At 72.3% G+C, this 110750-nt stretch carries 117 protein-coding genes (2 of these 117 running past the window's edge); 30 read left to right on the top strand and 87 right to left on the bottom strand.

From position 1 onward, the window contains the following. The 5 genes from EIY87_RS33700 to EIY87_RS33680 all read right to left on the bottom strand — a co-directional run. A protein-coding gene (locus EIY87_RS33700; protein WP_158641406.1) for a xanthine dehydrogenase family protein molybdopterin-binding subunit crosses the window boundary here: on the bottom strand, positions 1–327 show its 5' end (the start). The gene continues 1782 nt to the left of window position 1, outside the view; the window shows 327 of its 2109 coding nt (coding positions 1–327); it begins with the start codon at positions 325–327; the stop codon falls past the left edge of the window. Further along, positions 324–1184, bottom strand: a complete 861-nt coding sequence (locus EIY87_RS33695) for an FAD binding domain-containing protein (protein ID WP_158641405.1) — start codon at positions 1182–1184, stop codon at positions 324–326. The genes EIY87_RS33700 and EIY87_RS33695 overlap by 4 nt, the downstream gene beginning before the upstream one ends. After that, positions 1181–1690: a (2Fe-2S)-binding protein gene (locus tag EIY87_RS33690; protein ID WP_125313948.1), complete on the bottom strand. Its 510-nt coding sequence runs from the start codon at positions 1688–1690 to the stop codon at positions 1181–1183. Before EIY87_RS33690 ends, EIY87_RS33695 begins: the two co-directional genes overlap by 4 nt. Before the next feature lie 11 nt (positions 1691–1701). Continuing rightward, the gene (locus EIY87_RS33685) at positions 1702–2838 is read right to left on the bottom strand and encodes an LLM class flavin-dependent oxidoreductase (RefSeq protein ID WP_158641404.1); all 1137 of its coding nucleotides are present in this window, start codon (positions 2836–2838) and stop codon (positions 1702–1704) included. Between the two features lie 85 nt (positions 2839–2923). Beyond that, positions 2924–3874, bottom strand: a complete 951-nt coding sequence (locus EIY87_RS33680; RefSeq protein WP_125313946.1) for a TIGR03619 family F420-dependent LLM class oxidoreductase — start codon at positions 3872–3874, stop codon at positions 2924–2926. Between the two features lie 86 nt (positions 3875–3960). Between EIY87_RS33680 and EIY87_RS33675 the strand changes: the two genes are divergently transcribed. Further along, complete coding sequence (locus EIY87_RS33675; protein WP_125313945.1) at positions 3961–4794, top strand: SDR family oxidoreductase; 834 nt, start codon at positions 3961–3963, stop codon at positions 4792–4794. After that, on the top strand, positions 4791–5714 hold the full coding sequence (locus EIY87_RS33670) for an alpha/beta fold hydrolase (protein ID WP_125313944.1): 924 nt from the start codon (positions 4791–4793) through the stop codon (positions 5712–5714). The genes EIY87_RS33675 and EIY87_RS33670 overlap by 4 nt, the downstream gene beginning before the upstream one ends. Positions 5715–5886: 172 nt before the next feature. On the opposite strand, the gene EIY87_RS33665 is transcribed toward EIY87_RS33670, so the two are convergent. From EIY87_RS33665 to EIY87_RS33630, 8 genes are all read right to left on the bottom strand, one after another. Further along, positions 5887–6525, bottom strand: a complete 639-nt coding sequence (locus EIY87_RS33665) for a cysteine hydrolase family protein (RefSeq protein ID WP_125313943.1) — start codon at positions 6523–6525, stop codon at positions 5887–5889. Beyond that, positions 6512–7249: an SDR family NAD(P)-dependent oxidoreductase gene (locus tag EIY87_RS33660; RefSeq protein WP_125313942.1), complete on the bottom strand. Its 738-nt coding sequence runs from the start codon at positions 7247–7249 to the stop codon at positions 6512–6514. Before EIY87_RS33660 ends, EIY87_RS33665 begins: the two co-directional genes overlap by 14 nt. Next, the gene (locus EIY87_RS33655) at positions 7249–7956 is read right to left on the bottom strand and encodes an ABC transporter ATP-binding protein (protein ID WP_125313941.1); all 708 of its coding nucleotides are present in this window, start codon (positions 7954–7956) and stop codon (positions 7249–7251) included. The genes EIY87_RS33660 and EIY87_RS33655 overlap by 1 nt, the downstream gene beginning before the upstream one ends. A 5-nt stretch (positions 7957–7961) precedes the next feature. After that, on the bottom strand, positions 7962–9665 hold the full coding sequence (locus tag EIY87_RS33650; protein ID WP_125313940.1) for a branched-chain amino acid ABC transporter ATP-binding protein/permease: 1704 nt from the start codon (positions 9663–9665) through the stop codon (positions 7962–7964). Next, complete coding sequence (locus EIY87_RS33645) at positions 9662–10549, bottom strand: branched-chain amino acid ABC transporter permease (protein WP_125313939.1); 888 nt, start codon at positions 10547–10549, stop codon at positions 9662–9664. The genes EIY87_RS33650 and EIY87_RS33645 overlap by 4 nt, the downstream gene beginning before the upstream one ends. Before the next feature lie 16 nt (positions 10550–10565). Continuing rightward, positions 10566–11783 (bottom strand): ABC transporter substrate-binding protein, encoded by a 1218-nt coding sequence (locus EIY87_RS33640; RefSeq protein WP_158641403.1) that lies wholly within the window; start codon positions 11781–11783, stop codon positions 10566–10568. A gap of 169 nt (positions 11784–11952) precedes the next feature. Continuing rightward, positions 11953–13053 (bottom strand): zinc-dependent alcohol dehydrogenase, encoded by a 1101-nt coding sequence (locus EIY87_RS33635; protein WP_125313937.1) that lies wholly within the window; start codon positions 13051–13053, stop codon positions 11953–11955. 11 nt (positions 13054–13064) lie between these two features. Then, positions 13065–14258, bottom strand: coding sequence for a cytochrome P450 (locus EIY87_RS33630; RefSeq protein WP_125313936.1), 1194 nt, complete (start codon positions 14256–14258; stop codon positions 13065–13067). A gap of 123 nt (positions 14259–14381) precedes the next feature. Between EIY87_RS33630 and EIY87_RS33625 the strand changes: the two genes are divergently transcribed. Next, positions 14382–15173 carry a FadR/GntR family transcriptional regulator gene (locus tag EIY87_RS33625; protein WP_125313935.1) on the top strand — a complete coding sequence of 264 codons (792 nt, stop codon included), beginning with the start codon at positions 14382–14384 and terminating at the stop codon, positions 15171–15173. A 7-nt stretch (positions 15174–15180) separates the two neighbouring features. Here the strand turns inward: EIY87_RS33625 and EIY87_RS33620 are convergent, their stop codons facing one another. The 14 genes from EIY87_RS33620 to EIY87_RS33555 form a co-directional block, all read right to left on the bottom strand. Beyond that, entirely contained in the window at positions 15181–15969 is a 789-nt protein-coding gene (locus tag EIY87_RS33620) for a FadR/GntR family transcriptional regulator (protein WP_125313934.1), read from the bottom strand. Between the two features lie 182 nt (positions 15970–16151). Further along, positions 16152–17165 carry an amidohydrolase family protein gene (locus EIY87_RS33615; protein ID WP_125313933.1) on the bottom strand — a complete coding sequence of 338 codons (1014 nt, stop codon included), beginning with the start codon at positions 17163–17165 and terminating at the stop codon, positions 16152–16154. Between the two features lie 10 nt (positions 17166–17175). Then, positions 17176–18285 (bottom strand): Gfo/Idh/MocA family protein, encoded by a 1110-nt coding sequence (locus EIY87_RS33610; protein WP_125313932.1) that lies wholly within the window; start codon positions 18283–18285, stop codon positions 17176–17178. Continuing rightward, positions 18285–18884, bottom strand: a complete 600-nt coding sequence (locus EIY87_RS33605; protein ID WP_086860306.1) for an RraA family protein — start codon at positions 18882–18884, stop codon at positions 18285–18287. Before EIY87_RS33605 ends, EIY87_RS33610 begins: the two co-directional genes overlap by 1 nt. Next, positions 18881–19540: an RraA family protein gene (locus tag EIY87_RS33600; RefSeq protein ID WP_125313931.1), complete on the bottom strand. Its 660-nt coding sequence runs from the start codon at positions 19538–19540 to the stop codon at positions 18881–18883. Before EIY87_RS33600 ends, EIY87_RS33605 begins: the two co-directional genes overlap by 4 nt. Continuing rightward, positions 19533–20189, bottom strand: coding sequence for an RraA family protein (locus EIY87_RS33595; RefSeq protein ID WP_125313930.1), 657 nt, complete (start codon positions 20187–20189; stop codon positions 19533–19535). The genes EIY87_RS33600 and EIY87_RS33595 overlap by 8 nt, the downstream gene beginning before the upstream one ends. After that, a complete protein-coding gene (locus EIY87_RS33590) occupies positions 20186–21154 on the bottom strand; it encodes a DODA-type extradiol aromatic ring-opening family dioxygenase (protein WP_125313929.1) in 969 nt (322 codons plus the stop codon). Before EIY87_RS33590 ends, EIY87_RS33595 begins: the two co-directional genes overlap by 4 nt. 18 nt (positions 21155–21172) lie before the next feature. After that, entirely contained in the window at positions 21173–21931 is a 759-nt protein-coding gene (locus EIY87_RS33585) for a class II aldolase/adducin family protein (protein WP_158641402.1), read from the bottom strand. Beyond that, entirely contained in the window at positions 21918–24035 is a 2118-nt protein-coding gene (locus EIY87_RS33580; protein ID WP_125313927.1) for an acetate--CoA ligase family protein, read from the bottom strand. The genes EIY87_RS33585 and EIY87_RS33580 overlap by 14 nt, the downstream gene beginning before the upstream one ends. Beyond that, on the bottom strand, positions 24032–25201 hold the full coding sequence (locus EIY87_RS33575) for an acyl-CoA dehydrogenase family protein (protein ID WP_125313926.1): 1170 nt from the start codon (positions 25199–25201) through the stop codon (positions 24032–24034). The genes EIY87_RS33580 and EIY87_RS33575 overlap by 4 nt, the downstream gene beginning before the upstream one ends. A 1-nt stretch (position 25202) precedes the next feature. After that, positions 25203–26273 carry an amidohydrolase family protein gene (locus EIY87_RS33570; protein WP_125313925.1) on the bottom strand — a complete coding sequence of 357 codons (1071 nt, stop codon included), beginning with the start codon at positions 26271–26273 and terminating at the stop codon, positions 25203–25205. A gap of 91 nt (positions 26274–26364) precedes the next feature. Then, positions 26365–26586: a hypothetical protein gene (locus EIY87_RS33565; RefSeq protein WP_125313924.1), complete on the bottom strand. Its 222-nt coding sequence runs from the start codon at positions 26584–26586 to the stop codon at positions 26365–26367. 7 nt (positions 26587–26593) lie between these two features. After that, complete coding sequence (locus EIY87_RS33560; protein WP_125313923.1) at positions 26594–27868, bottom strand: aromatic ring-hydroxylating dioxygenase subunit alpha; 1275 nt, start codon at positions 27866–27868, stop codon at positions 26594–26596. 100 nt (positions 27869–27968) lie between these two features. Further along, positions 27969–28178: a hypothetical protein gene (locus EIY87_RS33555; RefSeq protein ID WP_125313922.1), complete on the bottom strand. Its 210-nt coding sequence runs from the start codon at positions 28176–28178 to the stop codon at positions 27969–27971. 74 nt (positions 28179–28252) lie between these two features. Here EIY87_RS33555 and EIY87_RS33550 point away from each other — a divergent pair, with 74 nt between their 5' ends. Beyond that, the gene (locus tag EIY87_RS33550; RefSeq protein ID WP_125313921.1) at positions 28253–29002 is read left to right on the top strand and encodes an enoyl-CoA hydratase/isomerase family protein; all 750 of its coding nucleotides are present in this window, start codon (positions 28253–28255) and stop codon (positions 29000–29002) included. A gap of 10 nt (positions 29003–29012) precedes the next feature. Here EIY87_RS33550 and EIY87_RS33545 read toward each other — a convergent pair whose 3' ends face one another. Next, positions 29013–29813 carry an SDR family NAD(P)-dependent oxidoreductase gene (locus EIY87_RS33545; RefSeq protein ID WP_125313920.1) on the bottom strand — a complete coding sequence of 267 codons (801 nt, stop codon included), beginning with the start codon at positions 29811–29813 and terminating at the stop codon, positions 29013–29015. Between the two features lie 143 nt (positions 29814–29956). Here EIY87_RS33545 and EIY87_RS33540 point away from each other — a divergent pair, with 143 nt between their 5' ends. Next, positions 29957–30451, top strand: coding sequence for a MarR family winged helix-turn-helix transcriptional regulator (locus tag EIY87_RS33540; RefSeq protein WP_125313919.1), 495 nt, complete (start codon positions 29957–29959; stop codon positions 30449–30451). Beyond that, the gene (locus tag EIY87_RS33535; protein ID WP_225440189.1) at positions 30448–31860 is read left to right on the top strand and encodes an MFS transporter; all 1413 of its coding nucleotides are present in this window, start codon (positions 30448–30450) and stop codon (positions 31858–31860) included. The genes EIY87_RS33540 and EIY87_RS33535 overlap by 4 nt, the downstream gene beginning before the upstream one ends. Before the next feature lie 188 nt (positions 31861–32048). Here the strand turns inward: EIY87_RS33535 and EIY87_RS33530 are convergent, their stop codons facing one another. The 15 genes from EIY87_RS33530 to EIY87_RS33465 all read right to left on the bottom strand — a co-directional run bounded on the left by EIY87_RS33530 (position 32049) and on the right by EIY87_RS33465 (position 42032). Then, on the bottom strand, positions 32049–33467 hold the full coding sequence (locus EIY87_RS33530; protein ID WP_225440188.1) for a sulfatase family protein: 1419 nt from the start codon (positions 33465–33467) through the stop codon (positions 32049–32051). 613 nt (positions 33468–34080) lie between these two features. After that, positions 34081–35217: a sigma-70 family RNA polymerase sigma factor gene (locus EIY87_RS33525; RefSeq protein WP_125313917.1), complete on the bottom strand. Its 1137-nt coding sequence runs from the start codon at positions 35215–35217 to the stop codon at positions 34081–34083. A 52-nt stretch (positions 35218–35269) separates the two neighbouring features. Beyond that, a complete protein-coding gene (locus EIY87_RS33520; RefSeq protein WP_125313916.1) occupies positions 35270–35548 on the bottom strand; it encodes a GlsB/YeaQ/YmgE family stress response membrane protein in 279 nt (92 codons plus the stop codon). 67 nt (positions 35549–35615) lie between these two features. Continuing rightward, a complete protein-coding gene (locus EIY87_RS33515; RefSeq protein ID WP_125313915.1) occupies positions 35616–35903 on the bottom strand; it encodes a gas vesicle protein K in 288 nt (95 codons plus the stop codon). Further along, the gene (locus tag EIY87_RS33510) at positions 35896–36090 is read right to left on the bottom strand and encodes a gas vesicle protein (protein WP_125313914.1); all 195 of its coding nucleotides are present in this window, start codon (positions 36088–36090) and stop codon (positions 35896–35898) included. The genes EIY87_RS33515 and EIY87_RS33510 overlap by 8 nt, the downstream gene beginning before the upstream one ends. Beyond that, positions 36087–36857, bottom strand: coding sequence for a GvpL/GvpF family gas vesicle protein (locus EIY87_RS33505; RefSeq protein WP_125313913.1), 771 nt, complete (start codon positions 36855–36857; stop codon positions 36087–36089). The genes EIY87_RS33510 and EIY87_RS33505 overlap by 4 nt, the downstream gene beginning before the upstream one ends. Further along, positions 36850–37197 (bottom strand): gas vesicle protein, encoded by a 348-nt coding sequence (locus EIY87_RS33500; protein ID WP_125313912.1) that lies wholly within the window; start codon positions 37195–37197, stop codon positions 36850–36852. The genes EIY87_RS33505 and EIY87_RS33500 overlap by 8 nt, the downstream gene beginning before the upstream one ends. Position 37198: 1 nt before the next feature. Further along, the gene (gvpO, locus tag EIY87_RS33495) at positions 37199–37495 is read right to left on the bottom strand and encodes a gas vesicle protein GvpO (RefSeq protein WP_125313911.1); all 297 of its coding nucleotides are present in this window, start codon (positions 37493–37495) and stop codon (positions 37199–37201) included. A 6-nt stretch (positions 37496–37501) separates the two neighbouring features. Further along, positions 37502–37768, bottom strand: a complete 267-nt coding sequence (locus EIY87_RS33490; protein WP_125313910.1) for a gas vesicle protein GvpG — start codon at positions 37766–37768, stop codon at positions 37502–37504. Positions 37769–37771: 3 nt separating this feature from the next. Beyond that, complete coding sequence (locus EIY87_RS33485; RefSeq protein WP_404800119.1) at positions 37772–38530, bottom strand: GvpL/GvpF family gas vesicle protein; 759 nt, start codon at positions 38528–38530, stop codon at positions 37772–37774. A 1-nt stretch (position 38531) separates the two neighbouring features. Beyond that, positions 38532–38933, bottom strand: coding sequence for a gas vesicle protein GvpJ (gvpJ, locus tag EIY87_RS33480; protein WP_125313908.1), 402 nt, complete (start codon positions 38931–38933; stop codon positions 38532–38534). Continuing rightward, positions 38930–39901 carry an SRPBCC family protein gene (locus EIY87_RS33475; protein ID WP_125313907.1) on the bottom strand — a complete coding sequence of 324 codons (972 nt, stop codon included), beginning with the start codon at positions 39899–39901 and terminating at the stop codon, positions 38930–38932. The genes gvpJ and EIY87_RS33475 overlap by 4 nt, the downstream gene beginning before the upstream one ends. A gap of 5 nt (positions 39902–39906) precedes the next feature. Continuing rightward, positions 39907–40533, bottom strand: coding sequence for a hypothetical protein (locus tag EIY87_RS33470; protein WP_125313906.1), 627 nt, complete (start codon positions 40531–40533; stop codon positions 39907–39909). 782 nt (positions 40534–41315) lie between these two features. Beyond that, on the bottom strand, positions 41316–41447 hold the full coding sequence (locus EIY87_RS49015) for a hypothetical protein (protein ID WP_263855646.1): 132 nt from the start codon (positions 41445–41447) through the stop codon (positions 41316–41318). Between the two features lie 132 nt (positions 41448–41579). Then, positions 41580–42032, bottom strand: a complete 453-nt coding sequence (locus EIY87_RS33465) for an SPW repeat protein (protein WP_125313905.1) — start codon at positions 42030–42032, stop codon at positions 41580–41582. A gap of 142 nt (positions 42033–42174) precedes the next feature. On the opposite strand from EIY87_RS33465, the gene EIY87_RS33460 reads away from it, so the two are divergent. After that, the gene (locus tag EIY87_RS33460) at positions 42175–42843 is read left to right on the top strand and encodes a dienelactone hydrolase family protein (RefSeq protein ID WP_125313904.1); all 669 of its coding nucleotides are present in this window, start codon (positions 42175–42177) and stop codon (positions 42841–42843) included. Between the two features lie 55 nt (positions 42844–42898). On the opposite strand, the gene EIY87_RS33455 is transcribed toward EIY87_RS33460, so the two are convergent. Further along, on the bottom strand, positions 42899–43186 hold the full coding sequence (locus tag EIY87_RS33455; protein WP_225440187.1) for an iron-sulfur cluster biosynthesis protein: 288 nt from the start codon (positions 43184–43186) through the stop codon (positions 42899–42901). Between the two features lie 150 nt (positions 43187–43336). On the opposite strand from EIY87_RS33455, the gene EIY87_RS33450 reads away from it, so the two are divergent. Continuing rightward, entirely contained in the window at positions 43337–44221 is an 885-nt protein-coding gene (locus EIY87_RS33450) for an alpha/beta fold hydrolase (protein ID WP_125313903.1), read from the top strand. On the opposite strand, the gene EIY87_RS33445 is transcribed toward EIY87_RS33450, so the two are convergent. Next, a complete protein-coding gene (locus EIY87_RS33445) occupies positions 44205–46163 on the bottom strand; it encodes an aconitate hydratase (protein WP_125313902.1) in 1959 nt (652 codons plus the stop codon). The genes EIY87_RS33450 and EIY87_RS33445 overlap by 17 nt on opposite strands. 272 nt (positions 46164–46435) lie before the next feature. Here EIY87_RS33445 and EIY87_RS33440 point away from each other — a divergent pair, with 272 nt between their 5' ends. From EIY87_RS33440 to EIY87_RS49410, 4 genes are all read left to right on the top strand, one after another. After that, a complete protein-coding gene (locus tag EIY87_RS33440; RefSeq protein WP_125313901.1) occupies positions 46436–46846 on the top strand; it encodes a hypothetical protein in 411 nt (136 codons plus the stop codon). A 362-nt stretch (positions 46847–47208) separates the two neighbouring features. After that, positions 47209–48219 (top strand): Acg family FMN-binding oxidoreductase, encoded by a 1011-nt coding sequence (locus EIY87_RS33435; RefSeq protein WP_125314303.1) that lies wholly within the window; start codon positions 47209–47211, stop codon positions 48217–48219. Positions 48220–48232: 13 nt separating this feature from the next. Then, positions 48233–48472, top strand: coding sequence for an SHOCT domain-containing protein (locus EIY87_RS33430; protein WP_191984366.1), 240 nt, complete (start codon positions 48233–48235; stop codon positions 48470–48472). Between the two features lie 237 nt (positions 48473–48709). Beyond that, positions 48710–49018, top strand: coding sequence for an AMIN-like domain-containing (lipo)protein (locus EIY87_RS49410; RefSeq protein ID WP_449657968.1), 309 nt, complete (start codon positions 48710–48712; stop codon positions 49016–49018). 416 nt (positions 49019–49434) lie between these two features. On the opposite strand, the gene EIY87_RS33425 is transcribed toward EIY87_RS49410, so the two are convergent. The 4 genes from EIY87_RS33425 to EIY87_RS33410 all read right to left on the bottom strand — a co-directional run bounded on the left by EIY87_RS33425 (position 49435) and on the right by EIY87_RS33410 (position 53539). Continuing rightward, positions 49435–50454 (bottom strand): ornithine cyclodeaminase family protein, encoded by a 1020-nt coding sequence (locus EIY87_RS33425; protein ID WP_125313900.1) that lies wholly within the window; start codon positions 50452–50454, stop codon positions 49435–49437. Beyond that, positions 50451–51350: an ABC transporter substrate-binding protein gene (locus EIY87_RS33420; RefSeq protein WP_158641401.1), complete on the bottom strand. Its 900-nt coding sequence runs from the start codon at positions 51348–51350 to the stop codon at positions 50451–50453. Before EIY87_RS33420 ends, EIY87_RS33425 begins: the two co-directional genes overlap by 4 nt. A 20-nt stretch (positions 51351–51370) precedes the next feature. After that, positions 51371–52771 carry an MFS transporter gene (locus EIY87_RS33415; protein ID WP_225440186.1) on the bottom strand — a complete coding sequence of 467 codons (1401 nt, stop codon included), beginning with the start codon at positions 52769–52771 and terminating at the stop codon, positions 51371–51373. A gap of 132 nt (positions 52772–52903) precedes the next feature. Further along, the gene (locus tag EIY87_RS33410) at positions 52904–53539 is read right to left on the bottom strand and encodes a GntR family transcriptional regulator (protein WP_125313898.1); all 636 of its coding nucleotides are present in this window, start codon (positions 53537–53539) and stop codon (positions 52904–52906) included. A gap of 501 nt (positions 53540–54040) precedes the next feature. On the opposite strand from EIY87_RS33410, the gene EIY87_RS33405 reads away from it, so the two are divergent. Both EIY87_RS33405 and EIY87_RS33400 read left to right on the top strand, forming a co-directional pair. Next, positions 54041–54637 carry a DoxX family membrane protein gene (locus EIY87_RS33405; RefSeq protein ID WP_125313897.1) on the top strand — a complete coding sequence of 199 codons (597 nt, stop codon included), beginning with the start codon at positions 54041–54043 and terminating at the stop codon, positions 54635–54637. A gap of 64 nt (positions 54638–54701) precedes the next feature. Further along, positions 54702–55739 carry a zinc-dependent alcohol dehydrogenase family protein gene (locus tag EIY87_RS33400; protein WP_125313896.1) on the top strand — a complete coding sequence of 346 codons (1038 nt, stop codon included), beginning with the start codon at positions 54702–54704 and terminating at the stop codon, positions 55737–55739. Positions 55740–55841: 102 nt separating this feature from the next. On the opposite strand, the gene EIY87_RS33395 is transcribed toward EIY87_RS33400, so the two are convergent. Beyond that, a complete protein-coding gene (locus EIY87_RS33395; protein ID WP_125313895.1) occupies positions 55842–56414 on the bottom strand; it encodes a TetR/AcrR family transcriptional regulator in 573 nt (190 codons plus the stop codon). Between the two features lie 116 nt (positions 56415–56530). On the opposite strand from EIY87_RS33395, the gene EIY87_RS33390 reads away from it, so the two are divergent. Beyond that, positions 56531–57568 (top strand): aldo/keto reductase, encoded by a 1038-nt coding sequence (locus EIY87_RS33390; protein WP_125313894.1) that lies wholly within the window; start codon positions 56531–56533, stop codon positions 57566–57568. A gap of 79 nt (positions 57569–57647) precedes the next feature. Here EIY87_RS33390 and EIY87_RS33385 read toward each other — a convergent pair whose 3' ends face one another. Genes EIY87_RS33385 through EIY87_RS33375 form a run of 3 tightly spaced genes read right to left on the bottom strand, consistent with a single transcriptional unit; the run spans position 57648 to position 59481 of the window. Beyond that, on the bottom strand, positions 57648–58316 hold the full coding sequence (locus tag EIY87_RS33385) for a CBS domain-containing protein (RefSeq protein WP_225440185.1): 669 nt from the start codon (positions 58314–58316) through the stop codon (positions 57648–57650). Positions 58317–58357: 41 nt separating this feature from the next. Continuing rightward, positions 58358–58870, bottom strand: a complete 513-nt coding sequence (locus EIY87_RS33380; RefSeq protein ID WP_125313892.1) for a universal stress protein — start codon at positions 58868–58870, stop codon at positions 58358–58360. Between the two features lie 23 nt (positions 58871–58893). Continuing rightward, a complete protein-coding gene (locus tag EIY87_RS33375) occupies positions 58894–59481 on the bottom strand; it encodes an Rv1733c family protein (protein WP_125313891.1) in 588 nt (195 codons plus the stop codon). Positions 59482–59666: 185 nt separating this feature from the next. On the opposite strand from EIY87_RS33375, the gene EIY87_RS33370 reads away from it, so the two are divergent. Next, a complete protein-coding gene (locus tag EIY87_RS33370; RefSeq protein WP_125313890.1) occupies positions 59667–60065 on the top strand; it encodes a CBS domain-containing protein in 399 nt (132 codons plus the stop codon). A 3-nt stretch (positions 60066–60068) separates the two neighbouring features. On the opposite strand, the gene EIY87_RS33365 is transcribed toward EIY87_RS33370, so the two are convergent. The 3 genes from EIY87_RS33365 to EIY87_RS33355 all read right to left on the bottom strand — a co-directional run bounded on the left by EIY87_RS33365 (position 60069) and on the right by EIY87_RS33355 (position 64410). Further along, entirely contained in the window at positions 60069–61043 is a 975-nt protein-coding gene (locus EIY87_RS33365) for an Acg family FMN-binding oxidoreductase (RefSeq protein ID WP_125313889.1), read from the bottom strand. Positions 61044–61207: 164 nt separating this feature from the next. Next, positions 61208–63451, bottom strand: a complete 2244-nt coding sequence (gene ppsA / locus EIY87_RS33360; RefSeq protein ID WP_125313888.1) for a phosphoenolpyruvate synthase — start codon at positions 63449–63451, stop codon at positions 61208–61210. After that, positions 63448–64410, bottom strand: a complete 963-nt coding sequence (locus tag EIY87_RS33355; RefSeq protein WP_125313887.1) for an Acg family FMN-binding oxidoreductase — start codon at positions 64408–64410, stop codon at positions 63448–63450. The genes ppsA and EIY87_RS33355 overlap by 4 nt, the downstream gene beginning before the upstream one ends. 169 nt (positions 64411–64579) lie before the next feature. Between EIY87_RS33355 and EIY87_RS33350 the strand changes: the two genes are divergently transcribed. Beyond that, on the top strand, positions 64580–65029 hold the full coding sequence (locus EIY87_RS33350; protein WP_125313886.1) for a universal stress protein: 450 nt from the start codon (positions 64580–64582) through the stop codon (positions 65027–65029). A gap of 58 nt (positions 65030–65087) precedes the next feature. Here EIY87_RS33350 and EIY87_RS33345 read toward each other — a convergent pair whose 3' ends face one another. The 7 genes from EIY87_RS33345 to EIY87_RS33315 all read right to left on the bottom strand — a co-directional run bounded on the left by EIY87_RS33345 (position 65088) and on the right by EIY87_RS33315 (position 75003). Next, positions 65088–67691: a cation-translocating P-type ATPase gene (locus EIY87_RS33345; protein WP_125313885.1), complete on the bottom strand. Its 2604-nt coding sequence runs from the start codon at positions 67689–67691 to the stop codon at positions 65088–65090. After that, the gene (locus EIY87_RS33340; protein WP_125313884.1) at positions 67688–68401 is read right to left on the bottom strand and encodes a hypothetical protein; all 714 of its coding nucleotides are present in this window, start codon (positions 68399–68401) and stop codon (positions 67688–67690) included. Before EIY87_RS33340 ends, EIY87_RS33345 begins: the two co-directional genes overlap by 4 nt. Then, positions 68398–68787, bottom strand: coding sequence for a hypothetical protein (locus EIY87_RS33335; protein WP_125313883.1), 390 nt, complete (start codon positions 68785–68787; stop codon positions 68398–68400). The genes EIY87_RS33340 and EIY87_RS33335 overlap by 4 nt, the downstream gene beginning before the upstream one ends. Beyond that, entirely contained in the window at positions 68753–69880 is a 1128-nt protein-coding gene (locus EIY87_RS33330) for an acetate/propionate family kinase (protein ID WP_125313882.1), read from the bottom strand. The genes EIY87_RS33335 and EIY87_RS33330 overlap by 35 nt, the downstream gene beginning before the upstream one ends. Before the next feature lie 11 nt (positions 69881–69891). Next, positions 69892–72504, bottom strand: a complete 2613-nt coding sequence (locus EIY87_RS33325) for a bifunctional acetate--CoA ligase family protein/GNAT family N-acetyltransferase (protein ID WP_125313881.1) — start codon at positions 72502–72504, stop codon at positions 69892–69894. A 67-nt stretch (positions 72505–72571) separates the two neighbouring features. Beyond that, complete coding sequence (locus EIY87_RS33320) at positions 72572–72982, bottom strand: Hsp20/alpha crystallin family protein (protein ID WP_125313880.1); 411 nt, start codon at positions 72980–72982, stop codon at positions 72572–72574. A gap of 293 nt (positions 72983–73275) precedes the next feature. Next, on the bottom strand, positions 73276–75003 hold the full coding sequence (locus EIY87_RS33315; RefSeq protein ID WP_125313879.1) for a sensor histidine kinase: 1728 nt from the start codon (positions 75001–75003) through the stop codon (positions 73276–73278). Between the two features lie 113 nt (positions 75004–75116). On the opposite strand from EIY87_RS33315, the gene EIY87_RS33310 reads away from it, so the two are divergent. Then, positions 75117–76109, top strand: a complete 993-nt coding sequence (locus EIY87_RS33310) for an Acg family FMN-binding oxidoreductase (protein ID WP_191984364.1) — start codon at positions 75117–75119, stop codon at positions 76107–76109. Between the two features lie 3 nt (positions 76110–76112). Here EIY87_RS33310 and EIY87_RS33305 read toward each other — a convergent pair whose 3' ends face one another. Beyond that, entirely contained in the window at positions 76113–76751 is a 639-nt protein-coding gene (locus EIY87_RS33305; RefSeq protein ID WP_191984363.1) for a response regulator transcription factor, read from the bottom strand. 163 nt (positions 76752–76914) lie between these two features. On the opposite strand from EIY87_RS33305, the gene EIY87_RS33300 reads away from it, so the two are divergent. From EIY87_RS33300 to cydD, 3 genes are read left to right on the top strand one after another with little or no spacing between them, the layout of a single operon-like run. Next, positions 76915–78309 (top strand): cytochrome ubiquinol oxidase subunit I, encoded by a 1395-nt coding sequence (locus EIY87_RS33300; RefSeq protein WP_125313878.1) that lies wholly within the window; start codon positions 76915–76917, stop codon positions 78307–78309. Between the two features lie 16 nt (positions 78310–78325). Then, on the top strand, positions 78326–79345 hold the full coding sequence (gene cydB / locus EIY87_RS33295; protein WP_125313877.1) for a cytochrome d ubiquinol oxidase subunit II: 1020 nt from the start codon (positions 78326–78328) through the stop codon (positions 79343–79345). Next, entirely contained in the window at positions 79342–82662 is a 3321-nt protein-coding gene (gene cydD / locus EIY87_RS33290) for a thiol reductant ABC exporter subunit CydD (protein ID WP_125313876.1), read from the top strand. Before cydB ends, cydD begins: the two co-directional genes overlap by 4 nt. Before the next feature lie 508 nt (positions 82663–83170). On the opposite strand, the gene EIY87_RS33285 is transcribed toward cydD, so the two are convergent. From EIY87_RS33285 to EIY87_RS33235, 11 genes are all read right to left on the bottom strand, one after another. Next, positions 83171–85516 (bottom strand): phosphoketolase family protein, encoded by a 2346-nt coding sequence (locus EIY87_RS33285; RefSeq protein WP_125313875.1) that lies wholly within the window; start codon positions 85514–85516, stop codon positions 83171–83173. After that, complete coding sequence (locus tag EIY87_RS33280; RefSeq protein WP_125313874.1) at positions 85513–86418, bottom strand: universal stress protein; 906 nt, start codon at positions 86416–86418, stop codon at positions 85513–85515. The genes EIY87_RS33285 and EIY87_RS33280 overlap by 4 nt, the downstream gene beginning before the upstream one ends. Next, a complete protein-coding gene (locus EIY87_RS33275) occupies positions 86415–87023 on the bottom strand; it encodes a CBS domain-containing protein (protein WP_125313873.1) in 609 nt (202 codons plus the stop codon). Before EIY87_RS33275 ends, EIY87_RS33280 begins: the two co-directional genes overlap by 4 nt. 81 nt (positions 87024–87104) lie before the next feature. Beyond that, positions 87105–88235 (bottom strand): CHAD domain-containing protein, encoded by a 1131-nt coding sequence (locus tag EIY87_RS33270; protein WP_125313872.1) that lies wholly within the window; start codon positions 88233–88235, stop codon positions 87105–87107. 73 nt (positions 88236–88308) lie between these two features. Continuing rightward, complete coding sequence (locus EIY87_RS33265; protein WP_125313871.1) at positions 88309–88716, bottom strand: hypothetical protein; 408 nt, start codon at positions 88714–88716, stop codon at positions 88309–88311. Beyond that, a complete protein-coding gene (locus tag EIY87_RS33260) occupies positions 88713–89618 on the bottom strand; it encodes a universal stress protein (RefSeq protein WP_125313870.1) in 906 nt (301 codons plus the stop codon). Before EIY87_RS33260 ends, EIY87_RS33265 begins: the two co-directional genes overlap by 4 nt. Beyond that, positions 89602–89808, bottom strand: a complete 207-nt coding sequence (locus EIY87_RS33255; RefSeq protein WP_125313869.1) for a DUF1918 domain-containing protein — start codon at positions 89806–89808, stop codon at positions 89602–89604. The genes EIY87_RS33260 and EIY87_RS33255 overlap by 17 nt, the downstream gene beginning before the upstream one ends. A 13-nt stretch (positions 89809–89821) precedes the next feature. After that, positions 89822–91201: a DUF4389 domain-containing protein gene (locus EIY87_RS33250; protein ID WP_125313868.1), complete on the bottom strand. Its 1380-nt coding sequence runs from the start codon at positions 91199–91201 to the stop codon at positions 89822–89824. Next, complete coding sequence (locus EIY87_RS33245) at positions 91198–91722, bottom strand: flavodoxin domain-containing protein (protein ID WP_125313867.1); 525 nt, start codon at positions 91720–91722, stop codon at positions 91198–91200. Before EIY87_RS33245 ends, EIY87_RS33250 begins: the two co-directional genes overlap by 4 nt. Further along, positions 91719–92306 (bottom strand): CBS domain-containing protein, encoded by a 588-nt coding sequence (locus EIY87_RS33240; RefSeq protein WP_125313866.1) that lies wholly within the window; start codon positions 92304–92306, stop codon positions 91719–91721. The genes EIY87_RS33245 and EIY87_RS33240 overlap by 4 nt, the downstream gene beginning before the upstream one ends. 11 nt (positions 92307–92317) lie before the next feature. After that, positions 92318–93100 carry a universal stress protein gene (locus tag EIY87_RS33235; RefSeq protein WP_125313865.1) on the bottom strand — a complete coding sequence of 261 codons (783 nt, stop codon included), beginning with the start codon at positions 93098–93100 and terminating at the stop codon, positions 92318–92320. Between the two features lie 362 nt (positions 93101–93462). Between EIY87_RS33235 and EIY87_RS47835 the strand changes: the two genes are divergently transcribed. Further along, positions 93463–93681: a hypothetical protein gene (locus EIY87_RS47835; RefSeq protein WP_158641400.1), complete on the top strand. Its 219-nt coding sequence runs from the start codon at positions 93463–93465 to the stop codon at positions 93679–93681. Here the strand turns inward: EIY87_RS47835 and EIY87_RS33225 are convergent. From EIY87_RS33225 to EIY87_RS33205, 5 genes are all read right to left on the bottom strand, one after another. Further along, complete coding sequence (locus EIY87_RS33225) at positions 93672–93863, bottom strand: hypothetical protein (protein ID WP_125313863.1); 192 nt, start codon at positions 93861–93863, stop codon at positions 93672–93674. The two genes, EIY87_RS47835 and EIY87_RS33225, sit on opposite strands and share 10 nt — an antisense overlap. Before the next feature lie 15 nt (positions 93864–93878). Next, complete coding sequence (gene ppk2 / locus EIY87_RS33220; RefSeq protein WP_125313862.1) at positions 93879–94685, bottom strand: polyphosphate kinase 2; 807 nt, start codon at positions 94683–94685, stop codon at positions 93879–93881. A gap of 267 nt (positions 94686–94952) precedes the next feature. After that, a complete protein-coding gene (locus EIY87_RS33215; protein ID WP_225440184.1) occupies positions 94953–95636 on the bottom strand; it encodes a hypothetical protein in 684 nt (227 codons plus the stop codon). Between the two features lie 142 nt (positions 95637–95778). Beyond that, positions 95779–98046, bottom strand: a complete 2268-nt coding sequence (locus tag EIY87_RS33210) for a heavy metal translocating P-type ATPase (RefSeq protein ID WP_125313860.1) — start codon at positions 98044–98046, stop codon at positions 95779–95781. Further along, the gene (locus EIY87_RS33205) at positions 98036–98359 is read right to left on the bottom strand and encodes a DUF2267 domain-containing protein (protein WP_125313859.1); all 324 of its coding nucleotides are present in this window, start codon (positions 98357–98359) and stop codon (positions 98036–98038) included. Before EIY87_RS33205 ends, EIY87_RS33210 begins: the two co-directional genes overlap by 11 nt. Positions 98360–98506: 147 nt before the next feature. Here EIY87_RS33205 and EIY87_RS33200 point away from each other — a divergent pair, with 147 nt between their 5' ends. Further along, a complete protein-coding gene (locus EIY87_RS33200; protein ID WP_125313858.1) occupies positions 98507–99523 on the top strand; it encodes an Acg family FMN-binding oxidoreductase in 1017 nt (338 codons plus the stop codon). A gap of 63 nt (positions 99524–99586) precedes the next feature. Here EIY87_RS33200 and EIY87_RS33195 read toward each other — a convergent pair whose 3' ends face one another. Together EIY87_RS33195 and EIY87_RS33190 are read right to left on the bottom strand one after the other, a co-directional pair. After that, complete coding sequence (locus tag EIY87_RS33195) at positions 99587–100210, bottom strand: CBS domain-containing protein (RefSeq protein WP_125313857.1); 624 nt, start codon at positions 100208–100210, stop codon at positions 99587–99589. A gap of 20 nt (positions 100211–100230) precedes the next feature. Then, complete coding sequence (locus tag EIY87_RS33190) at positions 100231–101112, bottom strand: universal stress protein (RefSeq protein ID WP_125313856.1); 882 nt, start codon at positions 101110–101112, stop codon at positions 100231–100233. Positions 101113–101264: 152 nt separating this feature from the next. Here EIY87_RS33190 and EIY87_RS33185 point away from each other — a divergent pair, with 152 nt between their 5' ends. The 4 genes from EIY87_RS33185 (at position 101265) to EIY87_RS33170 (ending at position 104166) form a co-directional block, all read left to right on the top strand. Beyond that, a complete protein-coding gene (locus EIY87_RS33185; RefSeq protein ID WP_125313855.1) occupies positions 101265–101612 on the top strand; it encodes a hypothetical protein in 348 nt (115 codons plus the stop codon). A gap of 147 nt (positions 101613–101759) precedes the next feature. Next, positions 101760–102632: a universal stress protein gene (locus tag EIY87_RS33180; RefSeq protein ID WP_125313854.1), complete on the top strand. Its 873-nt coding sequence runs from the start codon at positions 101760–101762 to the stop codon at positions 102630–102632. A 216-nt stretch (positions 102633–102848) separates the two neighbouring features. Next, entirely contained in the window at positions 102849–103208 is a 360-nt protein-coding gene (locus EIY87_RS33175; RefSeq protein ID WP_125313853.1) for a hypothetical protein, read from the top strand. A 4-nt stretch (positions 103209–103212) separates the two neighbouring features. Further along, positions 103213–104166 (top strand): magnesium transporter CorA family protein, encoded by a 954-nt coding sequence (locus EIY87_RS33170; RefSeq protein ID WP_125313852.1) that lies wholly within the window; start codon positions 103213–103215, stop codon positions 104164–104166. On the opposite strand, the gene EIY87_RS33165 is transcribed toward EIY87_RS33170, so the two are convergent. From EIY87_RS33165 to EIY87_RS48615, 5 genes are all read right to left on the bottom strand, one after another. Further along, positions 104144–106720, bottom strand: a complete 2577-nt coding sequence (locus tag EIY87_RS33165; protein WP_225440183.1) for a cation-translocating P-type ATPase — start codon at positions 106718–106720, stop codon at positions 104144–104146. The two genes, EIY87_RS33170 and EIY87_RS33165, sit on opposite strands and share 23 nt — an antisense overlap. Continuing rightward, positions 106717–107778, bottom strand: a complete 1062-nt coding sequence (locus EIY87_RS33160; RefSeq protein WP_125313851.1) for a carboxylate-amine ligase — start codon at positions 107776–107778, stop codon at positions 106717–106719. Before EIY87_RS33160 ends, EIY87_RS33165 begins: the two co-directional genes overlap by 4 nt. Positions 107779–107782: 4 nt before the next feature. After that, on the bottom strand, positions 107783–108304 hold the full coding sequence (locus EIY87_RS33155; protein WP_125313850.1) for a flavodoxin family protein: 522 nt from the start codon (positions 108302–108304) through the stop codon (positions 107783–107785). A gap of 11 nt (positions 108305–108315) precedes the next feature. Beyond that, the gene (locus tag EIY87_RS33150) at positions 108316–108585 is read right to left on the bottom strand and encodes a DUF1876 domain-containing protein (RefSeq protein ID WP_125313849.1); all 270 of its coding nucleotides are present in this window, start codon (positions 108583–108585) and stop codon (positions 108316–108318) included. A gap of 95 nt (positions 108586–108680) precedes the next feature. Then, entirely contained in the window at positions 108681–108941 is a 261-nt protein-coding gene (locus EIY87_RS48615; RefSeq protein ID WP_225440182.1) for a hypothetical protein, read from the bottom strand. Between the two features lie 118 nt (positions 108942–109059). Here EIY87_RS48615 and EIY87_RS33140 point away from each other — a divergent pair, with 118 nt between their 5' ends. The 3 genes from EIY87_RS33140 to EIY87_RS33125 form a co-directional block, all read left to right on the top strand. Then, entirely contained in the window at positions 109060–109374 is a 315-nt protein-coding gene (locus tag EIY87_RS33140; RefSeq protein ID WP_225440181.1) for a sporulation protein, read from the top strand. 369 nt (positions 109375–109743) lie between these two features. Next, positions 109744–110214, top strand: a complete 471-nt coding sequence (locus tag EIY87_RS33130) for an ATP-binding protein (RefSeq protein WP_125313848.1) — start codon at positions 109744–109746, stop codon at positions 110212–110214. Between the two features lie 55 nt (positions 110215–110269). Further along, positions 110270–110750, top strand: the 5' portion of a protein-coding gene (locus EIY87_RS33125) for a response regulator transcription factor (RefSeq protein ID WP_125313847.1). 212 nt of this gene lie beyond the right edge of the window; the window shows 481 of its 693 coding nt (coding positions 1–481); the start codon lies at positions 110270–110272; its stop codon lies off the right edge, out of view.

Here is a 110750-nt window from a genome sequence, read left to right as displayed (position 1 = left end):
GACGGCTGCCGCCGCGGCGACGGCCGTGGCCGGGTCGACCGCGGCTACCGCCGCCACGCGCTGCCCGGCGCACAGCACGCGGTCGCCCGCGAGCACGGGGTAGTCCCGCAGAGCGCGGCCGAGCAGGATCTCCCCGATCTCCCGATGGGTGAGCACGTCCACGACACCCGGCATGGCCAACGCGTCGCTCGTGTCGACGCCGGTCACCCTGGCGTGGGGAAAGGGGGAATGCACGAAGGCCACGTGCAGGGCTCCGGGAGCCCGGACGTCGGCGACGTACGCGGCTCCGCCGTCCACCTTCGCCGAGCCGATCGCGCGACGGTTCACGATGCCCCACCTCCCGAGCCGATCTCTTCCAGCGCACGCTTGACGAATACCCCGGCCATTTCCCGCTTGTAGTCGGCACTGCCCCGGTGATCCCCGACCGGCGACACCGCATCGCGGACCGCCGCGACGACGTCGTCCGGCTCCCGCAGCTCGTCGTGGGTCCGGCCCACCAGCAGCGCGGCCGCTTCCTCGCACGCGACCGGGACCGGCCCGACCGCGCCGCAGAACACCCGCGCGGCCGCGATCCGGCCGCCGTCGAAACGGACCCGGACGGCGGCGCTCACCGTCGCGTAGTCGTCGGCGGTCTTCGGCAGGAACTTGCGGTACGAGCACCGCTCCCCCGCGACGGGCAACGGCACGACGACCTCCCTGATCAGCTCGTCCGGTGCGAGCACCGTCGACATCGGACCGTCGCCGAGTTCGGCCACCGGGACCCGACGGGTACCGCCGGTGCCCACGATCCCGGCTTCGGCGTCGAGGGCGGCCAGCAGCACGGGCGGGTCCTGTGCTGGTTCGGCCAGCGCGAGGTTCCCGCCGACCGTGCCCCACGCCCGGACGCGGACGTTGCCGATGTGGCCGAACATCGCGGCCACTTCGGGACGTTCGCGGCGGAGCACCGGATCCGCCGCCAGCCGGCCGTGCGTCATCGCCGCACCGATGACGAGCCCGCCGTTCTCGACCCGCACGCCGCGGAGTTCGGGGATCCGGGACACCGACACGAGCGTCGCGGCCGAGACCAGGCCGAGGTTGGCGAGCAGGCCCACCGAGACCCCGCCGGCCACGGCCAGGGCTTCTTCTCCGGCGAGTGCCTCGAACGCTTCCTCGAACGAGCGGGCCGACACGAACCGCGTGCTCATCCGGCCTCCCGCGCCTTCTCGATCGCCCGGACGATGCCGTAGTACGCGCCGCATCGGCAGAGGTTGCCCAGCATCCGCTCCCGGATGTCCGCATCGGACAGTCCGAAGAGCTCGCCGGACAGGACCAGCGACGCAGCCGTGACCAGCTGGCCGCTGGTGCAGTACCCGCACTGGAACCCGCCCTCCGCCAGGAAGTCCTCCTGCAGCGCGCGCAGCCCGGGATGGGCCGCGAGTCCTTCGACGGTGACCACCTCCGCGCCGTCCACCTGGGCCGCGAAGGTCAGGCAGCTGCTGGTCGGCGCGCCGTCGACGAGCACGGTGCAGGCACCGCACACGCCGACAGCGCACCCCGCCTTGGCTCCGGTGAGGCCGAGTTCGTCGCGGAGCACGCCCAGCAGGCGGGCGGCCCCGTCGACCAGCAAGGAGCGGGGTTTTCCGTTGACGGTCACCGAAACCGGGTACCCGGCAACCGGCGGTTCCTGGTGGAGCGCGGCTTCCTCGGGCATCGGTCCTCCGCTCAGCTCTGCCGCAGGCCGGCTTCGACGAGCAGCGGCAGCACCTGCTCGTTGAACTGCGCGATTCCGCTTTCGTAGTCGACCCAGCTGAGGGCGACGCCGTCGGCGCCGGACCGCTTCACCTCGACGAGCCGGTCGACGATCTGCTCCGGCGTGCCCACCAGCTGGAGACCGCCCCAGCCGGCGATCATGCCGCGGGCCATCGCGCGGAACTGCTCCCGCGGCCACGACCGGTTGTCGCCGCCGATCAGCTCGTCGATCAGGTTCTGCGCGGCGGCGAAGTCGCCGAGCTCGTCGACGCAGTGCTCGAAGTACCGCTTGGCTTCCGCTTCGGTGTCGGCGCACACGACGGTGCCGACCGTCAGGACCCCGATCTCGCGGCCCTGCTGCTCGGCGCGCTTGCGCAGGTTCGTGTTCATGTCCCGCAGCTTGCCGAGGTCGGGGTGCACCTGGAAGCCGAAGTCCGCGTGCCGGGCCGCGAAGTCCATGCCCGTCGGGGACGAGCCGGCCTGGACGATCACCGGCCGGGGTTGCTGGACCGGCCGCGGCGCGAGGTAGGCGTTCTTCGCCTGGAAGAACTCACCGTCGAAGTCGAACTGGTCGTTCTCCGTCCACAGGCGCTCGATGAGCGTGATCCACTCCTCGGCGATGCGGTACCGCTCGTCGTGCGGCGGGTTGGCCTTGCCGAACATCGCCATCTCCGGCGCGTTCCACCCGGAGACCACGTTCAGGCCGAACCGGCCGTGGCCGATGTGGTCGATGGTCGCGGCCTGCTTCGCCGCGACGAGCGGCTCGAACAGCGGCACGTGGGCGGTGGCGAGCACCTGGATCCGTTCGGTGGCCGCGGTGATGCCCGCCGCCCAGGAGAAGACCTCGAACTGCGCGGAGTTCGGGTCGGTGTCGCCGCCGATCCCGCGCCACCGCGCCAGCGGGAGCAGGAACTCCCAGCCGGCGGCGTCGGCCGCCCTGGCGATCGCGAGCTGCTGCGGCCAGGTCGGCACGATCCGCCCGGACTCGACCTTGGTGAGGGTGGTGCCGCCCTTGCAGTTCATCGCGAAGACGCCGAGCTTGAGCGCGTTGTCGTTGCGCAGGGGCGCCACCGCGGGCGCCTCGGGGAGGAAAGCCGGACTGGTGGTCACCCAGCACTCCGATCGTCGTTGAATGGAGTTCAGAGCGGCCGACGTGCCGTCGAACACTCTTATCATGCGCATGATAGTCCTGGATTCAGGCAGCGTCCATCGTGAATGACAGGCCCGCCCGAGGCGCCGCGACTTCGGCGAACCACGACAGCGCCTCGTGGAATTCCGCCAGGGACGGCGCGGGCAGGTCGATGATGAAGTCCGTCGCGCCGAGCTTGAGCCAATCTTCGACGGAGGCGGCCACGCGTTCGGCGGCAGCGTCGCCCGGCGCCTCGAACGGCGGTGCCGGCTCCCCTCGTGGTGCACGCCCGCCCAGCGGCGCCAGCGGCGCGACGATCTTGAAGCCATCGGGCCGCGCCTCCCATTCGGGGGTGCCCCGCACCTTGCCCAGGACGTCGACAATGGCGTCCCGAGGCGCCCCGAACGGCGCCCAGCCGTCCCCGAGCCGCAGGGCGCGGCGCAGACCGACCAGCCGGTTCCCGCCGATCCAGACCGGCGGACGCGGGAGCCGCTTCGGCCGGGGCTCGCAGATCAGCTCGTCGAACCGCGCGAACTCCCCGTGGTGACTGGCGACTTCGCTGCCCCACAAGGCTTTCATGGCCTCGATGTGATCGTCCACAATGGCGCCCCGCCGATCGAAGTCGACCCCGGCGGCGTCGGCTTCGTGGCGGCGGCTGCCGACACCGAACCCCGCGATCAACCGGCCGCCGGAGAGGTGGTCGAGCGTCGCGAGTTCCTTGGCGGCGATCAGCGGGCTGCGGAGGTGCGCCTGGTAGACGAGGGTGACCAGGCCGATCCGCCGGGTCGCGGCGGCGAGGAAGCCGAGGGTGGCGATGGCGTCGTAGAACCGGGCACGCCCGTAGATGCGCAGTTCGTCGACGGCCAGTGCGCCGTGGTCCCCGCAGGCGATGAAGGCGTAGCCGAGATCGTCGGCCCGCCGCGCGATGGCGAGGAGGTCGTCCGGGGTGGCGTCCGCTTCCCAGTCCCGCAGGCTGATCGGGTAGAGGATCGGGGGAAACAGGCCGAACGCTGGCATCTTCGCTCCTTCGGGACCGTTGACCGCTTACGCTCCTATGATTAACCTCTTATCGAAGCGCTGTCCAGCGAAGCGGGAGACGAGCCATGGACTTGGGCGTGACGGTCGTGGTCGGGGTCGGCGGCATGGGACAGGCGATCGCCCGGCGGCTCGGCTCTGGGACCACGCTGCTGCTCGGTGACCACGACGAGGCCCGGCTCGACCGCGCCGCCGCAGAGCTGCGCGGCGAGGGACACCAGGTGGTGACGCGGGCCGTGGACGTCGCCGACCGCGGTTCGGTTGCCGCGCTCGCCGCCACCGCCGCCGGCCTCGGCGCGGTCACCCGGGTCGCCCACACCGCCGGCGTGTCCCCCGCCCAGGCGCCTGCCGAGCGGATCCTGCGGATCGACCTCCTGGGCGTCGCGTTCGCCATCGAAGAGTTCGGCGAGGTCATCACCTCCGGCGGTGCCGGCGTCGTCATCGCGAGCATGGCCGGGCACCGCCTGTCCGCCCTGCCGCCCGAACAGGAACAGGAGCTGGCCGTGACGCCCGTCGAAGACCTGCTGAACCTGCCGTTCGTCGGGGAGGCCGCGCGATCGCCGCGCACCGCCTACTGGCTGGCCAAGCGGGGCAACCAGCTGCGTGTCCAGTCCGCCGCGACGCGGTGGGGCGAGCGCCGCGCCCGGCTCAACTCGATCAGCCCGGGCGTGATCGCCACCCCGATGGGGCACCAGGAGCTCAGCGGGCCGGGTGGTGACCGCATGCGCGCGGCGGTGTCGGCCTCGGCGGCCCGGCGGGTCGGCACGCCCGGCGATGTCGCCGCGGCCGCGGCCTTCCTGCTGGGGCCCGACGCCGGCTTCGTCACCGGCACCGACCTCCTCGTCGACGGCGGCGTGACAGCGGTGCGAGCCCAGGAAGCCCGCACGGCGGGTGCGCGATGACGACACCCTGCCGCCACCGGTGCGGCTTCGCCGGCAACCCGTCGACCTACTACGAGGTCATGGAGCCCCTGACCCCCAACGGGCAGCCGCCGGTCCTGATGGTGACGGGCGGAGTGCACTCGGGCGCGTGCTACCAGGTGACACCGGACGGCCGACCGGGCTGGGCCGACGACTTCCTCCGCAGAGGCCACACCGTCGCCTTGGCCGACTGGCCGGGAGTCGGCCGCAGTGGCCACATCCCGCCGGGCGAGCTGAGCGGCCAGACCATCGTGGACGGACTGGCGGCGGTGATCGAGGAGATCGGCGGACGAGCGGTGGTGCTGACGCATTCGATCGGCGGCGCGTTCGGCTGGAAACTGGTCGAGCAGCACCCGGACGCGATCGCGGCGGTGATCGGGGTGGCCCCGGCGTCACCGGGCAACATGGGTGCCGAGCTGGGCCACCTGGTGCGCGACGAGGGCAACCGCAAGGTGGTGGCCATGCCATCCGGCGAGGCAGTGCTGGACCTCGACCGGACGTTGTCGTTCCCACCGGAGTTCCACCGGGCGAAGCTCGTGGGCTCGAGCACCCGCTTCCCGCTGGAGGACGTCGACACCTACTTTCGCTCGTTGCAGGGCATCAGCGGCCGGATCGTGTTCGAGCGCACGAACATCGGCGGCGGTCAGCTCCGGATCGAGGACGCGTCCGGCTTCGCCGGCAAGCGGATCCTGGTGGTGACCGGCACCGAGGACATCGATCACCCGCGGGAGCAGGACGGCGCGGTCGTCGACTGGCTGAACGCCGCGGGCGCGCGGGCGGAGCTGTGCTACCTCGGCGACCGCGGGATCACCGGCAACGGCCACATGATGATGCTGGAACGCAACAGCTCGGACATCGCGGGCATCCTGATCGACTGGCTGGAGACAGCGCTGCCGGCGTGACGGCGGTGCCGTGGTCACCGCGGCGTGAAGCGCTCACGCGCGGACCGGATGTCGGCGAACATGTTCTCGGCCAACAGCTGCCGGCCGGGGTACGTCGACGCGGGTGCCAACTTCGAGCGGCTCGGAGCCGGACCGCGGCCACGCAGCCGGCGATGGCGGTGGCCACTCCGAGCTATCCGAGGTGTCCGGCCCGCACCAGCGAAACCGCTTCGCCGATGCTGATCACGTCCGCGTACCGGTCCGCCAGGTCGGCCAGCGCGACCGGCCCCGAGAGCGGACGCGGGTCCGCCACGCACTGCCGGACGATTTCCACGCGCAGGCCGAGCGACGCGGCGTCCACGGCGGTGGCACGCACGCACCCGCTCGTGGTCATTCCGCAAAGGAGCACCGTGTCGACGTCCGCTTCGGACAGTCGCGCCGCCAGGTCCGTTCCGGCGAACGCGGAAGCGTGGCGCTTGTCGACCACGACGTCGCCATCCCGCGGCCCGATCCGCGGGTCCAGCTCGGTTCCCGGCGCGCCCCGCAGCAGCGGGCTCAAGTCGAATCGGGCCGCCCAGGCCGGATCGACGTCCGCCAGGTCGTCGAACCCGATACGCACGAGGAACACCGGGATCCCCGTCCGGCGCGCGTGGTCGAGGAGTTCGGCAGTGGCCGCGACGGTGGGGGAAGCACCCGGGTCGGCGTCGACGAAGTGCCGTTGCAGGTCGACGACGACCACCGCCGGCCGGCGGCCCGGTCCGTGCCGGCGGCCGGAGCCGAGTCCCGCCAGCAGTCGCGCCATGGCGGCTTCGACGCTCTCAGCGGAAGACATGGCCCCCGTCCACGATGATCGTTTGCCCGGTGATGAACGACGCGGCGTCGGACGCGAGGAACAGGACGGCCCCCACGAGGTCGGCGGGGACCGCTGCCCGGGGGATGGCCCGCACGGCGACCGCGTTGTCGAGCACGTCGCGCGGGTAGCGCTCGAGCACTCCTTCGGACTGGGTGCTGCCCGGGGCGACCGCGTTGACCGTCACCCCGGCCACCCCGACCTCGCGGGCGAGGGCGCGGGTGAACCCGATGACGCCCGCTTTGGACGCGGCGTAGTGCAGCCGCTGGTGGCCTCCGACGTGTGCGGTCGTCGAGCTGATGTTCACTATCCGGCCCGCTCCCGCGCTCGTCATGCCCGGCAACGCCCTCCGCGCGCACAGGAACGGCCCGCGCAGGTTCACCGCCATGACCCGGTCCCACGTCGCCACGTCGATGTCCCGCCATCCGGTGAACGGCAGGTCCACGAACAGCGCCGCGTTGTTCACCAGCACCGTCGGCGCGCCGAACTCCCGCTCGATGCGGGTGAACGCCGCGTCGACCGAGTCCTCGTCGGACACGTCGGCGACCACGCCGAGCATTCCGTCCGCCGCGACGTCGAGGACACGGTCGTCGCGGTCGCACAACGCCACCGGGCGGCCCTGCGCCGCGAACGCCCGGGCGTACTCCAGCCCGATCCCGCCCGCCGCTCCCGTCACGACGACCGGGCCGTCCTCGGGCGCCGCCATCAGGCACCCACCGGGGCCGACAGGTCGCGCACGTCGAGGGTGCGCTCCGGGGTCAGCTGGTCGATCGTCGTGGCGCTTTCGTCGGCGACGACGAGCGTCACGCCGGTTGCGCGCAGCTCGCGGAAGTACTCGATCAGCTCGTCGACCACCTTGGGTGCCAGCCCCATGAACGGTTCGTCCACGAGGAGCACCGAGGGGCCGCCCGCCATCGCCCGCGCCAGCGACAGCATCTGCTGCTCGCCGCCGCTGAGCATGCCTGCGGCGACGTGGCGCCGGCCGGCGAGGCCGGGGAAGCGGGTGTAGACCTCCTCGATCGCCTCGTCGGCGGCCGCCCGGGGGCGGTGCAGGGCTTCGTGGGCGAACCGCAGCGTCTCCGCCACCGTCAGGCGGGGGAAGATGCGGCGACCCTCGGGCACGAACGAGATCCCCGCGAACCGGCGGGCTTCGGGACCCGTCCGCGTCAGGTCGACGCGCTCGCCGTCGCCGGTCAGCCCGATGACCGAGCCCCGGCCCGGGCCCCGCACCCCGGCCAGGCAGCTCAGCAACGTCGTCTTGCCCACGCCGTTGGGCCCGAGCACGCCGACGCACTCGCCGGCCCCGATCGTGAAGCCGACCCCGCGCAGCACGGTCATCTGGCCGTACCCGATGTCCGCGTCCTCGATGGCGAGGGCGCGCACCGGCGTATTCGTGGACCTTCGTCGCAGCATGGCGGTCAGCTCCTCGTCCCGGATCCGATGACGTCGTGCAGATCGCCGCGGGCGCGCAGCTCGGCGAGGTCGCCGACGCCGACGATCCGGCCGCCCACCATCACCACCGTGCGGTCGGCGATCCGCTCCACCAGGTCGTGGTCGTGTTCGACGAGCACGACGGCGCACCCGTCGGCCCGCCACCGCCGCAGGGCCTCGACCAGGAACTCGACCTCTTCGTCGGTGAGCCCGGCGGCCGGTTCGTCGAGCAGCAGCACCCGGCAGCCGCCGAGCTCGAGCCGCGCCAGTTCCACCCACCGGCGCACGCCGTGCGGCAGCACCGCCACCGGCCGGTCGAGCCAGCCGGTCAACGCCCACCGCTCCAGCACCGCCTCCAGCCGCTCGGGGTTCGCGCGCCGGCCCCAGCCGTCACAAGCCAGCCCGACGTTGTCGCGCACGCTCAGGCCCGCCGCCAGCCGCGGCACCTGGAAACTGCGCCCGAGGCCGTGCCGGGCGAGCCGGTGCACCCGGCCCCAGCGGATGTCCCGCTCGGCGCCGTCGGACCAGCGCAGGCCGATCCGTCCGGCCTCCGGTGACCAGATCCCGTTGAGGCAGTTGAGCAACGTCGTCTTGCCGGACCCGTTGGAGCCGATGATCGCGGTGATCTGCCCGGGTTCGAAGGCGATCGAGACGCCGTCGAGCGCCACGACCGAGCCGAACGACTTCCGGACGCCGTCGGCCGCGACGGCGACGATCTCCGGCCGCTCCCCCGCCGCGCTCACCGGGGAACGGCGTACCGGCCACCGGCGGCGGCGGTCGCGCAGCGCCTCGGGGAACAGCCCCGTCGGACGGCGCACGACGACGAGGATGACCAGCAACGCGAACACGATCGTCAGGACATTGCCGTCCAGGCCGCCGATCCAGCCCGGCACGCCGACCACCACGACGCTCGCCGCGACCGGGCCCCAGATGCTGCGCCGTCCGCCCACCATCAGCACCAGGAAGATCTGGATCAGCAGCGGCAGCCCGTAGGTCGTCGGCACCACGACCTTCTGCTCCTGCACCCACAACACCGTGGCGACGGCGGTGAGCAGCCCGCTCACCACGGAGACGCCGATCCGGACGCCCACGACGTCGGTCCCGACCACCCGGGCCAGGAACACGTCGTCGCCGATCGCCACGCCGAGGCGGCCGGTGCGGCCCGACATGAACAACCGCACGACGAGGCCGGTGCCGACGAGCACGGCGACGCCGAGGGCGAGTGCGGGTCCCGTCTCGCGGGCCGAAAAATCCACCCAGCGCGGGAAATCCGTGATTCCCGACGAGCCGCCGGTCAGGTCGGTGAACGTGGTCAGCGCGGTCAGGAACACCGCACCCGCCGAGATGGTGACCAGGCCGAGCTGGAACCCGGTCAGCCGCGCGCTCAGGCCCGCCACCGCGACGAGCAGCGCGACCGAGCAGCCCGCCGAGACCAGCACCGCCCACCACACCGACCCGGTGGCCGCGGCCGTGATCGCGAAGCCGTACGCCGAAATCCCGATCACGGCGTGCTGGGAGAAGTTGAAGACGTCCAGGTAGCCGAGCACCAGGGAGTAGGCCACCGCCAGAGCGGCGGTGAACGACACGGTGGTCAGCGTCGCCTGGAACGCGTAGCTGCCGCCGAACAGGCCGTAGAGGTACAGCGCGACGACGACCGCCTGGATCGCCCGCCGCAGGAACCGCTCGTTCATCCGACCACCCTGCTCGTCCGGTCCGGGAACAGGCCCCGGGGTTTCACCAGGAGGACCACCAGCACGAGGCCGAGCTGGACGACGGTGGCGGTGAACTGCCCGCCCCGCGCGTTCACGACCGCTTCGGCGATCCCGATGACCAGGCCGCCCACGATCGGCCCGGCGATGCGGTCGCCGCCGCCGATCACCAGCCCGAACAACGCGCCCACGATGATGTGGAAGACGTTGTCCGGCGTGACCCCGACGACTTCGGCGGAGATGTCGCCGACGAAGAAGCACAGCACGCCCAGCAGCGCGTAGGCGACGAACGCCATGGTCGAGACGCGCACGCCCGACAGCCGGGCGGTGACCGCGTCGTCGGACACCGCCCGCAGCGCCCGGCCGAGCCGGGAGCGTTCCAGCACCACCCAGCTGCCGAGCCCGCCGAGCACGACCGCCGCGACGAGCAGCAGGGTGCCGGTCGTGACCGTGATCCCGCCGCCGAGCGACAACGTGCGCGCCGGCACCACCGGGGTCGCGAACCGCAGGTCCGACCCGAACAGCAGGTAGCCCAGCCCCTGCAGGGCGGTCGCCAGCGCGACCGTCACGAGCACGCCGCCGAGGTCGTGTTCCTGCCCGTGCCCCGGTCGGCTCGCGATCCACCGCGTCGAGACCAGGTGCACGAGCGCGCCGACCGGCGCCCCGGCCACGAGCAGCAGCACGAGCCGCGGCAGCGGGGGCAGCCCGGCGAGCGACGCCGCCGTCAGGCCGGCCAGCACCACGATCCCGCCCACCGCGAAGTTCATGATCTTCGTGACCCGCAGGACGAACGCGGCCGCGAGACCGACCAGGGCGTACAGCGCCCCCAGCCCGATTCCGTTGAAGAGCGATTGGAGTTCCCGCACGGGCGTTTCCCCTCGCCTACCGGCCGGACGCCGGTTCGGTGCCGGTGAAGGTGAGCTCCCACGCCTTGGCGTCCGGCTTCCACCGCGCGAAGGTGAACCAGCCGTCGCCGCGGTCGGGCAGGGTGCCGTTGCGCGCCGCGCCGAAGTTGTAGTTCAGCATCGGCGTCGGGAAGTCCTTGCCGGACTTGAGGTCCGCGTAGATCGCCTCGGCAGTCGGACCACCGTCCTTGACGGCCTGCGCGACGACGCGGACGCTCGAGTAGCCGATCGCGTTGTTCGTCGTCAGCGGCGGCTTCCCGGCCTTCTTCCAGGCGTCCGCGAACGGCCGGACCACCGGCACGGCCGGATCGTTCGCCGGAAGCAGGTCGGCCACCATCACCTTGGGCAGGCCGAAGCTGGTGAACGGCGCCGCCGCGCCGAGCTGGGCCAGCGTCGCGGCGGTCGCGTTGGTGGGCTGGGACATCAGGATGGCGCCGGTCATCCCGAGGTCGACCATCGCCCGGGAGACCACCAGCACCGACGGCCCGGTGCCGCCGGCGAAGATCGCCGTGCACCCGTCGCTCTTCAGCTGCGTCACCTGCGGGGTGAGCGAGCTCGCGGCGGCGTCGAACGGGATCCGCGTCCCCATCGGCAACCCGGCCTTCGCGGCGGCGGGTTCCAGGACCTTCTGCAGCGATTCGAACGAGGCCCCGCTGACACCCAGGTCGCACAACGCCTTGGCGCCACGGCTCTTCGCGAATTCCGCCGCGAGGTCGAAGTAACCGCTGAGCGGCTGGACGCTGAAGCTGTAGGCGCCCTTGGGGTTCAGCCCGGCCGCCGTGATCATCGGGACCTTGGCCGACGCCATCGTCGGGTCCAGCACGACCGAGGACGTGCTGGTCTCCGGCCCGACCACGGCCACGACGCCGTCCTGCAGCAGCTCGTTGGCGAGCCCGGGGAGCAGGCTCTGGTCGGACCGGTAGTCCTTGACCTCCAGGTCGACCTTCTTGCCGCCGATCCCGCCGGCGGCGTTCACCTCGTCGACGGCGAACCGGACGCCGTCCAGCATTTCGCCGCCGATCGCGCCGTACACCCCGCTGAGGGCGAAGACGGCACCCACCTTGATCGAGTCGCCGCCGGCGTCCCCGCCGACTCCCCCGCTGCACGCCGTGGCGCCGAGCGCGATGCCGAGCGAGAGCGACAGCACGGCGGCCATCCGCCCCTTGCGTCCCCCGCTTCCGTAGCCGAGTTGCACGGTCCCTCCTTTGGGCCGGATGACATTCCTGATAACCATAGGAGCAATAGCCACGACACACAAGAGCTGTGCACAATGGACAGTTGTTGATCAGTACTCACGTTGCGCCAGAACAAAAAGGCATGCGAAAGCGGCGGACGCAGTCACGCCCGCCGCTTCCCCCGGTGTGTCAGCTCGCCCCGGGCACCACGGACACGTGCACGGCGTCGGACCGGCCGAGCAGTTCGATGCCCTCCCGGACCTGCGTCAGCGGCACGGTGTGGGAGTGCAGCAGCTCGACCGGCAGCCGGCCGGACGCCAGCAGCCGCAGGGCCTGGCGGTAGCCCCACGGCTCTACGCTCACCACGCCCCGGATGTCGATCGCCTTGAGCACCATCGCGTCGGCGTCCACTCCGGACAGATCGGCGCCGCCCTTGAGCCCGGCGACCACCACCACTCCCCCGGGCCGCACGAGCGCGATCGCGTCGCCGATGGCGGAAACCGCGTGCGGAGTCGTGTCCACCACGCGGTCGGCGTCCCCGCCGAGCGCCGCGCGCACCGCGGTGACGACGTCCGGGCAGCCGTCGGGGAGGTTGTCCACCTCGACGGTGGCGTCGGCGCCGAGCTTGGCCGCGATCTCGAGCTTGTGCCGGTCCCGGGCGAGGCCGGTCACGACGACCCGGTCCGCGCCCGCGGCCCGCGCGGCGACCGCGGAGGCCAGCCCGCGCTGCCCGCAGCCGAGGACCACCACGGCGTCGCCGGCGACTGTCCCGCCGCGGCGCACCGTCCAGTCGAACCCGGCGCCGAGCGGGTTGAACAACGTCGCCACTTCGGCTTCGACGCCGTCGGGCACCGGGTGCACCCGGGTGTTCGGCCGCAGCACGAGGTATTCGGCGAAGCCGCCCCACAGCCCGCTGCCGAACGTCGTCGGGGTGAAGCCGTAGGAGAAGCGGTTGCGGCAGAACTTCACCAGCCCGCCGGTGCAGCGGTCGCAGACCTGGCACGGCACCACGGATTCGACCGCGACGAGCTGTCCCTCCTCGACACCCCAGAGCCGCCGGGCTTCGGCGCCGATCTCGACGACCCGGCCGACCGGCTCGTGCCCGGGGATCACCGGGTAGGCGGACCAGCCGCGCTTCGCCAGGCCGCCGTCCAGCTGCGTCTTGTCGCTGCCGCAGACGCCGGTGGCCTCGATCTTCAGCAGCGCCTCGCCGTCGCCGATGACGGGGACGTCGAACTCCTGCTCCGCCAGCACGCCCGGTCCGAGCTGGACCATCGCCCGTGCACGCATCGGACTCCTCCTCAGAGCGCGGTGAACCGGACGGGAAAGGACTCGTAACGGTCGTGGACGCTGTCCGGGCGCATCGGCGGGTGGTCCGGGTCGCGCTCCACGCCCGCCCGGAACAACGCGCCGAGCAGCAGGGCGAGCGTCCCGTCGCGTGGCTCGGCGCGGCGTCCGGCGGCGGTGCCGAGCACCAGCGGCTTGCCCAGGCACTGGTGGGGGCCGGCCCCGAAGCTCAGGCCGTAGGGCGCGGTGCCGTCGGCGATCGTGCGGTACGGGTTGAACTCGCCGACCGCGCCGCCGTAGGCCTCTTCGTCCATGTTCGCGTGGAACTTGTCGACGAGCACGATCTGGCCCGGCTCCACCGGCGTCCCGTCCGGCATGGTCGTCCGCTCGGCTGCCGCCCGGAACAGGACGTGCCGCCCGGGGTGCATGCGCAGCGACTCCATGCCCGCGACGCGCAGGAATTCGGGGTCGGCCAGCTTCTCGCGCGCTTCGGGGTGGTCCGGCAGCCAGTTCGTCAGCTCGACGACGGCGTGCGTCACCGCCGTCGCCGTGGTGAACGCCGCGGCGGCCATGAACAGCAGGGCTTCCTTGAGGATGTCGTCGTCCGACCAGGTCACCGTGGTGTCGGCGAGGATCACCGAGAGGAGGTCCTGGCCCGCCGCACCCTGCCGGCGGCGCTTCTCCAGCGCCGGGCGCACGAAGTCCACCCAGAACTCGTCCTTGCAGGCCAGCGCGTCCCGCATGACTTCGGCGTGGTCGCGGGTCGCCCACTGGATCAGGATGCCGTCGCCGAGCCGGGCGACGAGCGTGGTCAGCTGGGACAGCCGGGCGTCGTCGACGTCGTCGAGCCCGACGACCTCCGCCGAGATCCGCAGCGCCATCCGGCGCACCAGCGGGATCAGGTCGCCGCGGGGGACGCCGTCGCCGGGCCGGTCCGCCGCGATCGCCGCCAGCTCCTCGTCCACCACCTTCGCCAGCACCGACTTCTCGTAGTGCGCCAGGTGGGCCGGGTTGAACAGGCCGCCTTCGAGGCGCTTGAGGTGCCGGTGGCGATCGCCGTCCGAGCCGAGCAGCGTGCCGGCCAGCAGCACCGCGTTCTCGTGGTAGACGTCGACGCTGAACGACGTCGAGCGCAGCACCGAGGTGCCGTCCGCGTAGTTCTCCGTGCGCGGGAGCGCCGGGTCGAGGGGAAGTGGGACGTTCGACACTGAACCTCCAGGGATGCACCCCAGCCACATTAGGTTAATTATAGGAGCAATAGCAGGCTAGGCACCCGCGCGCAGTCCGTCAAGCAGGCCGTTCCCGAATCAGGGCAATGGTAGGATCACGTCGTGGGGAGCAGCGAAGCAAACGCAGGCGAGGGGGCGCGCCGGCCACGACGCCGCCCGGATCCCCGCCGTTCGCACAAGGCCGCCCTCGCGATCGCGCAGGACATCGTCGACGACATCACCCGCGACGACCTCGGACCGGGTTCGAAGCTGCCCGGCGAGCGGGAGATGCTCGAACGGTTCGGCGCGGGCCGCGGCACGCTGCGGGAATCCCTGCGGTTCCTGGAGATGACGGGCGCGATCACCTTGAAGCCCGGTCCCCGCGGCGGCCCGGTGGTCGCCGAACAGGACGGGCAGGACCTCGCCTGGGTGCTCGGGCTGTTCATGCAGCTGCGCGGCGTCCCGTTCGGGGCGGTCGTCGCCGCGCGGGAGACCTTGGAACCCGAGCTGGCCGGGCTCGCCGCCGAGCGGGCGACCGCGGAGGACCACGCGCGCATCAAGGACACCATCGACGGCATGAGCGCGTTCCTCGACGACGAGCAGAACTTCCTGGCCGAGAACGACCGCTTCCACGCCGCGGTCGCCGTCGCCTCGGGCAACGACCTCTTCGCGCTGGTGATTTCGTCGCTGCACACCATCACCGACGGCGTGCCGCTCGGGCTCGACTACGCGCGGCCGCGGCGGGAGAACGTGGTGAAGTCCCACGCGGAGATCCTCGAGGCCATCGTGGCGGGCGACGCCGAAGGCGCGCGCTGGGCGATGCGCAAGCACTTGCGCCGCTTCCGCACCCGGGTCGAGGCGGACTTCCCGGCCGTCATGGACCGGCCGCTGCGCTGGCGCGACATCGTCCCCTGAGCCGCGCTCAGGGAGCCACGTCGCGCCAGCGGACCGGACGTTCGTAGACCATCGGGAACTTCTCGACGATGTACCGGCGGAACTCGCGCATGTGCCGGCGCATCGCCCAGCGCGCGCCCTCCGCGTCACCGTTCTTGATGGCGTCGCACACGGCTTCGTGCGCCTGCAGCACCGCCTTCCGCCGCGGCGGCGGGTAGCTCACCCCGAGCGGCATGCCGTCGGTGATGAGGTGCAGAGAAGAGATCAGCAGGGCGAACAGCTCGTTGCCGGCCGCCGCGGACACGGCCGCGTGGAAGCGGTCGTTTTCGGCCAGGAAGTTCTGCTCGTCGTCGAGGAACTCCCGCATGCCGTCGATGGAATCCGAGATCTCGGCGATCAGCTTCTCGTCCGCGGCCTCGGCCGCCTGCGCCGCCAGTTCCGGTTCGAGCACCTCGCGGGCCGCGACCAGCGCCTTGAACGGCATCTTCTTGAGCTGCAGGAACAACCCCAGCACACCCGCGAGGTCGTGGGCGTCCGGCTCGGAGACGATCGGGCCGCCGTGCGGACCCGCCTTGACGCGGATGACGCCGTTCATCTCGAGGAACCGCAGCGCCTCGCGCAGGGTTCCGCGCCCGGTCTCGAACCGCGCCATCATGTCGCGTTCGCTGGCCAGCTTGGTGCCCGGCCCGAGGTCGTCGTCCGTGATGTCGTCGACGATCCGCTGGGCGATCGCCAGCGAGACCTTCTGGGGCCGCCGGGCGTCGGGACGACGGCGGGCGACGCGCGCGCCTTCGCCCTCTGCAGGTTCGTCAACCACGATGGCACCCACTCCCCGCCGGCCGACCCACGACCCAGGCTCAAGGCTAATGATAGTACACTACTGTGAGTTATGAACGCTGAACGGGCTCAGCCTATCGCGGTTGCCTGATCGAGTTGCCGGGACGCGCAGAGCCCTCCGCCGCGACGAACCGCCGCGCCGGAGGGCTTCTTCGCCTGACGTCACCCCGCCGTCGGGGTCAGCTTGAAGAGCGACTGCGCGTTTCCCGCGAGGATCGCGGCCTTCTCGGCCTCGCTGAGGAACCCGAAGCCTTCGACGACCGGCCGGATGTCGTCGAAGTCGTGCCCGGTCACCGGGTCGGGCGCGGTGCCGCTGCCCGGCCGCTCGGTGCCGAACAGGCACCGGTCCGCGCCGACCGTCTTGATCAGCAGTTCGAGCGAACCGGGGTTGTGCAGGACCGTGTCGAACCACAGCCGCCGCAGGCTCTCGTCGAACGACTCGTCCTTGAGCACGTGGCCCAGGCGCAGCTTCGGGTGCGCGCGGGCCGCCCGCCAGCGCCCGATCTGGTACGGCACCGACCCGCCGCCGTGCGCGACGATGATCTTGAGCGTCGGGTAGCGCAGGAACACCTCCGAGTTGAGCAGCGTCAGGATCGCGATGCTCTCCTCGGTGACGAAGTGCTCGCTGTAGGTCTCCCGGTCGTTGAGGCAGCTGCCCGAGTGGATCAGCGCCGGCACGTCGAGCTCCACGAGCTTTTCGTACAGCGGGTACCAGAACGGGTCGCCCAGCGGCGGCACGTGCCCGGTGCCCTCGGACGGGTCGGGGTTGAGCACGCAGCCCACCATCCCCAGCTGGGTGACGGCCTCCTCAAGGGCACCGACCCAGTCGGCCGCGCTCTCGCCGTACGCCTGCGGCAGGCCGGCCACCCCGGCCAGCCGGCCGGGGAACAACGCGGCCTGGCGGGCGATGACGTCGTTGACCGCGCTGGTCCACCAGTGCACGGTCTTCGCCGGGCGCATCGAGTGGCCGCAGTGGAACGGCCGCGGTGAGATCAGCTGCAGGTCGGTGCCGACGCCGTCCATGGTGGCCAGGGTGCGCTCGCCCCACTCCTTGAGCGCGGCGTCGGTCACGCCCGCGCTCCCCTGCCCGTGGGCACCGCGCGAGGACATGAGGGCCGCCTGGTAGGCGTACAGCTCCGGCGGGGCGTTGACGTGCGCGTGCGCGTCGATGATCATCTGGTTCTCCTTACGCCTGAAGGTCGGGCTGGGTGGGGACCTGGTGGTGCAGGCCGACGCGCCGGCCGGTGCGGGCGGACTCGTGCAGGGCGAGCGCCACTTCGAGCGTCGCCAGCCCCCAGCGTCCGGTGTGGACGGCCGGGTGCCCGTCGAGCGCGCCGGCCAGCTCGGCCAGCAGGGCCTGCCAGCCGGACACCTCGTCTTCGACGCCGACTTCGGTGACGTCGCCGCCCGCGAACACGAGCGCGCCGGTGGGGGTGACCCAGGCGCCGCCGTCCGCGAAGGTCGCCGCCAGGGTGCCGAAGACCGGGGACACCGCTCCTTCGCCCGACAGGACGAAGAACCGGTTCGTCTCCGGGGTGGCGGCGACGTCGAAGGTGCCGAGTTCGCCGACACCCCAGGTCTGGAGCCGGCTGTCGAACCCGCCAGTGCCCACGTAATACGCGCTCGCGTGGACGCCGCCGGGGAACGCCAGCTGGGCCGAGAACCCGAGTTCGGTCCCGTCGGCGCCGCCGAACGTCGTCCCGGTGACGGACTCGGTCAGCCCGCCGCACACGTACCGCAGGACGTCGATCTGGTGGGCGCCTTGGCGGAGCACCAATCCGTTGCCCTGCGCGGCATCGAGGTCCGCCGGGGACCGCGGGCGGCGGTGCCAGTCGGTGTGGCAGTTCGCGCACACCGAGAGCAGCGGGCCGAGCGTCCCGTCTTCGACGAGCCGACGCAGGACGCGGACCGGCGCGTTGTAGCTGTGGGTCGCGCCGACGAGCAGGACGACACCGGCACGTTCCGCGGCTTCGACCGCCAGCCGCGCGTCCGCCAGTGTCGTGGCGAGGGGCTTCTCCGAGATGACGTGTTTTCCTTGCGCGGCAACGGCCCGGACCGCTTCCAGGTGCGTGGCGGTCGGCGTCGCGACGTACACGACGTCGACGTCAGCGGAAGCGGCCAGCGAAGCCACGTCCGGGTACACCTGGACGCCGGTCTCGGCGGCTGCGCGCTCGCGGGCCGCGGGGTCGACGTCCGCGATCCCCGCGAGCCGGAACCGCGCCGAACGCCCGAGCGCCGCGGCCATCAGCCGCCCGGCCGCACCCCAGCCGGCGATGCCCACCCCGTGCGTGCCCATCAGAACCCGTAGATGTCGAGGGTGGACTCGCCGGCGGCGATCCGCCGGCGCACGGAGGCTTCCTTGTCCTCCCGCCGCGCCGCGCGCTCGCCGACCACCGCGGCGTCCTCCCGCGGCGAGACGACGACGCCGTCCGCGTCCCCGACGACCAGGTCGCCGGGCCGCACGACCACCGAGCCGATGGTGATGTCGGCGTCGAGGTCGCCGCCCGTCGTGTCCTTGCCGGTGCCGCGGACGCACAAACCGCGGGAAAACACCGGGAAGCCCAGCTGCAGCAGCTCCGCCGAGTCGCGCACGCAGCCGTCGAGCACCAGGCCGCCGAGCCGGCGGGCGATCGCCGCGCTGGTCAGGATGTCGCCCCAGTAACCGAACTCGAAGGCGCCACCGGTCGAGGCGACGAGGACGTCCCCCGGCGCGGCCGCGTAGAGCGCGCGGTGCAGCCAGATGTTGTTGCCGGGGGTCAGCCGGACGGTGAACGCGTACCCGCAGATCCGCCACGCCGGGTCGAGGGGCCGCAGCTGCGGCGGGAGCGGGGTCGCCCCCGACTCGTGCAGCGTCGCCGTGCCGAACTCGCCGAGCCGGGTCGCCTGCGCGGTCATCGCGCGCCGGCTTTCGTCTGCAGCGAGTGGTAACCCATCTGTGCCCGCGCTTCGTCGAGCCGCTGACCTCCCGCGACCGCCGTGCGAATGCTGTCCTCGGCACGCTCGATGCCCTCCGCGACGTCGAGCACGTCGTCGGCCCGGGCCGCGGCGAGGACCACGATGCCGTCGGCGTCCCCGCGGATCACGTCGCCGGGGTGCACCAGCACCGAACCCAGCCGCACGGGACGGCCGGTGTGGGCGAGGCGCACCCGGTCCTTGCCGGTCTGCATGCTGCGGCCGCGGGCGAACACCGGGTAGCCGATGGCCAGGCTGTCGGCCACGTCCCGGCACACCCCTTCGATCACGGTGCCACCGATGCCGCGCGCCTTCGCGACGGCCGTGAGGATGTCGCCCCAGACCGTGCAGTCGAGCCGTCCGTCGTTGCTCAGCACGACGATCTGCCCGGGCTCGACGTCGTCGATGTAGTCGCCGACGGTCCCGCCGAGGGCGTCGACCGGCTCGTACTGGCCGGTGAACGCCCGCCCGCAGATCGAGAACCGCGGGTCGAAGGGCACGATCCCGGGCACGGCGCCCGGCAGGCCGAGCTTGTCCAGCGCGTCGGACAGCCCGGCGGTGCCGATCGCCCGCGCCCGGTCGGCCGTCTGGTCAGACATTGAGCATCTCCTCGTAGTCCGTGCCGAGGACTTCGGACGGGCGCCGGCCCGCCCGCAGGTCTTCGGCCATCAACCGCTCGCGGGCCACCAGCCGCTCGGCGGCCGCGAGCACGTCCTCGACGTCGGCCGCGCGGACGAACACCGCGCCGCTGCCGTCCGCGAGCACGTAGTCGCCCTCGTGCACCTCGACGCCGCCGATCCGCACCGGCACGCCGACCGCGTCCTCGACGATCCGGCCCCGCGCGGTGAAGGGGATGGCTTCCCGCGCGGACACCGGCAGGCCGAGTTCACGGATCTCGTCGACGTCCCGGCACGCGCCGTCGACGACGACTCCGCCCAGACCGTTCAGGGAGGCCGCGCGAGCCAGCAGGCCGCCCCAGGTGGCCGACCGGTAGGGCCGGCCGGTGTCCTGCTGCACGACCACCACCTCGCCTTCGGCGGCCCGTTCGATCGCCGCGGTGCCCAGGTGGCTGCGGCTGGCGCGGCCGTCGGCGGGCACCGTCCGCATCGTCACGACCCGGCCGGCCAGCCGGGCGCCTTCCCACACCGGCAGCACGCCCGCGACCGCGCCGGGCAGGCCGCGCGCGTCGAGCGCGTCCGACAGCACGCACGTGTCGAGGGCGAGCAGCCGGTCCCGGACCGGGGTCATGCCCGGGTCCAGGTGAAGAACCCCATGCCGCAGCCCGAACCCGCCTTCGAGCGGTACGCCGGGATGTAGTCGACGACCTTTCCGGGAGCGTCGTGCAGGGCCGCGCCGACGGCGATCCAGTTGCGGATCTCGGAGCTGCCTTCGCGCAGGCCGTCCACGGGAATTCGGGACAGGGCCTCGTGGTCGTGCGCTTCCAGGGCTTCGAGCAGGCCGCGGTCGAGCTTCTCGTCGATGATCGGGTGGGTCAGGCCGCCGGAGGCGATCAGCGCCACCCGCAGGTCCGACGGCCAGCTGTCGATCGCTTCGCGGAGTCCCTGTCCGAACTGGACGCAGCGGCCCGGCGTGGGCTGGTTCGGCGGGTAGTAGGTGTTGAGGAAGATCGGCACCAGCGGGATGCGGGGCAGGCCTTCCAGCAGGCGGCGGTAGACGAAGGTGAACGCGTGGCCGAGCGAGCGGTCCTTCGGCTGCTCGGTGAACTGGGCGACGTCGAAGCCGCCCTCGACGAGCTGCTCGACCAGGTGCAGGCCGAGCCCCGCGTGCGTTTCGTACACGTCGACTTCGTCGGCGTGGTAGTACTTGTACGCCGTTTCCATTGTGGACGGATAGGCCGCGGCGCCCGGCGGCCGGTCCTCCAGGGACTCGCCCCAGAAGATCGAGACCGCGGGCATGATGTCGTCGAGGAACAGCTCACGCTGGTCGTCGCCGATCACGACCAGGACGTCCGGCCGCAGGGCGAGCAGCTCGTCCCGGGTCTTCTCCAGGGCGCGCTGGCACGCCTCGTACCGCTCGGCCAGCAGGGCCGGGTCGAGTTCGTCTTCCAACTCCTCCTGGGACCGATCGGTCGGCGTCAGGCCGAGCGCACCGAGCCGGGGCAGTTCGAGGTCGCCGTGCGCGCGCCACCCACCCGATTCCATGGAGAGCTGCGGACTGTGCGACACCGCGGCGCCGCCCACTACCTGTGCCATGTGTTCCTCCTTGACGAGTCAGCCGCGCCGGGTCACGTCGGCGGCGTCGCCGAGCGTGTGGCGGTAGTAGTCCCACGTCCAGTGGGCGTAGGTCTTCGCGGCGTTGCGGCTGTTGACGAAACCCGAGACTTCGGCGATGTCCTCTTCGGACAGTGCCTGCGCCTGGGCGCCCGGCACCGAGTGCAGGCTCAGCGTCAGCTCGGCGAGCGTTTCGAGCTTGATCGCGCGGACCGTCGCCTGCTGCAGGTCGGCGCCGACGGCGACCACGCCGTGCCCGCGCAGCAGGCAGGCGTCGGCGGTGTCCATCGTGTCGGCCACTTCGCCGCCCAGCTGCCGGTCGCTGATGAGCACGGCCCGCGGGTAGGTCGGCACCCCGCGCACGGCCAGCTCCATCGCGCCCGGGTCGTAGGCGCCGATCACCGGCTCCATCGGCAGCCCGAGGATGCCGCACTTCAGCGACGCCTCCGGATGCCCGTGCACCACGGAACCGACGTCCGGGCGCCGGCGGTACAGCTCGGTGTGGATCGGCCACTCCCCCGGCAGCGCGTAGCCGTCCGGGAGGTCGGCGTTCGTCGCGTCGAGGCCGACGAGGTGGATGTCGTCGGTGACGGTGAACCGCACGCCCGGGTCCTGCGGCGGGCGGCACCGCACGAGGATCCGGTCGGTGCCGGGCACCCGGGTGCTGACGTGCCCGGTGATCTCGCGGACGCACCCGGTGGCCGCGAGGATGCGGCACGACAGCGCGACGAGCGCCCGCAGGTCTTCAGTGTCGGACACGAGTACTCCCGAGGTGCGACGAGGAAACGAGGGCGGCGGCCGCGGCGACCATGCGGGCCGGCTCGGTGAACACCCGGATGCCACGTCCGGCCAGCAGAGCCATGCCGTCGGCGGCGAGCGAGCGGGTGACGAGCCAGGACACGAGCACGGGTTTCGCGCTGCCGTCGGCCGCGTCGGCGATCTGCCGCGCGACGCGGACGGCGTCCTCGCCCGCGATGCTGGTGAGCACCACGCAGACGAGGTCGACGCCGGGGTCTCCAGTGACGAGTTCGACGACGCGGCGGACGGTGCCCTCGGCGAAGGTGCCTTCGGCCGTGATGTCGAGGGGATCGTCGACGTGGGCGAAGGCGGGGAGCACCACGGCCAGTTCTGCCGTGGTCCGCTCCTCGAACGCCGCCAACGCGAGTCCGTGCTGGTCGATCAGGTCCGCGGTGGCGCTGCCCGCGCCGCCTGAAGTGGTCACGACCGCGACCCGGCCGCCGGTCGGCCGCGGTGTGTTGCCGAGCGTCCAGGCGATTTCGAGCAGGCCGGTCAACTCCGTGACCTGCACCGCGCCCTCCTGCGCCAGCACCGCGCGGTAGGCCTCGCCGCTCCCGGCGAGCGCGCCCGAGTGCGACGACACCGCCCGGCGGCCCGCCTCGGTGACGCCGGTCTTGAACACCGCCACCGGCACCCCGCGGACCCGCGCGGCGGCCAGTGCGCGACGGAAGCGGTCACCGTCGGGCACGCCTTCGAGGAACACCGCGATCGACCGGGTCGTGTCGAGTGTCGTGAAGTGCTCCAGGTAGTCGGCGACGTCCACTTGGGACTGGTTGCCGACCGTCACCCAGTCGCCGATGCCGTAGCCGTCGGCCAGTTCCCGCGACACCAGGCTGCCCGCGACGGCGCCGCTCTGGGCGATCAGGCAGGTGCCCGACTCGCGCAGCGGGAAGCCGGTGATGGCCTGGCTGAACGTCGCGGCCATCCGGTGGTGCGCGCTGACGACGCCGATCGTGTTGGGCCCGCACAGGGTCGTGACGGAGCCTGCCACAGCGGCGCGCAACTCCGCGTCGAGCGCCTGCCCTTCCGCCCCCGCCTCGCCGAATCCGGAGGCGAACACGATCACCCCGGGCACCCCGAGCCGGACGCATTCGCGGACCGACTCGACGGCTGCCTTCGCGGGCAGCGCGATGCAGACGAGGTCCGGCACCCCCGGCAGCTCGCCCAACGACGTCACGGCAGGCAGCCCGCCGACTTCGCCACCGGCCGGGTTGACCGGGTGCAGCTCGCCCGCGAACCCGTGCTCGCGCAGGGACGCCAGGACGCGGGCGCCGGGCCGGGTGGCGTCCCGGGACGCGCCCACCACCGCGATGCTCCGCGGCCGGACCAGGGCCGTGAGGTTGTAACCACTCCCCCGCGGCTCCTCGGCGGCGACCGGCTCGACCACCACGCGGGCGTCGAGCACGACACACGTGCCGTCGGCGAGCACCCGCACCGGGTTCAGGTCCAGTTCGGACAGTTCCGGCACGGCGAGCGCCAGCTCGGACACCCGCGCCACCAGCTCGCCGAACTGCTTCGTGTCGACGGGCGCGGCGCCCCGAAAACCGGTCAGCAGCGGCGCGCACCGCAGTGACCGCAGCATCTCGTCGGCGTCGTCCACGGTCACCGGGGCGACGCGGCGGGCGACGTCGCGGAACAGCTCGACGGTCACCCCGCCGAGCCCGGCCACGACGACCGGGCCGAACGTAGGGTCCCGCACCCAGCCGAGGATGAGGTCCGTACCCGGCGGTGCCATCGGCTGCACGACGACCCGCGCGTCGTTCACGCCCAGCGCCGCAACCCGCTCGACGAGCCGGTCATGCGCCGCGGACACCGCGTCCGCCGTGGCAAGGCCGAGTTCGACCAGGCCCGCGTCGGACTTGTGCAGCACCTCGTCGGTAAGCGCTTTCAACACCACAGGGAAGCCGAGGTCCCGCGCGACGGCCACGGCTTCGTCGGCCGAACGAACCGGGGTGGCCGGGACGAACGGCAGGTCCAGGGGCGCGAGCAAGTCCCGCGCCGAGGCCTCGCCGAGCCCGCCCGGCGCCAGCCGCCGAGCCGCGGCACGGACGTCGGTGGCGGTCATCGAGACTCCCCGCGGATGGCGTCCTTGGCGATCAGCACGCGATGGATGTCGTTCGCGCCCTCGACGATCTGGAACACCTTCGCGTCCCGGTAGGCCCGGGCCACGGGGTACTCCTCGGACACGCCGTAGGCCCCGTGGATCTGGACCGCGTCCGTCGCCACGGCCTGCGCGACGTCGCTGGCGTACATCTTCGCCATGCTGGCTTCGACCCGGGCGCGCTCCCCCCGCTGCATGGCCTCGGCGCAGCGTTCGGTGAGCAGCCGCGCGGCCTGCACCGACACCGCCATGTTCGCGATCTTCTGCTGCACCATCTGGAAGTCCGTGATCGGCTGGCCGAACACGACCCGGTCGCGCGCGTACCGCACCGAAGCGTCCAAACAGGACTGAGCCAGCCCCACCGCACGCGAGGCGACTGACAGGCGGCCGCGCTCCACGGCGTTCATCGCGACCGCGAACCCGTCGCCCTCGGCCCCGAGCATCGCGTCGGGTCCCAGGCGGACGTTGTCGAAGACGAGGTCGCCACTGCACAGGGGGCGGAAGCCCAGCTTGTTGTGCACGGGGTTCTTGAGCACGCCCGGCGCGTCCGCGGGCACGATGAACGCCGACAGGCCACGGCGCCCCAACGCCGGATCCCGCGTGGCGAAGGTGACGAAGAACGCCGCACGGTCCAAGTTGGTGATCCAGGCCTTCGCGCCGTTGAGCACGTACCCGCAGCCCTCGCGGGTGTAGCGGGTCTGCGTGCCGGCGACGTCGCTGCCGGAGCGGGGTTCGGTGACCCCGGCGCCGCCGAACAGCTTGCCCTCGGCCAGCGGCACGAGCCACCGCTGCTTCTGCTCGGTCGTGCCGAACTCCAGCAGGCCGGAGCCGACGAGCGCCGAGGGCATGCTCATCAGCACGCCCAGGCAGTGGTCGACGCGCGAGACCTCTTCGATGATCCGGGTGAACGTGACGTGGTCGAGGCCGAGACCACCCCATTCGACCGGCACCACGCCGCCGAAGAAGCCCAGCCGCGCCATTTCCTCGAGCAGGTCGTCGGGCAGTTTCTCGGCCGCGTCGTACTCGGCGACCCGGGGCGCCACCCGCTCCTGGACGAACTCGCGGACCAGGCCGACGATGGCGTCCCGTTCGGCCTCGGTCTGCGTCGGTTCGAGCAGTTCGGAGGTCATCTCAGCCCGCCGTCGCTTCCAGGTTCTTGCGCAGACGCGGGTATATGTCCAGCGCGGTGTCGCCGAGCATCAGGTCCAGGTCCTGCTCCGAGTGCGCCGGGATGCCGCGCAGGACGCCGGCGATGTCGTCGGCCCAGCCGGCCGTCGGCGTCTTCTTGTGCGAGCCGTCGCCGGGCCGCTCGGTGCCGAACACCACGCGGTCGCTGCCGATCACCTTCACGAGCAGAGCAAGCGCTTCCTCGCTGTAGAGGCAGGTGTCGTAGTAGAGCTTCCGGATCGCCTCGTCGAACGTCCCGCCGCGCTCGGTGCCCTGCCAGTAGGTGCCGCGGAACCGGCCCACCTGGTACGGGATCGCGCCGCCGCCGTGCGGCACCACGACCTTCAGGTCCGGGAAGACGTCGAACACGTCCGACTGCACCAGCGACATCACCGCCGTGCTCTCCTCGGAAATGAAGTGCAGGCTCTGGTTCTCGCGCAGGGACACGCAGCCGCAGGAGTGCACCAGCATCGGCAGCTGGTACTCGACCAGCTTCTCGTACAGCGGGTACCAGTACTCGTCGCCGAGCCCCGGCACCTCCATCGGCGCGCGGCCCTCGCTCGGGTCCGGGTTGACGAGCACGCCGACGAAACCCAGCTCGTTGACGCAGCGCTCGAGCTCTTCGAAGACGACGGAGACCGGCTCGCCCCAGACCAGCGGGAGGTTGCAGATGCCCTGCAGCCGCTGGGGGTAGAACTGCACCTGGGTCGCGATGGCGTCGTTGACGGCCTGGGCCCACCAGTGCACGATCCGGGCCGGCTTCTCCGAGTGCATCAGGCTGTACGGCCGCGCGGAGACCAGCTGCACGTCGGTGCCGACCTTGTCCAGCCAGGCGATGTGCTCCTCGGCGAAGTGCTTGAGCTCCTCGGGCGGGATCACGCCGGTGCGGCCGTGCCCGAGGCCCTCCCGCGACTCGGAGAACCCCTTCAGCCGGCGGCCGTAGTGCCCGCGGCTGCCGATCAGGAACTCGCGGTAGGCGTACAGCTCGGCGGGGGCGACGAGGTGGCCGTGCACGTCGACGATCTTTCGGGGCATGGGATGCGCTCCTCTTTCGGTGGCCGCGACCGGGCCCTCGTCGTGGGCCGGTCGCGGAGTGGGGGTTCGCGGCGGGGCGGTCCCCGGCGCGTCAGTCGATCAGCACGCGGATCGGGTGGCCGGTCTCGGTGTGGTGGGCGACGGCGGCCGCGATCGTCGGCTCGCCGATCGCCTCCCGCCAGCCGCAGCCGGCGGCCCGGCACCAGGCGGTGGGCAGCCATTCACCGCAGGCCGGGCAGATCCCGGTGCCGGTCCGGTGGCGGCCGTCGCGGCAGCCCCCGTCGGGTGCGGAGTTCGGGGCGGCGGAGGCCACGGCCCGCTCAACCGGCCTTCCGCACCACGGCGTCGATCCGCTGCGTGAGCGTGCTCAGCCGCGGGCTGTAGACGCCTTGCGTCCGCAGGAAGGACGCCATCGGGTTGGCGCCACCACCGCCGATGCCGAGTTCCTTCTTCTCCTGCGGCAGCTGGATCAGCTCGTGCTCGGTCGCCGCGTCGTGCACGTTCATCACCGTGCCGCCGGTCTCGTTCGCCCGCAGCTGGCTGCGGAGCAGGTTGCGGTAGAGCGCGATGCCCTGGTCCGACGAGCTGAGGTGCTCGTCGTCGCGGGTGGTCAGCGCGCCTTGCGTCACCCACACCATCGCGTCCTGCGAGTCGATAGTGTCCATCAGGAAGTTCCCGTCCGCGTCCTGGAGCTTCACCTCGTAGGTGTCGGGCAGGGCGCGGATCTCCTCGACGAGGTTCGCGTACTCGTCGGGAACGTCGTAGTAGCAGTACCAGAAGTGCAGCGTGTGGTGGTCGTCCATCGGCACGCGGATCTGGAAGGAGCTGAGGCCGTAGCCGCCGACCTTGAGGATGTTCGGGAAGTAGACCGGGTGGCCGACCTTCCAGTCCTCGTCGTCCTCGGTCTGGCCCTCGCGCAGCCGGCGCTTGATGATGCCGTAGTCGACGAGGTCGAAGCCGATCTTGATGTGGTGTCCACCGAGGACGGTCGGCTCTTCGCCGGCCCGCTCGAGGTGGTAGTTGAACAGCCGCCCGTGCAGCCATTCGACGTGGGTCGGGTCGAACGAGTTCTCCATGATCTGCAGCCAGTTGCACGGAATCACGGCGTAGCCGATGTCGCGGAAGCGCGTCGGGCTCTCTTCGAGGGCGAAGAGGTCCAGGCGCGGCAGCGCCGGCGCCGGGGCTTCCCCGAGGTAGGCGAAGATCAGGCCGCCGAGCGCCCGGACCGGGTAGCTCGTGGTGCGTGCCCGCGCCTGAAGCTGGGCCGACGGCGGCATCTGGTTCGGTTGTTCCAGGCATTCGCCCTGCGGGGAGAACTTCCAACCGTGGTACGGACAGCGCAGCCCGGCGCCGTCCGGGAACCCGTAGCCCAGGGAAGCGCCGCGGTGCGGGCACCGCTCGGCCACCAGGCCGAGCTCGCCCGTCTCGGTGCGGAACAGCACCAGGTCTTCCCCCAGCAGCCGGACCCGCTTCACCGGGTTGGCGTCGAGGTCCGTCTCGGTGGCGACCGGAAGCCAGTAACGCCGGTAGAGCGCACCGGCGGGCGTGTCGCGGCCGACGCGGCTGTAGCGCTCGTTGACGTCTGGGTGCAGCATCAGCGTCCTCCCTTGCCCCGGACCAGGCGATCGCGGTCCGGCAGACGACGGACTCCTTCGTCCGATCGCCTTTGTAGGTTAATCATAGGAGCATTACTCGTCAAGCCACGGCGGCGACGTCGGCCAGCTCGTCGACATCGACCGGACCAGGGCCCTGGCGCGGGACCAGCCGGTCGGCGGCCACCCCTTCCGGGCGCTCGCCGAGCCGGCACACCCGGTACTGGTGCCTCGCGCCCACGGCGGGCACGAACGCGATCGCCGGTTGCCCGCACCACGCGCAAGGCAGGCCACGCAGATACACCTCGAACATCGGGAACCCGTCCCCTCGGCGCCTAATTAGGACTATGATTAGAGCATAAGACTTCCCCGACCCCTGGAGAAGAGATGACCGACAGCGAAGTGCGGCTCGACCTGCGCGGCGAGGTGGCCGAGCTGGTCCTGGCCGCGAACGCGATCGACCTCGACGCCGGCCGGCAGCTCGCCGCAGCGACCGAACGGCTCACCAGGACGGACGCGCGAGTCGTTCTCGTCCGCGCCGAGGGACCACACTTCTGCGTCGGCGGCGACGTCCGCGCCTTCGCCGCGCACGAGGCCGATCTCGCCTCCTACGTCGGCCAGGTCGCGGACGTCGTGCACGCCGCACACCGCCACCTCGCCGCCCTGACCGTCCCGGTGGTCTGCGCCGCGCAGGGCGCCATCGCCGGTGCCGGGGTGGGCCTGGCCTTCGGCGCCGACCTCGTGCTGCTCGGCCGCTCGGCGAAGGTCCGGCTCGCCTACACGGCGATCGGGCTGTCACCGGACAACGGAGCCAGCGCACTGCTCCCCCGTCTCGTCGGCCCGCGCCGCGCGCTCGAACTGGCGCTGACCAACCGGACGCTCACCGCGGACGAGGCCCGCGACTGGGGCCTCGCGACGGCCGTCATCGACGACTCCGCCCTCCTCGACGAAGCACGGGAGCTGGCCGGCCGCCTCGCCGGGATGGCGCCCGGCTCCCTGGCGGCGACCAAGCGCCTCATCCTCTCCGCGGCGAACAGGAGCCGGGACGAGCAACTCGACGAGGAAGCCGGAGCCATCACGGCACTCGCCGCCACCGGCTCCGCCCGGCAAGCGATCTCGGCGTTCGCCCGGCGCTGACGCCGCGGCGTCAGGTGACGTTGCGGATCAGGCCGCCGTCCACCCGGAGGTTGGCGCCGCTGACGTAGTCGGCCAGCGGGCTGCACAGGTAGGCGACGGCTGCGGCGATCTCTTCGGGTTTGCCGAACCGGCCGGTGTCGTTCGGGATGATGTCCCGCACCGCGCCACGCTCGATCTCCTCCCACGTCTCACCCCACCCGCGGGCCGGGGCGATGCCGGTGAGAAGGTCCTTCACCGATTCCACCAGGATGGCGCCGGGCGCGACCACATTGGACGTCACGCCGGTGTCCTTCAGCTCACGGGCGAGCGACACGGCGAGGTTGTGCCGGGCCGCCAGCGTCGCGTTGTACTGGGGGTGCGACTGCATCGGCTGGGTCGCCAGCCCGCCGCCGATGGTGATCACCCGGCCCCAGCGCCGGTCCCGCATCTGCGGCACGAGGTGCCGGATCATCCGGACCCCGGAGATCACGTTGCCCTCGTAGGTGTTCCGCCAGTCCTCGGGAGTGGCGTCCGCCCAGGACAGGTGCTCGTACGCGCCCGCGTTGTTGACCAGGATGTCGATCGGGCCACCGGCCAGCGCGGCGGCCGCGACGGCGGCCGCACCTTCGTCCGTGGCGAGGTCGCCGATGGCCACGGCGGTGCGCCCGCCCTGGCCGCGGATCGCCGCGGCGACCTTTTCCGTCCGTGCGACGTCACGCCCGTGCACCACGACCTCGGCGCCTTCCGCGGCGAGGCGCCCGGCGATGGCTTCGCCGAGGCCCGAGCTCGAGCCGGTCACGAGCGCGCGCTTGCCCGTCAGTTGGAGATCCATTGTTCGCCTCGATGTTCGTCTTGAACCGGCGGCGATTCCGCCGATGTCTACGACTGTAGACTTCGCTGCGCGACTTGTCTACAGGTGTATACCGTGACGAGTTAGACAGGCTACCTGTTCAGTTAGCCTGTATTCTTGGCCGCATGAACGAAGACGACACAGACCCTTCGGCGACCCTCGCCGCAGGCCTGGACCTGGCGGTTCAGCGCTTTCGCGGCCGCCTGCGGGTCGAGGGGCTCCGCCTCCCGGTCCCCTGGACGAGGAGCCAGCTCGTCGCCTTGGACCGCATCGTCCGCGGCAGCGCCGTCACGACGAGTGAGCTCGCTGCGGCCGAGCACATGCGCCCGCAGTCGATGGCCCAGATCGTGTCCGCGCTCGAACGCGACGGCCTGATCGAACGCCGTCCCGACCCCGCCGACGCGCGCCGGAGCCTGATCGAACCGACCGGCAAGGGCCGCGACGCGGTCCGGACCGCGTCGGCCCTGCGGAACACGTGGCTCGCCGACGCTCTGGACCAGGAACTGTCGGACGAAGAACGCGAACTCGTGCCGAAACTGATCGAGGTCCTCGACCGGCTCGCGAGCACGCGGACCGCCCGCTCGCGCCCCGCGGCGCCATGGCCCCCGGCGGACCGGTGAAGACCGTCGCCGACGCGCCCGGCCGGACCGCTCCCGGGTGGCGGTACCTCACTCCCCTTGTGCTGGGCTCGGCGCTCAACCCGATCAACAGTTCCGTGCTCGCCACCGCGCTGGTCGCCATCGGCCAGGCCTTCCGGGTCAGCGCGGCGTCGGCGGCCGGCCTGGTCGCGGCGCTCTACCTCGCCAGCGCGATCGGCCAGCCGGCGATGGGCAAGCTCGCCGAGCGGTTCGGGGCGCGGAAGACGTTCCTGGCCGGCCTGGTACTGGTCGCGGCGGGCGGGCTCCTCGGCGCGCTCGCGGAGAACTTCACGCTTTTGCTGGTCGCCCGGGCAGTGCTCGGCATCGGTACAGCCGCGGGCTACCCGACGGCGATGATGCTGGTCCGGCGCTGGGCGGCCGAGAACCCCGGCGGCCGCGCCGAGGGCGCGATCGGCGCCCTCGCGATCGCGGGCCAGACGAGCGCCACGATCGGCCTCCCCCTGGGCGGCCTGCTGGTCGCCTTCGGCGGCTGGCGCGTGACCTTCCTGATCAACGTCCCCCTGGCCCTGCTGACCTTGGCGGCGGCCCTGCGCTGGCTCCCCCGCCGGTCCCGCGAACGCGAGTCGTCGATCCCCCTGGCCCGCGCCCTCGACCTGCCCGGCATGGCGTTGTTCGCCGCGGCCACCGCGAGCCTGATCGTGTTCTTCCAGGACCTGCACCACCCGCGCTGGGTCGTCGCGGGAGCGGGCGTGGTCCTCGGCACCCTGCTGCTCTGGTGGGAAACGCGGGCCACGCACCCGTTCATCGACGTCCGGATGCTGGTGCGCAACCGCGCCTTGTCGGCCACGTACGTCCGCGTGGCGATCATGTTCCTGCTGAGCTACTGCATCCTCTACGGTTTCACCCAGTGGCTGGAACAAGGACGCCACCTCAGCGCGTCCACGGCCGGTTACGTGATGGTGCCGATGTCGGTCGTCGCGGCGCTGCTGGCCATCCCGTTCTCCCGCGGCGGAAGGATCCGTGCGTGCCTGCTGGCCACGGGCATCGCCGCGGTCGCCGGACCGGCCTGCCTGCTCGCGTTCCACGCGACGACACCGGTGTGGCTGCTGATCGCGGTCACGATGGCGTTCGCGGTGATCTCCGGCCTCGGGGTCATCGGCAACCAGGCGGCGCTCTACCACCAGGCCCCCACCGAGACGATCGGCGTCGCCGCCGGTCTCCTGCGGACGTTCACCTACCTCGGCGCGATCCTGTCGTCCAGCCTGATCGGCGTCGCCTACGGCGAACGCGCATCCGACGAGGGCCTGCACACGGTGGCGCTCGTGCTGACGGTGCTCGGCGCGGTCCTCCTCGTGCTGACTGTCCTCGCCCTACGCGGGCTGCCTCGAAGCCAAGACGCCGGAGAATCGACGAGCGACGAAAACCACTGAGGCCCTCCGAATCCGGCGATCGTCAGCACCTGGCCGGTCCAACCGGCTCTCCGCCCTCGGCGTCATCGGCAACCAGGCAGCGCTTTACCACCAGGCCCCCTCGGAGACGGTGGCCCTCGTGCTGACCGCGCTCGCCCTGCGCCAGTTGCCCCGAAGCCAGGATGCCGGACGCGCGAGCCGCGGCGGGGTCAGTGGCGGCAAGCCGCCGCTGCGTGGCAGGTGATCATGGCCTGCAGCGTGTCGTGCAACCGCTTCGCCTCGTCCGGTGGCAACTGCGCCACGGTGTTGCGCAGCTCCTGCGGATCCGTGGTGCGGTCGTAGAACTCCTTGGTGCCGTCGGCGTATTCGACGTAGGTGGAAGCGGTACTGCGGATCGCTTCGTAGGTGCTGGGATTGCCGCTGTTCTTCTTCGGCTTGTCCGGGTCGGTCCGGTCGAAGTCCGGCCCGTGGTGTTCGACCAGACCGACCGTCCGCCACACCGGTGGCACAGTGCCGTTCAGCAACGGCACCAGGCTCTCGCCGTCCACCTCGGCCGGGGTCTCGGCGCCGGCGAGTGCTTCGAACGTCGGCCGCAGGTCGATGTTCTCCACCGGCTGGTTCACCGTCGCGCCGGCCTTGACGCCCGGGCCGGTGACCACCAGCGGTACGTGCACGTCGGTGTCGAACGCCGTCTGCTTGCCGGGGGTGAGGCGGTATTCGCCCATGTGGTAGCCGTTGTCTGAGGTGAACACGATGTCGGTCGTCCCGCGGACCCCGGCCTTGTCCAGTGCCTCCTGCACCGTGCCGATCATCTTGTCCACCGACCGCACGGCCTGCGCGCGCTTGCGGAAGTCCTTGTCGATCGTCGTCTTTTCCTTGTCCGTCAACGGAGTCCGGGACGCGAGCCACGACGGCGCCGAAGCCGGCAGCGTGTCGAACGCGGGCCCGCGCGGCGCGGTGAGGCCGGGGAAAGCGTCGGCGTCGCGGGGCGCCGGGGTGTAGGGGCCGTGCGGGGCGAAGGTGGCGAGCTCGATCGCGAACGGCGTGTGCGCGGCCGCCGAGGCGGAGACGAACTGCGCGGCCTTGCCTGCCATGACGTCGACGAGGTAGTCCTCGGGCTTCTTGCCGTAGTGCTTGATCGTGCCGTTCTCGTTGAGGTCGTAGTCGAACTCACCGTACGCGTTGCCGGCGACGTCCCATTCGGTCCAGCCCGGCGGCACCCCGTCGCTCTCGGGGTCGTACCCGTTGAGGTACTTGCCCATCATCGCGGTGCGGTACCCGGCCTGCTGCAACGTCGTCGCGTAGGTCGACTTGTCGTCGCCGCGGCCGTGGAACACGCCATAGCCGCCGTCCTTGCCGCCGTTGGTGAACACGCCGGTGTCGTGCGGCAGCATGCCGGTGAACAGTGACGACCGCGACGGGCAGCACAGCGAATCGGTCACCGTGTAGTTCGCGAAGGACGTGCCGGTCTTGGCCATGTCCTGCACGTGCGGCAGGTACGGAAGCAGGTTCATGGACAGGTCGTCGGTGAGCACGAGGACGACGTTCGGCTTGCCGCCCGCCGCGCCGGCGGGCAGCGGCGCCGGACTGCCGGCCGTGCACGCCGCCGCGGTCGAAGCCAGAGCCACGGCCAGTACCGAAGTCAGGAGAAGACGGACGCGAGGTGACATGCCCCCGGACGCTAAGCCCGCGATGCTCAGGGCGGGTCCGAGGCGTGTTCGGGTTCGGTAAAGACCCGCGCGCCGACCGGCGGTCGCAAACCGCCCCACGACCCGGTGTTGTTGCCGACCGTCACGGACGCCTCCCGCAGCTAGCCCGGTCGGCGTTGCCGGTCCTGGACGTCGCTCGCGGCCTGTCCCACCGTTCCCCGCAGGCGGATTGACGCGGGGACCCCGCACGCAGCGCTCGGGCCCGCGCCGGCCGCTCGCCCGGTCCGGAACTGGGGGTGAAGTCAAGAGCGGGGACCTCCTGGTGCTGTCCGGTCCATGATGCCGGAACAGATGACCTCCAGGTCACGGTAGCGTTTTCCGTGCATTACCGAAAATGGATCCCTGCAGCGGAATGGCAAATACCGCACACAGCGGAGTGACGTCCCAAAGAAATTGCGCTGCTAGTCACATCAATCGCCCCGAAGGCCGAGTAACCTGTTTTCCTTGCGGTGACGGACTGCCACTGGGCGGCACTCACGGCTGGGATCCGGCTTCCGGAGCTGACCGTGGAACCGCCGGGCCGGGGCGGCCGTCAGCGAGAAGCCCTCCCCGCCGCACCGGAGCCGTGCACCCGGCCCGGGTGGCGGTTCCCACCGTTCGCCGGGGTCCGCTTCCGGGCCGGCGATCCCGCGGGGGTCTTCTTCGCGCTGTGTCCTTTCGCGACCCCCACGGGTGCCGCGCCGGAACCCTTCGAAGGTCCCGGAGCAGCTTCGCGGGGCGTCGCGTTCGGCTTCGAGGGGCGCGGCGCGGCCGGCTGGGACGTTGTCCCCTCGGCCGCGGGCGGCACGGCCGGAGCGGGCGCGACGCCGCCGATCGCGACCGTGGCGACCAGGGCGGCCCCGGCGGCCGCGGTCTTGACCGCCGCGACCCACGACAGAGCCGGCGCGGTGGACGCGCGCACCGCGGCTCCGCCGGAGGACGCGGCCGAGCCCGTGGACGCCCGAGGCGGGGCGACGGTGGCGGGCAGCTCCTCGTTGAGCCGCCGGAGTCCCGCGGCCAGCTCACGGCAGTCCGCGCACCGGTCCAAGTGCGCGGCGATCCGCTGTGCCCGGCGCTCGGTGACCCCGCCGCGCACCCACTTGGCAAGCTGACCGCCGACGGACCGGCAAGCGCGTTTCCGGCCGGCGGCGACGTATTGGTCCAGGTAAGCCTGCCGCAGGCCCTCCCGCGCCCGGTAGGCCAGCGCCGAGACACCGTTCGGGGTCAGCTCCAACAGCCCCGCGAGCTCGGCCGGTGACTCGCCGTCGATCTCGGTGCGCCACAGCACGGTCCGCCACCGCGGGGGCAGGGTGGCAAAGGCGGCCGCGGCGATCGCGCCGAGCATCCTGGTGTCCAGCACGTCGTCGGCGGCCGCGTCCGGCACCTCCGATACCAGGGACACCAGCGAGTCCCGCCGGTGCCAGCGGATCATCGTGTTGCGGATGGTCGCCAGGAGGTAGGGCCGGAAGGCGTCGTCCGGGCCGCCTCCCGAGCGCAGGATCCGCAGGACCTGGGTGAAGGCTTCCGCGATCAGGTCGTCGCGCTCGGTCTCGGTGGCCGCGATCGCCGCGGCCACCCGGCGCGCGGCGGCGAGGTGACGGGTGTAGAGCTCGCGGTAGGCGTCGAGATCACCGCCGCGCACCGCTTCAGCGAGAGCCGCATCGGACGGCCGGTCCGCTACCTCGGTCAACGCGCCTCCTTCGAACCTCCCCGAACGGACGAACGAAAAGCCGGGTCGGCGGTCAGTGCATCAGCTTCCGGCGCCGTCCATAAGCGACAGAGGCGAGCGAGACCCCGATGGCGGCGAGCACGACCTGGGTGATCAGCTCCAGCCAGTCGAACCCGGGGGTGTCGGCGTAGCCGGCGCTGCGGGCGATGGCGGTCCCCGCGAGCGCGGCGATGATCCCGATCACGATCGTCAGCCAGAGCGGGATCTTCTGCCTGCCGGGCGCGACCAGCCTGCCGAGGACGCCGATCACGAGACCGACGACGAGTGCGCTGATGATTCCGATGATGGTCATCGCCAACTCCTTTGCGAAGCGATGACCTCGAATACCCCCGTCCGCTACCGGGAAACGTGGTTCACGGTCATTCTTCGGGCAACAATGGACCCAGCGGACCCAGGTCGAGGTTGAGCTCTTCGTGGGCTATCCCGAAATGTTCACACAACTCGCCCATCCGGTTTTCCAGATTCATCAGCGTCTGCCCGATCTTCTCGATCTGGGTGTCGGTGAGGTCGCCGTGGTCGACTCTGCGCAGCGCCTGCCTTTCCATGAGCTGCCGCAGCAGTTCCACCACCGTCAGCACGAGGCTGACCAGGCTGCGTTCGGCCGTCTCGGGATCGGCGTTGATCCGGTTCTTCTCCGGCTCAGTCATCGCGGGGCCCGAGCGCGGTGATGGAGGTCAGCAGGGTGCGCAGGGAAACGTGCACGAGGTCGACGTCCGCGATGGACAGGGTGAGCTCGCCGCTCACGACGACTCCCCCGGCGAGCACGCGGTCGAGCAGGTCGACGAGCGCGACCTGCCGTCCGGCCGCGGCCGGAGCGGGTACGGGCCGGGTCATGGTTCCTCCAGGAGCGAGAAGGAGTACGGCGGCCAGGGGCCGGTCAGGCGCACCACGATCGCGTCGTTGTCCTGGTCGCAGGCCGCGACGGCTTCGGCGAACCGCGGAGTGTGCCGGTTGTCGACCAGGTAAGCGCCGTTGAGGATCATCGGCGCGTCTTCGCCGGCCAGCGCCCGGCTCTGCGGCGGATGGGTCCGGGCGTCGACGGCCAGGGCGGCGAGCGCGGCGTGCGTGCGGTCCGCTTGCTCGACGGCGCACCGCTCTTGGCGTTCGCGCGAGGTCAACGCCGCCCGCCGACGCGCCAGGTAGGCCGTCCCCGCCCCGCGTGGGAACGGCCCGCCGGCGGCCGGCGCCGGTTCCGGGGCCGGTGCGACGAAGATCTTGATGCCCCATTCGGTCCTCCCGGCGACCTGGCCGAGCGCGCGGCCGAACTCGGCCGCCCGCGTCTCGAGCAGGTGCCGCACGCGGTCGTCGCCGTGGTAGACGGTCGCCAGCCGCATCGGGATGGCCGGTCCCCGGTCGATCAAGGCGACGATCACGGAGTCGTGCGCCCGCGCGACGGCGGCCAGCCAGTCGAGGTCCTCGAGGTTGCGGTGCAACGCTTCCTCGCCGAAGGAGCTCAACGGCACGTCACCGACGACGGCGGCGAACCCGGCCGCCTCGACGTACCGCGGGGTCTCGGCCGAGACGCCCGTCAGTCCACTGAGGACAGTCGGGTCAGGTCGCCCCGTCACGGCGTACAACCAGACGCCCTGCCCCTCAACCATCTTCTTCGTCCCGGGACGACGCGGCTTCGAGCTCGGCGACGCGGGCCCGCAGCTGCTTGTTCTCCTCGCGTACCCCGCCGTCGTCCCCGGTCAGCCACGGATCGCTTTCCCACCAGTCGATGCCGACGTCCTTCGCCGTCTCCAGGGAAGCGACGACGAGGCGGAGCTTGATCGTCAGCAGCTCGATGTCGAGCAGGTTGACCCGGATGTCGCCCGCGATCACCAAACCCTTGTCCAGAACGCGTTCGAGGATGTCGCCGAGGTTGGCCGGCTGGTGGTTGCCCGCCGAGCCGAGCCCGGGCTGCGCGGCCGGGGCGGTGACCGGCTGTCCGGTGGTCATGTCAGCTCACCCCGTTCCCGGTGCCGGCCCGGCCGCGGGAGTAGCGCTTGGTCCGGCGGTACGCCAGCAGGGCACCGTCGGGATCCAGCTCGACCTCGTAGAGCGCGAGCATGTCCGCCGAGGACGGGATCCGGCGTTCCTCGAGCACCTCCACCTCCACCAGCCAGCCGTCGTCGTCCGCCGGCTCCACCGAGGTGACCGACGTCGGCTCGCTCGTGATCAGCTCGCCGACGTAGCGCAGCGCGTACGTCGCCGCGGACGACGCGGAAAGCGCGTCACTTCCGGTCTCGGGCGCCATCGGTCATCACCTCTCCTCTTCGTTCGGCCGCCGTTCGGGCGAGCGGGGCGCGGACGCGGTCAGGCGGTCCAGGACCCGCTGCTGCGTTTCGGCCTCTTCCTCGGGCGAGATCTCGCCGGCGGCACGCGCCTCGTCCACCGCCTCGAGCTCGCGGCGGACGGACGCGGGGTGGTAGAGCTCCGCGTCGACCTGCCGGCGGATCAGCTCGGCCACGGCGAGCACGCCGCGCACGGGAGCCAGCGGAAGGCCGAGAATCGCACCCACCACACCCATCGCCTATTCCTCCGGCCGCTGGGTGACGACGAAGTCGTACGCCGCGAGCGGACCCAGCAGGCGCACCTCGACCCGTCCTCGCCAGTCCTGGGCGAGTTCTTCCACCGCCGCTTCGAGATCGGCTTGTTTCGCCGTCTCCGCCAGGCAAGCGAGGTGGACGGCCTCTTCTTCGTGCGTGGGTTCCCGCGGGCTGATTTCCACCCCGAGCGCGTTCAGGGCCTCCGCCATCCGCTGGGTGTCGGCGGTCCGCTTGGCCGTGATGGCGTTGCCGATCTGCTCGCCGAGCGCGATCCGCTGGTCACGGGTCGCGTCTTCCGGCTTGTCGCGGATTTCGTCTCGCAACCGCGCCAGTTCCGCGTTCTCGTCGAGGATCTCACCCAGGACGGCCTTCTCGACGTACCGGGCCTTGACGACGTACTGCGCCTTGCCTTCGAGTTCGGCCAGCGCGGCGGCGAATTCGTCCTCGTTCGCCTTGAGCAGTTCCTCGGCGACGGCGTTCTCGTCGGGCAGCACGGCGCCGAAGCGCAACGGAAGCACCGGGACCTCGGCGGCGGCCGCGTCCAGCAGGCCCGCGTGCGCGGTCAGGTCCTCCGGCCGGCCCAGGGGCCGATCCCGGGAAACCTCGCTCACCAGCGCCGCGACCCGTTCGCCGCGCACGGTCGTGACCGCGGCGGGCGGATCGCCGACGCCGCGCGCGTCGGTGTCGGTTTCCACGTCCGCAGGGACGATGCCGTAGACGTAGAGGGCAGTTTCGCTGGCCACCTCAGTCACCTCCCTTTCGCCGGCGGCCCGCCGGCTGGTCCTCACCTTCGCCGTCACCGATGAGGTCGCGAAGCTTGTCGCCGGCCGCTTCGAGGGCGCCCCGGGTCTTCGCCTTCGCGCCGCCCTGGTTCACGTCCTCCAGCAGGTCCGGCAGCCCTTTCTGCTCGGTGTCGGAGATGTCGAGCCGGTTCACGGCTTCGGCGAACCGCAGGTAGGTGTCCACGCTCGCCACGACGACGCGGGCGTCGACGGTCAGCAGTTCGATGCCCACCAGGGACACCCGGACGTACGCGTCGATCACCAGGCCCTTGTCGAGGATCGTGTCGATCACGTCGGCGAGGCTGCTTGAGCTCGGCCGATCGAGGCCGCCTCCCCCGCCGGACGGCTGCACGGCTGTCGTCATCGCATGCTCCCTCGCTTTCCGCCGGCGTTCGCCCGGGCCTCGCGGCGGCGTCCGGGTGGTTCCGGCTCGTCTTCTTCGGGTTCTTCGTCCAGGCTGTCGTCTTCGTCGTAATCGTCCTTATCGGACGGCTCGCGCTCGTCGTCGTCGACGACCTGGCCGTCACGGATTTCGCCGGGCCACCCCTCGACGTCGTCCGGGTGCAGGAGCGCGTCGGTCATCACGTGCCGTCGGAAGTGCTTCAGCTCCAGCCGGGCCCGCCGGCCCTGCGCGCGCCAGAGGTTCCCGGTGCGCTCGAACAGGCCCTGCGGGTGGTAGGCGAGGACCAGCACCACCCTGGTCAGGTCGGCCGCGAGCTCGTGGAAGGTGACGGCGCCGTCCACGTGCCCCTTCTGCCCCTTCGAGCGCCACACGATCCGCTCGCCGGGCACCTGTTCGAGGATCGTGGCCTCCCAGCTGCGGTGCGACCAGAAGATCTGGGCCTTCCACTCCAGTTTTTCGTCGCTGACCTGCTCGACGCTCTCGACCTTCTTCATGAACCGCGGGAACTCGGTGAACCGCGTCCACTGGTCGTAGACGAGGTCGACCGGAGCGCCGATGTCGATCTCCTCGACGATGTTGGTGAGCTTGATCTTTTCGCCCTTGCCACCGCCGCTTCCGCCGGTGAAGGCGTTTTTGACCTTGTCGACGAGACCGGACAGCCCGCCTTTGACCGCCCCCATGGCGGCTTTGCCCTTCACCCCGGGTTTCGCGCCGGTGACGGCCTCGGCCAGACCGCCGCCGCCTCCCCCGGCATAGTCGTTGAGACGGCCGGAAGCCGACGTGATCCGCTTGGTCAGTGAGCCGGCCGCCCGCCCTGCGACGGTCTGCGCGAGGTTTCGCAGGGCGTCGGTCAGCTCGTTCGACGGTCCCCCGCCCGATGCGGTGTCCTTGACCTTGCCCGCGGCGCTCTCCAGCTGCTTGGTGGCCATTTCGTTCACCTCCGGGCCCGGCGGACGGGCGACCTGCCGGTACCCGTGCGCGACCGTCGTGAGGACGGCTCATCACCATCGGACGAAGCGGCCGCCCGCTTGCTCGTCGCCCGGCGGCGCGCGGGCCGCTCCGGCTCGTCGGGCTCGTCACCGTTTTCGTCCTTGCCGGACGCCCGGCGGCGCGACGGCCGCTCCGGCTCCTCCTCCTCGTCGTCGGGCGGCTCTTCCTCCTCCAGTTCCTCGGGTTCCGGCGCGCGGCGCCGTCGGGTTCTCGGCGTTTCCCCATCCCCCTCGGCGGCATCGCGGTCGGGTCCGTCATCCGGATCCTTCCGCTGCTTGCGGCCGCCTTCCTGCAGGCGCTCGGTGAGCGATTCGATCCGCGAACCAGCGGCCGTCACCGCGGCCGCCTTGACCGCGCCGAGCAGCTCGTCGCGTGCGACGTCCGTGAGCTTCGCCAGCTCCGGGGTGGAGCCGAGCTGTTTGAGCCCGTGCTGCAACAGCTTCGTCGGCGAGGTGCCCGATCGCCCGGTCGCACCGGCAGCCGCGATCATCAACGCCAGCCGCATCTTCTTCGTGCGTCCCAACAGATAGCCGGCCCCCACCCCGATGGCGATCCGCGCTCCTGGCTTCATTGCTGATCCTCCTGACGCTGGCGGTCCGAAAAGCTCACTCGCACCTCGCACGACCTACGGAATTCGGGGCGAACGGGATGCGTGGGCATCACCAAGTCCAGCTACCCGGGTGTCAGCCCCCGAAAACCGTTGGAACAAAAGAAACCAAGATCCGGACCCGCCGCGCCCCGCCACCCAACCTCCACTGTGGACAGTTACCGGACAGTTGTCAGAATCGCCGCGAGATAACCGAAAAAGCACGGCCGGTCACGCAGCGATCGCCTACTTCGGACAGATGGTCCGCTCTTGACGGCCGAACAGTCTCACCCGGTGGGGTTAGGTTCTCGTCTGCGTTATCGATGAGGACTCAGAGCTACGGCGACTTCCGAAGATCACCCGCACCGGCAACGGGTCTCGATCACCAGGAAGACGACCCGACCCAACCGACCAAATGGCCTAACCCATCCGGGTCCCGAGCGGCGCACGCGCCCCGAGGCGGCGAACACCTTGCCCGGCAAGCGGTTTACCGTCCGCAAACCTTCGCCTTACCGCCCGCTCACCAGCGATCCATACAGGACGGACCTCGGTTTCACCGCGCCGGATCCCGGGGACTCCACCCACAGACTTCGTGGCCCGATGCGACGCCGCCGTGATGGCTCGGGCCACGTCCCCGGTGCGCGGGTGCTGCGTGCTCGACGCGGCACCCGTGCGCCACGACCGCGGCACGCGGTCCCCCAGGACGACGAGACGCCCGGTGCCGTCGTTCACGACGAAGGCACCGGACGTCTCGGCAGCGCGCTCGGTCAGCGCTGGGCGTGTTGCCCGCCCTGGTCGGGCGGCGGGGTCTGGAACCGGGCACCGGGCCGGTCGGCGCCCGGCGTCGGCCCGACCCGGCTGGGGCTGGCCGGCGGCGTCGCGGGCGCCGGGGTAGACATCGGACCGGTCGCAGACCTTTGCGCCGCTCACAAAGCCATTTTCCATCCGACCGGTGCTCCGCTGCTCACGAACACCGCCGCCGCGGTCACGCCGTACCCGGAAGCCGTTCCGCGCGCATTCACGCCCACCTGTCAGCGGCGGAGCGAGCCTCGCCTTGTCCGCGCCACCAGCGTGATTCCGGCGGCGAACACGATCGCGCCGGCGATCACGTTGCCCAGCCAGGTCGCCGTGGTCAGCCCGGCTGCGCCCGGGTATTCCAGCGGCACCAAGCCGCGACCGTGCGAGATCACCCACGGTGAGCTGATCACCCAGGCACCGAACACGGGAACCACCCACGCCACGGAACGCAACCCGGGCGAACGGGCACATCCGGCCGCGAACAGCGCCAGCACGATCCCGCTGATCATGTTGCTCGCCGCCATGCCGAAGGTGCCCGCGAACTGGATCACCCACGGCGACAAGATCAAGTACACGCCTGCCAGCAGCACGAGCCCGATCGAGAACTCGGACCCGCCGACGGGCCGAGCGGCGCCTTCCGGTGGCTGCAGCTGCCCCGCTTCGCGTGTGGTGGCCCGGGCTGTCATGTCCACTCACCTCCGCGTCAGGTCTCGTCGGCCGATTACCCGGCCGGCGGCAGCGGCAAACGACCGGCCTGGCATCGAACCGGTTTGCTTGTCCCCTGAGGTGGCTATCCGTCTTCGACGTGGTCGAAGGCAGGAGGCAACCATGACGGAGCCGTTCACGGTCGGTACCGGGACGTCGCTGGTCGAAGGTGATCTCACGGTGCCGGCCGATGCCGCCGGAGTGGTGGTTTTCGCGCACGGCTCAGGGAGTTCCCGGCACAGTCCGCGAAACCAGGCGGTCGCCCGGACGTTGCAGGACCACCGCTTCGCGACACTGCTGTTCGACATGCTCAGCAGCGAGGAGGAGCGCGCCGAAGCGGCAGGCGGGCGCCTGCGGTTCGACATCGGGTTGCTGCGGGACCGGTTGCTGCGGGCGCTGGACGACCTCGGACGCCATTCCGCCGTGGCCGGACTGCCGGTCGGGCTGTTCGGGGCCAGCACAGGCGCTGCCGCCGCGCTGGGTGCGGCGGCTGCTCGGCCGGACGTCGTGCGCGCGGTGGTGTCTCGCGGTGGCCGGCCGGACCTGGCCGAGGAGGTCCTGAGCGACGTGCGCTGTCCGGTGCTGCTGGTCGTGGGAGGACAGGACGACACCGTGCGACGGCTGAACAAGGCCGCCGCGGCTCGGCTGCCCGGCGATCGGGAACTGCTGGTGGTGCCGGGAGCCGGGCACCTGTTCGAGGAGCCCGGGACGCTGGAGCAGGTAGCCGACGCGGCCGCCGGTTGGTTCGACCGGCATCTGGGGCCTGGCGGCGACCACACTTTTGCCCGGTAAGGCGCACCGGACCGGCAGGAAGGTCGGATCTGCCGGTGGAGCTGCGGGGAACGGGTCACGACGAACGCGGCTCATCGAACCTTCGGGGTTCTTCCGTCTTGCCGTGCACGGCGAACTCCAGCCCGCCGTCTCGACCATCTCGCACGTCGAGCACCTTGTCGGCGAGGTACAGCGCTGCCTCAGGCTGGAGGAACACCAGCGCGCCGGAGGTGGACACGATGACTTCGTCCCCGGTGTCCGGAGCGGCCACGAGCGCGACTCCCAGCGAGGCACCCTGCTCGTCCAGCGATTCCACCGAAATTCGCAGACCGCCGGCGTCGTCCGCCTCTTCCGCGGCGGTCAAGGCTTTGACGGTTTCGGCGGCAGCGTCACTCACGATGAGCATGTCCGGACCTCCTGACGCGCCTTTCGATCGGCCTGCCGGGATACCCCGCTCCGGACCACCGGGAAACACCGCTGTTTCGGGCCGGGCAGGCTCGGGCACCCGGCGCCCATGGTGGAACGCGTACGAACGCCACGGCTGGAGATCGCCTACCACCGGCGGGGCCCGTCGTCGGGACCCGTGGTGGTGCTGGTGCACGGTTGGCCCGACGATCCGTCGTGCTGGGACGGCGTGGTGCCCGAACTGGCGGAGAACGGCTTCTGCTGCATTCTCCCGTACCTGCGAGGCACCGGCCCCACCCGGTTTCTGGACGACACGGTCCCCCGCAGCGGTCAGATCGGCGCGCTGGCCGCGGACCTCGCCGACTTCATCACCGCGCTCGAGCTGAACGACGTCCTGCTGGTCGGCCACGACTGGGGTGCCCGCGCCGGCTACGCGGTGGCCGCGCTGTTCCCGCAACGGATCCGCGGTCTGGTGGCCATGTCCGCCGGCTACGCCACCGGCGCCGCATTGCCCTACGAGCTGGCGCACAACTACTGGTACGAGTGGTTCACCGCCACCGAGCGCGGACGGGCCGCCTACCGCGACGACCGCCGTGAACTGAGCCGGTACCTGTGGTCGAGCTGGTCGCCGCCGTGGCCGGGCCGCGAGGAGCAGTTCGACCGGACCGCGCCGTCGTGGGACAACCCCGACTGGGCCGAAATCTCCATCCACGCCTACCTGCACCGCTGGAACGAAGCCCCGGGCGACCCCGCGTACGACGACATCGAGAGCCGGCTCGCGGACGCGCCACCGATCAAGCTGCCGACCCTGGTCGTCCACGGCGAACTCGACCGGGACAACACACCCACCACCACCGACGGCAAAGACGAGCTGTTCACCGGCTGGTACGAACGCCAGGTGCTGGCCGCGGTCGGCCACTTCGTACCCCGCGAGGCACCGCAGGCGGCGAGCGCCGCGATCCACCGGCTCCGAACCGTCACCGGCCCTGGCTGATCCATTCGTCGGCCAGCAGCGGGATCTGACCGCCGGCCAGCACAACCTGCACCTGCCGTGGGGACAACCGGTGGCGCAGCCGGTACTCCTCGCCTTTGGTGTCGTTGTGCACCGTCAGCTCGGCCGAGGTGGTCAGGGCATCGTGCAGCTTCTCGAACACCAGAACGTCGTCCTGATCGACGCGGTCGAAGTCGGCGGCGTCGGCGAACTCCAGCGGGAGCACGCCGAAGTTGGCCAGGTTCTGCCCGTGGATCCGGGCGAAGGACTTCGCCATGACCACTCGAAGCCCGAGTGTGCGCGGGGCGATGGCGGCGTGCTCCCGCGACGAGCCCTGCCCGTAGTTCTCGCCGCCCACCACGGCGTGCGGCGCACCGGCCCGCTCCGGGTAGCCGGGGTCGATCGGGGTGAACGTGAACTCGGCCAGCTTGGGGATGTTCGACCGGAACGGCAGCGCCCGGGCACCGGCGGGAGAAATCTCGTCGGTCGAGACGTCGTCGCCGACCTTGAGCAGGACCGGCGCGCGGAGTTCGTCCGGCAGCGGGTCCAGCTCGGGCAGTTCGGAGATGTTCGGGCCCCGGACGAGGTCGACCCGCACGGCCTCCTCCGCCGGCAGCGGCGGGACGAACACGTCGTCGCCGATCGAGGACCGCTCGGGCAGGTGCGGCGACGGGTACTCGAGTCCGAGGTCGGCGCCCAGGTCCCGCGGGTCGGTGATCTGCCCGGTCAGCGCGGCGGCCGCGGCGGTTTCGGGCGAGCACAGCCACACCGAGTCGTCGGCCGTGCCGGACCGGCCCGGGAAGTTGCGGGGGAAAGTACGCAGCGAGTTGCTGCCCACGGCGGGCGCCTGGCCCATCCCGATGCAGCCGAGGCAGCCGGCCTGGTGGATCCGGGCGCCGGCCCGCACCAGGTCCAGGGTGGCTCCCATCGCGGTGAGGTCGGCGAGGATCTGCCGCGAGGTCGGATTGACGTCGAAGCTGACGGCCGGATCCGTCTGCCGCCCGGCGACCATCGCGGCGACGACGGCGAAGTCCCGCAGGCCGGGGTTGGCCGACGAGCCGACGACGACCTGGCCGACCGGCGTGCCGGCGACGTCGCGGACGGGGACCACGTTGCCGGGCGAGGACGGCTTGGCGATCAACGGTTCCAACGCGGACAGGTCGATCTCGTCGTCCACGTCGTACTCGGCGTCCTGCTCCGCGGAAACTTCGACAAAATCGTCGGCTCGGCCTTCGGCGGTCAAGAACCGGCGCACGGCGTCGTCGGCGGGGAAAACGGTGGTCGTCGCGCCCAGTTCGGCGCCCATGTTGGCGATGACGTGCCGGTCCATCGCCGTCAGCGTGGCCAGACCCGGCCCGTGGTACTCGACGATCCGGTTGCGGCCACCGGAAACACCGTGGCGGTGCAGCATCTCCAGGATGACGTCCTTGGCCGAGGTCCACGGCCGCAGCCGGCCGGCCAGCCGGACACCCCACACCTCGGGCATCCGCACGCGCAGCGGTTCACCGGCGATGGCCATGGCCACATCCAGCCCGCCGACGCCGATCGCCAGCATGCCCAGGCTGCCCGCGGCGCAGGTGTGGGAATCCGAGCCGATCAAGGTCTTGCCGGGGACGCCGAACCGCTGCATGTGCGTCGGATGGGAAACCCCGTTACCCGGCTTGGAGTACCACAAGCCGAACCGGCGGCAGGCGGAGTGGAGGAACCGGTGGTCCTCGGCGTTGCGCTCATCGGCCTGCAGCAGGTTGTGGTCGACGTACTGGACGCTGAGCTCGGTACGAGCGCGGTCGAGTCCCAGCGCCGCCAGCTCTTGCACCACCAGCGTGCCGGTCGCGTCCTGGGTCAGGGTCTGGTCGACCTGGAGCGCGATCTCCTCACCCGGGCGCATCCGGCCGTCCACGAGATGTGCGGAGATCAGCTTCTCGGTAACGCTGCTGCCTGGCATCCCTTTCTCCTTTGCCGCTCCTGCGGCGGGTTCCCGGAACGCCAGGGCCGAAACCGGACAGCCGGTTTCGGGGTCTCCGAAGAACCGCAAGGACATTGTTCGCAGCCAAAGCATCCCGGCCACGGCGTGCTTCACCGCGCAGACGACTTGCCGCACGAGGATGATGAGCGCGGCGCTCGCGCTTGCCGACGGCGATCGACCGGGATGGAGCTCCGCGTTGCTGGCCAGGAGGAGGCGTATCGATCGAGCAGGATTCGTGCGATCGTGTTCGCATGACTGAGACGGACAATCCGGCTGCGTTTGCCGGAGCGGCCGCGGCGCGGGCGGCTCAGACCGCCCGGGAACGCGCCCAGAGTGCCGGCGCACGGTGGCGTGCCTTGCGCGCCCAGACGGCCCCGCCGGCGGACAACGCCTCCAGCGTGACCGAGCTCGATCCGTCATCGGTGCTGGCCGCAGCCGACCAGACGCTGACGCAAGCCCGCCAGCGGGCGCAAGAAGCTCGAGAGCGCGCTCGTGACGGCTTGCTGCGGTCGGCACAAGCCCACGACCGCGCCGCCGACCAGCACGAGTGGGCTGCCCAATACGGCGGCGCCGAGGCACCGGAACACCAGCGGAAGGCGGCCGTCCACCGCGCCGGCGCGACGGCCGACCGGCGGCGATACGACGAATCCGGACACTCCTGAACTCGCGGGCCGGTACCCCCACCGCTGTGTCCCGGCTGAGAGACGGCGTGCTCAAGTTCGCCACAGACGTCCCCACTGCGTGATCGCCGACATCCGCGACCTCGGCGTCGAACGCGAACAGCTGTTCAGCGTGTTCCCGGTGATCGCCGCGCGGATCGAGGACTGGCCGGGTGTGGTTCGCCGTAGTGACCGACCACCGGCACCCCCGCGGAATCGCTCGCGCGGGCCGCGGCCTGCCTGGTGCCCGAGCACCGAAAGTCCTCGGAGCGAAGGCACTCCGGCCCTCCCGGCCGCGGGCGCCGCGGTGCGAAGGTCGAGCCGGAAGCCATCCCTGACAGCCCTGACAACGAGGAAGGCCGATGATGGACCGAGCATTCCCGGACGACTTCACCGTCAAGACGGCGGTCACGATGGCGACCCGCGCGCCGTCGGTGCACAACTCCCAGCCGTGGTACTGGCGGCTCGGCCACAGCTCCCTGCACCTCTACGCCGACCCCGGCCGGCGATTGCCCGAGACCGACCCGGACGGCCGCGACCTGATCCTCAGCTGTGGCGCCGCGTTGCACCACGCCCGGGTCGGCTTCGCCGCGCTCGGCTGGGCCGCGGAAGTGCACCGGCTGCCCAACCCCGGCGAGCCCGACCACCTCGCGGCGATCACGCTGCATCCGCACAACCCGTCCCAGGACGAGATCGCGATGGCCGCCGCCATCCCGCGCCGGCGGACCGACCGGCGCCGCCACAGCTCCTGGGCGGTCCCGCGCGGGCACGTCGAAGCGATGTCCCGGGCGGCCGCGCTCGAAGGCACCGTGCTGCAGGCCGCCGAAAACTCTACGCGCTACTACCTGGCGACGGCGATCGAGCAGGCCGCCGACCGGCACGCCGCCGATCCGGCGTACCGCACCGAGCTGGCGGCGTGGAGCGGCCGCCACCTGTCGCCCGACGGCGTCCCGGCCCGCAACACCCCGGCACCGGACGACACCCCGGGCGCGCTCCGGACCCGGCCCTTCGCCGACCCGCTCCTGGCCCAGCCGGTCGACGCCAAGGCCGAGGACGACGAGACGGTCCTGCTCGTGCTGAGCACCGCCTCCGACGACCGGATGTCGCGGCTGCGAGCCGGCGAAGCGACGAGTGCCGTGCTGCTGACGGCGAACGCGTTCGGACTGTCGTCGTGCCCGCTGACCGAGCCGCTGGAGCTGCCGGACGTCCGCGACACCGTGACCGAACACGTCACCGGCGGGTCGTTCCCCCAGATGGTGCTGCGCATCGGCTGGGCCCCCGCCAACGCCGAACCGCTGCCCGCCACCCCGCGCCGCGGCCTCGAGGACGTGCTGCAGCCGCTCGAAGCTCCGCCTGGACGCTTCCAGGCCCGCTAGGAAAGGAGCCGTCATGCCGTATTGGCACTACCCCGGAACGATGGGCTGGGCCGGCGGCATCGGCACGCTCGTGCTGATGGTGCTGGTCCTCGGCGCGCTCGTCGCGCTCGTCGTCGTCCTCGCCCGGCGGGGACCGCAGCCGCCGTCCCCGCCCGACCCGGCCCGGCGGATCCTCGACGAACGGTTCGCCCGCGGCGAGATCGACCAGGAGGAGTACGAACGCCGCCGGGACGCCCTCACGAGGACGAGATGACCCCGCGCGGGCGGGTGGTGCTCGTCGCGCTGGTGTACGGGCTCGCGGCCGCCGGGTGCGGGAGCGACCGGGCCGCGGCACCGCCGGCGAGCACGTCGCACCCGGCGTCGGTCCTCCGGCGCCCGCGACGACCCCGGCCACCACGCCCGCGTCGCCGAGCGTCCCGGTGCCGCCTCGGCGAAACCGGCGTGCCGGGTAGCCGCCGGCTGGCGCACGGACGCGGGTGCCGCGGATCCGATGAGCCGTGACGCGCGCTACCTCGTGCGAGCCGGGCGGCCTACCTGCTTCGACCGGGTGGTCTTCGACGTCAACGGCCCGGCGCCGGCCGGGTTCGCCGTCCGGTACGTGGCCCGTGGCCGTGGCCATCGCCGTTCCGCCGCGCCATCAGCGGCACCTCGCCGGAACCGACAGCTCTCGGTTCAACATCCACCGTCACGACCACTCACCCCATGTCTCCGTGCCTGCTGCCAGACTGACGCCATGCGCGCCAAGCACGGTTCACCGAGCCTGTACCGTCCACACGCACCGATGCCGACGAACGGCTGAGACGCCCGTGGGCGCGCCGACGCGACCATGACGCCGGGTGAGAGGTTCGGCGGATTTCGGCGTCGGTGACCGGGTCGTGGCGAGTTCCGCCTGTCACTGCTGGGTGGAATTCGCAGCGCGTTCGAGGAATGGTGCCCCCGGACGCTGCGTCTGCGGTGCCGGGCGCTGGCAGACGAGGGCGGTCGGCACCCAGGCCCAACTCAGCGGGGTCCAGGGGATGGTGTCTGCCGAGCTGCGGTGCCGACGCGTCATCCCATCTCGGCGATTGGCCCTCGGCGAACTGCAGGTAGGACGGGGTGTCGAAGCGGACCGTGCCCCACTGCCCGGCATCCACGTCGACCTATTCCTCGTCGATGTCCGGGCTCGGCACACCTTCGCCGCTCTGTTGATGCGGGAAGCCCGGCACCGCCGCGCCACTATCGGGTGGATACGCTTCGAAGTCCAGGCCGCGACAAGTCTCGTGGCTGGGTTTCACCGGACCTGGCTTGCAGGGCGACCGCGGCGAAGGCGAGGTCCTGCAGGGCGATGCCGACCGAGTTGAACAGCGTGATCTGCTCGGCTCCGGTCCGGCCGGGCACCAGACCGGCGAGCGCCGCGCCCAGCTCGCGCCGGAAATCGTCCTCAGTGGTCGTGCCGTCCTGTAAGGACAGGAGGGCCTCGCCCGACTTCTGCAGCTGGATTCCGGTGCTGTCGACGAAGACCGTCGCCCGGGCCATCCCGGCGGAGTCGATCTCGCGATGGTCGGGCCGGGGTGGTGCGCCGACCGCGTTGACGTGCAGCCCCGGCCGGAACCACGCGCCCTCGACGACGGGGACGCGGGACGGTGTCAGCGTGCAAAGCACGTCGGCCACTTCGACGACCAGACGTGGCTCCGGGGCAGGGGTCACGTCGAGGGCCGGGACGCCGTCGGCGTGCTCCCGGTGCCGCAACGCCCGGCGGAACTCGGCGACGCGAGCGGCCGAGCGGGACCAGACGACGACCTCGTCGATCGGCCGGACCCTGCGAACGGCGGCGACGTGCTCGACCGCGAGCGGTCCGGCGCCGACGAGTCCGAGGACCCGGGAGTCGCTGCGGGACAGGGCATCCGTGGCGACGGCGCTGGCGGCCGCAGTCCGCATCCGGGTGCAAGTCCTGCCGTTCAGGACGGCCAGCCGGGTGCCGGTCCGGGAGTCCAGCACGATCAGGGTGGACTGCTGGGTGGGGCCGTCGGTGTTGCCGGGCGCGTCGGTCAGCACCTTGACGACGGTCAGCCCGAGGCGGTGGGAGGTCGCCACCATCGGCAGCACGATGGTGGCGCCCGCCGTGGGGCTGATCGCCGGGACCGGCTGGTCGGCCTGCCCGAGGGCCAGATCGAGGTGCGCGGTCCGGACGGCGTCGATCAGGTCGCCGAGGTCGACGAGTTCGGCCAGGGCGTCGTCGCGGAGCACGAAGGTCACCGGTAGGCCTTCATGAAGCTGTCGTCGGCCAGTTCGTCGTAGGCGGGAATGCGCGTGAGCATGGCGCTTTCGGCGAGCATCCGCATCCACCGGTCGCTGCCCGCGGGGTCGATCGCGACGGTCTCCCAGACCGCGCTCGCGGTCATCTGCCGGGTGGCCTCGCGCAGGACCCCGAGGTCCTTGCCCGGCCAGCGCGCGGTGAGGATCCCGTCGATCGTCGACGCCGCGGTGGCGGGTAGGCGCGTCATCGCCGTGTCGATGCAGGCGACGAAGCGGGTGAAGCGGTCGCGCAGCTCGTCGACGCGGTCGGTGCGGCAGTAGTAGACGCTGTTGGGCATGATCCCGCCCTCGTCGAGGTTGCGGAACACGATCCGGCCTTGGCCGGTGGCTTCGAGTTCGAGCGCCGAGACGAGGTCCAGGATGATCGCGTCGCCCAGCCCGGCACCGAACAACTCGACCAGCATCGGCGTCGAGAGATCCCGGACGAAGGTGACGTCGGCGGGGTCGGCCCCCGCCTCCCGGATCAGCCCGGCGGTGACCGCGTAGGGTGCGCTGCCCCCGATGCCGGGGGCGAGGACGACCTTCCCGGCCAAGTCACCCAGGGTGAAGCCGGCCGGGGCGTCGCGGTGCACGATCGCTTTGGGCGCTTGGTGGTTGAGCTGGCAGACCACGGTCAGCGCGCGGGCGCTGCCGGCGTACATGCCGGGCACCCAGAGCCCGCCGAGCGCGAGGTCGGCGTCGCCGGAGGCGAGGTCGTCCAGGACGCCGGTCCACGGGTCGCGGGCGCGGGCGGTCACCGACAGGCCCGCGTCGGCGAAGAGGCCGGTCGTGCCGGCGAGGTACTCGGGCAGGTAGTTGAGACCGTTGGCGGTCGCCGAGATGCGCAGGGTTTCCAAGGGGTTTCTCCGTTTCGTGGTCAGGCGTCTTCGTTGATCTGTTCCAGCGTCCGGGCGCGGGTCTCGGGAGCGAACCGCGAGGCCAACACGAGCAGGGCGTACATGGCCGCGGCCATGCCGAACACCCCGGCGAGGCCGAACGCGGCGAAGAGGGCGACGGCGAGGAACGGCATGACCGCCCCGGCGATGTTGCCGATGCCGTTGACGATCGAGGTGCCGGTCGCGCGGATCGACGTCGGGTACAGCTCCGGCGACCAGACGGCCAGCGTCGTGTTGGTGATCATCGTGAAGAACTGGAAGAGCGCGCCGAGCACGAGGATCAGGGCCGTCGAGTCCCCGAACGCGGCGAACGCGGCCGCGGTGACACAGCCGAGCGCGCCCGCGCCGCCCACCACGCCACGCCGGCCGACCCGGCCGGCCAGCCACGCCGCGGCGCAGGCGCCGAGCAGCGAGCCGACGTTCATGATCATGGTGAACAGCAGGCTGTCCGAAATGGAGTAACCGCGCTCCACGAGCAGGGTCGGCATCAGGAAGTTGAGCGTGACCTGCGCGCCGAAGGCCATCCAGGACGCGGCCCCGATCGAGAGCGTGCGGGGCAGGACGGCGCGGGCGAACACGGCCGCCGGGGAGGACTTGAGCTGACGTGCGGGGATGTCCGCCGCCGTCAGCGGCCCGCCGGTCGCCGTCGTCGGCTTGAGGGAACCCGACGCCAGGATGGCCAGCGACCGGTTGGCGTCCTCGACGCGGCCCTGGGACAGCAGGAAGCGCGGGGTTTCCGGCAGGCGGCGCCGGTAGAGGATGACCAGCAGCGCCGGGAGCGCGAGGAACAGGAACGTCCAGCGCCACACGAGGTGGTCGCCGCCGAGTGCCGGCGCGAGCGGGCCGAGGAGCAGGAAGAACAGCCCGTAGGAGAGGAAGTTGCCGACGCCGCCGGAGCCGATGTTGAGCGTCGCGACGAGCGCGCCGCGGTGGCGGGTGGCGACCATCTCGGCGAGCATCGCGATGCCGATGGTGAACTCGCCGCCCAGCCCGATGCCGACGACGAAGCGGCTGACCAGCATCATGTCGTAGTTCACGGCGAGGGCGCTGAGCAGGCCGCCGAGGGTGTAGAGCAGCAGGTTCAGCGACAGCGCCGCGCGGCGGCCGTACCGGTCGGCGAGCCACCCGCCGGCGAGTCTGCCGACGAGCCCGCCGATCACGGTGGCGGTGTTGATCGCGGTCAGCTGGGTGTCGGTGATCCCCAACGCGGCCTTGAGGTTCGCGCCCATCGCGCCGACGGAGTTCTGTTCGAGCGTGTCGAAGAACATCCCGGCGAGGATGAGCATGAGCACCCAGAACTGGGCACGGGTGAAGCCGATGCGGTCGAGGTGGAGGGCGAGGGTGCCGGAGGCAGTGCGCTCCGGGGTGCGGGTCGAGGTCATGGACTGGGCTCCCATCGGGAGAGGCGGCCAAGCAACGAACCCCTGTTTTGTATACGAGATGTGTTGCCTCGACGTTACCACGCGTGCCGAACACGTGAACAGCCTCGGTGATGTCGATCTTTTGTATACGAATCAGGATGGTGTGGAGACCTGACGGCGGTAGATCAGCTCGTCCTTGAGGATGTGCTCGCCCATCAGGTAGCCCGCCTGCACCGGAGAACCGCCCAGGATCGCGGTGGCGATCGCGGCGTGGTCGGCCCACGAGGTGTCGATGCGATCCTCGATCTCCAGCTCGAAGCCCCACGAGATCCGGCGCAGCAGCTCCTCGAGCATGCGGGCGAGCTCGGCGTTGCCCGACGCGCGCGCAACCACCTCGTGGAACTCCATGATCAACGGCGGCAGGTCTGCCACGGCGCCGTCTTCGCCGGCCTGGCGTCCGCGCGCGACGACCGCCCGCAGCGCGTCGGCCTGGTCGCCCCCGCGGGCCTCGGCAGCGAGCGAGGCGGCGAGGACCTCCAGCCCGCGCCGGATCTGCATCAGCTCGACGACGTCGTGCTGCGAGCGGGCGGAGACGGTCGCGCCCTTGTACTTCTCAGTGGTGACGAAGCCTTCGCTCTCCAGTTGCAGCAGGGCTTCGCGGATGGGCACCCGGGAGACCCCGAAGCGGCTGGCGATGGCCTCTTCCTTCAGGCGTGTCCCGGCCGGGATCGTGCCGGCGATGATCTCCGCACGCAGCTCCGTCACGACCGAGTTCGACTTGGCAACCACGAAGCGAGGATATGGCAAGTGCCGAGTGCGCGCGGCCGAGCAGCACGACCACACCAGGCCCCGAGCCTCTTCGGCTGCGTCCGACCGTGAACACGCGCTCACATTCAGCTCCAGGCGAACGGCCGGTCGCGAGACACAACTGCTAGCCGGACGAGACCGCGGCCCGTCACCGTGGCCCGTCCTTGTGCGCCGGCCGCCTCCAGCAGCTGCTCGTACGTCGGATCGGCCCTGGGCTAGGGCGCGGGCAGTTCCGGGAGCGCGTCCACCAAGCGAAGGCCGAGCCGTCGACGCCGACCACCAGTTCCGTGCGGCTCATCCGATTCCCCTTTCGCCGCCCGGAAGCCAACCGGCTTCTGCCCCGCTCCGCGAGGACTTCGGTCCTTCGCGGCGGTCCTCGTCAACCGGCGCCCAAGGGCCTCCCGGCCGGGGACTTTCGACTCCGGAAGCCCTGGCGACACCGGAAGAAACTGATCGCAGCACCGAAGGAACGGAGGTTTCCCCATGTCCATCCGACCGGATGAGAAGAAGACCACCCCGGTTCACCGGGCCACCGAACCGCCGCCGATCCCCGGCTTCGCCGCCGGACCCACCATCGCCGGCAAGTCCCTGGCCGTCCTGCGCATCGCCACGGGGTTCGTCTTCCTGTGGGCGTTCCTCGACAAGCTGTTCGGCTGGGGTTACGCGACCCCGTCGAAGGGTGCCTGGATCAACGGCGGCTCGCCCACCAAGGGCTTCCTGAGCGGCGTCCACGCCGGCCCGTTCGAGTCGATGTTCCACTCCTGGGCCGGCACGTGGTGGGCCGACTGGCTCTTCATGCTCGGCCTGGGCGCCATCGGCGTCGCCGTCATCGCCGGTGTCGGGCTGCGGCTGAGCGCGGCCGCCGGCGCGCTGATGATGCTCATGATGTGGGCCGCCGAATGGCCGCTCGCGCAGACCATGAGCACCGGCGAGGCAACGCACTCGACCAACCCGATCGTCGACTACCACATCGTCTACGCGCTCGTCCTGATCGCGCTGGCCGCCGCGGCGGCCGGGAACACGTGGGGGCTCGGCCGTCGCTGGGCCGACCTCGTCGGCGACCGCAAGTGGCTGCGCTGAACCCCACCGCCCCAGGGCGCCCGCCGTCGGCGGGCGCCCTTTCCCCTGGCCGGAAGGAAGAACGATGAAGGCACTCGTGTACGACGGACCGGGCCGGCGCAGCTGGACCGACCACGCCGAACCGGGAATCGCCGCGCCGACCGACGCCATCGTGCGGGTCGACGCGGTCACCATCTGCGGCACCGACCTGCACATCCTCAAGGGCGACGTGCCCGAGGTCGAGCGCGGCCGGATCCTCGGCCACGAAGCGGTCGGCACGATCGTCGAGACCGGGTCCGCCGTCACCGCGGTCAAGTCCGGCGACAAGGTCCTGGTCTCCTGCATCTCCGCCTGTGGCCGCTGCGAATACTGCCGGAAGGCGGCCTACGGCCAGTGCCTCGGCGGCGGGGGCTGGATCCTCGGGCACACGACCGACGGCGTCCAGGCGGAGTACGCGCGCGTCCCGTTCGCCGACACGTCGACGTACGTGCTGCCGTCCGGGGTGAGCGACGAGTCGGCGCTGATGCTGGCTGACATCGTCCCGACCTCGTACGAAGTCGGCGTCCGCAACGGCAGCGTCAAGCCGGGCGACACGGTGGTGATCGTCGGGGCCGGGCCGATCGGGCTGGCCGCGATCACCAACGCCCAGCTGTTCGCGCCGAGCACGATCATCGTGGTGGACAGGGAACCGGCCCGCCTCGACGCGGCGAAGTCGTTCGGCGCCGACCTGATGGTGCGGCCGGACGACGCGGTGGCCGCGGTGGCGCAGGCGAGCGGCGGGCTCGGCGCGGACGTCGCGATCGAGGCGGTCGGCGTCCCGGAGACGTTCGAGCTGTGCGCGAAGCTCGTCCGCCCGGGCGGGCACGTCGCGAACGTCGGCGTGCACGGCGCACCGGCGACGTTGCACCTCGAGGAGCTGTGGATCAAGAACCTCACGATCACGACCGGGCTGGTCGACACGTCCAGCACGCCGATGCTGCTGCGCATGCTCGCGGCGGGCAGGTTGGACACGAGCCGCTTCGTCACCCACCGGTTCGGGCTCGACGAGATGGACGAGGCCTACGACGTCTTCGCCCACCCGCAGGACAGCGACGCGCTGAAGGTCGCGCTGTTCCGCAGCTGAACCCGCCCGGTCTCGGTCGCCCACGACCGAGACCGGGAACGGCGCCCGTGGGAGGCGACCGTCGAGCTGCCGGAAAGTGCGGGAGCGTCGCGCCGCCGCCCTTCAGCCGGCGCCGTAGCGGAGGCCGTCGACGAGGACGGCGACCAGCTGCCTGCCGTGCCCCGGCTCGCGGCCGGGTACGGGCCGGCACAGCAACGCGATCGCGTACAGGAGGTCCTCCGCGCCGAGGACACCGCCGCGGATCGCGCCGTCGGCGGCCGCCGCATCGAGCAGTGCGGTCAGCGTGGGAGCCAGCCGCTCCATGAAGTAGCCGGGCAGCCCTTCGAACGCCGGATCGCCCGAGTGCAGGGCCGAGGCGAGCCCGCGTTTGGTCTCGAGGAGTTCGACGAACCGGTCGATCCAGAGCGCAAGCGCCCGCGCCGGTGGGTGGCCGGCGCTCAGCTCGGGGCCGGCGTCGGCGACGGTGTCGATCCCGGTCCGCACCACCGCCTTGACCAGGTCCGCGCGCTGGGGGAAGTGCCGGTACAGCGTGCCGACGCCGACTCCGGCGAGGTCGGTGATCTCCTTGGCCGGGGCGTCCACGCCGGAGGTGTCGAAGACCGTCCGCGCCGCCTCGATCAGGGCCTCGACGTTGCGCTGGGCGTCGGCGCGCCGCCGTCGGGTCTCCTGGGTCACGTCGCTCCTCTCGGTTGCATAAGCGGAAAGGCTTTCCGTATAGTTCCGGAATAGGTTTCCACTTACGGCCAGCGTACGGCATCCGCGCCGGCCGGCACCTCAGCGGGAGAGAACCCATGCAGTACCGCACCCTCGGGCGGACCGGGATCAAGGTCAGCCCGTACGCGCTCGGCGCGATGATGTTCGCGACGTCCTTCGGCAATCCCGACCCGGACGACTCCGCCCGCATGATCCACAAGGCACTGGACGCGGGGATCAACTTCATCGACACCGCCGACGCCTACGGCGACTCCGAAGAGGTCGTCGGCAAAGCGTTGCGGGGCCGCCGCGACGACATCGTGCTCGCCACCAAGTTCGGCCGCCAGGTCGGCGACGACCCGCACCACCAAGGCGCGTCCCGGCGCTGGATCGTCGCCGCCGTCGAGAACTCGTTGCGGCGCCTGCGGGTCGACCACATCGACCTCTACCAGCTCCACCGCACCGATCCCACGACGGACATCGAGGAAACGCTTTCGGCACTGACCGACCTGCTCCGCGCCGGCAAGATCCGCGCGCTCGGCACGTCCCAGAGCCTCGCGTCCGACATCGTCGAGGCCCAGTGGGTCGCCGAACGCCGCGGCCTGGCGCGGTTCCGCACCGAGCAGGCGGCCTACTCCCTCCTCAACCGCGGCGTCGAACGCGAAGTACTGCCGCTGGCCCAGCGCTTCGGCATGGGCACGCTGATCTGGGGCCCGCTCGGCCAGGGCCTGCTCACCGGGCGCGTCCGCAAGGGCGAGCGGAACGACCTGCGCCGCGCCCACCTGCTCAAGCACCTCAGCGACGAGCGCCGGCTCGACGTCGTCGAGCGACTCGTTCCACTGGCCGCCGAAGCCGGCCTGCCGCTGACCCACCTCGCGATGGCCTTCGTCATCGCCCACCCCGGCGTCACGAGCGCACTGCTGGGTCCCCGGACCATGCCCCAGCTCGACGACCTGCTGGCCGGCGTCGACGTCCGGCTCACCGACGACGTCCTCGACCGCATCGACGAAATCGTGCCGCCCGGCACCAACATCGGCGCGCTGGACCAGAACTACCAGCCGCCGGCCGTGCACGACCCGGGCCTGCGCCGCCGCCCGCTCGCCGAGCGCGCCGCGGCCACGCCGAGTATCGCGTAACCGCGTTGGTGGTCGTCGGCGGTTCGCCGTCGAAGCAGCCGCCGGAACCCGTAACCGGGCAGCGCTTCACGTCCCGGGCTCAGAACACCGGACGCTTCCGGCTCAGCATCCCGCTCGGCCCAGGCGGGGTCGGTGCCACGCCCCGGTCGTCGAAGTGCGACTTCAGGGTCTGGCGCACCTCGACGACCCCGTCGACCCGGCGGACCAGCGCGACGATGACCGGGATCATGCTCTCCCGCTCGACCGCGCCGTTGAGGGTCACGATGCCGTTGTGCACGGCGATGTACAACGAAGCCGGGTCCAGGGCCATGTCCCGCAGCAGCACCTCCTCCCGGACCTCGTCCCGGATCTCGCGGTCCGTGCGCAGGAACACCCGCAGCAGGTCCGAGCGGGAGACCACGCCGACGAGCTTGCCCTCGTCGTCCACCACCGGCAGGCGGTGGAAGTGGTGCTCCTCGAGGAGCTTCGCGGCCACCGCGACGTCGTCGCCGGCGCGGACGACGACCGCCGGGGCCGTCATCAGGTCCGCGACGAACGCCGCGCCGGCCTTGCGCTTCGCCTGCCGGGAACCGGGCTTGAGCAGGCCGTGCGGCGCTTCGCGCTCGAGCAGGTCGCCCTGGGAGACGACGCCGAGCACCTTGCCGTCCTCGTCGACCACCGGCGCGCCGCTGATGTTCCAGCTGGCCAGCAGGAGCGCCACAGCCTTGAACGGCGTGTCCGGGCCCACGGTGGTGACTTCGGTCGTCATGACCGAGCCCACCTTGCGACGGCTGGGCATCCTGACCTCCTTCACAGCAGCGGCCCGGGGTAGTACCCGACCGCGGGCTCCGGCTCCGGCGCCGCGTCCTTCTCCGGCTGCGGGACCGTCCGCGCCGGGATCACCACGACGGGGCAGCTCGCTTCGCGCAGGCAGTGCTCGGCGACCGAGCCGACCAGCAGCTTCAGCAACCGGTTGTGGCCGTGGCTGCCGAGGACGAGCATCGACGCGGTTTTCGACGCCTCTTCCAGTGCCACCGCCGGCGAGTGTTCGACCAGCTCGGCCCGAACGGCGACGTCCGGGTGCTCGGCGCGCACCTCGCCGACGACCTCCTCCAGCTGCTGCCGTTCGCGGTCGGCGACCGTCTGCGGTGTCCCGGCGACCGCCGCGCCGAGGTCGTAGATCGGCTCGAACGTCCACGCGCGCAGCGCGACGACCTGCCGGCCGCTCACCGCCGCTTCGGACACCGCCCAGCGCAGTGCGGCCGCGCTGATCGCCGAGTGATCCACGCCGACGACGATGTCGCCCTGGTTTGCCGTGGTCATGGGGGTTTCACCTTCTTCTCGTATCAAGAACGGGTCTTGCGGTCCTGGTCGGCGAACCACTCCTGCTGCCAGCGGGCGTAGCGGAAGCGGTCGAGCGAGAACACCGAAAGCCGGTAGGCGGCGGCCAGCACGATCAGCGCCGCGAGCCACAGGCCCAGCCCGACGGCGACGGCGTCGATCACCACGGCCGCGCCGCTGAGCGGCGGGTCCGCCGGGTTGCCGTCGCGATCCACCCAGATGGCGAGCGTGTAGCCCTTGAGCATGCCCTCGTCGGCGACGACCCGGCCGACGCGGCGAGTCCCGTCCGGCAGTACCCAGGTGGCATCGGTCGGCCGGCCGTTGCGGGCGACGCCGGAGCGCGGGCTGACCGCCAGTTCGGGGCCGTCGGCGAGCAGCGTCGCGGTCACCTGGGTGCGCTCCCCCAGCTCCTGGGCCGATTGCGCCTGCTGGCGCACGAAGGTCTCGGAGCCGACGCTCGCGGCGACCGGCAAGGCGATGAGGGCGAGCAGCACCACGAGGGCGAGCAGGCCACCCTGGAGGCGGTCCGAGGGGCGCGCCACCGAACCCCGGGACGGGACCAGCGTGCGCCACATCCGCGCGATCCGGTTCATGGTGGGCGTCCCTTCCCTTCGGTGTTCCCGTTGCGCTTCCAGGATCACCGGCCGTCCGGGTCCGCCGAAGAGGCATTGGACCCCGGACCGGAGTCCGTCGGCGGCCACGCCGGGGACTTAGGACCCTGTGCCGTCCGCGGAACCGGCGGGATGGTCGGAGCACCCGGAGGAACGGAGCACGAACCATGCGCGCACGCGACATCATGACCACCCCGACCTTCGCGCTGACGCCGGCCGCGACGCTCGAAGAAGCCGCGAAGGTGATGACCTCGCACGGGTTCACCGCGATGCCGGTGGTCGACGCGGGCGGGCGGCTGCTCGGCCTGCTGTCCGAAGTGGACATCCTGCGGGTGCCGGCCCCGGCGGGCGACCCGGACACCGGCGTGCTGCTCGACGGCGGCCCGCGCACGGCGGGCTCGGTCATGCGCACGAGCGGCCTGGCGGTGCCGGCGGACGCCGACGTGGCTGAGCTGGCGCGGCGGATGGCCGACGCCGGGGTGCGTTCGGCGCCGGTCGTCGAAGGCGGGCACGTCGTCGGGATGATCACCTTTCAGGACGTCCTGCGTGCCTCGGCCCACCGGTGAGCGTCACCCGGCCGTGGTCCGGTGGGTCAGCACCTCGTGCACCGGACGGCGGCCGGTCAGCCGGGTCGGGTAGCCGTAACCGATGCGCAGCAGCGTGTGCGGCTGTCCCGCCCCGGCGAAGAGGCGATCGAGCGATTCCCGGGTCCGGGTCGTCTCGAACGGCTGGGACAGGAACGACGTCGCGAGGCCTTCCGCGGTCGCGGTGAGCAGGACCCGCTGCATGGCCATCCCGGCGCGCACTTCCGCGTGCGGGCCGCGGTCGCGGGTGAGCACGGCACCGAGCAGGGGTTCCTGTTCGTACTCGCGCGCGGGCAGGTCGTGGTTTTCGTGCGACGCGCGCAGCGACACGATCCCCGGACCGTACGGCGGCGGGCCGGAGGCGGACTTCGGCACGCCGTCGGGGCTTTCGGGCTCGCGGTGGGTCCAGAACGCGGCTTCGGCGCGGAACTGGTCGTCGTCCGCCTGCAGCGCTTCGGCCTGGCGCACCAAGGAGGCGACCGGGGTGTACCGGCCGGACGCGTCGAGGTACTCGATCTGCCCGCCTTCGTGCAGGGCCGCCGACTTGAGCGCGGCCCGCGCGAGCGGTGGCACTTCCTTGTCCAGTAGCGGGCGCCGGTTCGTGTGCCGGCGGAACACGGCCTCGGCGAGCTTGCGTTCGGCCGCGGTGGCCTTCTCGTTGCCGTCGAGCCGGATCACCGCGACGAGGTCGGGCTCGGCCGGGTCGGGCAGCAGCCGCACGACCGTGGCGAGCCCGTTGGCCCGCAGGCTGATCTGCAGGTTGAAGGCGGCCGCCCCGCAGGCGAGCCGCGCCTCCCGGCCGTACGGATCCGCGACCCCGAGGACGCGCTCCCGGTCGAGCCAGACTTCGACGACCTCGTGCTCGACGACGAACCGCCAGGGCTGGGTGTTGTGCGGCGACGGCGCGCGCACGGCCGAGGCGAGGGCCTGGTCGAACACGCTGGGCAGTGGTCGGCTCATCGTCGGGCTCCGGTGTCTGGGAAGTGGACGCGTTCAGCATCACCGGCTGCCGGTCGTCGCCGCGACGGTCGCGCGTCACGTCCCGAGAGGACCAAAGACCCCAAGGGCTCGGGACGTCATGTGCCCGCAGGACTTCCGCAGCCCGCGGATCTCGATCGCCGGGCTCATCGGGTGGCCTCCAGGAGGATGCGGCGCTCGGCCGAGGCGATCGCCGCGCGGGCGGGACCGATGACGTCCGGGTTGACCGAGATCGACGTGATCCCGAAGCGCACCAGGTGCTCGGCGAAGCCGGGCTTCGTGGAGGGTGCTTGGCCGCACAGCGACGACGTGATGTTGCGGTGCCGCGCGATGCTGACGATGCGCTCGATGGCGTCGAGCACCGCCGGGTCGGCTTCGTCGAACAGCTCCGCGCAGTGCCACGAGTCGCGGTCGACGCCCAGTATCAGCTGGGTGAGGTCGTTGCTGCCGATCGAGACGCCGTCGATGCCCATGCCGGCGTACTCGCCCAGCCAGTGCACGACCGACGGCACCTCGGCCATGACCCAGCGGTGCAGGCCGCGCTGCCGGCCCAGCGGGCTGGCGTCGACCAGCTCCAGGCACTCCTCCAGCTCCCACTTGGTGCGCACGAACGGGATCATCAGGTGCAGGTTCGGCGACTGCTCGCGCACCCGCGCGAGGGTCTCCAGTTCGAGGGCGAACAGGTCGCGTTCGCGGACGTACCGGTAGCAGCCGCGGTAGCCGATCATCGGGTTGCTCTCGACCGGTTCGAACGCTTCGCCGCCGGTGAGACCGCGGAACTCGTTGGTGCGCAGGTCGGTCGCCCGGTAGACGACCGGGCGGGCGCCGAACGGCTTGGTGATCTTCAGCAGCGACTCGGCCATCTTGTCCACAAAGGACCGTTCCTCGCCCTTGGCGAGCAGGTCGCGCGGGTGCCGGCCACCGAGCGCCTCGGTGAGCAGGAACTCCGCGCGCAGCAGGCCGACGCCGTCGACCGCCTGCGCGGCGACCTCTTCGGCGTGCTCGGGCATGGCGAGGTTGACGTAGAGCTTGGTGCCGATCGCTTCCGGGGCTACCGGGGCGGCGACGGGCGCGGTGTGCGCGGGCGCCTTCTTGGTCGTGCCCGGCCGGACCTCCCCCTGGGTACCGTCGACGGTGACGAGGCTACGGTCGGCCAGCACGCGGGTGGCGTCGCCGGTGCCGACCACCGCCGGCACGCCCAGCTCGCGGGCGACCACGGCCGCGTGGCAGGTCATCCCGCCGCCGTCGGTGACGACCGCGGCCGCCCGGCGGATGGCGGGCACCCAGTCGGGGTTGGTCATCGGTGCGACTAGGATCTCGCCGTCGCGCAGGTGCTTCGCCTCGACCGGGTCGTGCAGCACGCGCACCGCGCCGCTGCCTTCTCCCGGCGACGCGCCGAGCCCGGTCACCAGCGCGACGGTGCTCGCCGGGGTGAGCGGCGGCAGCGTGGTGATCGGCCGGGACTGCACCAGGAAGATTTCGTGGTCGGCGATCGCGAACTCGATGTCCTGCGGCACGCCGTAGTGCTCCTCGACGCGGGTGGCCATCCGGGCCAGTTCGAGCACGGCGGTCTCGCTCAGCACGCGGCGTCCGCCCGCGGGTTCCGGCAGCTGGATGGTGACGTCGCCGCCGCCCTCGTCCGCGACGATCTTGTGGGTCTGCTTGCCGATCCGCACCGACAGGATCAGCAGCTCCTGCTTGCCGACGACGTAGGTGTCGGGCTCGACGGCGCCGCTGACGATCGCCTCGCCCTGGCCGAAGACGGCTTCGATGACCACGCGGTCGCGGTCGCCCGTCCGCGGATCGGCGGTGAAGATGACCCCGGAGCGCCCCGAGGCGATCATGCGCTGCACGACCACCGCGATCGCCGGCTCACCGGTGAACCCGCGGCTCGCCCGGTAGCTGACGACGCGCGGGCTGAACAGCGACGCCCAGCAGTCCACGACGTGCTCGGCGACCGCGTGGTCACCCCAGATGTTGGTGTAGGTGGCGTTCATCCCGGCGAACGAGGCTTCCGCGCCGTCCTCGCCGGTGGCCGAAGACCGGATGGCGACCGGCGTCGACCCGCCGAGCCCACGGTAGGCCTGCGCGATCTCTTCCCGCAGCTCGCCGGTCAGGCCGGCGAGGCGGATGAGGTCGCGGATGCGGTCGCACTGCTCGGCCAGGAACTCGCCGTCGTCCACATTGGCCAGTGCCTTCGCGTGCAGGTCGGCCACCTCGGAGCGGACGCCCGCCTTCTCCAGCGCCGCCCAATAGCCGTCGCGGGAGACGGCGAACCCGCCCGGGACGGGGAACCCGGCGGAGATCAGCTCGCCGAGGTTGGCGCCCTTGCCCCCGACGGTCTCGTCGTCGGCGAGCCGGATCTCGGACAGGTCGCGTACGTAGCTCATCGGGTTCCTCCTGGAGGTGGGAACAGCTCACCGAGCGGGAGCCGGGGTGAGGGGGCCGCCGGGACGTCGGGGTAGCCGAAGCGGAAGATCGCCTGCGGGACGCCGGGCAGCGCCAGCTCCGACACGAGCCGCGCCCGGAAACCGGTCAAGTGCAGGGGCTGGGTGAGCACCGAACCGACCAGCGCCTTCACGGTCGCGGTGAGCCAGACGCGCTGCAAGGCCGCACCGGCGGCCAGCCGGTCGGTCCGGGTGTCAGTGTCGGTGCAGAGGACGAGGAGGTGTTCCGCGGCGAGCCGGCGCGCGAGCACGACGTCGTCCGGGACCGGCGTGCGGGCACGGACGAGCCCCGCCACCGGCAGCGCTTCGGGACTCAGCGCGGCTTCGGGAACGCCGTCACCGATCGCGCCCCAGCCGTGCGTGTGCGCGGTCCAGAACTCCAGCTCACGCTGGTAGGCACGGTCGTCGCGGAGCACGCGCGTGGCGAAGCCGAGCAGTTCGGCCAGCTTGCCGAGCTGTCCGGGCACGACGACGTGCAGGCCGGCCGCCTCCCCCGCGGCCGCCACGGCGGCGCGGGCCGCTTCGGGTACGCGTTCCGGCGAGAACGGGCGCCGGTGGCTGCGCCGCCGGGCGATGGCGCGGTAGAGGGCGAAGTCGCGAGCGGACGTGGCGTGCGGGCGGCCGATCGTCACGGTGGCGGCTGCGTCGCTCCGCCATTCGAGGTGGCAGTCGCGCCCGAGAGCCCGGACGGCGAGTTCGAGGTTCGTCGCGGCGGCACCACAGGAGAGCAGCCGGTCCCGCCCGTTCGGATCGTGCCGGCGCAGCTCGACGTCCCGCCGTTCGAGCAGGTCGACCTCGGTGCCCCGGACGAGCAGCTGCCACGGCTGGCTGTTGTGCACCGAAGGCGCCCGGCTGACGGCGCGCGCGAGAACGCCGAGCTGCTCGGTGGTCAGGACGGTCATCGCGGTCACTCCTCGGCGCGGGGCCGGATGCCCCGCCGAAGTCATGGTCGCGAGGACGGCGGGACCGGCACCGGAGCACAAAGTCCTCCGCTCCGGCGGAATTCGTCCCCTACCGGGCCGCGGCCGGGCGGGCGCACGATGGCGCCGTCACGGAGGAAAGAAGGAAGTCATGAGCACTGGTCGCGTCATCGTCGTCGGCATGGACGGCTCACCCCGCGGCGACGCGGCACTGCGGTGGGCCCTCGAAATCGGCGCCCACGCGGGCGACACGGTCCGCGCGATCCTCGTCCGCCCGCGCGACACGCTGCTGCCCGGCACGTCGTTCGCCATCCAGCCGCACGGCCGGGTCCCGGAGGCGGGCTACTCGCTCGACGCGCACGTGCGCGACCTGGGCGTCGAGACCGCGGCCACCGTCGAGACCCAGCAGGTCCACGGTGACCCGGCGACGGAACTGGTCACGGCATCGGCGGACGCGGACCTGCTCGTGCTCGGCACCCACCGCGGAGGCGCCTTGTCGGACCTCGTGCTGGGGAGCGTGGGACGGGAGTGCGTGCGGTATTCGCGGTGCCCGGTCTTGGTGATCACCCCGGAAGCCGCGAACCGGCTCGCCCCGGCCTGATATCGCCCCGGAAGTGAAACAGGGACGGCGACTCCGGCGACTACCGAGCAGCTGAGCATCAGCGGCGGCGGGTGACCCACCGGAACAGCTCGTCCGCTCCCCACACGAGCACCGGCATCGGGAGCAGCATCGCGACCACCCACGCCGGCAGCGCCGCGGTCCCGAACAGCGCCTGCAGCGGCGGCAGGTAGATCAACGCCGCCGCGAACACCAGCTCGAACACGATTCCGCCCAGCAGCAACCGGTTCGTCGTCAAGCCCACCGAGCGCAGCGACACCCGTTCCGTCCGGGCCGCGAACGCCGTACCCACCTGGCAGAACACGATCGCCGCGAAGCTCGCCGTCGTGGCCTGCAAGTACGCCACGTGCAGAGCGCCCGACGTCACATCGGCTCCCGGGTGCCAGCCCGCCGCGTACAGCACCGCGAAGAACGCGCCCAGCACCAGCACTCCCGACACCAGGCCCATGATTCCCCACGCCCGCAGCAACATCCGGCCCGTGACCACGCCCTCCGATCGCCGTCGCGGGCGGCGCGACATCAGGCCCGGCTCGGCGGGCTCCCGGCCCAACGCCAACGCGGGCAACGTCTCCGTACCCAGATCGATCGCGAGGATCTGCAACACCGTCAACGGCAACGGGATCATCCCGCCCGACACCGCGAACAGCAGGAACGGCAGCACTTCCGGCACCGCGTGCGCGAAGATGTACAGCACGAACTTCCGGACGTTGTCGAAGACCCGCCGCCCCTCCCGGACGCCGGCGACGATCGTCGCGAAGTTGTCGTCCGTGAGCACCACCGTCGCCGCTTCCTTGGCCACATCCGTGCCGCCGATGCCCATCGCCACGCCGATGTCCGCGCGGCGCAACGCCGGGGCGTCGTTGACGCCGTCGCCGGTCATCGCCACCACTTCGCCGCAGTCGCGCAGTGCGTCGGCGATGCGCAGCTTGTCCTCCGGCGCCGCGCGGGAGAACACGATCTCGCCGTTGGCCGTCAGCGCTTCGTCGAGGGACGGCTCCGGAAGCTCTGCCAGCTCCTCGCCGCCGATCACGCGGTCCGCGCCGATCCCGACGCGGCGGGCGATCTCCGCCGCCGTGCGGCCGTTGTCGCCGGTCACCACGTGCACCCGAATGCCCGCCGAATGGCAGTCCGCGACCGCCGCGGCGACCTCGGGCCGCGGCGGGTCGACCAGACCCACCAAGCCGAGCAGGATCAGATCCGTCTCGGCCTCGTCACGGCCGGCCGGCAGCGCGGACACCCGGCGGCCGGCCACCGCCAGCACGCGCAGCGCCCGGCCCGCCATCTCGTCGACCAGTGCCAGCAGCCGGGCTCGTTCCCCGGCCGGCATCGCGCAGCGGGGCAGGACCTGCTCCGGCGCCCCCTTGGTCGAGACCCACAGGTCGCCGCCGACCAGGTCCACCGTGGACATCCGCTTGAGCCGCGGGTCGAACGGGTACAGCGCCTTCCGGGCGGCGTCGCGCAGCGACAGGTCGGCTCCGTTCGCGCTCGCGTACCGCAGCAGCGCCAGTTCGGTCGGGTCGCCGCTCGACGCGCCGAGGTCGGCGGTGCTGCACCGGGCCAGCGCCCCGACGAACTGCTCCCCGACCGGGTGCGCCTCCTCGACGCTCATCTCGTTGCGCGTCAAGGTCCCGGTCTTGTCGGTGCAGATCACCGTCGTCGACCCCAGCGTCTCCACCTCCGACAGCCGTTTCACCAGCGCCCCGGCCTTCGCCATCGACCGCACGCCCGCCGCCAGCGCGAGGGTGATCGTCGGCAGCAGGCCCTCGGGCACGTTGGCCACCAGCAGGCCGATCGCGAACACGAACGCCGCCGACCACGACAGCCCGGCCAGCCAGCCCAGCGGCAGGAAGCCGATCCCGACGACGACGGCGACCAGCGCGATCAGCCACGCCACCCGCCGGACCTGGCGTTCGAGCGGGCTCTCCTCCCGCCCGACGCGCGACGACAGCGACGCGATCCGGCCGATCTCGGTGTGCCGCCCGGTGGCGTGGACGACCGCGTGCGCGGCGCCGGCCACGCACACCGTGCCGCTGAAGACGAGCACCGGCGAGTCGAGGGGGCGCGAAGCGTCGTCGTGGGCGTCGGCCATCCGGGTCACCGGCACCGACTCCCCCGTCAGCATCGACGCGTCGACGTCCACGGTGCCGTCGACCAGCCGGGCGTCGGCCGGGATCCGGTTGCCTTCTTCCAGGACGAGCACGTCACCGGGGACCAGCTCGGTCGCCGGGACGTGCCAGACCTGGCCGTCGCGCAGCACCGGTGCGCGGTCGGGCAGGTACTTCCCCAGCGCCTCGACCGCCTTCTCCGCCTGCTGTTCCTGGACGAACGCCAGCAGGCCGTTGAGCAGGATGACGCCGGCGATGGCGATCGCCAGGTTCGTCGTCCCGGCGGCCCAGGCCAGGCCACCCGCCACCCACAGCAGGAGGGCCAGCGGGTGGACCAGCTGCCGTCCCAGTTCGAGGGGCCACCTCCGGCCGCGGTGCGACGGCAGTGCGTTCGGGCCGCTCACCTGCAGCCGGCGGGCGGCTTCCCGCGCCGTCAGGCCGCCCGGTGTGGTCCGCAGGTCCCGCAGCAGCCGGGCGACCGGCTCCCGGGCGTCGACCGGCGGCGCCTCGGCCGGCTTGGTCTTCAGGTGCGTGGTCATCGTGCCTTCCTTCGCTTCGGGGTGGCGAGGCCGACCAGCAGCACCCCGTGCGGGATGCCGGGGATGATCTCGGTCTGCCGAGCCCGCTCGGCAGACGTCTGGCGGGGCAGCAGGACGCCGCGGGACGCGAAGCCCCGCACGGCGGCGGCGAGCCGGGTGCCGTGGAGCGCGGCGCCGGCGAGGACGTGGTGCCGGCGGCTGTCGCCCGGGGTGGTGACGAGCAGCGCCGACTGGCCGGTGACGTCGGCGCCGAGCTGGTCCAGGGCCGGCACCCAGCCGGGACGCACGACGCGCACGTCGGTCTCCGGCCAGAAGTCGTCACCCGCCAGCGCCCTCAGCACGGCCAGGCTGACCGGCCGCAGCTCCGGCTCCGCCAGCTTGCGCAGCGCCACGTACCGCGCCCACTCGCCGCTCGACGGCGGCCGCGCCGCACCGGCTCGGACGACCGCCGCCACGTCGGGCCGGTCGGCGTCGTACGGGAACGCCACCACCGGATCGCGGCCCAGGACCCGCAGCACCGTCCAGACGGTCGACAGGGCCGCACCGCACTCGAACAGGGCCGCGTTGCCCGCCCGCTCGCGCCGGGAGACCGGCTCGGTCAGGACGACTTCGTCCGGCCGCACCTCGGCGACGCATCGGTTCGGGCCCAGCCGCGCCAGCGCGTCGCCGAGCACGGCCCGGGACGAGGTGTCCCAGCGGAACCCGCTCATCTTCCCGGGTGCACCGGGAGGTGCCTGGTGGCGGCCCGGCAGGTGGCCAGGAGACCGGCTACGTCGATCACCGTGACGCGGTTCTCCAGCCCCGGCGGGATTTCCGCCCGGACGTCCGGGGAGACGAGGGCGACCGGGACGTGGTCGCGGACCGCGCAGACGACGCCGAACTCGCGCGCCGTCAGCTCCGGTTCCCGGCCGCGGACGTCGACGACGAGGTCGGGCTGGGCGAACGGCTCGTCGAGCGGGCACCGGCCGCCCGGGGCCAGGGCGCGGCAGAGCCCGGTGCGGTCGTGGCAGCGGCTGACCAGGCACCCGGCGTCGCGCAGGGGCTGGACGAGGGAGTCGGCGTCACCGAAGGACGCTTCGGTCAGCAGGACGTGCATGGGGGCACCTCACGGACACTCGGGCCAGCGCCTCTTCGGCGCCGCGGGCCAGCTCCAGGTCTTCCCGGGGCAGCACGATCAGGGCAGGCACCGGGGAATCCGCCGCCGTGACGATCCGGTCGGCGTCGGTGCGCGGGAGGGCTCCGGCACGCAGGCCGAGCACGCCCAGGCCGCCGAGCACGGACGTGATCAGCTCGGGCTGGTGCTCGGCCACGCCGCCGGTGAACACCACCGCGTCCAGCCGGGACAGGCTCGTCGCGGCCGCACCGATCTCCCGGCCCAGCCGGTGCCGGTAGACGTCGAGCGCCACCGAAGCGTCCTGGTCGCCGCGGGCCGCCGCGGCCAGCACGCGCCGCAGGTCGCCGTCGGTGCCGGTCATCCCGGCCAGCCCGGACCGGTGGAACAGCGCGTCGGCCATCTCCGCCGCGGTCATCGGCGCCGTCTGCATCACGTGCAGCAGCAGACCGGGATCGACCGAACCCGACCGCGTGGCCATCATGGCGCCTTCGAGCGGGGTGAAACCCATGCTCGTGTCGACGCCGTGGCCGCCGCGGATCGCGGTCACCGACACACCCGCGCCGACGTGGGCGCACACGAGCTGCAGCTCCCCGGGCTCCCGGCCGAGCAGCTCGCCGGTGCGGCGCAAGGAGTACTGGCACGACAAGCCGTGGAAACCGTAGCGGCGCAAGCGGTTCTGCACCGTCCATGCCCGGGGCAGTGGGTACCGCGCCGCCGCGTCCGGCATCCGCGCGTGGAAGGCGGTGTCGAAGCAGGCCACCACCGGCAGGTCCGGCAGCAGGCGGCGGACTTCCCGGGTGATCTCCAGCGACAGCGGCTGGTGGTTGGGCGCCAGCGACGTGAGCCGTTCGAGGTTGGCGAGCAAGGCGTCGTCCACGCGGACCGGGGCCTTCTGGGAGCCGCCGTGGACGAACCGGACGGCGACGGCGTCCACTTCGGACCAGCGGTGGATCGCCGGACCGACACCGGAGTTCAGGTTGGTCAGGTCCCAGGCGGTCCAGCCGACGGCGGTACCGTCGACGACCAGCGACACCTTCACGCTCGACGAGCCCGGGTTCAGGGTCAGCACACGCACGGGTCGCTCCTTCAGTCTCGCAGCCGGCGCAGGAACGGGTCTTCGGCCGCGACGCGCTGCAGGCGAGCGCGGACATCGAGCGCCACGCAGCCTTTTGAGCCCGCACGCACCGGGTTGAGGTCCAGTTCGGCCAGCTCCGGCACCAGCTCGGCCAGCCGGCTGACCTTCAACAGCAGCTCGCGCACCGCTGCCCGGTCCAGGTCGGAGGCCCAGAGCGCCTTCGACGACCGCAACCCGTCCAGCAGCAGGTCCGCGTCGGTGCCGGTGAGCGGGGCGAGCCGGGCGGCGTGGTCGGCGATCAGGTCGGTGTCGACGCCGCCGAGGCCGAACACGACCAGCGGCCCGAACACGGCGTCCGAGCGCACGCCGACCAGCAGCTCGCGACCGGGTTCGGCCATCGGCTGGACGGTCACGCCGCGCAGGGCGGCCCCGAAGCGGGACCGCAGGACCCGGAACGCCTCCACGATCCGGTCGGCCCCGCGCACGTTGAGCAGCACACCGCCACCGGCGGTCTTGTGCAGCAGGCCCTCGGCGTCGGCCTTGAGCACGACCGGCGAGCCGAGGTCGGCGGCCGCGGCGTCCATCGAGTCACCTGCCTCGACGTAGTGCGTCTCCACCACGGGGACGTCGGCGAGCCTGAGCAGCTCGACGGCGTCGGCGGGCGACAGCCAGCCTTCGCGCTCGGCGGCGAAGGCCCGCAGGGCGTCCGGATCTTCCAGCGGCGTCAGGGAACCGTCGGTTTCGGGCCGGTTCAGCCACTGCTCGTAGCGGACCAGCCGGGCCAGCACCGCGGCGGCCGCGGCGGGGTCGTCGTAGCAGGCCGTGACGCCGGGACCGGGCACCAGCGGCGCCACCCGCGCGCGCTGGCCGGGCCGGACCGCGAAGACGGTCTTGTACTCGGGCGGGAGCACCGCGGCGAGCGACGTGCCGGGGTCGCCGACCGCGGTGGGCACGGTCGCGGCGATGACCGCGTCGACGCCGTCGTCGTCGAGGACCGCGCGCAGGGCGTCGGCGAACACCTCCGCACGCACGGCCGCGGTCGTGTCGACCGGGTTGTGCACCGCCGCTTCGGCGGGCAGCAGCTTCGCGAGGCGGTCCCGGGTGTCCTGGGACAGCTCGGCCATGACCAGGCCTTCGCGTTCGCAGGCGTCGGCGGCCAGTACGCCGGCGCCCCCGGCGTTGCTCACCACGGCCACCCGCGGCCCGCCGGGCAGCAGCTGCCACGACAGCCCGGCGATGACGTCGACCAGTTCGGCGACCGTGTCGACGGCGATGACGCCGGCCTGTTCGAACAGCGCGTCCCGGGTGACAGCGGGGGTGGCGGCTGCGGCGGTGTGCGACGCGGCGGCGCGCTGGGCGGTGTCGCCGCCGCCGGAACGGACGGCGAGCACCGGGCGGGTGCGGGCGAGCCGGCGGGCCAGCCGGCCGAACTTGCGCGGGTTGCCGAATGACTCGAGGTAGAGCACGGCCAGTTCGGTGCGGCGGTCGGCGGCCCACCACATCAGCAGGTCGTTGCCGCTGACGTCGTACTTGTCGCCGGTGGAGACCAATGTGGACACACCGAGGCCGAGGTCGCCGAGTGATTCCGCGAGCGCGATACCGACGCCGCCGGACTGGGTGACGACGCCGATGTTGCCCGGCTTGGCCGGGGTGGCGAGGAACGTCAGGTCGTAGGGGCAGGCCGGGTCGGTCGAGACGACGCCGAGGCAGTTCGGCCCGACGAGCCGCAGGCCGTACTCGCGCACGGCGGCGTGGACGCGCTCACCGGCGCCGGTGCCGGTCAGCCCGGAGGAGATGATGACGACGGCCCGGACCCCGCGTTTCCCGCACTCTTCGACCGCCGCGACGGCGGCCGGCGCGGGCAGGCAGATCACCGCGAGTTCGGGGGTGCGGCTCAGCGCGGCGACGGACGGCGCGCTCGGCACGCCGAGGATCTCGTCCGCGTGCGGGTTCACCACCTCGACCGGGCCGGGGAAGCCGGCGGCGACCAGGTTGGCCAGCACGGCGTTCCCCACCGAGCCAGGGCGGCGCCCGGCCCCGATCACGGCGATCGAGGACGGCCGGAACAGGTGCGCCAGGCTGGCGGCGTCGGCGACCGAGTCCCGCTCGAGCACCGCCTCGACGTACGCGGGGTCGTCTTCGAGGATCATCACGACGTCGCGCTCGGGGCCGCCGATGCTGGCTTCGAAGCGCAGGCCGAGGTCCTTGAAGACGTGGAGGACGTTGGCGTTCTCGGCGAGGACCTCGGCGAGGAACCGCTTCAGCCCGGTCTTCCGGGCGTGGGAGACGAGGTGTTCCATCAGCAGGGTGGCCACCCCCTGGGTGCGCACGGTCCCGTCGACCACGAGGGCGACCTCGGCGTCGGCCGAGTCGTCCAGCACCTCGTAGTTGGCGACGCCGACCAGCGCTCCACGCCGGTAGCAGCCCACGGCGTAGTGGCCGGGACCGGCCTCGGCGGCGATCTGGGCCGCGAGCTTGGCCAACCCGGACGGAGTGCCGAAGAACCGGAAGTGGGTGTCCTGCGGGGTGAGCCGGGTGTGCAGGGCGAGCACCTCGGCGGTGTCGCCCGGGTGCAACGGGCGCACCAGCACCACGTCGCCGTGCGCGAGCAGGGCCCGGGCCATCGCATCTCCTCAAGGCACGAGGGTGGGCGCGGCCGACCGAGGGCCGCGCCCACCGCGGAGGGGTCACCTAGTTCTTGGTGACCTGGATCTTGACGTGCTTGTCGCGCGGGTGCTCCGAAACCGGCATCGAGATCTCCAGGATGCCGTCGGCGTACGTCGCCTTGACCTTCGCCGGGTCGGCTCCGGCCGGCAGGCTGACTGTGCGGCTGAAGGTGCCGTAGTAGAACTCGCTGCGGCCGCCTTCGGCGGTTTCCTTCGCCTCACGCTCGGCGGAGATGGTCAGCAGCCCGTTGTGCGTGGTGACGGAGATGTGCTTCTCCGGGTCGAAGCCGGGCAGTTCGGCCCGCACGAGGTACTTGCCGTCCTCGGCGGACTCCTCGATCCGGACCGGGTTGTGCTCGGCGAACGGCCAGGGGTTCTCCAGCCACGCCGCGATGCTCGGCAACGCCAGGCGCGAGCCCGGCACCAAGGTGGTCATCCGTTCTCTCCTCTCCGCGACGAACGGGGCGTCGCAGAGCAAGGAGACCTCGGGGGAAGGGATCGGCGACGCTGCCGGATTGCCCGAACGGCGAGGACCTTCGTCACCGAACCGGGGACCCGGTCAGCCCCACGGCTCGAGCACGGCAGGCGTGGGCGGGCCGGCGCGCCGAGGGGGGAGGGAGCGCACCGACCCGCGTGACAGACGCTAGCCGATTGTCACCGACCACGCCGATCGGACGAGAAAGCCTGGAAGCAGCGGACGGCCAACGCCACGGCGTGGTTGAGCCCCGCTCAGCCGACCGGCGCCGTCCACTCCAGCCGCACGCCGCCTTCGGCGCCCGTGCCGAGCGTGAACGACCCGCCCACGGCTTCGGCCCGGTCGCGCAGGTTCCCCAGCCCGCTCGGCGAAATCCCCTCCGGCAGGCCCTTGCCGTCGTCGGCAACGACGACGCGGATCAGTTCGTCCTTCACCGCGATCGACACCGACACCGATGACGCGTTCGCGTGCCGCACCGCGTTGCTGACCGCCTCCCGCACGACCGCCTCGACGTGCTCGGCCAGCTGGGGCGGCACCGTGTCGATCGAACCCGACATGCTGACCGTCGGCTGCAGCGGCGCGTCGTCGGTCAGCTCGGCGATCGCGTCGTGCAGGCGGTGGCGCAGGCGCATGCCCGTCTCGGCCGCCGCGCCGCCGTGCAGGTCGAAGATCGCCGTGCGGATCTCCTGGACGATCTCGTGCATCTGCTCGATGCTGTCCCCCAGCCGCTTCTGCAGCTCCGGCGACTTCGTCCGCCGCTGCGTGCTCTGCATCGACAACCCCACCGCGAACAGCCGCTGGATCACGTGGTCGTGCAGGTCACGCGCGATCCGGTCGCGGTCGCCGAGCACGTCCAGCTCGCGCGCCGCCCGCTGCTGCGCCGCCAGCTGCAACGCCAGCGCCGCCTGGTCGGCGAAGGAGGCGACGACCGACAGCTGAGCCGACTCGAACCCGGCGGAGCCGGCCTCCCGGGCCGCGATGAGCACGCCGGTCGTCCGGTCGCCCGCCCGCAGCGGGACGACCATCGCGGGCCCGAAGCGGTGCTCGCGCAGCGTGAGCTCGGGCACGCTGCGCGGCGTCCGGTCCCGGTACACCGAGCCGGGAACGCTGTCCTCGATGTCGATGCGTGTCCCCGACAGCTCCGAAGCCCGGACCCCCGCGCAGACGGTGACCGTCAGGTCGTCGACGTCGTCGCCCCAGTCCTCGTCGACGTCGAGGCGCCCGGAGTTGGGCAGGGCGAGCATCGTGACGTCGGAGCCGGTCAGCTCCAGCGCCCGGCTGGCGATGAGGTTGAGCGCCTCGGCCGGATCGGTGCCGCCCAGCAGCTCCGTCGTCACCTCGCTGGTGGCCGCCAGCCACTGCTGCCGCACCCGCGCCTGCTCGTAGAGGTGCGCGTTCTCGATCGCGATCCCGGCCGCCGCCGCCAATGCCTGCACGACGACCTCGTCGTCGTCGGTGAACGGCTCCCCGTTCTTCTTCTCCGTCAGGTAGAGCCGGCCGAACACCTCATCGCGGACGCGCACCGGCACCCCCAGGAACGAGTGCATCGGCGGGTGGTGGGCCGGGAAGCCCACCGACGCCGGGTGCGACGAGATCTCCGCCAACCGCAGGGGCTTGGCCTCCTCGATGACCACACCCAGCACGCCGTGCCCCTCGGGCAGGTCGCCGATGAGCCGCCGGGTCTCGTCGTCGATCCCGATGTAGAGGAACTCCGACAGGGAGCCGTCCTCGGCGAGCACGCCGAGCGCGCCGTACTTCGCCTCGCCCAGCTCGATGGCCGCCTGCACGATCCGCGTCAGCGTCGTGTCCAGCTCGAGCCCGGACGCGACGGCCAGGACGGCGTCGAGCAGGCCGTCCATCTTGTCCCGGGTGCCGATCAGCAGCTCGATCCGGTCCTGCAGATCGCGCAGCAGCTCGCGCAGCCGCAGGCCGGACAGCGTGCCCGCCAACCGCCGCGGCTCCTGCCCGGCTTCACTCACCAAGTCCTCCGAGCCTTCAGTGACTTTGTCCTCTTTCCGCGGCACCGCGGTGCGAGAGACCGTCGGATCAAGCTTTCGGATCACCAGTGTGCCGCCCCGCGGCACGAGGGGAAACCATGACACTACCCATCACTTCGATCGGCTTGCTGGACTCCGATCAGGTGAAGTCCGTCATCGGCGCTGCGGTGTTGGCGCCGTCGACGCACAATACGCAACCCTGGCGCTTCCGCTGCACTCGCGCGGGCCTGGAGCTGCACGCCGACCCGGACCGCGCCCTGCCCGTGGCCGACGCCGACCAGCGCGAGCTGCTGCTTTCCTGCGGGGCCGCCCTGTTCAACGTGCGCGCCGCCATCCACGCGCTGGGCGCCCACCCGGCCACGACGCTGTTCCCCCGGCGTGACGACCGGACACTGCTGGCCGTGGTCCGGCCCTTCGCGGCTCGCCGGCCCGATCCGCGCCTGGTCGAGCTGGCGGACGCGGTCCCGCGCCGTCACACGAACCGGACGCCGTTCGAGGCAGGCTCGATCCCGGTGTCGGTGGTCGCGGAGCTGCGCCACGCCGCCGAGGTCGAGCAGGCGTGGCTGCCGCGGCTGGACGGGAAGCAGCTGGAGGGGCTGCGCGAGCTGGTCCACAAAGGGCACCACGCCCAGCTCGCCGACCCGGCCTTCCTCGCCGAGTGGCGGCAGTGGACCGGGCGCGGCCCGGACAGCCGCGACGGCGTTCCCGACTACGCGGCCGGGTCGATGCCCTCGAACAACGGCGGCTGGGTACTGCGGGACTTCGGCACCCGGCTGCGCGGCCGGCCTGACGACTCCGAGCCTTTGGTCGTGGTCATCGGCTCCTTCGACGACACCCGCGTCGACCGGCTCCGGGCGGGTCAGGCGATGCAGCGGGTCCTGCTGACCGCGACGGCGGCCGGGCTCGACGCGTCCTTCATCTCCCAGCCGGTCGAGGTCCCGGCAGTCCGGGCAGAGCTGCGCCAGCTGCTCGGCGGCGGACTGTGGCCCCAGATCGTGCTGCGCCTGGGCCGGGGCGCGCCGGTGCCGTGGACGCCGCGGCGGTCGCTCGCGGACGTCCTGATGGAGCCGTCCCCGTTGGGCGCCTCGTGAGGCTCAGCTGCCCTGGTTGCGCAGCTCGGTGGCCAGCACGGCGGCCTGCGTGCGCCGCTCCATGCCCAGCTTCGTCAACAGCCGCGAGACGTAGTTCTTCACCGTCTTCTCGGCCAGGAACATCCGCTCCGAGATCTGCCGGTTGGTCAGGCCCTCGCCGATCAGCTCCAGCAGCTTCCGCTCCTGGTCGGAGAGATCCGCCAGCGGCCCCTTCTTCGCCTGGCTGTCGCGCAGCTTCGCCATCAACGCCGCGGCGGCGTGCGCGTCGAGCAGGGACTTCCCGGCGCCGACGTCGAGGACCGCCGAGACCAGATCCATGCCCTTGATGTCCTTGATCACGAACCCGCTCGCCCCGGCCATCACGGCGTCGAGCATCGCCTGCTCGTCGGTGTAGGACGTCAGCATCAGGCACTTGAGCTCGGGCAGCTTCGACCGCAGCTCCCGCGCCAGCTCGATGCCGTTGCCGTCCGGCAGCCGGACGTCCAGCACGGCCACGTCCGGGTTCAACGCCGGGATCCGGGCCAGTGCCTGCGAGACGCTGCCGGCCTGGCCGACCACGGTGAGGTTCTCGTCCTCGTCCAGCAGGTCGGCGACGCCACGGCGGACGACCTCGTGATCATCGACGAGGAACACACGGAGCACGACAACCTCCCGGGGGCGGATCGGACAAGGCTCAGCGTACGACCGCAAGTCCCCCGGCGGCAGGGACCCGGGACCGTCCGGGAAGTGACCAAGGACCCTAAGGCCGGACGCCTCTCGCACCGGATGCTCGCCGGGTGACCCGCGAACGAGCAGGAGAACCCCGATGAGCGCCCTGGACCTCGCCCGATGGCAGTTCGGGATCACCACCGTCTACCACTTCCTCTTCGTCCCGCTGACCATCGGGCTGTCCTTCCTGGTCGCCGGGATGCAGACGGCCTGGGTGCGGACCCGGAACGACAAGTACCGCCGGATGACGAAGTTCTGGGGAAAGCTGTTCCTCATCAACTTCGCCATGGGCGTGGCGACCGGCATCGTGCAGGAGTTCCAGTTCGGGATGAACTGGTCGGACTACAGCACGTTCGTCGGCGACATCTTCGGCGCGCCACTGGCCATCGAAGGGCTGCTCGCGTTCTTCCTCGAGTCGACGTTCCTCGGCCTGTGGATCTTCGGCTGGGACAAGCTGCCGAAGAAGCTGCACCTGGCCACCATCTGGCTCGCCTCGATCGGCACCGTGCTCTCGGCGTACTTCATCCTCGCCGCCAACTCCTGGATGCAGCACCCCGTCGGCTACGCGGTCAACCCCGCGACCGGCCGCGCGGAACTGAAGGACTTCGGCGCCGTCCTGACCAACTCGACCGCCGTCGGCGCCTTCGCCCACACCATCACCGCGTGCTTCCTCACCGGCGGCATGTTCGTCGTCGGGATCAGCGCCTGGCAGCTCAAGCGGCGGCGCGACGCCGACGTCTTCCGCCCGTCGATGAAGCTCGCCCTGGTCACCGTGCTGATCGCGAGCCTCGGCGTCATCGTCACCGGTGACCTGCAGGCCCGGTTGATGACCGAGCAGCAGCCGATGAAGATGGCCGCCGCCGAAGCGCTCTACGACACGGTCGCGCCCGCCTCGTTCTCGCTGTTCACCATCGGCTCGCTCGACGGCTCGCAGGAGAAGTTCAGCATCCGCGTGCCCGGCGTCCTGTCCTTCATGGCCACCGGGAAGTTCGACGGGCAGGTCGAGGGCGTCAACGACCTGCAGGCCGCCGAGCGGCAGCAGTACGGGCCCGGTGAGTACCGGCCCGACATCCCGGTCACCTACTGGACGTTCCGGCTGATGATCGGCTTCGGCTTCCTGTGCCTGCTGCTCTCGCTGGCCGGGCTCTGGCTGTTCCGCCGCGGCCGCACCCCGCGCGCCCGCTGGTTCTTCCCCGTCGCCACGGCCGGGCTCGCCCTGCCGTTCCTGGCCAACAGCGTCGGCTGGATCTTCACCGAGATGGGCCGCCAGCCGTGGTCGGTGTTCGGCGTGCTGAAAACCGCCGATTCGGTGTCGCCCACCGTCTCCGTCGGGAACGTGCTGACCTCGCTGATCGTGTTCACGGTGCTCTACGGCGTCCTCGCGGTCGTCGACGGCGTCCTGATGGTCCGCTACGCCAAAGCCGGTCCTCCGCCGCCCGAGGCACCCGAATCCGAGTCCGACGAGCCGCGGCCCGCGGCCTTCGCCTACTGACGCCGGAGAACCCGCCATGGCCCTCACCGACATCTGGTTCCTGCTCATCGCGGTCCTCTGGACCGGGTACTTCGTCCTGGAAGGCTTCGACTTCGGCGTCGGCACGCTGCTGCGCGTCCTCGGCCACGACGACACCGACCGCCGCGTGCTCATCAACACGATCGGCCCGGTGTGGGACGGCAACGAGGTGTGGCTGCTCGTCGCCGGCGGCGCCACCTTCGCCGCGTTCCCGCTCTGGTACTCGAGCCTGTTCTCCGGCTTCTACCTGGCGCTGCTGCTCGTGCTGGTCGCGCTGATCCTGCGGGGCGTCGCGTTCGAGTTCCGCGGCAAGATCGACAGCCCGCGGTGGCGGAACACCTGGGACTGGGTCATCGTGGCCGGTTCCGCGGCGCCGGCGCTGCTCTGGGGCGTGGCGTTCGGCAACATCGTCCACGGCGTCCCGCTCGACGCCCAGCACCACTTCACCGGCTCGTTCTTCACCCTGCTCAACCCGTACGCGCTGCTCGGTGGGCTGGCCACGCTGAGCCTGTTCACCTTCCACGGGGCCGTGTTCCTCACCCTGAAGACGACCGAGGCCCTGCGCGACCGCGCCCGGACGCTGAGCCGCGCGCTGGGCGGCGCGGCGATCGTGACCGGCGGCGGGTTCCTCGCCTACACCGCCGTCGAGCACGGCGGCTGGACGTGGCTCACGGCGGCCGTCGCCGCCCTGCTCCTGGCGGCGGGCGTGCTGTTCGCCGCGGGTGAGCGGGACGGGCTGGCCTTCGCGAGCACCGCCGGCGCGATCATCGCGGTCACCGGCACGCTCTTCTGGGCGCTGTACCCGGACGTGCTGCCGTCCACGACCGACCCGGCGTTCGGCCTGACCACGGCGAACGCGTCCTCGACGCCGTACACGCTGCGGATCATGACCTGGGTGGCGGTGGTGTTCACCCCGATCGTGCTGGCCTACCAGGCCTGGACGTACTGGGTGTTCCGCAAGCGGATCAGCCGGTCCTCGATCCCCGCCGGCGGCGGCCTGCCCGCGACCCGCCGGTGAAGCCCCTCGACCCGCGGCTGCTGCGCCACGCGAGCGCGGTCCGGCCGTTCGTCCTCGCCTGCGCGGGCTGGGGCGTGCTCACCGCGATGCTGGTGCTCGCCCAGGCGGAACTGCTCGCGAAGACCATCACGTGGGCCTTCCTCGACGGCCTTTCGCTGCACAGCCTGGTGTTGCCGCTCGGCCTGCTGACCGCCGTCGTCGTGGCCAGAGCCGGGATCACCTGGCTGGCCGAGACGACCGCACACCGCGCTGCCGCCCGAGCCCTCTCCCAGCTGCGCGAAACGGTGATCGCGGCCGCGCTGCGGATCGGGCCCCGGCGGGCCGGCCGCTCCCCCGCCGAGGTCGCCGCCCTGGCCACGCACGGCGTCGACCGGCTCGAGGGCTACTTCGCGCGCTACCTCCCCCAGCTGCTGGTCGCAGCGGTCGTCCCGCTGGTCGTCGGCGTGCGGATCCTGGCCGCCGACTGGGTCGCCGCGGTGATCGCCGGGCTCACGGTGCCGCTCATCCCGGTGTTCATGATCCTCATCGGGCGCTACACCCAGCGCGACGTCCGGCGCCAGTGGCAGACCCTGTCCGTGCTGGGCAACCACTTCCTCGACCTGGTCGCGGGCCTCGCCGAGCTGACCGCGTTCGGCCGCGCCCGCGCGCAGATCCGGTCGCTGCGGGAAATCACCGGGCGGTACCGCGAGCACACCATGCGGACGCTGCGCGTCGCGTTCCTGTCCGCGCTGGCCCTCGAACTGCTGGCGACGCTGTCGGTGGCGGTCGTCGCCGTGTCGATCGGCCTGCGGTTGCTGGCCGGGGAACTCGACCTTCGGACCGCGCTCGTCGTGCTGATCCTCGCCCCGGAGATCTACCTGCCGCTGCGGGCGGTCGGCGCGCGGTTCCACGACAGCGCCGAGGGCCTCGCCGCGGCCGAGGAGATCATCGCGCTCGCCGGCGCGCCGTCCGACGACGGTGGCACGAGCGTGGTGCCCGACTTGGCACGCACGGCGTTGCGCTGCGAAGACGTCACGGTCGAGGGCCGTTCCGGCCCGATCCTGGACGGCTTCAGCCTGCGCCTGCCACCCGGCGAGGTGCTCGGCGTGACCGGGCCGAGCGGGGCGGGCAAGTCGACGCTGCTCGACCTGCTCCTGGGCTGGCGGCGGCCCGACGGCGGCCGGATCCTGGTCGGCGGCACCGACCTCGCCGACGTCGGCCGCGCGACCTGGCACCGGCACCTGGCCTGGGTGCCGCAGCAGCCGCACCTGGTCGCCGGGACGGTGGCGGAGAACATCCGCCTGGGCAGCCCCGACGCGCCCGACGACGCCGTGCTCGCCGCCGCCGACACCGCGGCCCTCGACATCCCGCTGTCCACAGTGGTCGGTGAGCTGGGCGCCGGGCTGTCGACCGGGCAGCGCCGCCGGGTCGCGCTGGCCCGCGCGGTGCTCCTCGACCGGCCGCTCATCCTGCTGGACGAGCCCACCGAGGGCGTCGACGCGGAGACGGAGGCGGCCATCCTGGAGCGGCTGCCGAAGGTGCTCGCCGGGCGGACCGCCGTCATCGTCAGTCACCACCCGGCCGTGCTGGCCCACTGCGACCGTGTGATCTCCCTCGGCGAGCCGGTCGTCCTTCCGGCTGTTTCGGACGCCGTCCCACCGCGGCCGGTTTCGCGCCCGGCCGCGGCTCCGGTCGTTTCGCCGTCCACTGTGGACGTGCCGACGTGGCGGCCGTTGCGCGAAGCGGTCCGGCCGCACCGGCTACGGCTCGCGCTGGCCTGCCTGGCCGCGACCGCCGCGCTGGGCTGCGGGGTGGCGCTCACGGCGACGTCGTCGTGGCTGATCGCGAGCGCGGCCCTGCACCCGCCGGTGCTGAGCCTGATGGTGGCGATCGTGGCGGTGCGGACGTTCGGCCTGGCCAAGGGCATCTTCCGCTACAGCGAGCGGCTGCTGTCCCACGACGTGGCCCTGCGCGCACTGGCGGAACTGCGGGTACGGGTGTGGGCGCAGCTGGTCCGGATCGGCCCGGCCGGCACCGCACGGCTGCGGCGGGGCGACCTGCTGCACCGGCTCGTGTCCGATGTGGACAGCCAGCAGGACGTCCTGGTCCGGGGCCTGGTCCCGGGCGTGTCGACGTTCCTGGTCCTGACGGCGACCGCGGTCACCCTCGGCGTCATCCTGCCCGGCGCCCTTCTTCCGGCGGCTGCGGGTTTGGCGGTCGCCGGCCTGGTGGCCCCGGTCGTCGCGGCGTGGGTGGCTCGCCGAGCGCTGCGCTCGACGGCACGGCTGCGCGCGGACCTGACCGCGGGGACGGTCGAGCTGCTGCAGGCGTCGGCGGACCTGATCACCCACGACGCGGCGGCTCGGCGCCACTCGCGGCTGCGCGAACTCGACGCTCGGTTGACGACGTTGCAGCGCCGTTCGGCCGGGTGGCGCGGCCTGGGTGGCGGGATCGCCGCGCTCGGCGTCGGGCTGACGTCGGTGACGTGCCTGGCGCTGGGCATCCTGGCGGCGGTGCCCGGCCCGGCGCTGGCGGTGCTGGCGCTGACGCCGCTCGCGACGGCCGAGCTGGTGGCCGGGCTCCCGGAGGCGGCCCAGCGACTGCTCGGCGCGTCGGGTTCCGCGCGCCGGCTCGCCGAGCTGGACGTTCTTCCCGCGCCCTGCACCCCGGCCACCGCCCTCGCCCCGGCCGCGACCGAGCTGGCGGCCGAGCACCTGGCGGTCCGCTGGCCGGGTGCGCCGTCCGACGCGGTCCAGGGCGTCGATCTCCGCCTCGGCGACGGCCACCGTCTCGCGTTGACGGGCCGCTCGGGCGCGGGCAAGAGCACGGTGATCGCGGCGTTGATGCGCCACCTCGACCCTTCGGCGGGCCGCATCCTGCTGGCCGAGACGAACACGCTGACCTGCGACGGCGACTCGGTCCGGTCGCGCATCGCCTGGTGCGGACCGGAAACGCACCTGTTCGACAGCACGCTGCGGGAGAACCTCCGCCTGGCCCGGCCGTCGGCCACCGACGCCGAACTGCGGGCGGCGCTGGGCCGGGCTCAGCTTTCGCAGTGGTTCTCGCACCTGCCGGAGGGTCTCGACACGGCGCTGGGCACGCACGGAACGCCGGTGTCCGGAGGTGAGCGTCAGCGCTTGGGCGTGGCACGAGCGTTGCTGTCGGACCGCCCGATCCTGCTGCTGGACGAACCGACGGCCCACCTGGACGCCCCGACGGCGGCAGCGTTGGCGGCCGACGTACTGCACGCGACGGAAGGCCGGTCGGCGCTGGTGGTGACGCACCGGCCGGCGGAGTTCGCCGAGCTGCCCGCGGTCGGCCTCACCGGCACGGCTTGACTCCCGGCGTCGGCGGCTGTTGACCTTCACCCTCGGGGAAACCGCGGAGTGGCCTTGACCGGGCACTCGCGCGGGGACGAGGAGCCCGCCATGAGCACGGTCGGCATCGGTGAGTTCTCGCCCGGACCGCGGCCGAAGCAGAGCACGCCGCCCGGCGCGTGCGGGTGGACCGCCTCGTCGGTCACCCTCAGGGAAGGAAACCGGTCATGGTGAACCCGGACGAGCTGGAAAACCAGACCTGAGCCTGCGCGCCGAGCCGGCGCACCAGGAAGCGTTCGTCCGGCAGGAGACGCCCGGTCCCTGGGTCGCCGACAGCCAGGCGGAGGTCGCGGCCGGGGCTCTGTTCGCGTGGGCTTCGGAGCACGGCCGCCATCCGAACGGAGGCGTGCGCGGGGTGCCGGTTCCGGGCCCGGCCCGCAAGGGACCGGGCCTACGTCGAATTCGCGCTGTCACAGGGGTGAGCCGACCGCGGAAGGGCCGCCGCGGAAGGAACCGCGGCGGGCCCGTCTCAACCCTCCCAGGTCCAGTTCCGGATCTCCGGCAGGTCCTCACCGTGGGCGCGGATCCACCTCCGGTGCCGTCCCTGGGCCTCGGTCATCCGCTGCCGCAGCACCCCCGCCGTCGCGGCCAGTCCGGGCACCCGGTCGATCACGTCGGTGACCAGCTGGAACCGGTCCATGTGGTTGAGCACCAGCATGTCGAACGGCGTCGTCGTCGTGCCGTGCTCGGTGTAGCCGCGGACGTGCAGGTCGTGGTGACCCGTGCGGCGGTAGGCCAAGCGGTGGATCAGCCACGGGTAGCCGTGGTAGGCGAAGATCACCGGGCGGTCCGGGGTGAAGAGCGCGTCGTACTCCCGGTCGCTCAGGCCGTGCGGGTGCTCGTCGGCCGGCTGCAAGCGCATCAGGTCGACGACGTTCACCACCCGCACCGCCAGCGAAGGCAGTTCCTCCCGCAGGATCTTCGCGGCCGCCAGGACTTCCAGCGTGGGAGCGTCACCCGCGCAGGCGAGGACGACGTCCGGCTCGCGGTCGGTGTGCGTGCTCGCCCACTCCCAGATGCTCACCCCGCGGGCGCAGTGCAGCGCGGCCTGCTCGGCGTCGAGCCAGTTCGGGCTGTCGTTCTTCCCCGCCACCACCACGTTCACGTAATCGCGGGAACGCAGGCAGTGCGCCGCGACCTCCAGGAGCGTGTTGGTGTCCGGCGGGAAGTAGACGCGCACGACCTCGGAGCTCTTGTTGGCGACGTGGTCGACGAACCCGGGGTCCTGGTGGGAGAAGCCGTTGTGGTCCTGGCGCCACACGTGCGAGGTGAGCAGGTAGTTCAGCGACGCGACCGGCCTCCGCCACGGGATCTGCCGGTGCACGCGCAGCCACTTGACGTGCTGGTTCACCATCGAGTCGACGATGTGCACGAACGCCTCGTAGCAGGAGAACAGCCCGTGCCGTCCCGACAACAGGTAACCCTCCAGCCAGCCCTGGCACAGGTGCTCCGAGAGCACTTCGAGCACGCGGCCGTCACGGGCCAGGTGCTCGTCGACCGGTTCGACCGCCGCCTGCCACTCCTTCGCCGTGACGTCGTAGACCGCGTCGAGGCGGTTGGACGCCGTCTCGTCCGGGCCGAACAAGCGGAAGTTCGCCCGGTCGGCGTTGAGCGCGAAGACGTCCCGCAGGAACCGGCCCAGCACCCGGGTCGGCTCGGCCACCGTCGCTCCCGGTGCCGGCACCCGCACCGCGTGGGCCGCGATGTCCGGCAGCGTCAACGGCCGCAGCAGCACGCCCCCGTTGGCGTGCGGGTTCGCGCCCATCCGCCGCTCCCCCGCCGGGATCATCGCCGTGACGTCGGCGACCGGGCGGCCGGACTCGTCGAACAACTCCGCGGGCCGGTACGAGAGCAGCCAGTCCTCCAGCTGCATCAGGTGCTCCGCGTTGTGCCGGACCTCGGCGAGCGGGACCTGGTGCGAGCGCCAGCTCCCCTCGACCGGCAGACCGTCCACAACGGACGGACCGGTCCAGCCCTTGGGGCTGCGCAGCACGATCATCGGCCACACACCGCGACGCTCGGCGAGAGTGGCGACGGCCGAGTCGAGCGCGGCGGCCATCGCCTGGTGCATCGCATCGGGATCGCTGCCTTCGACGTGGATCGGCGCGTAGCCGTAGCCGCGCAGCAACGCGTCCAGCTCCTCCGGCGGGATGCGCGACAACACGGTCGGGTTGGCGATCTTGTACCCGTTGAGGTGCAGGATCGGCAGCACCGCGCCATCGCGGACCGGGTCGAGGAACTTGTTGGCGTGCCACGACGTTGCCAGCGGACCGGTCTCGGCCTCGCCGTCCCCGACCACGCAGGCGACGAGCAGTCCGGGGTTGTCGAACGCGGCTCCGAAGGCGTGCGCGAGCGAGTAGCCCAGCTCGCCGCCTTCGTGGATCGACCCGGGCACCTGCGGGGCCACGTGGCTCGGCACGCCGCCGGGGAACGAGAACTGCTTGAACAGCTCCGCCATCCCGGCGGCGTCCCGCGTGACCTCGGGCCACGCCTCGGAGTAGCTTCCTTCGAGCCACGTGTTGGCCAGCAGGGCCGGGCCGCCGTGGCCCGGGCCGGTGACCAGCATGGCGTTCAGGTCGTGGGCGAGGATCGCCCGGTTCAGGTGCGCGTAGACGAAGTTCAGGCCGGGCGAGGTCCCCCAATGCCCGAGCAGCCTCGGCTTGATGTGCTCGGACCGCAGCGGTTCGCGCAGCAGCGGGTTCGCCATCAGGTAGATCTGGCCGGCCGAGAGGTAGTTCGCGGCCCGCCAGAGGGCGTCCACCTGGGCGAGTTCGGTGCCGCTCAGCGCCGAAGGTCGGGCTTCGACGGCGGTCATGCCTTCCGCTCCGGGCGGACCACGAGCACCGGGCACTGGGCGTGCTGGATCAGCGCCTGGCTGGTCGAGCCCAAGAGCATGCCGGTGAACCCGCCGCGCCCGCGGCTGCCCACGACGACCAGCTGCGCTTCCCCGGAGATCTCGAGCAGCGCGTCCCGGGGCCGGTCGCGTACGAGCACGCGCCGGATCTCGACGTCCGGGTACTTCTCCGGCCAGCCGGCGAGCCGCTCGGCCAGTAACCGGTCTTCGTCCCCTTCGAGGCTTTCCGGCTGGGTGAGGATCCGGGCGGTACCGCGCGTGTCCTCGTAGGCGATGTCGTTCCAGGCGTGCACCGCGACCAGCGGGACGCCGCGCAGCGAGGCTTCCTCGAACGCGACGGCGATCGCCTGCTCGCTGTTCGGGCTGCCGTCGACGCCGACCGCCACCGGGCCCGCCCCGGGGACGGCCGCTGAATCGTGGCGCCCGCGGACGACGGCGACCGGGCAGTGCGCGTGGGCGGCGACGGTGGCCGCGGTCCCGCCGACCAGCATGCCGGTGAACCCGCCGGTGCCGGTCCGGCCGACGACGAGCAGCCGGGCGTGCCGGGACTCGTCGATCAGCATCGGCACCGGCGGGTCGTTGGGCAGCTCGGTCACGACGACGAGATCCTTGTCGACCGACGCGGCGAGGGAGCGGGCGTCGGCGACGGCCCGCTCGCCGTCCTTCCGCACCGCCTCGAACAGCGCCGCCGCGCCGATGCCGGTCATGCCGCCGCCGTAGTAGAGGCCGGCGACCTGCAGGCCGTGCACGATCTTCAGCTGGAGGTGACGCCGGGAGGCGAGTTCCGCCGCCCACGTGACGGCGGCGGCCGAACCGGCCGAGCCGTCGACGCCGACGGTGATCCTCGGATCGTTGGCGGTCATCGCGTCCGCTCCTCACCCGCGTATGCGGTTTCTGCGGCGACCACCCCGGGGACAGCGAGCGCCAGCAACTGGGCGACGTGCCGGTCGGAGTCGTCGTCGAACTGGTCGGTGATGTGCACGAACCCGTCGCGGACGTCGACCGCCCAGCGGCCGCTGCCGCCGTAGATCTCCAGGCGGTGCTTGACGTCCCGGGCGATCTCGACGTCCTCCCGGGCGAGCACCCGGACGACGTCACCGCGGGTCACGATGCCCACGACGGCCGAGCCGTCGACGATCGGCATCGCCCGGATCCGGGCGTCCACCAGTGCCTGGCACAGATCGGCGACGTCGGTGCCGGTGCTCATCGCGGTGACCGGGGTGGTCATCAGGTCGCCGACGGTCTTGCCCGCCTGCGGTGCCGCGTGCGGTTCGTGGACGTACCGGGGGTCGGCCGGGATGCGGCCACGGATCAGGTCGGCCTCGGTGACGATGCCGACCAGCCGGTCGTCGTCGACCACCGGCAGTGCGGTGAAGCCGTGCGCAGCCAGCAGCTCGGCCGCCTCCTTGGCGGACGTCGAGGGCTGCACGGTGATCACCGGCGTGGTCATCAGGTCGCGTGCTCGCATCGGGAATTCCTTTCCAGTCCTCACCAATCTAGGAAGACCGGTCCCCGGCCACCGCCGTCATCGGTCACCGGTCGCGGGGACTTACGTCCCTTCGCCCGGCCAGGTCCACAAAGGACCGAGGTCGAGCCGCCGCCACGCCGCGGGCAGCTCCTCCACGCACCGGTCGGCGGTGTCCGCCTCGGCGGCCAGGACCGCTTCGAACCCGCCGTGGCGCGCCTGGAGGACGCGCAGGTGCCCGCGGGCGACCACGGCGTCTTGGAACTCGCCGAGCAGGTCCTGGAAGGCCCTCAGCGCTTTGGGGTCCACGGGGATGACGGCCGCGCCGGCTTCGAGGGCGTACCGGAGCCGCTTGGTGGCCTTCCGGATGTCGTGGACGGCGCGCGCCCGATCGGGTGCCGTGGCCAGGGCGGCGACCCGCCCGTCCACGTCTTCGGCCACCGCGCGGGCCAGCCGGGGCAGGACCTTCGCGGCCGGGCGGCGGGCCGCTGGGGCCCACTCGTCGCGGGGCTGTTCGCTGAGCACCACTTCGAGCACGTCGAGGGCGTTGAGCAGCTGCAGGTACCGGTAGCTGTCCAGCGCGCGCCGCACGCGGGCGTTGGCGTCCTCGGTGAGCTGGGCGAAGTAGGCGTCCGTCCGCTCGTGCGCCCAGGTCCGGGACCGCGCCCACTGGACTTCGGTGTCACGGGCGGGTGCGAGCTCCCCGCCCAGCCAGCGCAGGGCCCCGCCGAACTCCTTCAGCAGCTTCCGGCCGCCCAGCGCCGGCGCGTACGCGGTGAAGGCCCCGCGCAGGCGCCGCGCGGCGACGCGCAGCCGGTGCACCGAATCGGGCATCCCCCGCCGGACGGCCAGGTCCGCGGCGGCCAGCGCGGCGATCTGCGTCCGCACGTACTCCAGGACCACGCCCCTGGCCGAACCGTCGTGGGGCCGGGGCGGCACCGCGATCCGGCCGCCCAGGCGCGCCCGCAGGTCCTCCCGGCCGCCCCGGAGCCGTGCGACGGGAACCAGCCGGTCGTCGCGGGTGTAGGCGCGCACGAGCCGGGACAGCGTCGGCGGCACGCCGCGGTCCGAGCCGGCCAGGCTGATCGGCCCGTCCGGGGTGTCGAGCCACCAGCGGCCGGCCTGGATGCCCAGCGTGAGGCCGTGCCGGAGCAGCCGCAGCGATTCGGTGTCGAAGAACTCGGTCTCGTGCAGGCTGGTCACGGTGGCGCTCATGCGCACACCTCGCTGACGCTCGGTGCGGCCTGAGCGGACCGCGCAGTGTTGAATGATTCGCTCGCAAGCTCGCTCATGACGCCCCCAGCCGATGCCGGGCCAGCATCGCGAGCCCGAGCAGCACCGCCAGCAGCCCCACGGTCACCCACTGGATCGGGGCACGCACGCCGATCACCCCGAACTGGATCGCCAGCCAGCCAGCGAGCACGGTGCACGCGGCCAGTGCCGCGACCGGCGCCCGGAAGTCGATCCGCCAGGCGAACACCGACGCCACGGCCGCCGACCCGCCGACGACGAGCACGAGCGCGACGCCGGGCAGCACCCAGCTGGTCAGCCCGAGCGGCGCCAGCCACTCGACCGGCATCGTGAACCCCGGCGCCCGCGCCACCAGCGAAACGCCGCCGTACACCGCGCTCGCGGCGAGCAGCGTTTCGAACGTCGCCAGCAGGCGCATCGTGGCGCGGGTCCGAGCGGTGGTCACCTCGTGCTCCCGGCCGGCCGCACGACCGCCACCGGGCACGGCGAGTGCGCGATCAGCGCCTGGCTCGTCGAGCCGAGCAGCATGCCGGTGAACCCGCCGCGGCCGCGGCAGCCGACCACGATCAGCTGCGCGTTCTCGCCGCGCTCCAGCAGCGTGCGCACCGGGCGGCCGCGCACGACCTCCAGCTCGATCGCGAGCTCCGGATACTTGCGCTGCCAGCCCGCCACCTGCTCGGCCAGCTTGCCGCGTTCGGCGGCCTCGATCTCGGCCGGGTCCTCACGCAGCGGGTGCGGGCGGAGCATGCCGTCGGCGAGGACGTCGCTCCAGGTGTGCACCGCGACCAGCGCCGTGCCGCGCAACCGCGCCTCTTCGCAGGCGAAGCCGATGGCGGCCTCGCTGTCGGGCGAACCGTCGGACCCGACGACCACCGGCCCGGTGCTCGGCGGCGGCTCGTCCGGGGTCGGGCCCCGGACGACGATGACCGGGCAGTGCGTGTGCGCGGCCACCGCGACGGCGGTCGAGCCGACGAGCAGGCCGGTGAACCCGCCCAGCCCGCGCGAGCCGAGCACGATCAGCTCGGCGTGCTGCGACTCCTGGACCAGCGCGGTGACCGGGCTCCACTCGCGGGCCGCGGTGCCGACGTCCAGGCCGGGGTGCTCGGCGAGCACCGCGGCCTCCGCGTCGGCCAGCCAGCCTCCGGCCCGCTCGGCCAGCCCGGCCCGGACCTGCTCGTGCGTGCCGAACGCGACGGGCGCCTTCACCTGCGGCAGCGCGTAGACCTGCACCAGGCGCAGTGGCCGCCCACGGCGCACGGCCTCCGCGCCGGCCCACACCGCGGCCTGCACCGCGGAGCCCGAGCCGTCGATCCCGGCGACGACGGCGCCGTCAACGAACCCGGACATCGCCGTCTCCCTCGTGGATGAACCGCTGCACCCGGTCGAACCGGGTGCGGGCGCGGTCGTCGGCGGTCCAGCGGACGACGTACGGCGGTGCCCCGCCGGCCGAGCGGACCTCGAGGATCCGGCCGCGCTGTTCGGGCGCGTCGACCCACGGTCCCTTGACGACGAGCCAGTCGCCCGGCTGTGCGTGCATGGTCGTTCCTCTCTCAGATGTCCACAGTGGACGGCTCGGGGGCGGTCGGAGCCGCCGGGCGGTGCGCGGCGCGGTGCGCGGCCACGCCGATCAGGACGACGCCGCCGGCCAGCACCACGAGACCGGACGCCAGCAGCGCCAAGGCGATCCAGCCGAGCGCCGGCGCGGTCGCACCCGCTTCGGCGCGCACGGAGATCCCGCGCGAGGAGTCCGCGTTCATCACCACGGCGGTCCACTGACCGGCCGACACCGGCCACGCGACGGTCTGCGTTCCCGCGCCGGACGCGCTCGCGGCCCACACCCCGGCGTCGCCGGGCGGGACGGCCGGAGCTCCACCGAGGTGCGTGCGGTCGCCCGCGGTCGTGTACTCGGTCGCGGCCAGGTAGCGCTCGACGTCGGCGGTGCGGCCGATGCCCACGAAAACCGGGCGGCCGCCGGTGTCCGTCACCCGGATCCGGACGTCGCCGAGGAAGCTTTCGAGCTTCGGCACGGACACCCCCTCCAGCCGCACCGGGTCGGTGGCCACGGCGTACCCGCCGGAGCCGAACGTGGTGGCGGCGGTGAGGTAGCCGTCCGCGTCGCGCTGGGTGCGGTCGGCCCACAGCACGGCCCCGCCCCCGGTGATCAGGCCCATCGAACCGAGCACCAGCACGCCGCCGGTGACCGCGGCGGCGATCCGCCCGGCGGTCCAGCCTGCCGCGTGGGGGTGGGGCGCCTGCGGGTGCGGCGGCTCGTGACCGGCTTCCGCGCCGCCCATGTCCAGCCGGAACGGCGGGTACTCGTCGGTCATCAACGACACATAGGCCGCCACGCGCAGCACCCAGCGGTCCATGCCGAGGACGAAGTCGAAGATCGGCCGGGGGTAGCGGCCGGTGAACAGCAGCACCACACCCGCGACGAGGACCAGCACGCCGACGAGACCGCCGGCGGCCCAGTCGAAGGTGCCGTCGCTCGTGCGGGACGCCAGCCAGCTGCCGCCGCCGACGAACAGGCCCACGACGATGAAGTGCGGGATGGCCAGCAGCCACCACTTCACCAGCACCAGTCCGCGCGAAAGCCGTTCCGGGTAGGCGATGTCGAGCCGGGCCGGGTAGTGCGGGACGTCGGCCAGGGTGAACGGCGGGTACCGGTCGGTGCCCAGCGCGGCGTAGGAGTAGTACTGCACCCGCCAGCTCCAGCGCAGCACCCCGGCGGTGAACTCGAACAGCGGCCGCGGGTACCGGCCGGTCACCAGGATCGCGAAGAACGCCGCAATCGTGGCGAACGGGTAGGCGACCCACAGGAACGCCAGGATCACGTAGTGCGGGATGGCCAGCAGCCACTTCACCAGCCAGAGCCCGCGGGACAGGGGCTCGTCCAGAGTCGCCTCGACCCGGACCGGGTAGCCGGTCACGGCACGCTCCTTTCCGCGTGGGCCAGGCTCGCCCCGATCTCGCGCCCCCAGGCACGGATCGAGGGCCAGTCCCGGTTGTCGGCATCGGGCACCCGCAGCGCCGTCACGACGGCGCGCTCGGGGAACGTCAAGAGGTGGCGGTCGATCTTGCCGCCGAAGAGCCGGTCACCGCGGGCGTCCAGCCGCCGTACGAGGTCTTCGACGGCGACGGGCTCCTCCGCCGGGCCCTTCTGCACGCCGACCGGGCCGCTCGAGAAGAGCCAGACCGGCACCCGGTGGAGTTCGTCCGAAAAGGACTCCGCGAGCTTTCTGGCCGGCTCGAGCCAGTGTCCCAGGTAGACGGCGCTGCCGAGGACCACAGCGTCGAAGCCCTCGACCGAGTGCACCAGGCCCGCGTCCCGGACCTCGACCAGCGACCACATCCCGGCGTCGGTCAGCGCGGCGCCGAGCGCGGTGCCCACGGCCTCGGCGATCTCCCTGGTGGCCCCGTGCCGGGTGGCCACCGCGACGAGGATCTTCATGTCCGCACCGACGCTTCTTCCCACAGCTCGACGCCGACGACGCCGTAGACCGTCTTCGCCAGCGCCGCCACCACCCGGCGCTCGGCCTCGTCGGTGAACCCGCCCCCGATCGTCACCATGCCGCCGGTGACGGAGACCGTCCACCGGTCGCGGTGCCCGGAGTAGTCGGTGAGCAGCGCGTTGAGGTGGGAGGCGATCGAGTCGTCCTGGCGCACCAGCGGGCTCAGCATGTCGCGCCGGCTGACGATGCCGACGAGCACGCCGTCGTCGTCGACCACCGGGATGCTGCGCAACCGGTCGCCGAGCATGCGCCGGGCGATCTCGGTGACGTCGGTGTCGAGCCCGACCGTTTCGGCGGGTGCCGTCATCGTGGTGGCCACCAGCACTTCCGGGCCCGGGCCCCGCCCGGCGACACCGCTGCGGAGCGCGTCGGCCTCGGTGAACACGCCGAGCACCGCGTCGTCCTCGCCCACCACCGGCAGTGCGGCGACGCAGTGCTCGGTGAGCAGCACGATCGCTTCGCGGACCGGCGTGGCCGGGCCGACCCGGACCACGGGCCTGGTCATGATGTCGCGTGCCTTCACTTCGATTCCTTTCAGTGCACGACCGCGACCGGGCAGGCCGCGTGCGCGAGCAGTGCGTTGCCGGTCGAGCCCAGCAGCCCGCCCGCGACCGGGCCGCGGCCTCGCGTGCCGATGACGATCAAGCGGGCGTCCGGGGCGGCGCGCCGCAGCGCACGAGCCGGGACCCGGTCCCGCACGACCTGGGTGCCGACCTCGAGCTCCGGGTACTTGCGGCGCCAGTCCGCGGCGCGGGCCGCCAGCTCGGCGTCGTCCTCCCCGGCGTGGACGACCAGCACCGGTGCCCGGATCGCGGCCGCCTCCTCGAAGGCGAACCGCAGCGCGTGGTCGCTCGATTCGGACCGGTCGAAGCCCGCGACGACGGGTCCCCGCCGGTCCGGCTGGTGCCCGGGCACCACGACGACCGGGCAAGGCGCTTCAGCGGCCACCCGCAGGGCGACCGAACCGATCAGCGCGCCGCGCAAGCCGCCGAGGCCGTGCGAACCGAGGACGACCAGAGCCGCGTCCGCCGCCTCGGCGAGCAGCAGGTCGGCTGCGAGGCCGAGCCGGACCACCGTCTCGACCCGCACGCCGGGTGCCCGGTCGCGGGCGATCCCGGCCGCGTGGTGCAGCCAGCGGTAGATGTGCTCCAGCAGCAGCTCGTCGGGCTCGTGCGCGGGTGTGCCCTCGAAGACGCAGGCGTGCAGCAGGCGCAGGGTGGCGTCGCGCCGCCCTGCTTCCCGCGCTGCCCAGCGGACAGCGGCCAACGACGGTGCCGAGGCATCCACCCCGACGACCACCGGCCGGTTTGCGGTCATGAGCTCCTCCTGCGGGTCCGGGAGGTCCAGCATGGGTGGGGCGGGTACTCGCCGGTCAGGGCCCGAAGTCCTTTTCACCGGGGACCAAATCCGCCTGTTCGCGTCGTGGACGCGCCGGCGAAGGAGACCTACTCCGCGGCGCGCGAACTCGACTTCACCGACGTCCAAGGCGGCGTGGTTCCGCCCCGGGATGGCTGCGCGCGCTGCCGGAACGGTGGCACGACCGGCGGCACGGCCCGCCCCGCCGCCGGACCCGCCTGACGGCCGACGACCTCGACGCCGGATCCGAATGGCCCCTGCTCGGCGACCGGCCGGGCGCCGAGTTCGCGGCGTTCGACGAGCCCGGCTTCGGCAAGCTCGTGATGGCCGTGTCGGTGGTGCCGTACGGCGCGCACCGCACGGTGCTGACCGTGCACACGCGGGTCCGGATGAGTGATCCGCAGAGCTGGCTGAAGTTCCGCCGTTACTGGCGGATCGCCCGACCGGCCGTCGGCTCGGTGCACACGGCCCTCGTCCGCACGGTGGCGGCGAAGGCCCGGGAACGGTCCCTCGCCGCCTACGAGCGCACCGATCAGGCCTGACGTTCTCCCGCCGGCTGCCGCGGTTCGTCCGCGGCAGCCGGCGGAAGGTCCTCTTCGTTCTCCTTGATCGCGTGGTGCTCGACCACGTGCAGGTACCGGCCGACATACGGCCCGTGCCGCCCGCGCTCGGCGACGTCCCGGCGTGCTTCGGCTTCGATGGCCGCCTTTTCCTTGTCGTCCACGGTTCCGCCTCCGGTTCAGTGCGGCAGCAGGGTCGCCGCGTGGTCGGGGACGTAGGTCTGCAGCCGCCGGTCGGGCCGGAAGTAGCCGGTCGGCTCCGGCCGTGGGGGCAGCGACACCGCCTGGCGGGGCACCTCGTAGTAGGGCACGCTGGCGAGCAGGTGCGCGATCATGTTCAGCCGCCCGCGCCGTTTCTCCTCGCTTTCCACGACGTACCAAGGGGATTCGGCGGTGTCGGTGTGCACGAACATGTCGTCCTTCGCCCGCGAGTAGTCCTCCCAGTGGGTCACCGACTGCAGGTCGATGGTCGAGAGCTTCCAGCGGCGCATCGGGTCGCCGATACGCGCGCGGAACCGGCGTTCCTGCTCTTCGACGCTGACGGAGAACCAGTACTTGCGGAGCAGGATGCCGTCGTCGACGAGCAGCCGTTCGAAGATCGGGCACTGCTGCAGGAACCGCCGGTGCTCCTCGGGGCTGCAGAACCCCATCACCCGTTCGACGCCGGCGCGGTTGTACCAGCTGCGGTCGAACAAGACGATCTCGCCCGCGGCGGGCAGGTGCTCGATGTAGCGCTGGAAGTACCACTGCGTCCGCTCGCGCTCGGTCGGGCCGGGCAGCGCCGCGATCCGCACCACTCGGGGGTTGAGGTGCTCGGTGACGCGCTTGATCGTGCTGCCCTTCCCGGCGGCGTCCCGGCCCTCGAACACCACGACCAGCCGGGCCCCTTCGGCCCGGACCCATTCCTGGAGCTTCACCAGCTCGGCCTGCAGGCGCAGCAGTTCGCGCTCGTAGTCCGCGCGTGGAAGCTTCTTGGTTCCGGGCATGCCCCGACGCTACGAACCCGGTGGCCTTCCGTGCTGCGGCCGGACGTCGGCGGAGCCGGGGTCTTTGGTCCCCCGCTCCGAGGCGGTGCGGCCCTCCCGGGATCGCGTTCGGGGCGGACGGTCGAGGCATGCATGCCACGTTCCCGCTCGGGCGCCCGGCCGACATCCGCGCCGTATGTCGTCTACCGGTCTCGCGACCGGGCGGCGGCTTCGCGTCCGGCGCGCCGGGGCTGGGGGCCGGTGGACTCCCGCCGGAAGTGACCCGGGTCAGGCCGCCCAGGGCAGCCGTACCGCTTCGAGTTCGACGTCGCCGAGCAGCGCCTCGATCAGGGCCCGAGGGCCGGCGACCTTGGTACCCCACAGGTCGTAGTCGGTGCAGAGGCACCAAGAGCGGTCCTCGGCCCAGAGGTTCGAGGGGCTGAAGTCGACCTCGGGATCGTCGTACAAGGACGCGGCGTCGCCGAGGCGTCCCTCGCGGACGGTGAGGTGCTCGAGGTCGTGGAACCCGAGCGTCGCCGGGCTGTAGTAGGCCAGGCAGCGGGTGTCCGGACCGGCGGGGCTCTGCTCGGTGAGGACGTCGATCAGCCGCAGCCAGGTCTCCCGGTCGAGGCTGCCCTCGGTGGGCGGGACGATGCCGAGCGGCCAGCTGCCCTCCTTCTTCACCGAAGGGAAGCACCGGTGACCGGGCAGCAGCCCGTCGGGAACGACGGGGTCGCCGGTGCGCTCGGCGAGTTCCGCCCAGCGCAGCCGCCGCCACCCCGCACCGGGGTGCTCCGCGCGGCCCAGCCCACCGCCCGTCGTCACGGACACCGCTTCCAGGTCGATGCCGCCGACGAGGGGCCGGACGCTACCGTCCGCCAGCCGTGCCTGGTGGTACTCGTGGTAGGAAACGTCGGCCTGCCCCAGCTCGTGCTCGTACATGGCGTTGAGCACCCACACCGCGTCAGGCATCGCCGGCGGCATGAATCCGGTCAGGCCGTCGCCGCACTCGGCTCGCAACCAGTCCGCGGTAGCGGGCGGTGCGAGCGGCCACCGCGCGGGTATCGGGTTCGGAGCGTCGCGCACGTGGTCATGATCGCAGCAACGGCTCCGCTCACGAGGACGGGAGCGTGAAATACGCTTCCTCCTCTTGCGCGAAGTGCAGCGTCAGCACGGCATCAAGCCCGTAGAGCGTCGCTCGCAGGTCGTCCACCTGGTCGCCTTGGATCCCGTCCGGCGCTTCCGCCAGGTGCCGCTGCAGCCGGCGGACCAGACGGCCGATCTCCGCGTGCTCGCGGCTCATCGTCACCGTCCCTTCGGGACCGCCCAGCGCCGCCGACAGCGCCGGGTACAGCTCGGATTCCTCGGCCTCTTCGTGCGGCAGCAGCTCGTCGGCGAGCAGCCGGGCCGCCGTGCGGAGCGCCGCGTCCGAGGCCGGGGTCGCGCCCTCGGCCAGCGCGTCGGCCGCGTGCCGGACCGCGGCTCGAGCCGGGAGCAGCTTCTCGTGTTCGGACTCGAACCGCCGCACCATCGCCGCCGGCGCCGGGCCGCGGGTCTTCCGATCGCCGAGGGCGCGCAGCGCGTTGAGGATCACGACCACGTCGATGGCCTCCTGGACCAGCGCACCGGCGACCGGGACCAGGAACCCTCCTGCGGCGGCGAACATCGCCACCAGGGACAGCAGCGTTCCGGCCACCGCGCTCTGCACCGCCAGCCGGTGCGACCGGCGGGCGATCTCCGCGGCGTCCGCGAGCCGATCGAGGCGGTCGTCGAGGATCACCGCGTCGGCGGCCTGCGCCGCCGCCGTCGCGCCCCGCGAGCCGAGCGCGACCCCGACGTCGGCCGCGGCCAGCGCGGGCGCGTCGTTGACGCCGTCCCCGGTCATCACGGTCATGCCCCTGGCGCGCGCGGCTTCCACCTCCCGCAGCTTGTCCGCGGGCGTCACTTCGGCGTGGACGTCGTCCAGGCCCAGCATGGCGGCGACCTCCCGTGCGTTGTCGACGCGGTCGCCGGTGAGCAGCCGGACGTCGCCGATCCCGGCGGCGCGCAGCCGGCGCATCGTGCGGGCGGCGTCCGGCCGGATCGGGTCCTTCGCCAGCAACGCCGCGACGGGCTCGCCGTCGGACTCCACCCACAGCACCGACGCCAGGTCCAGCCGGCCGCGGCGGGCCGCGCCGCGCGCCCACGTGGGCAAGTCCGCACCGAGCCGCCGGCCGACGCGAACCCAGTGGCCGCGAACCCGGCCGCGGACGCCCGAACCGACCTCTTCGGTGACGTCCTCAGCGGGCGCCGGGGTCGCTCCGGCCGACGCGGCGGCCCGCACCACCGCCGCCGCCAGGACGTGCGGCGAGTACTGCTCCACCCCGGCCGCGAGGGCAAGGACCTCGGGGACGTCACGTCCCGGCGCGCACACGACGTCGGTGATCTCCGGACGGCCCTTGGTAACCGTTCCGGTCTTGTCCATCAACAGGATCGCGGCCCGCCCGAGTGCTTCGAGGGCGGCGCCGTCCTTGACCACCACGCCGGCCTTCGACGCCCGGGACATGCCGCCGGTCACGGCGATCGGGACCGCCAGCAGCAACGGGCACGGCGTAGCGGTCACCAGGACGGCGACCGCCCGGTCCGCCTCCCCGGTCAGCAGCCAGGCGAGCGCGGCGATCAGCAGGGAGGCGGGCAGGAACCAGACGGCTACCCGGTCGGCGATCCGGGCGATGCGCGCGGTGCGGGCGGCCGCCTGCTCGGCGAGCCGCACGACGCCGGCGTAGGCGCTGTCGGCCGCGGCCGCGCTCGCCCGGACGTCGACCGCGGCGCCGGCGTTGACCACTCCACTGTGGACCGTGTCGTCGACGGGCCGCGCGACCGGCAGCGGCTCGCCGGTCAGCGCCGACTCGTCGAAGGTGCCGCCGTCGGGCAGCACCCCGTCCACCGGCACGACTTCACCCGGGAGGACCACGATGAGGTCACCGGGCCGGACGGTGCCGACCGGGACGGTTTCGTGGCCGGTCGCGGTCCGCAGGTGCGCCACCCGCGGCGCCCGGTCGAGCAACGCGGTCAGGTTCCGGCTCGCCCGCCGTTGCGCGCCCGCTTCGAGCACGCGGCCGGTGGCGACCATCGCCGCGACGATCGCGCCCGCGAGGTACTCGCCCACCGCGAGCGTGGCGACCAGTGCCAAGACGGCGAGCAGGTCGGCACCCCAGCGGCGGGCCCGCAGATCGGCGGCGACCCACACGACGGCCGGCACGAGGGTGACCAGGTCGGCTCCCGCCCAGACGACGTCGGCTGCGGCGGCCGGTGCGCCCGTCCACCAGGCGATGCCACCGGCGGCGACGAGCAGGAGGACGAGGGCCAGCAGGCCGGCTTCCCGGCGGGTTTCAGCTCGCACGGCCGCCCCCGGTCAGCAGCTCGACGAGGCGGCTCGGCAGCAGCTTCATCACGTCTCCCAGCCGGCCGGGCGAGCAAAGCCAGCTGCGGCCGCGGGGACCTCGGTCAAGGGGATGCCCGCCGGGCCGGCAAACCCCGGGGCGTCGTAGCGGGTGTGCCGGCGTCCAGCCCTCGTAGTAAACGCCGCGCAGCAGTTCGGGCAGCTGTGTGGCGAAGTGCGCGGCTGCCTCGACCGTCAGGCGGTCTTCGGTGCCGAGCTGCTCGCCCACCACCAGCCACTTCCGCGCGGGGACGCAGGGATCGTCAGGGTGCATGGCTCCTCCTGTGCCCAGGTTCGGCTGCTCGCCCGCTGCCGGAAAGGGCCGAAGGGCCTCGGCCCGGTCACCTCCGCGAAGCCGTTGGACCCTGTGGCCGGCGCGCCGCTGCGCCGAGCATGGAGACATCCGATCCGAGGAGGAGCGATGAACCCCACGATGCCCGATGCCCCCACCGTGCGGGCGGCCGTCGCGCTCGCGGTGCGTGCCCCCTCGGTGCACAACTCCCAGCCGTGGCACTGGAATTTCAGCGGCCGCACGGTCGAGTTGCGTGCCGACGCGGGCCGCCGGCTGCGCCACACCGACCCCGACGGCCGCGACCTGCTCGTCAGCTGCGGGTGCGCGCTGCACCACTTCGCCGTCGCCGCGGCGGCCATGGGGTGGGCCGCGCGGATCCACCGGCTGCCCGAACCCGGTCTGCTGGCGAGAATCGACCTGGTGCCCCACGACACGCGGGACGACGACATCGCACGGGCCGCGGCCATCCCGCGACGCCGGTCGGACCGGCGCCGGTTCACCGAGCGGCCGCTGCTGGTGCGGGACGAGGTGCTGCTGCGGAAGAGCGCCTCCGACCAGGGCGCGACCCTGCACGTGGTGACGGCGACACCGCACCGGACGGTGCTCGCCTCCGCGGCCGCGGAGGCCGCCGGCCTGCACCGGGCCGACCAGGACTACGAGCTCGAGCTGGCCGCGTGGAGCGGCCGCGACCACACCCCGGACGGCGTGCCGGCCCGGAACGCCGTCCTGGCCCTCGAGCCGCGCCGGGAGCTGCGGATCCGCGAGTTCGCGGGCGGCCGCATCCCGGACACGGCCGGCCCCGACGGCGCGGTCCTGACGGTGCTCGCCACCCCGGGCGACACCGAACTCGACCGCCTACGCGCCGGAGAAGCCGCCAGCGCGGTCCTGCTCACAGCGACCCGGCTGAACTTGGCGTCCTGCGTGTACACCGAACCGTTCGAACTCACGAGCACCCGCGGCCTGGTCCGCGACTGCGTCCTCGGCGGCCGGCTAGAACCGCAGCTGGTCGTGCGCGTGGGTTACGCGCCTACGAACGCGGCACCGCTCCCGGCGACACCGCGCCGCCCGGTCGGCGAAGTCCTCCGTCCGCTCCCCCACCCGTACGGCGTGGGCCTGCCGATCCCGGCACAGCTGCGCGGCCGCTGACCGCGGCAATCGCCCCATACCGAACGGCCCTCCCGGATTCGGGAGGGCCGTTCGCATCGTGGCTCAGGCCACGTCGTTCCAGACGTAGTCCAAGCGGTTGCGGACCTCCACCACCCCGGACAGCTCGCTGATCGACCGCGTCACCGGGTCGATGTCGCTGCGCCGCTCGACTCGCCCCACCACCGTCACGATCCCGGCCCGCACCTCGACGCGAACCCGGTCCGGGCCCCAGCTCAGCTGCCGGAGCCGGGCGCACACCTCGCGTTCGAGGTCCGCGTCGCCGCGGGTGAACACCCGGACGAGGTCGCGGCGGGACAGCACGCCCGCCGGCTTTCCGTTCCACAGCACGAACAACCGGCGGACGCCGGTGCGCGCGAACTTCGCCGCCGCGACGGCCAGGGAGTCGTCCGCGTCGATCGTGACGACCGGGCTGGTCATGAGGTCCTTCGCGGTGCACGCCGTCGCCTTGCGGGCCAGCCGGCGGTCGCGGCGGCGGGGTTTCGGGTCGTCCCACAGGTGTGGGAGCAGGTCCGCTTCCGAGACGACGCCGACGAGCACGCCCGTCTTGTCGACCACGCCGACCGCGCTGATCCCGTTGCCGGTCAGCAGTTCGGCGATGTCCTTGAACGGTGTCTGCGGGGAGACGGTGATCGGGTCGGCGGTCATCACCGCGGAAACCGTGGTCATGGCAGGTACTCCTTCTTCGTTCAGGCGTTCTCGGTGCGGACGACCATCACGGGGCAGGCCGCGTGGTGCAGCAGGGCCTGGCTCGTCGAGCCGAGGACCAGCCCGGTGAAGCCCCCGCGGCCGCGGCTGCCGACCACCAGCAGCTGCGCGCCTCGGCTCGCGGACAGCAGGCGGTGGCGCGGCTTGTCGTGCTCGACGCGGCGCTCGACCGTGACGTCCGGGTACTTCTCCTGCCACCCGGCGAGCCGCTGCGCCAGCAGCCGACGGCCGGAATCCCGCAGGGATTCGCCCTGGAAGGCGACGTTGCCGTCGCTGAAGAGGCCGGCGGTGTCGCCGTCGTGCCAGGTGTACAGGGCGATCAGCGGGGCGTTGCGCAGGGACGCTTCGTCGAACGCCCACGCGATCGCCGCTTCGCTCAGCGGGCTGCCGTCGACGCCCACGACCACCGGGCCGTCGACGCTCTCGCTCCCCCGCACCACGACCACCGGGCAGTGGGCCTTGGCGGCGAGGTCGACATCGGGAGACCCGCTGAACAGCCCGGCGATCGGGCCGACGGGCTCACCGGTGACCAGCAGCCGTGCCCGGTCGGACATCGCCAGCAGCGCCGGAACCGGCCCGCGGTCACTGGCCTCGGTGGCGACCTCCAGCCCGGGGACGGCGGCTTCGAGGGTCGCCCGCGTCCGGCGCAGCAGTTCATCCGCCTCGGCTTCTTTGACGGCCAGCCAATCCGACGGTGGGTACACCTTGCCACCGAATGCGGCGTCTTCGTACCCGTAGGCGGTGAAGACGAGCAGCGCGGCGTGCCGCCGGGCCGCTTCCCCGGCCGCCCACAACGCCGCCGCGGCCGCCGTTTCCGAGCCGTCCACGGCCACCACGATCGGCGCGTTTCCGGTTGCGCTCATGACGTTTCCTTCCGGGGTTGCGGTTCCTGGTCCCGAAGGTAGGGCCCGCGCGGACGCCGTCGCTGCGGTCATTCGGCCCCGCCGCCGGTGACCTTCGGCCGCTCCTGACAGCCCGCCCGGGAGCGCATCGTGAGCCGGAGGAGGTGTGTGCGATGCCCCAGGAATGGCGAGACGCCGTGGCGACCGTGCCGGTGCTGTTCACGGTCGCGCTCTACGTCGACTACCTGGCCGACGGCACCGCCGTGTGGGTGCACGACGTCCGCACGATGGCGGTCACCGCGCTGCTGCTGGGCTTGGCCGCTTTCGTCCTGGGCGCCCGGCCCCCGACGGGCGCGGCGAAGTGGTTCAGCGTGTTGCTCGGCGCGGGGGCGCTGGCCGCCGCGGTCCTGACCCTCGTCACGGGCGACGGCGGCCCGCTCGCCGTGCTGGTCGTCCTGGTCGCCGTCCAGTGGGTGGTTTCGACCGTCCGGCACCTGCGGACCCCGGCCGGGCGGCGGTGACCGTCCGGCTGCTGCCCCGTCGTATCGCGGGGAAGAAGCTCCGGCGACGACCGCCGGAAGTCCCCACCCCGAAGGACTTCCGGCCGCAGCGGTCCACGCCGGCGTCGGCCTACGGTCGGCGCACGACAGCCGGACCGGGAGCCGCCGATGAACACGCCGCACCAACCGATCGTCACCGGAATCGACGGGTCGGGCGAGGCGCTCGACGCCGTCCGCTGGGCGGCCCGCGCCGCCCGGCTGCGCGATGTCCCCCTGGAGATCGTGCACGCCCTCGACTTCCCGGCGCTCCTCGCCGGCGGGGTCGTCCCACCGCCGGAGGAGATGAAGGACACCCTCCGCGCACACGGACAGCGCTACCTGCGGGCGGCGCAGGAGATCGCCGAAGCGCAGGGCGCGACCGCCGTGACCACGCGGCTCGATCCCGACCGGGCCGCGCAGGCCCTCATCGAAGCGTCGCGGACGGCGGCGCTGGTCGTGGTCGGCTCGGGTGGCCGCGGCCGGCTCACCGGTCTGCTCGCCGGCTCGGTGGCCTCGGCCGTCGGCGCGCACGCGGCCTGCGACGTGGTGGTGGTCCGCGGCGACTCCTGGGACGTCCCGGAGGCGGCGGACCGGCCGGTCGTGGCCGGGATCGACGGCAGCGAGCCCAGCACCCGCGTCCTCGCGGCGGCCGTGGCCGAGGCACAGGCGCGGAAGGTCCGCCTGGTCGTGGTGCACGCGTCGGCGGACGACCCGCGCCCGGAGACCGAACCGCACCTGGACCCGCAGGCCGCCACCGAGGCCGGCGAGCAGCTGCTGGGCGAGCTCACCGGCGAACACGACGCCGGCGGCGTCACCGTCGAGCGGGTCGTCGTCCGCGGTCACCCGCGCCGCGAGCTGATCGAGCGCAGCGCGGCCGCGCAGCTCGTCGTGCTCGGCGACCGCGGCCGCGGCGGCTTCCCCGGTCTGCTGCTGGGCTCCACCGGCCAGGCGCTGCTGCACAACGCGGGGTGCCCGGTGTACCTGGTGCGCACCGTCTCCTGACGGAAGTCCTCGCGCCGAGGGGCCTTCGCCCCACCGGAACCGGGGCCGGGAGGCCCCGGGAACCGGGGCGGTCCGGCCCTCCTCCCCCGGCCTCACCCAACGGACTCTGGACTCCGACGAAAGTGAGGCACACCATGGACCCCCACCCCGGATTCGCCCCGGCGGCCACCGCCGAGCCGACGTCCCCCCCGCCGCAACCGCCACCACCGGCTCGCCTTGCGGCCCGCCGACTTCATCGACGCCCGCTACGCCGACGTCACCGACCGGCGGCTGGCTCGCACATTGACCGCCGAAGACGTGTCCGAAGAGGACGGCCTGGACCCGCTGGAGCGCGTCACCTGCCGCACCCACCGCCGCTGGCTGCACGACTGCGTCGCCTCGCCACTGCACGTCGTCATCATCACCGGCACCCGCTGGTGCCGCGCCTGCGAATGCGCGCTGAACGTCGCCATCGACCAGCTGGCCGGCGACGTCTCGGTCCACTGCCCGTCCTGCGGTGACACGCCCGCCACCCGGGCCACCCGCCAGCTGGTCCGCGCCTGCCGCGCCAGCCTGGCTGCCGCGCACGACCGCTGAGCCGATGGCGCGCAGCCGGTTGTACCGCAGCGGTGTCCTCGAGCGGGAGGACTTCCCCGCCGCCGAAGCCGCCCGCCACCTCGCCGACCCGTCGGTGACGCTGTGGCTCGACTTGGACGCTCCCACCGCGCCGGACCTGGCCGCGCTCGCCACCGAGCTCGGGCTGCACCCGCTGGCCGTGGCATCGGTTCTCGACGAGGACCACCAGCGCCCGAAGTTCGTCCGCTACGACCGGCACTCGTTCCTCGCCGCGTACACGGTGCGCGCGACCGACGGCGTCCTGGCCGCTTCGGAGCTGGACGCGTTCGTCACCGACCGCGTGCTGATCACGGTGCACCGCAACAACACCACGGACATCGACGCGCTCGTGGCGCGCTGGGACACCACGCCGGACCTCGCCAAGAGCGGCGCCGCGTTCCTGCTGCACGGCCTGCTCGACTACGTCGTCGATGGCCACCTTGATGCCGTCCAGGCTCTGGACGAGCAGGTCGAGGCCCTCGAAGACCTCGTGTTCGCCGACCACGTCGACCCCACGGAGCTGCAGCGCCGGTCCCTGACGCTGCGCCGGAGCCTCAGCCGGCTACGGCACCTGGCGGTGCCGATGCGCAAGATCGTCGCGTCGCTGATGCGCCGCGACGACACGCTGCTGCCGTACTTCCAGGACGTCTACGACCACGTCCTTCGCGTGACGGAGTGGACGGAATCCCTGCCCGAGCTGGTCGCGACGATCCGCGAAACCCAGCCGAGCATCCAGGGCAACCGGCTCAACACGATCATGAAGAAGGTAACCAGCTGGGCGGCGATCATCGCCGTGCCGACCGCGATCACCGGCTTCTACGGCCAGAACATCCCGTATCCGGGTTTCGGCTCGGCTTCGGGCGTGTGGGTCTCGACGCTCGCCATCCTGGTCATCTCGGCGACGCTGTACGCGCTGTTCAAACGCCGCGACTGGCTTTGACGGTGTACCGGCTCCAGAGCAGCTTGTCGGCCTCCACCACCGCGAACGCCACCACGGCGGCCCCGGCCACCCACAGCCACGACACGACCCCGACCGGCGCCGTGTGGAACCACGTGTTCATGACCGGCAGGTACGTCAGCAGCAGCTGCAGCCCGGCCGTCAACCCCAGCCCCAGCAGGAACATCCGGCTGTGCCCCGGCCAAGCGCGCACCACCGGCCGATCCAGCGACCGACAGCTGAGCAGATAAGCCGCCTGCACGCCGACGAACACGTTGATCGCCGTCGTCCGCGCCTCCGCGAGCGAAGCCCCGAACCCGAGCTGCAGGCGGTACGCCCCGAAAGCCGCCACCACCAGCAGAACCGACACGAGCACCACCCGCCGCAGCAGGGAGGCGGTGAACAACGGACGCTCGGGCGGGCGCGGCGGGCGTGCCATGACGCCGTGCTCCGTCGGCTCGAACGCCATCGTCAGCCCCAGGAACACCGCCGTCGTCATGTTGATCCACAGGATCTGCACCGGGACGATCGGCAGGGTCGCGCCGAGCAAGATCGCCACCAGGACCACCATGCCCTCCCCGATGTTGGCCGGCAGGGTCCACGCGATGAACTTGCGCAGGTTGTCGAACACCCCGCGCCCCACCCTCACGGCCGCCTCGATCGACGCGAAGTCGTCGCTGGTCAGGACCATGTCCGCGGCCTGGCGGGCGGCGTCCGTACCGCCCGCGCCCATCGCGACGCCGATGTCCGCGCGGCGCAGCGCCGGGGCGTCGTTCACCCCGTCCCCCGTCATCGCGACCACGTGCCCGCCCCGCTGCAGCGCCCGGACCAGGTCGAGCTTCTGCCCCGGCGACACCCGCGCGAACACCTGCGTGGCCGCCACCGTCTCGTCGAACTCCGCGGCCGGCAGCGCGGCCAGCTCGGCGCCGGTGAGGACCCGGCCGGAAGCCAGGCCGACCTCGCCGGCGACCGCGCGGGCCGTCCCGGCGTGGTCGCCGGTGATCATCTTGACGTCGATGCCCGCGCTCCGGCAGGCCGCGACCGCGGTGACCGCCTCCGGCCGCGGCGGGTCGTGCATCGCCTGCAGGCCCAGCAGCACCGGCACAGGCGTGAGCCGGGCGAACGCGAGCACCCGCAAGCCCCGCGCGGTCAACGTTTCCTGCAGCCGGTCGAGGGCGTCACGGTCGAGCGGGCGCTCGCCACCGCCGGGCAGCAGCTCCGTCTCGCAGCGGGCCGCGACCTCTTCGACGGCGCCCTTGAGGTAGCTGATTCCATTGTGGACGGTGGTCATGGTCCGGGTTTCGGACTCGAACGGGACGGTGTCCGTGCGCGGCGCGGCCGCCCGGATTGCTTCCGGGTCCAGTCCGGCCTCGATCGCCGAGCCGAGCAGCGCGATCTCGGTCGGGTCGCCTTCGTCGAGCTGCGCGTCGTTGCAGAGGACGCCCGCGATCAGGCACTCCCGCAGCGACTTCGCCGAATCCGCGAGGGAGATGAGTTCGCCCGCGGCCGCGAGGGTCGTGACGGTCATCCGGTTGCGGGTCAGCGTGCCCGTCTTGTCCGTGCAGATCACCGTCGTCCCGCCGAGGGTCTCGACCGCGGGCAGGTGCCGCACGATCGCGCCACGCCGCGACATCCGGACGACGCCGATGGCCAGCACGATCGCGACGGCGGCCGGCAGCCCTTCGGGGATCGCGCCGACGGCGAGGGCGACCACCGCGGTGAACATCTCCGGCGCCGGCGTGCCCCGCACGACCCCGAGTACGAAAGCCGTGGCCGAGACCGCGACGATCACCACGCTCAGCTGCCGCGAGAACCGGGCGAGCTTGCGGGTGAGCGGCGTCTCGACGACCTGGGCGGTGGCGACGAGGTGCTGGATACCGCCCAGCTGCGTCGCGCCGCCGGTCGCGGTCACCAGCCCACGCGCCTGCCCCCGGGTCACCAGGGTCCCGGAGTACCCCGAACCGGTGCGGTCGGCGACCACGGCCGACGGTGGTACCAGGCCGGTTGCCTTGACCACCGGCACGGACTCCCCGGTCAGCGCGGACTCGTCGACCTCCGCCAGGTGCACTTCGGCCAGCCGGACGTCTGCGGGCACGCGGTCGCCCGCGGTGAGCTCCACGACGTCGCCCGGCACCAGCCGCGCTGCGGGCACGCGCTGCGGCAGCCCGTCGCGGACGACCGTGGCCGTTACCGGGACCATTTTGGACAGTGCCTCCAGCGCCCGCTGGGCCCGGGATTCCTGCACGAACCCGACGACGGCGTTGAGCAGGACGACCCCGGCGATCACGCCCGCGTCGACGTGCCCGCCGAACACCCACGTCACCACCCCCGCCAGCAACAGGACGTAGATGAGCGGGTCGTGGAACTGCGCCAGCAGCCGCCGGACCGGTCCCGGCCCGGCGGGCACGCGCACGACGTTGCCGCCGAAGCGCGCCAGCCGCGCGTCGGCCTCCGCACTGCTCAACCCCCGCGCCGGGTCGACGCCGAGCCGCTCGGCGACGGCGGCCACGGGCAGCGCGTGGTATTCGGTCGTGCCGGTCGCCGTTCCCGCGTTCACCGCACCGCCTCCATGCTCTCGTCTTCGGTTCCCCGGGTCGCCGAGGCGAGCCGGGCGGCGAACTCCGCCGGAGTGGCCGACACCGCCCGCAGCGCACGCTGCCGGACCGCGCCGCCACCCCGGTCCGCGAGCGCGGTCCACCCCCGGTGCACGACCTCGAGATCGCCGGCCGCCTCCAGTGCGGGCCGGACGTGCGCCAGCAGCCGCGCGACCCCGGCCCGGTCGAGGCCCTGCCGGGCAGCGGCCCGCAGCCCCTGGGCCAAGACCGTGCCGGACGGCTGCGGCACCGCTTCGCCCCGCAACGCCGTGGCCACGAGCGCCCGCACCAGCCCGGCGAGCACGACGGCGTCGGCGACGCCGAGACAGGCGTCGGCGATCCGCACCTCCACGGTCGGGTAGCGGGGCGACAGGCGGGCGTAGAAGTACCCCCCGCGGGCGTCCGGCACGGCACCGCTGCCGATCGCCTCGGCGACGGCCGCGTCGTACTCGGCGACGTCCCGCCACGCGGCGGGCGGCCGGGCCGTCGGCCGGCGGGACCAGAGCGGATACCGCGTGCTCGCCCACCCAGAGTCGGCGCCGCCGGCGTACGGCGAGTTCGCGCTGAGGCCCAGCAGGACACCCAGCCACGGCCGCACCCCGGCGAGCGCACGCACGCCCGCCGCCCGCGACGGGATGCCGACGTGGACGTGGCAGGCGCAGGTGCCCGCGCCGGCGACCAGGGCGGGGAAGCGCACGGCCAGCCGTTCGTACCGCGCGTCGGCGGTCACCAGCGGTGCGGTGCCGAACGGCGCGACGGCGGTGGCCACCGCCAGGCAGCTTGCGTCCGCCGCCGCCTCGCCCACCCGGCGGCGCAGCCGCGTCAAATCAGCGCGGACTTCGGAGAGCGAACGGCACACGCCCGTCGTGGTTTCGATCTGGAAGCGCAGGAACTCCGGGACCACGTCGGGCTCGCCGGGCATCGCCGCCAGGATCCGCGGAGCCGCCGGGACGGCCGCCCCGGTCCGCGTGTCCAGCAGCACGAACTCCTCCTCCACGCCGACGGTCAGGACGTCCGCCACGGCTTCAGGTGCCGGCGCGGACGAGCGCCGCCCCGAGCGCCGCACCCCACGCCTCGGCTCGTTCCGGTTCGCCCGGCTCCGGACCGACGTCGATCGGAGCCGTCCCGACGAAGAAGCTCTCCGCCGGCAGGACGAGCCGGCACCCGTGCCGGCGCAGCCGCTTGGCCACCCCGAGCGACGCGGCCCCGGTGAACACGCGCGGCTTGTCGATCCGGGTGTCGAAGGCCGCGCCGGCCAGCCCGGCCGGCACCACGTCGAGCGCGTCCAGCCATTCCCGCACGCCCGTCCGCGACCGCGTCGGGTAGTCCACCTGCTCCACGGCCGACTTCCGGGTGGCCGGGCGGCTCATCCCGTGCACGTGGGTGGGGCCACCGACGACGAGCAGGTCGACACCGGTCAGGTCCCGGGGCGCTTTGTCGACGTTGACCACTTCCACCGGCGCGGACACGGCCAGCCCCTTGCCGATCGCCTTGGCAACCTCTTCGGTGGCTCCGAACATGGACTCGAAGACGACGAGGATCCGCATGTCCGCCCCTTTCAGTGGTCGAGCCGGACCGGCTTGCGGGTCACCGCTTCGATGTCGCCGGCCACGCATTCGAGCAGGTTGTGGGCCAGGTCGCTCAAAGCGCGCGACGCGGCCAGCTCGTCGCCGATTTCGGGCACGCCGGTGTCGGCGGGGTTGAGCCGCGCGACGCCGGTCCCCGAGACCCGGGTGTCGTCGGCCGTGTGGAGCCGGGCGGTGGCCCGGGTGTGGCCGTCGTCGTCTTCGTCGATGTGCACTTCGACGTGCCAGCGTTTCTCCTGCATGATTTCTCCTCAGGTCTCTTCGGGCACCATTTCGATGGCACCGCAGGGACATTCGTCGACGCAGATCCCGTATCCCTTGCAGTAGTCGAGGTCGATCACGCGTGCCGCGGTGCCAGCGCCCCGGGGCCGGACTGGATCTCGGTCTTGCCGTTGAGCTTCAGCACCAGCCGCAGCTCGCCCGCGTAGTCCCAGTAGAACGTCTCCGCCAGACAGATCTGGATCGCAATGCCGTCAAAGCCGCCCTGCCGTTGCGGAGACCGCGCTCGTGCAGGATGTGGTGTTCTGTCCGAGTTCGGCCGGCGGGGGACGGTGCGCGATGACGGCTCCGGGTCGCTGATTTCGTGTGTGACCAGCAAATCGCGGGAGGGTGTCCGTCACCGCTGGCGAACGCCACCTGCACCGGGGTCCTCGGTCACGTGCGCAGGGGACCATCGGCTCTGGGGTTCCGTCCGGCCGCAGGTGAGACTTCGCCGCGTGAAGGTCGACGAACTGCTCGCGAAGCCGAAAGACGGGCTGCAGAGCAAGGTGGTCTACGGAGAACCGTACGAGGTCGACGGCGTCACGGTGATCGTCGCGTCGGCCGTCGGCACCTTCGGTGGCGGCGGCGACAGCCGCGACGCGAAGGGCCGCTCGGGCGAAGGCGGCGAGTTCGGACTGTCGGCCAAGCCGGCTGGGGCGTACGTCATCAAAGACGGCAAGCTCCGCTGGGAACCCGCGGCCGACGTGAACCGCCTGCTCTCGACCCTCGGCGCGGTCGCTGGTCGCGCTTTTCACGGCGACCCGGCTTGATGAAGCTCAAGTACCGCCCTGAGCTACACCTACTGGAGGCCGGTTCGCTGACGTGCGCTCCTGGGCCGGCCACCTCGGCGATCACGTGGTTTCCGTTTGCGCTCGTGGCTCCCCTACCACGCGACCGGCTGCTGCGGATCAGCGTCGAGTGCCGCCCGCTCGTCCTTCACCCTGACGCGGACGATGCGACGGCAGCCGCGCTTTGCCAGGCGCCAACCTTCCGTCGGCGTTCCGAAGACCCGGGTAGGACGCGGCGCGCACCCGCGCTCCAGGAGGCATCGGGGATTGGCTCCGCCGTAACCGGGGTATCGCCGAAGCGCGGACGTCTTCAGCAGCGAGGACGGAGACCCGGAAAGGGACGATGCCGCCATGTCCGAACGAAGCGACGCCGGCAACGAACCGTCGCGATGGTCGATGGACCTCCGCGGCACCACCGCACCGGCTCTGGTGCAGATCCGCCGCTGGGCCTCCCGCACCCTGACCCACGTCGACGACGCCCACTTGGGGGACGTGTTGCTGGTGGCCACCGAACTGGTGACCAACGCCTACGACCACGGCCACGGCCCCTGGCAGGTCCGGATGAGCCACACCCGGGTTCCGTGCCGGGTGCGGATCGAAGTCGACGACGGCAGCCAGGAGCGGCCATTCGTCGCCAGGCCGTCCCTCGACAGACCCGGTGGCCGCGGTATGCAAATCGTCGACAAGCTGTCGGACGCCTGGGGCGTGGTGGGGCATCCGGGCAGCAAGACGGTGTGGGCGGAGGTGCCCTGCGCCGGGGTCGACGCGGCACCGCTTGCTTCATCGCCCGGCCCCGATCCCGTCAAGATTACCGACCGTTAACCCTCCGCCGGCCCCCGAAAGCCCGGGCAGGACGCGAAGGTCGCGCGAGGGCATCATGGCGGCCATGCCGCACCGCGTCCTGCTCGCCGACGACGACCGCGCCATCCGTGAGTCGCTGGTCAGAGCCCTCAATCTCGAGGGTTACCACGTCACCGAGGTGACCGACGGCGTCAGCGCGCTCGCCACCGCCCGGCGGGACGAGTTCGACGTGATCGTGCTCGACGTGATGATGCCGGGCGTCGACGGTCTCGGCGTCTGCCGCGTCCTGCGGGCCGAAGGCGATCCCACCCCGATCCTCATGCTGACCGCCCGCGTCGAAACCCCCGACCGGGTGGCCGGGCTGGACGCCGGGGCCGACGACTACCTGCCCAAGCCGTTCGAACTCGACGAACTCCTCGCCCGCCTGCGCGCCCTGCTCCGCCGCACGTCCCCCGAACCGGACGCGCGGCGCACGCTGCGGCTGGGCGAGCTGGCCGTCGACCCGGCGGCGCGGCGGGTGTGGTGGCAGGGCACCGAGATCACGCTCTCGAAAACCG

The sequence above is a fragment of the Amycolatopsis eburnea genome, from assembly GCF_003937945.1.
GTDB lineage: Bacteria > Actinomycetota > Actinomycetes > Mycobacteriales > Pseudonocardiaceae > Amycolatopsis > Amycolatopsis eburnea.
Note: the sequence above shows the minus strand (reverse complement) of the source record. Positions and strands in the feature narration are given on the sequence as shown.

Coding starts and splice junctions, on each gene's coding strand:
- EIY87_RS33695 (WP_158641405.1), bottom strand. CDS start 1,184: ATGAGCACGCGGTTCGTGTCGGCCCGCTCGTTCGAGGAAGCGTTCGAG.
- EIY87_RS33690 (WP_125313948.1), bottom strand. CDS start 1,690: ATGCCCGAGGAAGCCGCGCTCCACCAGGAACCGCCGGTTGCCGGGTAC.
- EIY87_RS33680 (WP_125313946.1), bottom strand. CDS start 3,874: ATGCCAGCGTTCGGCCTGTTTCCCCCGATCCTCTACCCGATCAGCCTG.
- EIY87_RS33675 (WP_125313945.1), top strand. CDS start 3,961: ATGGACTTGGGCGTGACGGTCGTGGTCGGGGTCGGCGGCATGGGACAG.
- EIY87_RS33670 (WP_125313944.1), top strand. CDS start 4,791: ATGACGACACCCTGCCGCCACCGGTGCGGCTTCGCCGGCAACCCGTCG.
- EIY87_RS33665 (WP_125313943.1), bottom strand. CDS start 6,525: ATGTCTTCCGCTGAGAGCGTCGAAGCCGCCATGGCGCGACTGCTGGCG.
- EIY87_RS33660 (WP_125313942.1), bottom strand. CDS start 7,249: ATGGCGGCGCCCGAGGACGGCCCGGTCGTCGTGACGGGAGCGGCGGGC.
- EIY87_RS33655 (WP_125313941.1), bottom strand. CDS start 7,956: ATGCTGCGACGAAGGTCCACGAATACGCCGGTGCGCGCCCTCGCCATC.
- EIY87_RS33650 (WP_125313940.1), bottom strand. CDS start 9,665: ATGAACGAGCGGTTCCTGCGGCGGGCGATCCAGGCGGTCGTCGTCGCG.
- EIY87_RS33635 (WP_125313937.1), bottom strand. CDS start 13,053: ATGCGTGCACGGGCGATGGTCCAGCTCGGACCGGGCGTGCTGGCGGAG.
- EIY87_RS33615 (WP_125313933.1), bottom strand. CDS start 17,165: ATGATCATCGACGCGCACGCGCACGTCAACGCCCCGCCGGAGCTGTAC.
- EIY87_RS33610 (WP_125313932.1), bottom strand. CDS start 18,285: ATGGGCACGCACGGGGTGGGCATCGCCGGCTGGGGTGCGGCCGGGCGG.
- EIY87_RS33605 (WP_086860306.1), bottom strand. CDS start 18,884: ATGACCGCGCAGGCGACCCGGCTCGGCGAGTTCGGCACGGCGACGCTG.
- EIY87_RS33600 (WP_125313931.1), bottom strand. CDS start 19,540: ATGTCTGACCAGACGGCCGACCGGGCGCGGGCGATCGGCACCGCCGGG.
- EIY87_RS33595 (WP_125313930.1), bottom strand. CDS start 20,189: ATGACCCCGGTCCGGGACCGGCTGCTCGCCCTCGACACGTGCGTGCTG.
- EIY87_RS33590 (WP_125313929.1), bottom strand. CDS start 21,154: ATGGCACAGGTAGTGGGCGGCGCCGCGGTGTCGCACAGTCCGCAGCTC.
- EIY87_RS33580 (WP_125313927.1), bottom strand. CDS start 24,035: ATGACCGCCACCGACGTCCGTGCCGCGGCTCGGCGGCTGGCGCCGGGC.
- EIY87_RS33575 (WP_125313926.1), bottom strand. CDS start 25,201: ATGACCTCCGAACTGCTCGAACCGACGCAGACCGAGGCCGAACGGGAC.
- EIY87_RS33570 (WP_125313925.1), bottom strand. CDS start 26,273: ATGCCCCGAAAGATCGTCGACGTGCACGGCCACCTCGTCGCCCCCGCC.
- EIY87_RS33560 (WP_125313923.1), bottom strand. CDS start 27,868: ATGCTGCACCCAGACGTCAACGAGCGCTACAGCCGCGTCGGCCGCGAC.
- EIY87_RS33555 (WP_125313922.1), bottom strand. CDS start 28,178: ATGTTCGAGGTGTATCTGCGTGGCCTGCCTTGCGCGTGGTGCGGGCAA.
- EIY87_RS33550 (WP_125313921.1), top strand. CDS start 28,253: ATGACCGACAGCGAAGTGCGGCTCGACCTGCGCGGCGAGGTGGCCGAG.
- EIY87_RS33545 (WP_125313920.1), bottom strand. CDS start 29,813: ATGGATCTCCAACTGACGGGCAAGCGCGCGCTCGTGACCGGCTCGAGC.
- EIY87_RS33540 (WP_125313919.1), top strand. CDS start 29,957: ATGAACGAAGACGACACAGACCCTTCGGCGACCCTCGCCGCAGGCCTG.
- EIY87_RS33520 (WP_125313916.1), bottom strand. CDS start 35,548: ATGACCATCATCGGAATCATCAGCGCACTCGTCGTCGGTCTCGTGATC.
- EIY87_RS33515 (WP_125313915.1), bottom strand. CDS start 35,903: ATGACTGAGCCGGAGAAGAACCGGATCAACGCCGATCCCGAGACGGCC.
- EIY87_RS33510 (WP_125313914.1), bottom strand. CDS start 36,090: ATGACCCGGCCCGTACCCGCTCCGGCCGCGGCCGGACGGCAGGTCGCG.
- EIY87_RS33505 (WP_125313913.1), bottom strand. CDS start 36,857: ATGGTTGAGGGGCAGGGCGTCTGGTTGTACGCCGTGACGGGGCGACCT.
- EIY87_RS33500 (WP_125313912.1), bottom strand. CDS start 37,197: ATGACCACCGGACAGCCGGTCACCGCCCCGGCCGCGCAGCCCGGGCTC.
- gvpO (WP_125313911.1), bottom strand. CDS start 37,495: ATGGCGCCCGAGACCGGAAGTGACGCGCTTTCCGCGTCGTCCGCGGCG.
- EIY87_RS33490 (WP_125313910.1), bottom strand. CDS start 37,768: ATGGGTGTGGTGGGTGCGATTCTCGGCCTTCCGCTGGCTCCCGTGCGC.
- gvpJ (WP_125313908.1), bottom strand. CDS start 38,933: ATGACGACAGCCGTGCAGCCGTCCGGCGGGGGAGGCGGCCTCGATCGG.
- EIY87_RS33475 (WP_125313907.1), bottom strand. CDS start 39,901: ATGGCCACCAAGCAGCTGGAGAGCGCCGCGGGCAAGGTCAAGGACACC.
- EIY87_RS33470 (WP_125313906.1), bottom strand. CDS start 40,533: ATGAAGCCAGGAGCGCGGATCGCCATCGGGGTGGGGGCCGGCTATCTG.
- EIY87_RS49015 (WP_263855646.1), bottom strand. CDS start 41,447: ATGTCTACCCCGGCGCCCGCGACGCCGCCGGCCAGCCCCAGCCGGGTC.
- EIY87_RS33465 (WP_125313905.1), bottom strand. CDS start 42,032: ATGACAGCCCGGGCCACCACACGCGAAGCGGGGCAGCTGCAGCCACCG.
- EIY87_RS33460 (WP_125313904.1), top strand. CDS start 42,175: ATGACGGAGCCGTTCACGGTCGGTACCGGGACGTCGCTGGTCGAAGGT.
- EIY87_RS33450 (WP_125313903.1), top strand. CDS start 43,337: ATGGTGGAACGCGTACGAACGCCACGGCTGGAGATCGCCTACCACCGG.
- EIY87_RS33445 (WP_125313902.1), bottom strand. CDS start 46,163: ATGCCAGGCAGCAGCGTTACCGAGAAGCTGATCTCCGCACATCTCGTG.
- EIY87_RS33440 (WP_125313901.1), top strand. CDS start 46,436: ATGACTGAGACGGACAATCCGGCTGCGTTTGCCGGAGCGGCCGCGGCG.
- EIY87_RS33435 (WP_125314303.1), top strand. CDS start 47,209: ATGGACCGAGCATTCCCGGACGACTTCACCGTCAAGACGGCGGTCACG.
- EIY87_RS33430 (WP_191984366.1), top strand. CDS start 48,233: ATGCCGTATTGGCACTACCCCGGAACGATGGGCTGGGCCGGCGGCATC.
- EIY87_RS49410 (WP_449657968.1), top strand. CDS start 48,710: ATGAGCCGTGACGCGCGCTACCTCGTGCGAGCCGGGCGGCCTACCTGC.
- EIY87_RS33415 (WP_225440186.1), bottom strand. CDS start 52,771: ATGACCTCGACCCGCACCCCGGAGCGCACTGCCTCCGGCACCCTCGCC.
- EIY87_RS33405 (WP_125313897.1), top strand. CDS start 54,041: ATGTCCATCCGACCGGATGAGAAGAAGACCACCCCGGTTCACCGGGCC.
- EIY87_RS33400 (WP_125313896.1), top strand. CDS start 54,702: ATGAAGGCACTCGTGTACGACGGACCGGGCCGGCGCAGCTGGACCGAC.
- EIY87_RS33390 (WP_125313894.1), top strand. CDS start 56,531: ATGCAGTACCGCACCCTCGGGCGGACCGGGATCAAGGTCAGCCCGTAC.
- EIY87_RS33385 (WP_225440185.1), bottom strand. CDS start 58,316: ATGACGACCGAAGTCACCACCGTGGGCCCGGACACGCCGTTCAAGGCT.
- EIY87_RS33380 (WP_125313892.1), bottom strand. CDS start 58,870: ATGACCACGGCAAACCAGGGCGACATCGTCGTCGGCGTGGATCACTCG.
- EIY87_RS33375 (WP_125313891.1), bottom strand. CDS start 59,481: ATGAACCGGATCGCGCGGATGTGGCGCACGCTGGTCCCGTCCCGGGGT.
- EIY87_RS33370 (WP_125313890.1), top strand. CDS start 59,667: ATGCGCGCACGCGACATCATGACCACCCCGACCTTCGCGCTGACGCCG.
- EIY87_RS33365 (WP_125313889.1), bottom strand. CDS start 61,043: ATGAGCCGACCACTGCCCAGCGTGTTCGACCAGGCCCTCGCCTCGGCC.
- ppsA (WP_125313888.1), bottom strand. CDS start 63,451: ATGAGCTACGTACGCGACCTGTCCGAGATCCGGCTCGCCGACGACGAG.
- EIY87_RS33355 (WP_125313887.1), bottom strand. CDS start 64,410: ATGACCGTCCTGACCACCGAGCAGCTCGGCGTTCTCGCGCGCGCCGTC.
- EIY87_RS33350 (WP_125313886.1), top strand. CDS start 64,580: ATGAGCACTGGTCGCGTCATCGTCGTCGGCATGGACGGCTCACCCCGC.
- EIY87_RS33345 (WP_125313885.1), bottom strand. CDS start 67,691: ATGACCACGCACCTGAAGACCAAGCCGGCCGAGGCGCCGCCGGTCGAC.
- EIY87_RS33340 (WP_125313884.1), bottom strand. CDS start 68,401: ATGAGCGGGTTCCGCTGGGACACCTCGTCCCGGGCCGTGCTCGGCGAC.
- EIY87_RS33335 (WP_125313883.1), bottom strand. CDS start 68,787: ATGCACGTCCTGCTGACCGAAGCGTCCTTCGGTGACGCCGACTCCCTC.
- EIY87_RS33325 (WP_125313881.1), bottom strand. CDS start 72,504: ATGGCCCGGGCCCTGCTCGCGCACGGCGACGTGGTGCTGGTGCGCCCG.
- EIY87_RS33320 (WP_125313880.1), bottom strand. CDS start 72,982: ATGACCACCTTGGTGCCGGGCTCGCGCCTGGCGTTGCCGAGCATCGCG.
- EIY87_RS33310 (WP_191984364.1), top strand. CDS start 75,117: ATGACACTACCCATCACTTCGATCGGCTTGCTGGACTCCGATCAGGTG.
- EIY87_RS33300 (WP_125313878.1), top strand. CDS start 76,915: ATGAGCGCCCTGGACCTCGCCCGATGGCAGTTCGGGATCACCACCGTC.
- cydB (WP_125313877.1), top strand. CDS start 78,326: ATGGCCCTCACCGACATCTGGTTCCTGCTCATCGCGGTCCTCTGGACC.
- EIY87_RS33285 (WP_125313875.1), bottom strand. CDS start 85,516: ATGACCGCCGTCGAAGCCCGACCTTCGGCGCTGAGCGGCACCGAACTC.
- EIY87_RS33280 (WP_125313874.1), bottom strand. CDS start 86,418: ATGACCGCCAACGATCCGAGGATCACCGTCGGCGTCGACGGCTCGGCC.
- EIY87_RS33275 (WP_125313873.1), bottom strand. CDS start 87,023: ATGCGAGCACGCGACCTGATGACCACGCCGGTGATCACCGTGCAGCCC.
- EIY87_RS33270 (WP_125313872.1), bottom strand. CDS start 88,235: ATGAGCGCCACCGTGACCAGCCTGCACGAGACCGAGTTCTTCGACACC.
- EIY87_RS33260 (WP_125313870.1), bottom strand. CDS start 89,618: ATGTCCGGGTTCGTTGACGGCGCCGTCGTCGCCGGGATCGACGGCTCG.
- EIY87_RS33255 (WP_125313869.1), bottom strand. CDS start 89,808: ATGCACGCACAGCCGGGCGACTGGCTCGTCGTCAAGGGACCGTGGGTC.
- EIY87_RS33245 (WP_125313867.1), bottom strand. CDS start 91,722: ATGAAGATCCTCGTCGCGGTGGCCACCCGGCACGGGGCCACCAGGGAG.
- EIY87_RS33235 (WP_125313865.1), bottom strand. CDS start 93,100: ATGACCGCAAACCGGCCGGTGGTCGTCGGGGTGGATGCCTCGGCACCG.
- EIY87_RS47835 (WP_158641400.1), top strand. CDS start 93,463: ATGGCCGTGTCGGTGGTGCCGTACGGCGCGCACCGCACGGTGCTGACC.
- ppk2 (WP_125313862.1), bottom strand. CDS start 94,685: ATGCCCGGAACCAAGAAGCTTCCACGCGCGGACTACGAGCGCGAACTG.
- EIY87_RS33215 (WP_225440184.1), bottom strand. CDS start 95,636: ATGCCTGACGCGGTGTGGGTGCTCAACGCCATGTACGAGCACGAGCTG.
- EIY87_RS33205 (WP_125313859.1), bottom strand. CDS start 98,359: ATGCACCCTGACGATCCCTGCGTCCCCGCGCGGAAGTGGCTGGTGGTG.
- EIY87_RS33200 (WP_125313858.1), top strand. CDS start 98,507: ATGAACCCCACGATGCCCGATGCCCCCACCGTGCGGGCGGCCGTCGCG.
- EIY87_RS33195 (WP_125313857.1), bottom strand. CDS start 100,210: ATGACCACGGTTTCCGCGGTGATGACCGCCGACCCGATCACCGTCTCC.
- EIY87_RS33190 (WP_125313856.1), bottom strand. CDS start 101,112: ATGAGCGCAACCGGAAACGCGCCGATCGTGGTGGCCGTGGACGGCTCG.
- EIY87_RS33185 (WP_125313855.1), top strand. CDS start 101,265: ATGCCCCAGGAATGGCGAGACGCCGTGGCGACCGTGCCGGTGCTGTTC.
- EIY87_RS33180 (WP_125313854.1), top strand. CDS start 101,760: ATGAACACGCCGCACCAACCGATCGTCACCGGAATCGACGGGTCGGGC.
- EIY87_RS33170 (WP_125313852.1), top strand. CDS start 103,213: ATGGCGCGCAGCCGGTTGTACCGCAGCGGTGTCCTCGAGCGGGAGGAC.
- EIY87_RS33155 (WP_125313850.1), bottom strand. CDS start 108,304: ATGCGGATCCTCGTCGTCTTCGAGTCCATGTTCGGAGCCACCGAAGAG.
- EIY87_RS33150 (WP_125313849.1), bottom strand. CDS start 108,585: ATGCAGGAGAAACGCTGGCACGTCGAAGTGCACATCGACGAAGACGAC.
- EIY87_RS33130 (WP_125313848.1), top strand. CDS start 109,744: ATGTCCGAACGAAGCGACGCCGGCAACGAACCGTCGCGATGGTCGATG.